The organism is Hahella sp. HN01 (genome assembly GCF_018986435.1).
GTDB lineage: Bacteria > Pseudomonadota > Gammaproteobacteria > Pseudomonadales > Oleiphilaceae > Hahella.
Genome location: NZ_JAHMIN010000017.1, coordinates 57,228 through 145,454, shown reverse-complemented (window position 1 = coordinate 145,454; position 88,227 = coordinate 57,228). Strand labels below are relative to the sequence as shown.

At 55.4% G+C, this 88,227-nt stretch carries 82 protein-coding genes and 1 other RNA gene (1 of these 83 cut by a window edge); 43 read left to right on the top strand and 40 right to left on the bottom strand.

Annotated features, from left to right (window positions below):
* The first annotated feature begins 312 nt into the window (after positions 1-312).
* Positions 313-1,506 (top strand): glycosyltransferase family 4 protein, encoded by a 1,194-nt coding sequence (locus KP814_RS17555; protein WP_216737959.1) that lies wholly within the window; start codon positions 313-315, stop codon positions 1,504-1,506.
* On the opposite strand, the gene KP814_RS17550 is transcribed toward KP814_RS17555, so the two are convergent.
* The 4 genes from KP814_RS17550 to lpxL are packed head-to-tail and all read right to left on the bottom strand — an operon-like array spanning position 1,503 to position 5,652.
* Complete coding sequence (locus KP814_RS17550; RefSeq protein ID WP_216737958.1) at positions 1,503-2,477, bottom strand: polysaccharide deacetylase family protein; 975 nt, start codon at positions 2,475-2,477, stop codon at positions 1,503-1,505. The genes KP814_RS17555 and KP814_RS17550 overlap by 4 nt on opposite strands.
* A gap of 4 nt (positions 2,478-2,481) precedes the next feature.
* Entirely contained in the window at positions 2,482-3,630 is a 1,149-nt protein-coding gene (locus KP814_RS17545) for a glycosyltransferase family 4 protein (RefSeq protein WP_216737957.1), read from the bottom strand.
* Positions 3,627-4,733: a putative lipopolysaccharide heptosyltransferase III gene (rfaQ, locus tag KP814_RS17540; protein WP_216737956.1), complete on the bottom strand. Its 1,107-nt coding sequence runs from the start codon at positions 4,731-4,733 to the stop codon at positions 3,627-3,629. The genes KP814_RS17545 and rfaQ overlap by 4 nt, the downstream gene beginning before the upstream one ends.
* The gene (lpxL, locus tag KP814_RS17535) at positions 4,720-5,652 is read right to left on the bottom strand and encodes an LpxL/LpxP family Kdo(2)-lipid IV(A) lauroyl/palmitoleoyl acyltransferase (RefSeq protein WP_216737955.1); all 933 of its coding nucleotides are present in this window, start codon (positions 5,650-5,652) and stop codon (positions 4,720-4,722) included. Before lpxL ends, rfaQ begins: the two co-directional genes overlap by 14 nt.
* Before the next feature lie 178 nt (positions 5,653-5,830).
* Between lpxL and hldE the strand changes: the two genes are divergently transcribed.
* On the top strand, positions 5,831-7,264 hold the full coding sequence (hldE, locus tag KP814_RS17530; RefSeq protein WP_216737954.1) for a bifunctional D-glycero-beta-D-manno-heptose-7-phosphate kinase/D-glycero-beta-D-manno-heptose 1-phosphate adenylyltransferase HldE: 1,434 nt from the start codon (positions 5,831-5,833) through the stop codon (positions 7,262-7,264).
* 76 nt (positions 7,265-7,340) lie between these two features.
* Here hldE and ppa read toward each other — a convergent pair whose 3' ends face one another.
* The 3 genes from ppa to rpiA form a co-directional block, all read right to left on the bottom strand.
* Positions 7,341-7,868 carry an inorganic diphosphatase gene (gene ppa, locus KP814_RS17525; protein ID WP_216737953.1) on the bottom strand — a complete coding sequence of 176 codons (528 nt, stop codon included), beginning with the start codon at positions 7,866-7,868 and terminating at the stop codon, positions 7,341-7,343.
* 87 nt (positions 7,869-7,955) lie between these two features.
* The gene (locus tag KP814_RS17520) at positions 7,956-9,086 is read right to left on the bottom strand and encodes an acyl-CoA dehydrogenase family protein (RefSeq protein WP_216737952.1); all 1,131 of its coding nucleotides are present in this window, start codon (positions 9,084-9,086) and stop codon (positions 7,956-7,958) included.
* Between the two features lie 217 nt (positions 9,087-9,303).
* Positions 9,304-9,981, bottom strand: coding sequence for a ribose-5-phosphate isomerase RpiA (gene rpiA / locus KP814_RS17515; RefSeq protein WP_216737951.1), 678 nt, complete (start codon positions 9,979-9,981; stop codon positions 9,304-9,306).
* 121 nt (positions 9,982-10,102) lie between these two features.
* On the opposite strand from rpiA, the gene ilvA reads away from it, so the two are divergent.
* Positions 10,103-11,620, top strand: coding sequence for a threonine ammonia-lyase, biosynthetic (gene ilvA, locus KP814_RS17510; protein ID WP_216737950.1), 1,518 nt, complete (start codon positions 10,103-10,105; stop codon positions 11,618-11,620).
* 349 nt (positions 11,621-11,969) lie between these two features.
* Here the strand turns inward: ilvA and KP814_RS17505 are convergent, their stop codons facing one another.
* The 4 genes from KP814_RS17505 to KP814_RS17490 all read right to left on the bottom strand — a co-directional run bounded on the left by KP814_RS17505 (position 11,970) and on the right by KP814_RS17490 (position 13,360).
* Positions 11,970-12,569, bottom strand: a complete 600-nt coding sequence (locus KP814_RS17505; RefSeq protein WP_216737949.1) for a 5-formyltetrahydrofolate cyclo-ligase — start codon at positions 12,567-12,569, stop codon at positions 11,970-11,972.
* A gap of 12 nt (positions 12,570-12,581) precedes the next feature.
* Positions 12,582-12,764: non-coding RNA, 6S RNA (gene ssrS / locus KP814_RS17500), on the bottom strand.
* Between the two features lie 102 nt (positions 12,765-12,866).
* Entirely contained in the window at positions 12,867-13,154 is a 288-nt protein-coding gene (locus KP814_RS17495) for a cell division protein ZapA (RefSeq protein WP_127973401.1), read from the bottom strand.
* Positions 13,154-13,360 carry a TIGR02449 family protein gene (locus KP814_RS17490; protein WP_011395022.1) on the bottom strand — a complete coding sequence of 69 codons (207 nt, stop codon included), beginning with the start codon at positions 13,358-13,360 and terminating at the stop codon, positions 13,154-13,156. The genes KP814_RS17495 and KP814_RS17490 overlap by 1 nt, the downstream gene beginning before the upstream one ends.
* A gap of 447 nt (positions 13,361-13,807) precedes the next feature.
* On the opposite strand from KP814_RS17490, the gene KP814_RS17485 reads away from it, so the two are divergent.
* Genes KP814_RS17485 through KP814_RS17470 form a run of 4 tightly spaced genes read left to right on the top strand, consistent with a single transcriptional unit; the run spans position 13,808 to position 18,248 of the window.
* Positions 13,808-14,371 (top strand): UPF0149 family protein, encoded by a 564-nt coding sequence (locus KP814_RS17485; RefSeq protein WP_216737948.1) that lies wholly within the window; start codon positions 13,808-13,810, stop codon positions 14,369-14,371.
* Between the two features lie 36 nt (positions 14,372-14,407).
* Positions 14,408-15,772 (top strand): Xaa-Pro aminopeptidase, encoded by a 1,365-nt coding sequence (pepP, locus tag KP814_RS17480; protein WP_216737947.1) that lies wholly within the window; start codon positions 14,408-14,410, stop codon positions 15,770-15,772.
* Complete coding sequence (gene ubiH, locus KP814_RS17475; RefSeq protein WP_216737946.1) at positions 15,769-17,004, top strand: 2-octaprenyl-6-methoxyphenyl hydroxylase; 1,236 nt, start codon at positions 15,769-15,771, stop codon at positions 17,002-17,004. The genes pepP and ubiH overlap by 4 nt, the downstream gene beginning before the upstream one ends.
* 41 nt (positions 17,005-17,045) lie before the next feature.
* Complete coding sequence (locus tag KP814_RS17470) at positions 17,046-18,248, top strand: UbiH/UbiF/VisC/COQ6 family ubiquinone biosynthesis hydroxylase (protein ID WP_216737945.1); 1,203 nt, start codon at positions 17,046-17,048, stop codon at positions 18,246-18,248.
* Positions 18,249-18,312: 64 nt separating this feature from the next.
* Here KP814_RS17470 and KP814_RS17465 read toward each other — a convergent pair whose 3' ends face one another.
* From KP814_RS17465 to ubiE, 9 genes are all read right to left on the bottom strand, one after another.
* A complete protein-coding gene (locus KP814_RS17465) occupies positions 18,313-19,020 on the bottom strand; it encodes a 16S rRNA (uracil(1498)-N(3))-methyltransferase (protein WP_216737944.1) in 708 nt (235 codons plus the stop codon).
* 22 nt (positions 19,021-19,042) lie between these two features.
* Positions 19,043-19,822 carry a twin-arginine translocase subunit TatC gene (tatC, locus tag KP814_RS17460; RefSeq protein ID WP_253938449.1) on the bottom strand — a complete coding sequence of 260 codons (780 nt, stop codon included), beginning with the start codon at positions 19,820-19,822 and terminating at the stop codon, positions 19,043-19,045.
* Positions 19,809-20,219 carry a Sec-independent protein translocase protein TatB gene (gene tatB, locus KP814_RS17455; protein WP_216737943.1) on the bottom strand — a complete coding sequence of 137 codons (411 nt, stop codon included), beginning with the start codon at positions 20,217-20,219 and terminating at the stop codon, positions 19,809-19,811. Before tatB ends, tatC begins: the two co-directional genes overlap by 14 nt.
* Before the next feature lie 24 nt (positions 20,220-20,243).
* Positions 20,244-20,486, bottom strand: coding sequence for a Sec-independent protein translocase subunit TatA (tatA, locus tag KP814_RS17450; protein ID WP_216737942.1), 243 nt, complete (start codon positions 20,484-20,486; stop codon positions 20,244-20,246).
* A gap of 81 nt (positions 20,487-20,567) precedes the next feature.
* Positions 20,568-20,900 (bottom strand): phosphoribosyl-ATP diphosphatase, encoded by a 333-nt coding sequence (locus KP814_RS17445; RefSeq protein ID WP_127973395.1) that lies wholly within the window; start codon positions 20,898-20,900, stop codon positions 20,568-20,570.
* Positions 20,901-21,009: 109 nt separating this feature from the next.
* Positions 21,010-21,399 carry a phosphoribosyl-AMP cyclohydrolase gene (hisI, locus tag KP814_RS17440; protein WP_127973394.1) on the bottom strand — a complete coding sequence of 130 codons (390 nt, stop codon included), beginning with the start codon at positions 21,397-21,399 and terminating at the stop codon, positions 21,010-21,012.
* A 66-nt stretch (positions 21,400-21,465) separates the two neighbouring features.
* Positions 21,466-23,106, bottom strand: coding sequence for a ubiquinone biosynthesis regulatory protein kinase UbiB (gene ubiB, locus KP814_RS17435; RefSeq protein ID WP_127973393.1), 1,641 nt, complete (start codon positions 23,104-23,106; stop codon positions 21,466-21,468).
* Positions 23,103-23,735, bottom strand: a complete 633-nt coding sequence (locus KP814_RS17430) for an SCP2 domain-containing protein (RefSeq protein ID WP_216737941.1) — start codon at positions 23,733-23,735, stop codon at positions 23,103-23,105. Before KP814_RS17430 ends, ubiB begins: the two co-directional genes overlap by 4 nt.
* Before the next feature lies 1 nt (position 23,736).
* Positions 23,737-24,486 (bottom strand): bifunctional demethylmenaquinone methyltransferase/2-methoxy-6-polyprenyl-1,4-benzoquinol methylase UbiE, encoded by a 750-nt coding sequence (gene ubiE, locus KP814_RS17425; protein ID WP_127973391.1) that lies wholly within the window; start codon positions 24,484-24,486, stop codon positions 23,737-23,739.
* A gap of 157 nt (positions 24,487-24,643) precedes the next feature.
* Here ubiE and KP814_RS17420 point away from each other — a divergent pair, with 157 nt between their 5' ends.
* Entirely contained in the window at positions 24,644-24,925 is a 282-nt protein-coding gene (locus KP814_RS17420; protein WP_127973390.1) for a polyhydroxyalkanoic acid system family protein, read from the top strand.
* 26 nt (positions 24,926-24,951) lie between these two features.
* Here the strand turns inward: KP814_RS17420 and KP814_RS17415 are convergent, their stop codons facing one another.
* Together KP814_RS17415 and KP814_RS17410 are read right to left on the bottom strand one after the other, a co-directional pair.
* A complete protein-coding gene (locus KP814_RS17415) occupies positions 24,952-25,707 on the bottom strand; it encodes a hypothetical protein (protein WP_216737940.1) in 756 nt (251 codons plus the stop codon).
* 225 nt (positions 25,708-25,932) lie between these two features.
* Positions 25,933-26,862, bottom strand: a complete 930-nt coding sequence (locus tag KP814_RS17410; RefSeq protein WP_216737939.1) for an alpha/beta hydrolase — start codon at positions 26,860-26,862, stop codon at positions 25,933-25,935.
* A gap of 449 nt (positions 26,863-27,311) precedes the next feature.
* Here KP814_RS17410 and KP814_RS17405 point away from each other — a divergent pair, with 449 nt between their 5' ends.
* From KP814_RS17405 to upp, 3 genes are all read left to right on the top strand, one after another.
* On the top strand, positions 27,312-28,766 hold the full coding sequence (locus KP814_RS17405; RefSeq protein WP_216737938.1) for a wax ester/triacylglycerol synthase family O-acyltransferase: 1,455 nt from the start codon (positions 27,312-27,314) through the stop codon (positions 28,764-28,766).
* 107 nt (positions 28,767-28,873) lie between these two features.
* Positions 28,874-30,181 carry a hypothetical protein gene (locus tag KP814_RS17400; RefSeq protein WP_216737937.1) on the top strand — a complete coding sequence of 436 codons (1,308 nt, stop codon included), beginning with the start codon at positions 28,874-28,876 and terminating at the stop codon, positions 30,179-30,181.
* Between the two features lie 193 nt (positions 30,182-30,374).
* Complete coding sequence (gene upp, locus KP814_RS17395) at positions 30,375-31,010, top strand: uracil phosphoribosyltransferase (protein WP_011395043.1); 636 nt, start codon at positions 30,375-30,377, stop codon at positions 31,008-31,010.
* 33 nt (positions 31,011-31,043) lie between these two features.
* Here the strand turns inward: upp and gpt are convergent, their stop codons facing one another.
* The 11 genes from gpt to xdhA all read right to left on the bottom strand — a co-directional run bounded on the left by gpt (position 31,044) and on the right by xdhA (position 43,020).
* On the bottom strand, positions 31,044-31,535 hold the full coding sequence (gene gpt / locus KP814_RS17390) for a xanthine phosphoribosyltransferase (protein WP_127973384.1): 492 nt from the start codon (positions 31,533-31,535) through the stop codon (positions 31,044-31,046).
* A 130-nt stretch (positions 31,536-31,665) separates the two neighbouring features.
* Positions 31,666-32,880 carry a urate hydroxylase PuuD gene (locus KP814_RS17385; RefSeq protein ID WP_216737936.1) on the bottom strand — a complete coding sequence of 405 codons (1,215 nt, stop codon included), beginning with the start codon at positions 32,878-32,880 and terminating at the stop codon, positions 31,666-31,668.
* A gap of 201 nt (positions 32,881-33,081) precedes the next feature.
* Positions 33,082-34,389, bottom strand: coding sequence for a guanine deaminase (gene guaD / locus KP814_RS17380; RefSeq protein ID WP_216737935.1), 1,308 nt, complete (start codon positions 34,387-34,389; stop codon positions 33,082-33,084).
* Between the two features lie 40 nt (positions 34,390-34,429).
* Positions 34,430-34,930 (bottom strand): ureidoglycolate lyase, encoded by a 501-nt coding sequence (locus tag KP814_RS17375; protein ID WP_216737934.1) that lies wholly within the window; start codon positions 34,928-34,930, stop codon positions 34,430-34,432.
* 1 nt (position 34,931) lies between these two features.
* On the bottom strand, positions 34,932-35,297 hold the full coding sequence (gene uraH, locus KP814_RS17370; RefSeq protein ID WP_216737933.1) for a hydroxyisourate hydrolase: 366 nt from the start codon (positions 35,295-35,297) through the stop codon (positions 34,932-34,934).
* Positions 35,294-35,803, bottom strand: coding sequence for a 2-oxo-4-hydroxy-4-carboxy-5-ureidoimidazoline decarboxylase (gene uraD / locus KP814_RS17365; protein ID WP_216737932.1), 510 nt, complete (start codon positions 35,801-35,803; stop codon positions 35,294-35,296). Before uraD ends, uraH begins: the two co-directional genes overlap by 4 nt.
* A complete protein-coding gene (alc, locus tag KP814_RS17360) occupies positions 35,800-36,804 on the bottom strand; it encodes an allantoicase (RefSeq protein WP_216737931.1) in 1,005 nt (334 codons plus the stop codon). Before alc ends, uraD begins: the two co-directional genes overlap by 4 nt.
* Positions 36,805-36,868: 64 nt before the next feature.
* Entirely contained in the window at positions 36,869-38,236 is a 1,368-nt protein-coding gene (gene allB, locus KP814_RS17355; RefSeq protein ID WP_216737930.1) for an allantoinase AllB, read from the bottom strand.
* Positions 38,233-39,135: a xanthine dehydrogenase accessory protein XdhC gene (xdhC, locus tag KP814_RS17350; RefSeq protein ID WP_216737929.1), complete on the bottom strand. Its 903-nt coding sequence runs from the start codon at positions 39,133-39,135 to the stop codon at positions 38,233-38,235. Before xdhC ends, allB begins: the two co-directional genes overlap by 4 nt.
* A 2-nt stretch (positions 39,136-39,137) precedes the next feature.
* Entirely contained in the window at positions 39,138-41,558 is a 2,421-nt protein-coding gene (xdhB, locus tag KP814_RS17345) for a xanthine dehydrogenase molybdopterin binding subunit (protein ID WP_216737928.1), read from the bottom strand.
* A complete protein-coding gene (gene xdhA / locus KP814_RS17340) occupies positions 41,551-43,020 on the bottom strand; it encodes a xanthine dehydrogenase small subunit (RefSeq protein ID WP_216737927.1) in 1,470 nt (489 codons plus the stop codon). The genes xdhB and xdhA overlap by 8 nt, the downstream gene beginning before the upstream one ends.
* Positions 43,021-43,514: 494 nt before the next feature.
* Here xdhA and KP814_RS17335 point away from each other — a divergent pair, with 494 nt between their 5' ends.
* The 7 genes from KP814_RS17335 to KP814_RS17305 all read left to right on the top strand — a co-directional run bounded on the left by KP814_RS17335 (position 43,515) and on the right by KP814_RS17305 (position 51,318).
* Positions 43,515-45,095, top strand: coding sequence for an ABC transporter ATP-binding protein (locus KP814_RS17335; protein WP_216737926.1), 1,581 nt, complete (start codon positions 43,515-43,517; stop codon positions 45,093-45,095).
* 50 nt (positions 45,096-45,145) lie between these two features.
* A complete protein-coding gene (locus tag KP814_RS17330) occupies positions 45,146-46,282 on the top strand; it encodes an ABC transporter permease (protein ID WP_216737925.1) in 1,137 nt (378 codons plus the stop codon).
* A gap of 12 nt (positions 46,283-46,294) precedes the next feature.
* The gene (locus KP814_RS17325) at positions 46,295-47,221 is read left to right on the top strand and encodes an ABC transporter permease (protein ID WP_216737924.1); all 927 of its coding nucleotides are present in this window, start codon (positions 46,295-46,297) and stop codon (positions 47,219-47,221) included.
* A 101-nt stretch (positions 47,222-47,322) separates the two neighbouring features.
* Positions 47,323-48,420, top strand: coding sequence for a BMP family ABC transporter substrate-binding protein (locus tag KP814_RS17320; RefSeq protein WP_216737923.1), 1,098 nt, complete (start codon positions 47,323-47,325; stop codon positions 48,418-48,420).
* A gap of 87 nt (positions 48,421-48,507) precedes the next feature.
* Positions 48,508-49,869, top strand: a complete 1,362-nt coding sequence (locus KP814_RS17315) for an 8-oxoguanine deaminase (protein ID WP_216737922.1) — start codon at positions 48,508-48,510, stop codon at positions 49,867-49,869.
* A 116-nt stretch (positions 49,870-49,985) separates the two neighbouring features.
* Positions 49,986-50,627, top strand: a complete 642-nt coding sequence (locus KP814_RS17310; protein WP_216737921.1) for a TetR/AcrR family transcriptional regulator — start codon at positions 49,986-49,988, stop codon at positions 50,625-50,627.
* 148 nt (positions 50,628-50,775) lie between these two features.
* Positions 50,776-51,318 carry a hypothetical protein gene (locus KP814_RS17305; protein WP_216737920.1) on the top strand — a complete coding sequence of 181 codons (543 nt, stop codon included), beginning with the start codon at positions 50,776-50,778 and terminating at the stop codon, positions 51,316-51,318.
* A 34-nt stretch (positions 51,319-51,352) separates the two neighbouring features.
* Here KP814_RS17305 and KP814_RS17300 read toward each other — a convergent pair whose 3' ends face one another.
* Positions 51,353-51,688, bottom strand: a complete 336-nt coding sequence (locus tag KP814_RS17300) for a YkgJ family cysteine cluster protein (protein ID WP_216737919.1) — start codon at positions 51,686-51,688, stop codon at positions 51,353-51,355.
* A 381-nt stretch (positions 51,689-52,069) separates the two neighbouring features.
* On the opposite strand from KP814_RS17300, the gene KP814_RS17295 reads away from it, so the two are divergent.
* Both KP814_RS17295 and KP814_RS17290 read left to right on the top strand, forming a co-directional pair.
* Positions 52,070-53,614 carry a hypothetical protein gene (locus KP814_RS17295; RefSeq protein ID WP_216737918.1) on the top strand — a complete coding sequence of 515 codons (1,545 nt, stop codon included), beginning with the start codon at positions 52,070-52,072 and terminating at the stop codon, positions 53,612-53,614.
* A gap of 84 nt (positions 53,615-53,698) precedes the next feature.
* Positions 53,699-54,988 (top strand): hypothetical protein, encoded by a 1,290-nt coding sequence (locus KP814_RS17290; protein ID WP_216737917.1) that lies wholly within the window; start codon positions 53,699-53,701, stop codon positions 54,986-54,988.
* A gap of 22 nt (positions 54,989-55,010) precedes the next feature.
* On the opposite strand, the gene KP814_RS17285 is transcribed toward KP814_RS17290, so the two are convergent.
* Positions 55,011-56,081, bottom strand: a complete 1,071-nt coding sequence (locus tag KP814_RS17285; RefSeq protein ID WP_216737916.1) for a phospholipase A — start codon at positions 56,079-56,081, stop codon at positions 55,011-55,013.
* Between the two features lie 198 nt (positions 56,082-56,279).
* Between KP814_RS17285 and KP814_RS17280 the strand changes: the two genes are divergently transcribed.
* On the top strand, positions 56,280-57,650 hold the full coding sequence (locus tag KP814_RS17280; RefSeq protein WP_216737915.1) for a DegQ family serine endoprotease: 1,371 nt from the start codon (positions 56,280-56,282) through the stop codon (positions 57,648-57,650).
* 69 nt (positions 57,651-57,719) lie between these two features.
* On the opposite strand, the gene KP814_RS17275 is transcribed toward KP814_RS17280, so the two are convergent.
* Positions 57,720-58,550 (bottom strand): hypothetical protein, encoded by an 831-nt coding sequence (locus tag KP814_RS17275; protein WP_216737914.1) that lies wholly within the window; start codon positions 58,548-58,550, stop codon positions 57,720-57,722.
* Positions 58,551-58,908: 358 nt separating this feature from the next.
* Here KP814_RS17275 and KP814_RS17270 point away from each other — a divergent pair, with 358 nt between their 5' ends.
* Positions 58,909-59,469, top strand: coding sequence for a hypothetical protein (locus KP814_RS17270; RefSeq protein ID WP_216737913.1), 561 nt, complete (start codon positions 58,909-58,911; stop codon positions 59,467-59,469).
* A 188-nt stretch (positions 59,470-59,657) separates the two neighbouring features.
* Entirely contained in the window at positions 59,658-61,394 is a 1,737-nt protein-coding gene (argS, locus tag KP814_RS17265; protein WP_216737963.1) for an arginine--tRNA ligase, read from the top strand.
* 49 nt (positions 61,395-61,443) lie between these two features.
* Here the strand turns inward: argS and KP814_RS17260 are convergent, their stop codons facing one another.
* The gene (locus KP814_RS17260; protein WP_216737912.1) at positions 61,444-61,911 is read right to left on the bottom strand and encodes a helix-turn-helix domain-containing protein; all 468 of its coding nucleotides are present in this window, start codon (positions 61,909-61,911) and stop codon (positions 61,444-61,446) included.
* A 79-nt stretch (positions 61,912-61,990) separates the two neighbouring features.
* On the opposite strand from KP814_RS17260, the gene KP814_RS17255 reads away from it, so the two are divergent.
* From KP814_RS17255 to KP814_RS17240, 4 genes are all read left to right on the top strand, one after another.
* On the top strand, positions 61,991-63,412 hold the full coding sequence (locus KP814_RS17255; protein WP_216737911.1) for an MFS transporter: 1,422 nt from the start codon (positions 61,991-61,993) through the stop codon (positions 63,410-63,412).
* Positions 63,413-63,470: 58 nt separating this feature from the next.
* Complete coding sequence (locus KP814_RS17250; protein WP_216737910.1) at positions 63,471-63,998, top strand: hypothetical protein; 528 nt, start codon at positions 63,471-63,473, stop codon at positions 63,996-63,998.
* Positions 63,999-64,287: 289 nt separating this feature from the next.
* Positions 64,288-65,022: a bifunctional 2-polyprenyl-6-hydroxyphenol methylase/3-demethylubiquinol 3-O-methyltransferase UbiG gene (locus KP814_RS17245; RefSeq protein WP_216737909.1), complete on the top strand. Its 735-nt coding sequence runs from the start codon at positions 64,288-64,290 to the stop codon at positions 65,020-65,022.
* A gap of 312 nt (positions 65,023-65,334) precedes the next feature.
* The gene (locus tag KP814_RS17240) at positions 65,335-65,964 is read left to right on the top strand and encodes an ATP phosphoribosyltransferase regulatory subunit (RefSeq protein WP_216737908.1); all 630 of its coding nucleotides are present in this window, start codon (positions 65,335-65,337) and stop codon (positions 65,962-65,964) included.
* 449 nt (positions 65,965-66,413) lie between these two features.
* Here KP814_RS17240 and KP814_RS17235 read toward each other — a convergent pair whose 3' ends face one another.
* Complete coding sequence (locus KP814_RS17235) at positions 66,414-67,397, bottom strand: OmpA family protein (protein ID WP_216737907.1); 984 nt, start codon at positions 67,395-67,397, stop codon at positions 66,414-66,416.
* A 154-nt stretch (positions 67,398-67,551) separates the two neighbouring features.
* On the opposite strand from KP814_RS17235, the gene KP814_RS17230 reads away from it, so the two are divergent.
* A complete protein-coding gene (locus KP814_RS17230) occupies positions 67,552-68,679 on the top strand; it encodes an FAD-dependent oxidoreductase (RefSeq protein WP_216737906.1) in 1,128 nt (375 codons plus the stop codon).
* An 18-nt stretch (positions 68,680-68,697) separates the two neighbouring features.
* Here the strand turns inward: KP814_RS17230 and KP814_RS17225 are convergent, their stop codons facing one another.
* Positions 68,698-69,489: an ABC transporter substrate-binding protein gene (locus KP814_RS17225; RefSeq protein WP_216737905.1), complete on the bottom strand. Its 792-nt coding sequence runs from the start codon at positions 69,487-69,489 to the stop codon at positions 68,698-68,700.
* A 159-nt stretch (positions 69,490-69,648) separates the two neighbouring features.
* A complete protein-coding gene (locus tag KP814_RS17220; protein WP_216737904.1) occupies positions 69,649-70,077 on the bottom strand; it encodes a calmodulin-binding protein in 429 nt (142 codons plus the stop codon).
* Positions 70,078-70,670: 593 nt separating this feature from the next.
* On the opposite strand from KP814_RS17220, the gene KP814_RS17215 reads away from it, so the two are divergent.
* The 15 genes from KP814_RS17215 to KP814_RS17145 form a co-directional block, all read left to right on the top strand.
* Positions 70,671-73,373: a TonB-dependent siderophore receptor gene (locus KP814_RS17215; RefSeq protein ID WP_216737903.1), complete on the top strand. Its 2,703-nt coding sequence runs from the start codon at positions 70,671-70,673 to the stop codon at positions 73,371-73,373.
* A gap of 138 nt (positions 73,374-73,511) precedes the next feature.
* Positions 73,512-74,285 carry a DUF3450 domain-containing protein gene (locus KP814_RS17210; protein ID WP_216737902.1) on the top strand — a complete coding sequence of 258 codons (774 nt, stop codon included), beginning with the start codon at positions 73,512-73,514 and terminating at the stop codon, positions 74,283-74,285.
* Complete coding sequence (locus KP814_RS17205) at positions 74,285-75,646, top strand: MotA/TolQ/ExbB proton channel family protein (protein ID WP_216737901.1); 1,362 nt, start codon at positions 74,285-74,287, stop codon at positions 75,644-75,646. Before KP814_RS17210 ends, KP814_RS17205 begins: the two co-directional genes overlap by 1 nt.
* A 14-nt stretch (positions 75,647-75,660) precedes the next feature.
* Entirely contained in the window at positions 75,661-76,188 is a 528-nt protein-coding gene (locus tag KP814_RS17200; RefSeq protein WP_216737900.1) for a MotA/TolQ/ExbB proton channel family protein, read from the top strand.
* A 90-nt stretch (positions 76,189-76,278) separates the two neighbouring features.
* Positions 76,279-76,683 carry a biopolymer transporter ExbD gene (locus KP814_RS17195; protein ID WP_127973352.1) on the top strand — a complete coding sequence of 135 codons (405 nt, stop codon included), beginning with the start codon at positions 76,279-76,281 and terminating at the stop codon, positions 76,681-76,683.
* Positions 76,684-76,701: 18 nt separating this feature from the next.
* Entirely contained in the window at positions 76,702-77,325 is a 624-nt protein-coding gene (locus KP814_RS17190) for an energy transducer TonB (protein ID WP_216737899.1), read from the top strand.
* Between the two features lie 14 nt (positions 77,326-77,339).
* Positions 77,340-78,593, top strand: a complete 1,254-nt coding sequence (locus KP814_RS17185) for a lipopolysaccharide assembly protein LapB (RefSeq protein ID WP_216737898.1) — start codon at positions 77,340-77,342, stop codon at positions 78,591-78,593.
* Between the two features lie 91 nt (positions 78,594-78,684).
* Positions 78,685-80,577 (top strand): DUF885 family protein, encoded by a 1,893-nt coding sequence (locus tag KP814_RS17180; protein WP_253938448.1) that lies wholly within the window; start codon positions 78,685-78,687, stop codon positions 80,575-80,577.
* A 209-nt stretch (positions 80,578-80,786) separates the two neighbouring features.
* Positions 80,787-82,508, top strand: coding sequence for a peptide ABC transporter substrate-binding protein (locus KP814_RS17175; protein WP_216737896.1), 1,722 nt, complete (start codon positions 80,787-80,789; stop codon positions 82,506-82,508).
* A 57-nt stretch (positions 82,509-82,565) separates the two neighbouring features.
* A complete protein-coding gene (oppB, locus tag KP814_RS17170; RefSeq protein WP_216737895.1) occupies positions 82,566-83,486 on the top strand; it encodes an oligopeptide ABC transporter permease OppB in 921 nt (306 codons plus the stop codon).
* A gap of 42 nt (positions 83,487-83,528) precedes the next feature.
* Positions 83,529-84,452 carry an ABC transporter permease subunit gene (locus tag KP814_RS17165; RefSeq protein WP_216737894.1) on the top strand — a complete coding sequence of 308 codons (924 nt, stop codon included), beginning with the start codon at positions 83,529-83,531 and terminating at the stop codon, positions 84,450-84,452.
* A 10-nt stretch (positions 84,453-84,462) separates the two neighbouring features.
* Positions 84,463-85,497 (top strand): oligopeptide/dipeptide ABC transporter ATP-binding protein, encoded by a 1,035-nt coding sequence (locus KP814_RS17160; RefSeq protein WP_216737893.1) that lies wholly within the window; start codon positions 84,463-84,465, stop codon positions 85,495-85,497.
* A gap of 55 nt (positions 85,498-85,552) precedes the next feature.
* Complete coding sequence (locus KP814_RS17155) at positions 85,553-86,545, top strand: oligopeptide/dipeptide ABC transporter ATP-binding protein (RefSeq protein ID WP_127973345.1); 993 nt, start codon at positions 85,553-85,555, stop codon at positions 86,543-86,545.
* A gap of 44 nt (positions 86,546-86,589) precedes the next feature.
* Positions 86,590-87,750: an AraC family transcriptional regulator gene (locus tag KP814_RS17150; protein WP_216737892.1), complete on the top strand. Its 1,161-nt coding sequence runs from the start codon at positions 86,590-86,592 to the stop codon at positions 87,748-87,750.
* Positions 87,751-87,910: 160 nt separating this feature from the next.
* A protein-coding gene (locus tag KP814_RS17145) for a methyl-accepting chemotaxis protein (protein ID WP_216737891.1) crosses the window boundary here: on the top strand, positions 87,911-88,227 show its start. It continues 1,654 nt past the right edge of the window; 317 of the gene's 1,971 nt are visible here — the first part of the coding sequence; its start codon is at positions 87,911-87,913; the stop codon falls past the right edge of the window.

Below are 88,227 nucleotides of genomic sequence, written 5' to 3'. Positions count from 1 at the left end.
CTCTTAATACGAAGAACCCGTCCTCGTGACGGGTTTTTTTTGCCTGAAATTTAACGTCGGGCCCTGCGCCACAACTTAGCCCCTCCCAAGTTCAGTGAAAGTCGCGCGAGGGCGACTCCAGGCCTTCCGGCTGTGGCGTCAGACCTTTCTGTACCTTTTATGCTAATTCTCTACAATTAGTGACAACGTTAGTCTGGCCAAGTGGTTTTTGTTAATAAACAATGAATGCTTTGGTATGTATAATGCCGAGCCCTGTTATATCTAGTAGGGCGTTGTGTTTTTAATTGGCTATTTGGAAAGGCCCACTTCTTAATGAGAATACTACACCTAATAAACCTTGATAATGTTGGTGGCGTTGAAAGGTTATTCTGTGAGTTTATAAGCCACACGAACCCAACTGGCGTAACAAACTTGGTTTTAGCGGATAGTAAAAACATTGCGCCTTTATTGAAGCCAGCTGTTAAGCGCTTTTCCAAGCAAATATCTTTTTATAAACATTGGGGGAAACTGAAAATCCCTAAGAAGCCAGTGAGTCTTAGATTGAAGCATCGTCGTCGGTGTATTCATGAGTCTAAGCCGGATCTGGTGCTTATCTGGAATCAACTTTCAGATATCCAGCAAGGCGACATCCCGCAGGGCGTGCCTGTGGTGTACTACGAGCACGGGATGGCTTGGTACTCCCATAGTCCCTTGAAAGAGAAAAACTTCTTTCCACAAGTGGACGGGTATATAGCAGCCTCTTACGCTGCAAAGAGAATGCTGGAACTTAAATATAGCGTTAGTGAGAGAATTGACGTTTGCTTGAATCCTATCCGTAATGCATGTCTGGAATACCCACAAAAAAAGAAACTAGACGATAAAGGCAGGCCTTTTGTTATTGGCGTTGCATGTCGATTGGTTGCGTTAAAGGCGGTCAATATAGGCATATACGCGCTGAAGGAAATACTCGATAGAGGAGTTCCGTGCGAATTAAGGATTGCCGGAGCTGGGCCTATGCGAGAAAAGTTAGAGGCGCTAGCAGTGAAGCTGGGCGTGAAGGAGTCTGTGTCGTTCCTGGGTTTGGTGGATGATATGGACAACTTCTACAGGGGCATAGATTGCCTGTTGTCGACCTCCATTCATGAAACATTTAGCTTGGTTAGCGCGGAAGCAATGGCTGCGGGCTGTCCAGCAATCGTTGGTAAAGTTGATGGGCTGCCTGAGGTTGTGAAGGACGGAGTAACAGGCTTCTGTTTGCCTCCCTCCCTTTGTAAGGAAGAGTATTTGAAAATGGATGCGTCAAGTCCTCATCTACCGCCGCAAATATATGATGTGGATGCGGATAAGATCGTTCCGCCTAAGCTATTAGCTCCGGCGGAAATCGCCGAAGCTGTTCAGAAGCTGGCTCAATCTAATGAGCTCTATCAACAAATGAGCGCTGAGGCTCAAAAATGGACTCGAAGCCAATTCCAATTTGAGCGATATATGTCCGAGATGATGTCGGCGCTACGTTCTTATTGTTCTTAGTTGTTTGCGCCGAACTGTTTGGCGTACTCCGTCAATGTGGCTCCGCGATAACGCCCATTGGCGGCTTTAAATAATTCTGTAAGATCGCGATATAAAGCTTCGATAGACTCTTTCGTTTTAAAAGTCGGGCTGCCCCCAGGCATGAACTCAGATGAGTGCAGTATGAACTCGACATATGGACGTTGGTTTTGCTGTGCTTCGTCTAGTACTCGCAACATATTTTTAAGGTTGTTTCCTGTTGGTCTCAACCAGATTGTCGCATCCTCTTTCTCGCGGCCTTTGAGTTTGTTAATCGCTTTGCGGCACTGACTGATGAACTTTGAGTATTTTGGCAGGATGCTTACAGGCAACTCCAGTAGGGCGGAATCTCCTTTTTTGCGGATATCGCTTAGATCGAGATAGTAAGGCGCATCTGGAAATCCGCGATAGTCTGTTCCCCCTTGTTGCTTGGGGTCTCCTAGATTCTTGCGCCAACTGACGCCGGGGGTCACAGAGCAGTCCACCAAGTAGCCATGCTTAACCAGTGTCTGCGCATAGAACTCGTTAAATGCCCATCTTCCTGCGCGATGACTGGTCATTTTGCTAGAGAAAGTGTCTTCCAGTAGCTTAGTCAGATAGTCAATTTTCTGTTCTATGAGCGCTTCTGGGTATTCAATTAAATAAGGCAGGTAGCGGTAGTCGTCCTCTGTCAGACTTTCCTCTGGCGGGCTATTCCAGGCATGAAGATGCATGCCGATCTCAGCCGTATCTCGTTCAAGGCAGTCTTTTGCGAACTCAATATATTGGTCGGATATCGCCATTTCATAGTTGGTTAGATAAGTTGGCTTGAGGCCAAAACGTTCGCACAACTCCTGAAATCTTGGGAGGAAACCTGCGTTTTTTGTTTCAATCTGGCGGGGGCTGGACCAGATATTATCGCCCTCTGTGTCAATAGTTATCAAAAAGGCGGGTTTAGTCTCGGCTGATTGCATTCTATTATTCCATGCTGCCGTTTACCGGGAGTAAACGTTTGTATAAGTCTGTTAATTGTTGGCCCATACGCTCCGGGCTATATGGTTCAATAGCATTGCGTGCCGCGGCGCCAAGATTAAGCCTGTGAGGCTGGTCGAGAAGTTTGATGATTGCGCTCGCACAGCCGTCAGAGTCCAATGCGTCGACAACGTAGCCACTCTCACCTTGTTTAACCAGCTCTGCGCCACCGCACTGCTTGGATGTGATCACGGGTAAGGCGCAAGCCATTGCTTCAAATATGACGTTAGGAAAGGGGTCGTATAGGGCAGGTAAAATAAGGGCGTCGGCGGCGGCGTAATAGGGAATGACCTCTTTTTTTACCCCTACGAAATGTACTCGCTCATCCAGGCCCAGTTTGTTTGCTTGTGATCGATATGCCCTCTCGTGTTTATCTCCGCCGACTATGATCAAGTGTGTTTGAGATGATGTTTGAGCAAGAGCGGTGATAGCGGTGGCTAAGCCTTTCCTTTCAAACCCTGATCCAACGAATATTAAGGCTGTAGCCTCTGTTGGAATACCCAACTCGTGACGAATTTTGGCGCGGTGTGGCGAACAAGCTTGGGGCGAGAACTGTTCTGCGTTGACGCCGTTGTAGATAACATGAATGTTGGCTTCTGGAAAGTTGAAATAACGGATGATTTCCTCTTTCACCATATGAGAATTACAAATAACCGCGCGTAACCGGGATGATGCGAACAGGCACTTTTCACTTTCCAATACATAGCGATGGTAAGGGCTAAGCTCTAACCACCTTTGCTTAACCTTCGGCAGTATCCGTTTGCGTTGCTCCAACCAGGATCGGTGTACGCCGTCGCCTGCGCGGTAGATGTCACAGCAGGGCATGCGCTCGTGGGACTGTACAAGGTCAAAGTCGTGCTCTGCAATTTGGGCGCAGACAGCATTAGCAAAGCGTCTTTCTCGGGATATGCGTCCCCACTTCGGAGGGTTGCAGGTGATGACTTTTACGTTGCTGGCTTGTCCTTCCCATTTTCGGGTAAGTACGGTCAGCTCCAGGTTTTGTGCGCCGAGAGCATCCAGCGCCCGGCTTATGAATCTTTCAGCTCCGCCGTCAGGCCGGTATTTCTGTCTGATTATCGCCAATTTGATCGTCATGACGTCAGGCGCTCCACGGCATTCAGAGCTTGCTCAACCTGTATCTGTGACAGACATTCACTTCGCCAGCCATCGCCGCATCCGGCAAGGTCGCATGGGCGGCAAGGATGATTTGACGATAGAATTACGTGTTTGTTTAGCCAGGGAGACCACTCTCGCTCGTTGCTGGGACCAAATAGAGCTACACACGGAGTTTGAGTTGCTGAAGCGATGTGCATCGGAACGGAGTCTACGCCGATGAACAACTTTGCATGCTGTATCAGGGCGATCAACTCTTTGAGCGTCAGAGACCCGCTGAAGTTGATGACGGGATGAACCAGGCGCTCCAGAATATCCTCCATCATACGCATTTCATCCCCGCTCGGGGCTGCGCTAAGAACAATGGTATGTCCCTTTTCCTGTAAACGGTTAATTAGGGAAGCCATTTTATCTACATCCCAACTTTTAAAAAGCCAGCGGGAGGTAGGGTGTATGTGGATGTATTCCCCTGCTGACGCACCCTGCTCAGCCAAGCGATCAAGGACTGCGAGTTCTGCTGAATCGCCTGCTACAGCGGTCAGGCGTCGTTCTTCATCACTTGGATACAGGCCTATTCTGCGTAGCGCGTCGAGGTGTTTCTCAACGGTATGGCGATGTTTTGCGTTTACAGGATAGTGATGAGTGAATGTCTTTTTCCAAAGTTTTCCTGGACGTCGGGCGTAGATCTGACAGACGGACAACCTGGGCTTAAGCAGTCGAGTCAACAACATGCCGCGCCAATGTTCAGTTAGGTGAATGACCAAATCGTACTGACGTTGCTTGAGCTGACTAATCAGTCCCCACTCCGCTTCAAGTTGGCGTCGAACGCCCAGCTTTTTCCATCCCCTATCAATCAAGTGCAGTTGCGATATTGCTGGGTGAAGACTCAACATGTCCTGAGTATCTTTGTATACCAGACCGTCCACCTCAAGATGAGGATATTGTGCTTTTAACGCGGTAAAAACAGGAGAGCTCAGCAGGACGTCACCGTGGTGGCGAAGTTTAATGACAAGAACTCGCTTGATTTCGGAAAAGTCCACCGCATCCTTCAGTAGGAGGCTTGGAATGATATTACTTGCCGCCATAATGCGAATGATTCTCCCTGTTCTCCTCAGTCTTAAACCGCCGATGCATCCACAGGTATTGGGCGGGATAGCGGCGGATGGCGTTTTCTATCGCCAGATTCGTGGCGGTGGCGTCTGCAAGGTCGTCGCCGGATGGGTAGTCAGAAAGCGCGGGCTCGAAGTAGACGTCGTAGCCGCCGTTTTCGTTACGGAAGTGACTAAAGGGGACGACGGGCGCACCGGTTTTTTGTGCGATGCGTGATGTTGTGGTGATCGTTGCCGCCGGCACATTAAAAAATGGCGCGAATACGCTGCTGCGACGACCATAATCCTGATCTGTGGCATACCAGATTGTTCCACCTGACCTTAGATGGCGGATAAGGCCGCGCAAGTCGTCTTTGCTCAATACGGGATGGCAAAATTTTCTACGGGCGCGGGTCATCACCATGTTGAACAGGGGATTATCGTGGTCCCGTTGCATGCTGGCTGCGCTGGAATAAATATCAAATAATGCGCCGCCAAGATCCAGCGTCGTGAAGTGGCCGCCTAATAGAATAACGCCTTTGCCTTTCGCCTGCGCCGCTTTCAGGTTTTCCAGACCGTGCGCCTTGGTAATGGCGCGAAAGCGTTCTTTTCCAGTAAACCAGGCGGAGGCGGCCTCGAAATAGCCGATGGCGTTGTTGTCAAAGGCGGACTTTACCAAAGCTTGTCTCTGCGAGGAGGCAAGTTCTGGAAAGCAAAGATTAATATTAACCTCAGCGATTTTGCGTCGCTTGGGCAAAAAATAGTAGGCGGCGCGGCCCATCAGAATCCCCAGGGCGCGTTGCAGGGCCAACGGCGTATGGGCGATCAGCCATAGTAAAACGATCCCAAGCCAGGTTGGCCAATAACGGGGGTGAATAAAGTCTGAATAGGTCAGATCGCGTTTCTCTTCGGACACTTAACGGCGTTCCCAAAACAAAAGAAGCGCATTTTAGCCCGATCCCGCCCGGCTCTCCAGTTTGTCTAGCCAGTTGACGGAGCGGTAAGGTGCTGTGAGGGGGAGAGGCGTGCTAATATTGCGGCGCGATCCTTCCATCGCAAACAGATAAATGAAGGCTTCAATTTTGAGGACGGGCATGCAGATACAGCTTCCAATGTTTCAGAATTCACGGGTCGTAGTGGTTGGCGACGTTATGCTGGACCGCTACTGGTACGGTGCGACATCAAGGATTTCTCCTGAAGCGCCGGTGCCCGTCGTCAAAGTGGAGCAGTTGGAAGACCGGCCCGGTGGCGCAGCTAACGTGGCCTTGAACATCGCTGCGCTAGGCAGTGCGGCGGTGATTTTGGGGGTAACGGGTAAAGATGAAGCTGCGCAGTCACTGGCGGCGCGAATGGAGTCAGCTGGCATATTGGCGGATTTTCAGGAGCACGAGACTCTACCGACCATCACCAAGCTGCGGGTGGTCAGTCGTCATCAGCAGTTGATTCGCATGGATTTCGAAGAGAGCTTCGCTGGCGTTCCGCAGGAGCCGCTGGAAAAGAAAGTCGCAGGCCAGTTAGCCGGCGCAGGGGCTTTGATATTGTCCGATTACGGCAAGGGCGCCTTACGCGATCCGCAAGCTTTTATTCAATTGGCGCGAAGCAAACAAATCCCCGTGTTGGTCGACCCTAAGGGCAGTGACTTTGAGAAGTATCGCGGCGCAACTTTGATCACCCCTAACTTATCTGAATTTGAAGCAGTGGTAGGGCATTGTGCAAGCGAGGCGGAACTGGTTCAGCGAGGCTTAAAGCTGGTTGAAGAGCTGGAGCTTGAAGCGCTGCTGGTGACGCGCAGTGAACAGGGGATGACCCTGTTGAGAGCGGGACGACCCGAGCTGCATTTGCCTGCCCAGGCGAAAGAAGTCTTCGATGTTACTGGCGCAGGCGATACGGTTATCTCCGTGCTTGCGGCCGCATTGGCGGCAGGTAGTGAAATGGGGCAAGCGGTGGCGCTTGCCAATATTGCCGCCGGCATTGTTGTGGGCAAACTGGGTACGGCTTCAGTTAGTGCGCCGGAATTGCGTCGCGCAGTGCAGCAGGAGCAAGGCGCTGGGCGTGGCGCGATGACGGTTGAGCAATTAAAGGTGGCGTTGGACGACGCACGCGCCCATGGTGAGAAAATTGTCTTCACGAACGGGTGTTTCGATATTATTCACGCTGGCCATGTGGGATATCTGGATCAGGCGCGAAAGCTGGGGGACCGATTGGTCGTTGCCATTAACAGCGACGCCTCTGTGAGCCGTTTGAAAGGACCCGCGCGCCCGATTAACCCTCTCGAACGCAGGATGGCCGTGCTCGCTGGGCTGGAAGCAGTGGACTGGGTTACCTGGTATGAAGATGACACGCCAGAGCGTTTATTGGAGATTCTGAAGCCGGATATCCTGGTGAAAGGCGGCGACTACAGCAAAGAACAAGTCGTCGGTTGGGAGATCGTCGAAGGTTATGGTGGAGAGGTTCGGGCGTTGGACTTTTTGGATAACTGTTCAACCACCGCCATCGTTGAAAAGATTCGCAAGGATCAGGACAAGTAGTCGCTACGCATTGTGATGGCCTGCTTTAAGGAAGGGGAATGACTGGCGACGCAGAAGCGTCGCCAGTCCGCATCAGTTAACCTTTGTAGGCCGCCGCTGCGTCTTGAATCGCCTTACGGGCTGCTTCGCGGTCCGCCCATCCAGCGATTTTCACCCACTTGCCTTCTTCAAGATCCTTGTAGTTCTCAAAGAAATGCTCGATCTGCTTGATCAGCAGTTCAGGCAGGTCAGTCGGCTCGTTGACGTTTTTGTACAGCGGAGTCAGCTTGGAGTGAGGAACCGCCAGCAGCTTGGCGTCTTCACCAGCTTCGTCAGTCATGTTCAACACACCGATTGGACGGCAACGGATCACTGCGCCTGGCTGGATTGGGTAGGGCGCAACAACCAACACATCCAGCGGGTCGCCGTCGTCAGACAGCGTGTGAGGAATAAAGCCGTAGTTGCAGGGATAGAACATGGGCGTGGCCATGAAACGGTCGACAACTACCGCACCGGAGTCTTTGTCGATTTCGTATTTAATCGGGCTGCTTTGCGCAGGAATTTCAATTACGACGTTAATATCGTCTGGCAGTTCTTTACCTGCGGAAATATTGTCAAAGTTCATAATCTGTACTTTCCATTCTATTAAAAAGCTGGGCAGCAAATTATAGGAGCTTTGCCCCGCTAAAACCAATAAGGCGTCTGTCCGAGCTTAGAGACCGAGTTGCTTGGCGATAATCTCGTTCATGATTTCGGTGGAGCCGCCGCCAATGCTGAGTATGCGGGCGTCCCTGTATAGCCGCTCCACTACGGACTCGCGCATGTAGCCCATGCCGCCATGAATCTGTACGGCGGCGTCCGTTACCTCTTGGGCGGCCTGAGAACAAAAGTTCTTCGCCATGGCGACTTCTTTGATCGGGTTGTCGCCGTTTTGTATGCGTTGAGCAATATTCAATGTGTAGTTGCGAGCAATCTCGACCTTTGTCGCCATTTCGACCAGGCGATGCTTGATAACCTGAAACTTGGCGATTTTTCTACCAAACGCGTCGCGCTGACGGGCGTAGCTCAATGCCTGTTCATAAGCGATTTGCGCGGTCATATAGCCCATGATGGAAAGCGCGAGGCGCTCCATCAAGAAGTTGCTCATAATGGCGATAAAACCACTGTTTTCGGGACCGATGAGATTTTCAGCCGGAACAAGGCAGTCATTAAAAAACAGCTCTGCTGTATCGCTCGCCCACCAGCCCATCTTTTTCAGGGGTTGGCCCGTGCTAAATCCCTCTCGCTCCCGCTCCACCAAAATCAGGCTGATGCCCGCGTGGCCTTCTCCGCCGGTGCGTACGGCCACCGTGTAGAAGTCTGCCCGATGGCCGCTGGTGATGAATGTTTTGGAGCCATTGATACGATAAGCGTCACCCTCTAGTACGGCGCGAGTTTGCAGATTGGCGACATCGGAACCCCCACCTGGTTCTGTAATGGCGAGCGCGGCGATTTTTTCGCCCTGGAGCACAGGTGGAATCACTTTATCCTGCAGTATAGAACTGCCCCACCGGGCAATGGGCGGCAAGGCAATATCCAATGACCCCAGGCTGGCGACAAAGCCGCCAGAAGTGCTGCGCATGAGCTCTTCGCTGACAGCGACCTTCATCAATATATCGCTTTCGCCAGAGCCCCCCCACTTTTCATTGAAGCCAACGCCCAGTACGCCGGCCTCTCCCGCAAGACGATAGATTTCCCGAGGAAACGAGCCTGCTTCCTCCCATTCCTGAATATAAGGCGCGACATGTTGTTTGATGAATGCGGCGGTTGTGCGCCGCGCCATTTGATGAGTCTCGTTGAACATGCGCAAATCCCTTATCTAGTTGTTATCAGGGCTCAGATTATCGATCAATCAAAAACCAAGCAAGCGCTTGTTTTTTGATTGAGGGAGAGAGGAGAGAATAGAGGGATTCTGAAAAATGGGTAAATACCGAATCCTGAGAGGATTTTGAAAGACGCTTTGGTCGACTGGAGGCGGGAGAGATAAATGGCGCGATCCTGGGAGCGCGCCAGATTCTCAATCAGTCGTTGGCTTTGATTGTCTTTACGCCTTCCTGCGACCCCAGCAGGAGTACGTCAGCTGGGCGCATGGCGAACAGGCCGTTGGTGACCACGCCAGTGATTTGATTGATCTGCTGCTCCAGTTTTACTGGCTCCAGAATGCGCAGATTGAACACGTCGAGGATAATATTGCCATTGTCCGTCACACAGCCTTCTCGATAGACCGGGTCGCCGCCCAGCTTCACCAGCTCCCTGGCCACATAGCTGCGCGCCATGGGGATGACTTCGATCGGCAGTGGGAAGTCGCCGAGCACGCCGACCCATTTGGATTCGTCGGCGATACAGATAAAGGTTTTGGCGTTAGCAGCGACGATTTTCTCGCGAGTCAATGCCGCTCCGCCGCCCTTGATCAGCTCCAGGCGTGGGTTGGTTTCGTCAGCGCCGTCAATGTAGAACTCCAAGCCGGAAACGGCGTTAAGCTCATAGACGGGAATATTGTGTTTCTTCAAACGTTCGGCGGAAGCCTCTGAGCTGGCGACCGCTCCCTCGAACTGAGTTCTTACTTCCGCCAAGGCGTCGATAAAATAGTTGGCCGTGGAGCCTGTCCCGATACCAAGAATGGTATCTGTCTGCAAATGGGGTTTGATGTATTCCAGCGCCGCTTTTGCGACTGCCTGCTTTAATTCGTCCTGGTTCATAAGCCCGCCCTCAAAAATTTGGGAATTATAGACCTCGCATCCCATCAATAGTAGACGTTGGGTCCGTAATGCCGATATTATTTGGCGCTTAATTCCGCTAGCGATTTAGTAAATTCCCATCATGCCCCACCGATATATAAAAAAGATCCTGGACGCCAAAGTCTATGATGTTGCGATAGAGTCTCCTTTGGAGTCGGCCCACCTGCTGAGCCACAGGTTCAATAATCATATTCTATTGAAGCGTGAGGACCTGCAGCCTGTTTTCTCTTTCAAGTTACGCGGCGCTTATAACAAGCTGGCGCAACTTTCCGCGATTGCTAAAGAAAAAGGCGTGATTGCTGCGTCTGCGGGCAACCACGCCCAAGGGCTGGCGCTGGCGGCGCAAAAGTTGGGCGTCAAAGCAACTATCGTGATGCCGCAAACCACGCCGGAAATCAAAGTGAATTCCGTGCGGGCGAAGGGCGCGAAAGTGGTGCTGAAAGGGGACGCCTTTGACGAAGCGGCGGCGCATGCGCAAACGCTGGTCAAAGAAAAAGGCTACATCTATATACCTCCTTACGACGACGAAGAGGTGATTGCGGGTCAGGGCACGGTGGGCATGGAGATTATGTGGCAACACACGTCTCCTATTCATGCTGTGTTCGTTCCCGTTGGCGGCGGGGGTTTGATCGCGGGCGTCGCTGCCTACATCAAGTACTTGCGTCCGGATGTCAAAGTCATAGGCGTAGAACCGGAAGACTCCAACTGCCTCCATGCTGCATTGAAGGCAGGCAAACGGGTGACCTTGCCGGAAGTCGGCATCTTCGCCGATGGCGTCGCCGTCAAACAGATCGGTAAGGCTCCATGGGAAGTGTGTCGTCAGTATGTGGATGAAGTCGTTCTGGTCTCCACAGACGAAATCTGCGCAGGCATTAAAGATGTCTTTGAGGATACCCGCTCTATCGCTGAGCCAGCTGGCGCATTGGCGATTGCCGGTCTGAAGAAGTACGTGGCGAGAGAAAAAATTCAGGACGAAAACCTGATAGCCATTGTAAGCGGCGCGAACATGAACTTCGACCGCCTGGGTTATATCACTGAGCGCACTGAAGTCGGTGAGGAGCGCGAGGCGATTCTTGCGGTGAGAATTCCAGAGCGCCCAGGTAGTTACAAGCGTTTCATCCAGGCGTTAAGTCGCCGTAATATCACCGAGTTTAACTACCGTTATTGTGATGCGACGGAAGCGCAGATCTTTGTTGGCGTTCAGATCAGCTCTGGTCTGGAAGAGCGCAAAGAGTTGGTTGGCGCACTGGAGGAAAAAGGTTACTCGGTGCTTGATCTCACTGATAACGAAGTCGCCAAAATGCACATCCGCCACATGGTGGGAGGGCATTCGCCAGCGTTAACCAACGAGAAGGTTTTCCGTTTTGAATTTCCGGAGCGTCCCGGGGCGTTGATGAAGTTCCTCATGGCTTTTGGCGCTCGCTGGAATATCACCATGTTTCATTATCGTAATCATGGCGCCGCTTATAGTCGTGTTTTAATGGGCGCGCAGGTGAACGATGACGAAATGGCGGAGTTCCGGAAAATGCTGGATACCGTTGGTTTCCGGTATTGGGAGGAGACCAATAATCCTGCCTATAAACTGTTTCTAGGTGCCTGATAATTAAGAGGTTTTAATATAAAGGCAGAAACGGTCACACTATTGCGTTTTAAAGCTTTGATTTAAATCAGGCAGGAGTTACAATACTTTTCTATAATTTCAAGTTAAGACAATTACCTATTTGTCTGATTTATAAAATTAAAAAAACGCCAATGAAAATTAGGGGGATGCATGAAGCGCAAGCCTGACGTCATGCTTACGCTTGTGATCGTATTTTGCCTTGGGTTGGTCGTCAGCGGCTTCACAACCTTTGGCCACAAGGAAGCACGTACGTCGCCCACATATGTTTCTGTCGCTGGCGAGGACGTTAATTAGTCCCTGTCTTCCTGACGATTCGAAAAAAGCCCTGTTAACGCAGGGCTTTTTTGTTTCTGAAGCGGTGCAACTGCTGATCCGTAGCGACGGCGGACAGTGGAATATCCCAGGGCTCGTGGGGTAGTTCTGGAAGTTGCTGGAAGTGATGAGCGAACCCAATCAATTTCGGTCTCTTGATAACGACTCGGCGGTCAGCAAAGGTGCGATCGTAATAACCCCCGCCCATTCCCAATCGGTTCCCCTGCTTATCAAAAGCGACTAATGGAAAGCACACCACATCCAATGACCAGGGTGGAACTCTTTTCGCTCCCCGCAGCACAGGTTCAGGAATGCCGTACTTATTGGGCTTGAGCCTGGCGCCGGGCTGATACCGAACGAACCATAACCGGTTGTGGTAAAGCGGGTGTAACACGGGAAGGTAACAGGCTTTCTTTCTGCGCCACAGGCGCTGAATCGTTGGAAGCGGATTAATTTCCCCGTCGTTGGCGAGATATAGACCCCAACGGGCGCTGCGACTGAGATGGATGGCTGAGTTGAGTGATTTTCGCAAGCCGGAGGCGGCGGTGCGTTGTTGGGCGGGTGTCAGCGCTCTGCGTTTTTTGCGCATGGCGCGACGAATAGACGCTTTATTCATAGCAGAAAAAGTAAACTCCCCGAGACAGCCGCTGTCTGACGTGGCCCTTGAACCCTTTGGTTCAAGGAGGTAACCGCTGGAATGAATTAGGCTTTCCCTTCAAGAGGGACTTGCACACATCACTCGCAGGAGGTAACCAATAATAAAATTCATCGGCTCGAGGACGTATCTGACTGGCGAGCAGTTCAGGGAGCTTGGGTCCTATTATAACGAAAAATGTAAAAAAAGCAGTGGGGTGAACCAGGAATATTCAATATTTTTTTCTTTTTTGATTACGTAATTGTATGTTTTGTAAAGTTATTTATTTCTCAATGCTGCATCCAGCTTTTCATGAAGCGTGCTCAGGGTGGTAGAGACCTGCTCGGTCTTCTGTCCTTGCTGCATTAGATCATACGTCAGGTTCAGGGCGGCCATGACCGCAATTCTCTCGGTGCCGTAGACTTTTCCCGACGCACGGATTTCTTTCATTTTCTGATCCAGCGCCCGCGCAGCGTCTTCCAATTGACGTTGCGCTTCCGGAGGACAAGCGACCAAGTACTCCTTGTCCAGAATAGTGACGGTGGCGGTATTGTTGGTGCGACTCATTAACGTTGCTCCAAAGCTTTCAAACGACTGATCATGGCCTCGATTTTGGAGCGGGCCAGATCGTTCTTCTGTAATAGTTGCATGCGTTCCTTTTGCCAGTCTTCCTGCAGCTGGCGTAGCGCCTGATTATCTGCTTCGAGCTGTTTGCACTTCTGTATCAGGCGGTCAATTTTATCGCTTAACTGCTGCAACTGAGAAACATCCATAAGTTTTTCCAGTGGTATTGCTAGGGTTCTTCAGGAAGAGTTTTCTAACATGCCTCGACTTATGACGGACGCAAATCAAAGCGGAAAAATGTTAGAAAACCAAACTGTAGGCGCATGGGCGTCCAATTAAATATAAGTCGCCGATGTAAGGGGGTCAACGTGCGCACCCACGTGGCGATATAAGTGGGCGTCATGTTAGCATACACAGCATTATTCTGGCGTGAGTCGATCCTGATAAAGTTGACGTCAGAACCGTAAAAAACATGATGGCGAAAGCTTGAGCCGTCGCATATATATTCAATTGCGCCCGATGCGCTTTATTAAAGCAGAGCGGGCGTTTTTGCCAAATGAATTCTATTTAATAAGGTTACACCACTCGCCGTTGCAAGCGACATTGGTGAGACCTTTGGAAGCGGGCGGTTTTCGCCCGATTGGAGAGTTAAACGAATGTCCCAACCCTACCATGCCCTGCAACAACTACTAAACCGCATCGACGCAGACGCCACTCCAGCAGGCGTTCACGGTCTCTGGTGCGGAAGAATGGCGGCGGGAGATCGGGCGCAGGATAACGACTGGTGGAGCTATACGCAGCGTTTCGCCGGCAGCGTCAATGCGATTGAAGAAAACCTGCAAGCGGCTTTCAAAGCCGTATACGGCTACGCGGAAGCGGCGCTGATGCAGGATAATATGAGCTTTCAGCCCTGGTTGCCGGAAGACGCCGTGGAATGTTCGCTGCGTGTGGCGGCACTGGCGGACTGGTGCAGAGGGTTCGTCGAGGGGCTGACATCTGTCTTGGGCAGTGGATTATCCTCCTGCTCGGCGGATGTGCAGGAAGTTCTTCAGGATCTGGTGGATATCGGCGAGGTGGACCCGGAAGTAGATGGCGACGAGCAGGATGAAAGAGAACTGCTGGAGCTGACTGAGTTTGTGAAAGTAGCTGCGTTGAATGTGCTGCAGGAACTTACCGCTGCTAAAAAGAACGCCGCCCCGGAAAAGAAAACGCTACATTAACGGTCCAAGGACAAGGCCCGCCGGCAGTTTGTACGGATGTGCGCCATATTACGGATAACTAAAAGTTTAAGAGAGATAGACGTGCAAGCATTATCGATTCGTGAATATCAGAAACGTCGGCGCCACCTGCTTGATGTGATGACGCCCAACAGCATCGCCATTCTGCCCGCTGCGCCAATTCGCATACGCAATCGTGACTCGGAATATCCCTACCGTCAGAGCAGCGATTTTCATTACCTCAGCGGGTTTGCGGAACCGGACGCAGTGATGGTGTTGATCCCTGAGCGCGAGCACGGCGAATCCATTTTGTTCTGCAAGGAAAAGAATCCGGACTACGAGCGCTGGAATGGCAAGTTGGCGGGACAGGAAGGGGCGATCGAACACTATCTCTTTGATGACGCCTTCCCCATCGACGATGTTGATGAAATTCTACCGGGCTTGCTGGAAGGTAAGCAGAGGGTTTACTACTCCATGGGACTGGATGAAAAGTTTGATCGCAGGGTCATGGAATGGATCAATGTCATTCGCAGCAAGATCAAGAATGGCGCGCACCCCCCCGGAGAGTTCGTGGCGTTGGAGCATACGTTGCACGATATGCGCCTGTTCAAGTCTTCCGCTGAAGTCAAAATCATGAAGCAGGCGGCGCGCATCAGCGCCGAGGCGCATAACGAAGCCATGCGCATTTGTAAGCCCGGGATGTATGAGTATCAGCTTGAAGCGGCCATTCAGCACGTATTCCTGCGGGAAGGCTCGCGAGCGCAGGCGTACAACTGTATTGTCGGCGGTGGCGAGAACGCTTGCATTCTTCATTACGTCACCAATAACGACAAACTCAAGAGCGGCGATCTGGTATTGATCGACGCAGGCTGTGAGCTGGATTGCTATGCGTCCGACATCACGCGGACCTTCCCGGTCTCCGGACAATTCAGCGCTGAGCAACGTACTATTTATGAAATCGTGCTCGCGTCCCAGGAGGCGGCCATCAAAGAAGTTCGTCCCGGTCGTCATTGGAACCAGCCGCACGAAGCGGCTTTGAAAGTGATTACCGAGGGGCTGCGTGAGATCGGTCTGCTCAAAGGCGAGCTGAATGAACTGATTGAAACCGAGGCCTACAAGAAATTCTTTATGCACCGCACGGGCCATTGGCTGGGCCTGGATGTCCATGATGTCGGCGACTACAAAGTCGGCGGCGAATGGCGGGTGTTGGAGCCCGGTATGGCGTTGACGGTCGAGCCAGGTATTTATATCGCGCCGGAACTGGAAGATGTCGATCCACGCTGGAAAGGCATTGGCGTTCGTATCGAAGACGATGTGATCGTGACCAAGCAGGGCGGTGAGGTCATCACCTCGGGTACGCCGAAGAAAGTCGATGAAATTGAGGCCTTGATGCGGGGTAAATGATGACCCGTCACTACGATATCGTTATCGTCGGCGGAGGTCTGGTCGGCGCAACCCTGGCTTTGGCCTTGCAGCAGTCTTCCCGGCGTCGCTTTCAAGTGGCGCTGGTAGAGGCGCTCTCCTTGCAGACCTCGTCTGAGGGGCCCTTTACACCCAGTTTCGATGTGCGCTCCACGGCGCTGTCTCACGGCTCTCGCCTCCTTTATGAGCGTATGGGGGTATGGCCCGCCATGGCTCCCTACGCCGGAGGCATCAGCACTATCCATGTTTCCGAACAGGGCAAATGGGGCGCGACCCGTCTGCAGGCTAAGGAACAGGGTCTCGATGCTTTTGGCTATGTGGTTCCCAATGCGGCCATCGGACGCAGTCTTGTTGCCTCGTTAGAGGGATGGGCGGACTTAACCGTATTGGCGCCCGCAGAGGCGGTGTCTGCGCAGAGCTGTCCTGAGGGAATGACGGTGCGTCTGCGGGAAGGGGAGCATGAGAGGGATATCGTCGGAAGATTGCTTGTGCTTGCTGACGGAGGACGCTCCAGTCTGGCGGAGGGCTTTGGCGTCGCCAGCCATCGCGTGGACTATGGCCAACATGCGCTGGTGGTCAACGTGGGCCTTTCCCGTTCACATGACAATATCGCGTATGAACGCTTCATTGATGGCGGCGCCGTCGCCTTTTTGCCGCTGGCGTCTGCGCGTAATGATCGCATGGCGGTGGTCTGGACTGTGCCGAGTAATCGCTTGCAGGGGCTGCTATCTCTGGACAAGGCCAGCTTTGCTGAGGCGCTGCAGTCTCAGATCGGCTACCGCATAGGACGTATTGTCCAGGTCGGCGATATCAATCATTACCCGCTTACGCTGCAAACCGCTCAGGAGCAGGTTCGAGAAGGACTGGTGCTGCTGGGGAATTCGGCGCATACGCTGCACCCTGTGGCGGGGCAGGGATATAACCTGTCTTTGAGGGATGCGCTGCATTTGGCGGAAGTGCTGAATGAGGCGGTCACCAGTGAAGAATTGGGTGGGCTGCCGATACTCAACAAGTACCTGGCGCGCCAGCAGGCGGACCAGAAACGCACTGTGACGGCCAGTGATGGGCTGATCAAATTATTTGGCGAAAAGTCCGCCTGGCTGGAAAGCGTCAGGCAGTTTGGCTTGATTAGTCTGAATCTGGCGCCTGCGGCGAAACGTAAGTTCGCTGAGTACGCCATGGGCGTCGCCGAGCGCGCGCCGCAATGGCGTTGAATATTGATTATTCGGAGTCGGCAAAGTAGAGGCTGCCTATTGTGAAGACACAATTTCCTGTCGCCGTCGTTGGCGGCGGCATGGTTGGCGCGGCGATCGCACTGGGGTTGTCTGCGCTGGATATAGAAGTGGCCCTGATCGATCCGGGTGGGTTGAACACGGCGACGCCTCCTAAGTGCAATGACGCGCATAGCTTCGACCCACGTGTCAGCGCTCTGACGCTGGCAAGTGAGAAACTGTTGCGCGAGCTGAATGTCTGGGCTGAGGTAGAGCCATATAGCCTGCGCTACACCGATATGGACGTTTGGGATAGCGGAGGGAGCGGTCGAATAGTGTTTTCCTCGGCTGAAGTGTACGAAAGCAGCTTGGGGTTGATCGTCGAAAACCGTGTGGTGACCTCCGCTTTGCATCGACGTATTGCTGAACGCTCTAACATCCACGTCATTAAAGATCAGGTGCGGGCGTTGAAGTCGGATGCTTCAGGTTACTCCCTCGACACCGGGAGTGGCGAGACGGTTTCTTGCCGAATGCTGGTTGGCGCGGATGGCGCTCTGTCACGTATTCGTCAGTGGTTGAGCATCCCGACCCGGGAATGGGATTACGGTCAGCAGGCGATTGTTGCGACGATAACAACCGCCCGCCCTCATCAGTTCACAGCCCGGCAGCGTTTTCTGCCTACAGGCCCGTTGGCTTTGCTGCCTTTACTGGATCAGAATCAAAACTACCGTTGTTCGTCTATTGTCTGGTCGGCGGATTCTGTGGAAGCGGACAGATTAATGGAGCTGGACGACGCCAGCTTCAAAGCGGCTCTATTCGATGCCTCCGAGCAGGCGTTGGGGGAAGTGGTCGATATCAGTCGACGCTTTGCTTTCCCGCTCAGGCAGAGACACGCTAAGCGTTACTTTGATGGTGGCGCGGTGCTTATCGGCGATGCGGCGCATACTATTCACCCCTTGGCGGGGCAAGGCGTCAATCTAGGATTTGAAGATGTCGCCGCCTTGCTTGATGAGGCGCGGCGCGCCTTGGGGCGGGGCATTCCTCTGGGACACGAGGAAATGTTGCGACGCTACCAGCGGCGGCGGCAGGCTGGGAATCTCTCCATGATGACGTTGATGGAAGCCTTCAAGCGCGGCTTCGGACATCCCTCTCCCATGATTGCCGGAGTACGGAACGCTGGATTGACGCTGGTGAATAAAACGCCGCTCATCAAAAAAGAACTGATTCGTCAGGCGATGGGTGTCTAACGTTAGAGACGGTGACGAGTCTGTGGCGGCGACGGCTTTCTGATAGCGCTCGCCGCCGTGCGATTTACAGATATAGCTTGCCGATTAGCGCGGGAATAACCGTTTCTACGCGAAGTATGCGCTTACCCAGGGTGAAGCCCATAAAGCCGATTTCCTCCAGCTTTTTCACTTCATAAGGCGTAAAACCGCCCTCGGGTCCTACCGCCAATGTCAGCGGCCCGTTGACGTGTGGCGACTGCGCCTCGGAGGTGGGGTGCGCCACCCAGGCGTCGCTTCCAGCGATGATTTGCGGCAGCTCGTCTTCCACAAAGGGTTTGAACAGTTTGCGCATATGGATTTCGGGAAGCACCGTGTCCACTCCCTGCTCCAGACCCAAGAGGCTGTTTTCTCTCAGTGAGGCGGCCTCCAGCCAAGGGGTTTGCCAGTAGCTTTTTTCCACCTTGTAGGAGTTGATCAAGTAGATGCGTTTCACTCCCAGTGATACCGTGCTCTGAATCACTCTGCGCATCATCTTGGGGCGGGGTAACGCCAGGATCAGGGTCAGGTCCAATGGCGGCGGCGCTTCGGCGTTTAGAGTCACTTCCAGGCGCGCGCGCTCCTCGTTGATATCAAGTAAGCGAGCGGTTCCCATCTCTCCATTGATCTGGCCGACGCGGATATCGTCACCGGCCTGGGCTTTCAATACTTTGCGCAAATGCTCTGCGCGTCTGTCGGTGAGCGAGAGCTGACCGGACGCGGAAAGCTCTTCTGCGGAGAACAACAGGATATTCATAAAGTCAGAACTAAGTCGGGAATCAGGTATTGATGGATTCTGAGTTGGAATCCGCAGTTGGCTCCACCCAGCGGCTACATAAGACGCCGACTTCAAACAGCAGCCACATTGGCACCGCCAGTAAGGTCTGCGAAATAACGTCGGGGGGCGTCAACAACATGCCGATGATAAAGCAGATAACCACAATGTAAGGGCGTTTCTCCCGCAGGCTGGCCACGTTGGTAATGCCGACCTTGACCATCAACACGGTGGCGATAGGGATTTCGAAGGCGAAACCGAACGCGAAAAACAGCTTGAGGATGAAGTCCAAATATTTGTTGATGTCCGTCATCACCGTTACGCCTTCAGGGCTGGCGCTGGCGAAAAAGTTGAACGCCAGCGGAAACACCACGTAGTAGGCGAAGGCGACGCCCAGATAAAACAGGAGCACGCTGCTTACCAGAAGCGGGATCGCCAGCTTTTTCTCGTGCTTATACAGCGCGGGAGCGATGAACGACCAGATCTGATAGAGAATGAACGGAATCATGAGAAAGATCGCCAACACCATGGTCAGCTTGAAGGGCGCCAGAAACGGCGACGCCACTTCGGTTGCGATCATGGTGGCCCCTTCCGGCATCGCCGCGCGCAGCGGTTTGGCCATATAGGCGTAGATTTCATTGCGAAACGCGTATAAGGGTAAGAACGCCACCAGCACCGCCAAAACGGAATGCAGCAAGCGGTTGCGCAGTTCAACCAGGTGATCAAATAACGGCAGTTCTTTATCTACGTTGTCGTCGCGCGGAGTCATTTCAGGAGCGGTCATGCTGCTTGGGGGCGTCGTCGGAATGGGAGTGGGATTCTACCGGTTGTGAGTCATGCCCGGAAGACGGCTTTTGGGGCGGGCTGGCTTTGGAGGACATCGGCGTAGCCGGGTTCTTCTCAACCATGTCCTCGTATTTCTTCGCTTCCGCCAGCGCATCGTTGACGGTTTGCTGGATTTTCTCCAGGCCAAGCGTATCGCCTTCTTTGCGCAGTCGTTCCCGCATTTCCTCGGCCTTTAATTGCCGGTCTATCTCAGAGGACATCTGACTGACCATACGGCGGATGCGACCTACCCACAAGCCGGTTTTGCGCGCGGCGTAAGGGAGGCGCTCCGGGCCCAGCACCAGCAGGCCAATTACCGCAACCAGCACGAGCTCTGGGAATCCGATATCGAACATAAGCTATGGGTCGTCCGATGTGGATCAGCTGTGTTTGGATTCAGTCTTCGCGTCGTTGCGCTCTACGGAGCCTTCGATGGTGCGGCTCTCATTTTGCGACAGCTTCTTGGGCTCTTTGTCTTCCTCGGACTCGCCATCGCTCATGGCTTTTTTAAAGCCTTTCACCGCTCCGCCCAGATCGCCGCCAATGTTCTTCAGCTTTTTCGTACCGAATAGCAGCACGATGATTACCAGAACGATGAGTAGTTGCCACATGGATATGCCCATGATTGTGCTCCTTTGAAGTATTACTGCCTGATTACCAAATCCTACAAGTCCAGCGTTAGCGCCGGTGCGGACTGTCCGCGGTTATTTCTTGCCTCGCGAGGCTTTTTCCTCAAGACCCGAAATGTCAAAGCGCCGGGCCAGCTCCTGCATGATTTCCTGTGGACCGATGTTCAGGTGACTCAACATCACCAGACTGTGAAACCACAGGTCCGCCGTTTCATAAATTACATTATGCGTTGAACCGTCCAGTTCCGCATCTTTGGCGGCGAGGATGGTCTCGGTGCATTCTTCGCCGACTTTCTCCAGAATTTTATTCAATCCTTTCGCGTGCAGACTGGCGACGTAGGATGAATCCGGATCGGCCAGCTTGCGCTCTTCGAGCACTTTGCCGAGCTGGGTCAATATGTCGTTCATGTTGCGCTTTTCCAAGCCTCTGAAAACAAATTGTCTAAATCTTTATATCGCCTGCCGAGCCGCTACTTCACCAATCAATGAGAGAGTGAGGGGCGCAGAGGGCGGGCGCTTATCCGTAGATATCTTTCGGATCTTTCTTAACCGGCGCGTTGACCTTCCACTCTTGTGCGTCAAGAGAACGGAAAAAACAGTTCTCACGCCCGGTATGACAAGCAATTCCACCAATTTGTTCAACTTTCAGCAGCAATGTGTCGCCGTCACAGTCCAGTAGAATATCTTTTACTTTCTGCACGTGCCCGGAGGTCTCGCCTTTATGCCAGAGTTTTTCCCGGGAACGGGACCAATACACCGCTTCCTGCTTGGCTATCGTTGCAGACAACGCGTCTTCGTTCATCCACGCCATCATCAGCACGGTTCCAGTATCGTTGTCCTGGGCGATGACGGGGATAAGGCCGTCGTTATTCCACTTTATCGCGAGGCGCCAATTTTGCTCTGTCATTGTTACCGTTTTATTTCTTAAGTCGGAGGTTGTCACAAATTTGTAAACTGCACCCTTACTATCGCGCTATTTGGGGCGCATAAGCAAGTAAAGACCGGCGACGGCGAGTGTCACGGAGGGCCATGGCAGCTCCGTCAGGCGCAAGGGTTGATCGCCAATCGCCATCGCCGCAGCGGACGCCAGCACCAAACCCGCGAGCCAGAAGTCGCGCCGTTGCTGCTTGTCCTTTTCAAACGCGCGACTCAAACTCGCCAGACTATCCTGGTTAGCTTGGTTGTAGCGGTCCAGATGACGCAGCTGATCAAAGGCTTCGTACAGAATCTGCGGCAACTCAGGCGTCTGCTCAATCCAGTCTGGCGCATGCTGCTTAATAGCCTTTAGAAGCCCTGGCGGCGCGATGCGCTGTTTCATCCAGTTTTCCAGGAAAGGCTGCGCAGTGGACCACAGGTCCAGATCTGGATAAAGCTGGCGTCCCAGCCCTTCAATATTTAATAAGGTCTTCTGCAACAACACCAATTGCGGCTGCACTTCCATATCGAAACGGCGCGCTGTTTGAAATAACCGCACCAGGAACTGTCCGAAAGAAATGTCTTTCAGCGGACGCTCGAAGATGGGCTCGCAGACCGTGCGAATAGCGGCTTCGAATTCATTGACGCGAGTATGTCCCGGAACCCAGCCTGAGGATATATGCAGCACCGCCACCTGACGATAATCGCGGCGGAAAAAGGCCAGCAGGTTTCTGGCTAAATAAGATTGGTCTTCCGGCGTCAGTGTGCCGACGATGCCGCAGTCGATTGCGATATAGCGCGGATTGGCGGGATTACTGACATCCACAAAAATATTGCCGGGATGCATGTCGGCGTGGAAGAAACTGTCTCGGAACACCTGGGTGAAGAAAATTTCCACCCCACGCTCCGCTAACAGCTTCATATTAACGTTGGCTTTGCGCAACTGCTCCACGTCCGCGATGGGAACGCCATAGATACGCTCCATGACCAGGACGCGGGAGTGAGTCATCTCCCAGTAGACTTCGGGGATATAGATCAGCTCGGAGCCGGCGAAATTGCGCTTGAGCTGGGACGTATTGGCGGCCTCCCGCTGCAGGTCCAGCTCGTCCAGAATCGTGTGCTCGTAATCGCGCACGACCTCGATTGGGTGTAGGCGCTTACCGTCTTCCCAGTAGTTTTCGACCAGTCGCGCGACCAGTAACATCAGTGCGATATCCAGGCGAATGGTCTTTTCTATGTTGGGGCGGATAACTTTCACCACCACTTCCTTGCCGTTTTTCAAAGTGGCGGCGTGCACTTGCGCGATGGAGGCGGACGCCATCGGGTAAGTCTGGAAGTCGGCGAAGAGCTCTGAAATCGGGGACTTCAGCGACTCCTCGATGATCCGTACGGCCGAGTCGCTGGCGAAGGGGGGGACTTTGTCCTGCAGACGCTTGAGCTCATCCGCCAGATCTTCCGGCAGCAAGTCTTTACGGGTGGAGAGTATCTGGCCGAATTTGACGAATATGGGCCCCAATTCCTCCAGCGCGCGTCTCAGGCGCTCGCCGCGGGGTATTTGCGGCTTGGGAAACAGACGCCAGGGCGCCAGCAAAAACAACAGGCGCAATGGCAGCGGCAATAAGGTCAAGGGGGCGAACTCATCAAGCCGATAGCGGCAGATCACCCAGACGATTTGAATAAGGCGGTTAATTCTTCTCACTTATCAGTGTCTTTTACTGCGGGATTAAGGGCTTGTTGCAGGCGTTGCAGACGGGCTTCCAGACGATCGTAATCCATTCGGACGCGGTCGACCTCATCCGCCCAGTAGTTCATTTCATCTTTGCTTGGCGCGGTGCGGGCTTCATGGTGTACATACTCTTCCGCGTCACGGCGGAAGCTGTCGCCCACATGTTTCACCCAGCGACCGAAGCCTCGCAATCGCGTACCCAGAAAGTGGGCGGGCATATCGCCAAGATGCTCGGCCAGTTTGGCTTCCCAGTCCACTTCCAGATTGTTGGCGATGGCGGCGAGGCGCTGCGCCAGGCCCATATCGCCCTGGATGTGGATGTTTTGCGCGCCTCCTTTGTTCTGTAAATAACTCAGGAAGTCGCCAGGGGAGCCCTGAATGATGAGATCGACGTCGCCGCAGGCTTCATCTGCAAAACGGGGGCGTTCGCCCAACCTGACGTACAGAGACAGGTTGAAGGGCGTTAACGATAACTGGGCCCACTTGCCGTCCAGCTCCGCCAAGCGTGCTGCGGAACCGGCGTCGTAGCGAAGTATCTCCGCCGCGATGCGTTCCGCCGTCGCATTGAGGGCGGTGAGGAGAAGCGGGTCGAAGGCGCTCATATCAGGCTTTGACGCCGGTATGCAGCGCGACTACGCCGCTGGTGAGGTTGTAGTACTTGCACAAGCAGAGTCCGGCCTGCTCCATCATCGACTTGAGAGTTTCCTGGTCCGGGTGCATGCGGATGGACTCGGCGAGGTAGCGATAGCTTTCGCTGTCCTGCGCGACAAGACTGCCCATCAGTGGCAACGCGGAGAAGGAGTAAGCGTCGTAAGCTTTGGAGACAATGGGGTTGGTGGGCTTGGAGAACTCCAGCACCAGCAGGCGCCCGCCAGGACGCAGCACCCGCTGCATTTCCCGCAGCGCTTGATCTTTGTCCGTCACATTGCGCAGACCGAAGGCGATGCTGACGCAATCAAAACTATTGTCAGGGAAGGGCAGCGCCTCGGCGTTGGCCTGTACAAATTCGATGTTGTCGCCGTAGCCGTGATCCAGCAGCTGGTTGCGGCCAACCTGCAGCATGGAAGCGTTAATGTCTGCGAGAACCACTTTGCCGGACGGGCCGACCAGACGTGAGAACTTTTTAGTCAGGTCTCCGGTGCCGCCCGCGATGTCCAGAACCGATGCGCCGGCGCGGACGCCGCTTTTATCGATAGTGAAGCGTTTCCAGAGGCGGTGAATGCCCATCGACATGAGGTCGTTCATCAAGTCGTACTTGGCGGCGACCGAGTCGAACACTTTGGCCACATGGCTTTCTTTATCTGTGACCGGCACCTGTTTGTAACCGAAGTGGGTGGTGTCCCGCTCTGTCATTAGGTTGCTCCCGTAAAAATAATTGTGCGGTATTCTACCTGTGTCCCGGGGAAAGTCCTACCCGCGATTCGCAGCCCAAGGTGGGATTTTTTTGCTTGATTTACATGACGAAAACCCATAAACAATAGCCTCCGCAATTAACCAAAGAGTTTTATAGATGTCAGTGATCGAACTCACCCGTGAACATAATCTTGATATGGATCATGCCGTGCAGGCGGCGGACGAACTGGCGCAGAGCCTGTCCGAGCGGTTCAGCGTCGACTATGAGTGGGAGGATAAAGTTCTGCGCTTTCATCGCAGCGGAGTTAAGGGGCAGCTGGAAGTAGCGGAGAGCCAGATTCATCTGCACATGGAATTGGGCTTCTTATTCCGTCCCTTCAAAGACCGCATTGAGCAGGAAATTCACAGCCACTTGGACGGGCTGCTGAAGAAAGCCTGATCATTCCGGCATACGTCTCGTTATAGTCAGGCGTAAGCGCGCAGATTATCCGGCAGGGTGAAGGGAGAGTCCGCGTTAACCTGGATTTGTTCCAGGATGTGGCTTTCCCTCTGCATGATCACGCGCAATAACTGACTGACCCCGCCCATTTCCTTAAACGCCTTGAAGCCTCTGGACAGGAAGTTGTGCAACTGTCCCAGGCCCGCTATTTCCGCTGGACCTTCGGTAATTTTGAGGCTGAAGCTCACGAAGCGGCTTTTCACATACTTTTCCAGCTCATGACCGGTTTTGTCGATGAGCGTGATCTGGCGACGCCGGGAGGCGAAATTATCGCAACGCCGGAAGGCCTCCGCATAGTTGTCCTCGGTGATACGTTCGACGCGCATTTCCCGCAATACGGTGGCGATATGCTCATCCAATTGTTGCGTGAGCAGGTTCAACTCAACCAGGTCGGCGATTGTATGCAGCGCGGAATCGGGAAGCAGTTTCACTATCACCGGAAACACCCTTTCCAGATCGGCGTCGCGGCGAGTGAATTCCTTGGGGGAATAAAGATCTTTCAGCAGGAAGTCTAACGCTTCGTGGTAGCGCTGATTGCTGTACAGGTCATTATGGGTTCTTTTGAGGCGATCCGCCTGCCAGTCGCATAGCCGATCAATGTCCTGCGCCAGGGGATGCTCGTCTCTCTGCAGGCGATAGTTGTGGTAGTCCAGCAGTAACTGTTGCAGGCGTCGGGCGTTGGCGGTTCTTGCGTTGACGCTTAACAGTTTCTCTTTGGACATGAGTGATCCCCGCCATTTGGCTTCAGAAAACAGTCTTTCGGCGTAAATGCGATGGCTCATCGCAACTTATGAATGATTGGCGGCAAGTTTACTAAAGATAGATTAGAAAAGCCTACCTAACTTTTTGTCGCGTTCCCGTAGTTTGTGATTGGTTACTCAGTTGTGAGGGCTTGGAGGAGATCAAACCGGCGCGTCCCTGGCCGGAAGTGAGCTGTCAGCAGAGTGTCAGGCGCCGGCGACGGCCGCATTGGGGAGTAGCGATAGCGGCGGCACCCATTCCTGGCTGTCCAGAGTGATAAAGTGGCTGGTGGCGCCGGTTTCAATGATGCGTATGGCGTTGGGAGAGTTTTCGGCGCTTTGCAGCATGGCGTCCCGGTCCAGAATGCGATCGATCTTGGGAATCAGGATGGTGCCATGACGCATGTGCTCGTAAGCCGTCATGTCGCCTTTTTCCATCCAGGCCAGAATATTCTCGATATTGCGCACAATGGTGAGATGGTCCCGTGTGGATGAAAACAGACGATCCAACAATACCCGTTTGCGGGGATTCATTCTGCCGAAGAAAGTTTGCCCGTAAGTGGTGGAAGGAGCGCTGTTGACCAGACGGATCACCCAGGGCCACATGCCGTGACTGACCGGGTCGAGCAATGCGCGGGCCAGTGCGTGCAGCTTGCCTTGTGGCAATACTGGCGCTTCCAGCACGACATCCACATTGGCGTAGAGTTCGGGCCACTGCTTGATGGCTTCCAGAATGACGGCGCCGCCCCGAGAGTGACCATGCACCCGCACCCGATTGGTGCTGGGCATATTCTGCAGCACCTGATTAAGAACGGCGGCGTCGTACTCAATGGTCGCTTCAAGATATTTGATGGGCGTCTGCCAGGGCGCGGACTCCAAGGTCGGTCCGCTGACGGGAATATGGTAATTGCTGCAGGTGAGCAGGATCAGCTCCGTGTCGGGAGCCTGATAGGTCTGGGTGAAGTAACAGTGATTTTCCAGAAATCCGTGGACGCCGATGACGGTGTTTTCCGCCGGAGCGCTATGATTGCGGAGGGAGACCGCGCCTTTTCCCACGGAGTAGACCTTACCGGAAAACATCTCGGTATAGGCCGGATCAATTGGTCGTAACAACTTACGGGCATGGACTGCTTTCATGGTAGTAACTCCCACCGTCGCGCCGCCCCGTTTTCCGCACGCTTGGAGACGCTCGTCTCCTATGGCTGAAACAACAACGGGTTTATTATATTTGTATGAACTCGCAACTGGACGACACTTTGGTTGTTTGCGCCTATAGGTTAATTATGGCGCCTATTTCGTAAGCTTGGAGGCTAATCTTAAGTCTTATATATAAAGTGTCGCCTGATGCTCTATGGTTTCCCCATGGACACATCAGTTAAACTGCCAGGGCGCATTCCGCAAACTCGCCGGTTTCTGCTCGAAAAATCCGGCAAAATCCAACCAGGCAGTCAGGTTGTCGCACTTTGATTATAGGATTGCCGCTTTTGAGCCAGTGTTAAAATTTGTAATCGCTCTGTAAAGAAGTTTGCGATTTTCAGCCAATATGGCTAATGACCGAATTGTAGGGGGAGGTGCGGCGAAAGCTCATGTCAGATAATCACTTTGAGCCGGTAAGCGGCGTTGATTCAGCCTGGTTACGGTTGGATCGTCCGACAAACCTGATGGTGATCACCGCGATGGCGGTGGTGGAGCCGATTCCCTTCAACAAACTGAAAGAACTCATCAACTCCCGGTTTCTGGCCTTTCCCCGCTTTCGGCAAAAGCCGGTTAATCATTCTGGATTCTATTTTTGGGAAGAAGATCCCTACTTCTCTCTGGATTACCACGTTCGCAAAGTCGCTCTGCCGCAGCCGGCGGATAAAGGCGCTCTGGAAAAATTCATTGGCGACCTGATGAGCACGCCTTTAGACCCGGGTAAGCCGTTGTGGCAGGTCTATCTCATTGAAAATTATGGCGATCATCATGTCTGCGTGATGCGGGTGCATCATTGCTATGCGGACGGCCTGGCGCTGGTGGCGGTGTTTGGTTCGCTGTCCGACCAGTCTCCCAACATCAATCCATTTCCTCTGGACCCAGGCAAGCAGCGAGACGCCGGCGTGCGTGCGCGGCAGTCTTTTGTCATGGGCATGGAGACGCTGTCCCGGGCGGTGGAAAAGTGCACCAAGCTGCGCTATCGCATTGCGGAAGAGGGTAAAAGTATCCTCCGCGAACCCGGTTATGCCGTGGAGGGCGTCAGACAGGGGCTGAACGGGGCTGCGGAGATTGCGCGTCTGGCGGCGCTGGAGGCGGACGATACCACGCCTTTGCGTGGTGAGCTGGGCGTCATGAAATGCTGCACCTGGTCTGAATTGATTCCCCTGCATAAGTTTAAAGAAGTCGCCCAGGCGTTTGGCTGCAGCATCAACGACGTGTTGCTCAGTTGCGTCAGCGGCGGCTTAAGACGCCTGTTGCAGGATCGAATGGATCAGGTGGACGGGGTGCGTTTGCACGCCACTTTGCCCGTCAACCTGCGGCCATTGGAGACTAGATTAGGCAGGGAACAGTTACAGGAGTTGGGCAATCAGTTCGGAACGGTCTTCGTTCCGCTGGCGGCGGGCATCGGCAACCCCATTGAGCGCCTGTACAAGATCAAACACGATATGGCGGCGCTGAAAGAGTCGATGCAACCCAGCCTTTCTCATGCATTGCTCACCGCAATGGGGCTGTTTCCCCAAGGAGTGCAACAACCGCTGTTGGAGCTTTTCAGTAATAAGACGTCGATGGTGCTTTCTAATGTGCCCGGCGCGCGTCGCGCTCGTTATCTGGCGGGCAGCAAAGTAAAAGAGTTAATGTTCTGGGTGCCGCAGACGGGCGATATCGGGCTCGGCGTCAGCCTGTTGAGTTACAACCAGTCCGTGCAGATCGGCATCAACGCGGATCGGGCGCTGTTGCCGGAGCCTGCTGAACTGACCCGCGCGATGATCGACTCTCTGGAAGAATACTGTTCTCTCACCGGCATGACCTGGCAGGCGGCGGAAGCCCGCTCCCATCGCAAAGCTTGAGCACAGGCGGCGCGCAATGCGCCGCTTTTGCCAATTGCATCAATGAATTTATCTTTGTGTAACCTAAGATTGCAGTTGGTAACTCCCTACTGAGCTCTTTGATTGCGATGAATAACAATAAATACAACCAGGGGCCTGTGCATTGGTCCCGAAGTGCGCTTATCGTCGTAGCGGTTGCAGTGACTCTGCAGGGCTGCGAAAAGCTGGAAACTAAACCTAAAGATCCTACCGTACCAAGCCCGGACTTTGTTCTCAGCGGCTTGCAATATGCGTCGGAAATCTCGCTGCAGCGGGATCAGGGGCGCGTAATGCGTTCAATCATCAGCGGCAACTCCCGCGCAGGGCTGGGCGACCTCTTGGATAAAGGCGGCAATGGCGGTTACGCCAAAATCAATACGCCTAAATACAAATTTGACGACGCGGGCTTCATGAATGCCTCCGGCTCGCGATACGGCGGCATCAGCGCCGCAGGCGATCTGTTCTTCCTGACGGATGTCGCCGCCATCAGCACCACTTTCTACGCTGGCGTAAAAGTCGATGAAACTGCTACCGCCGAGAACCCGGACGGCGATATCGTCTATCAGAAACCAGACCTCGCCCAGGGCGATTATCTCTGCATTGAGGAAACCTATTTCCCCAGCGGCGCCGATAACAAGCTCACCGTGCAGATTCACAAAGCTACTTTAGACGCAGATGGAAATGGTGTCTTACAGCGTATAGGCAGCACCGGCGTGGGCGCAGGCTCTGAAAGCCGGTCGATTGCTTACTCTTTTAACGACGAGGCGGTTCTAAGCTGGTCCGATCCGGCTTTGGACGAGGCGTTTGATGAGGTTGTCCAGAACGCTGGATACACGTTGGACTGTCCAGTGGATAACGACGGTAACCCAGTCTATGTCCCCTGTCGCTGGAGCGTACGCACTCTGGGAGGAGCTTCCCCTGATGGTCGGGTGTTCCATTTTTCCCGGGTGGCCTGGAAAGAGCAGGTCCCTGTAACGCCACCCGAAGACGACAGTCCCGGCAACGCGGAAGTCGGCGGCTGGCGACCGGTGGCAAGCTCGGCGATATGTCTGCGCACCGCCACGGATATGGCGAATAACGTTCTGCAGGGAGAGTACTGGCTGGGCGTCGTGATCGAAGATCAGGACATCCCTCAGGCGACGTTCAGTCGTTTGACGCTGGATGGCGCGGGGGCAGGCGTTGACAGTCAGATACGCGCTTCGGCGGGAATTGCGACGCGTAATCTGAGCGTCTCCTATAACGTGGAGTCGAACGGCGAGCTGACATACAGCGGCCGTATGGGAATCGCATCTGCCGATGGCGAATTGCTGGTGTTTGACGCCAGTGATCCTGCAAACGGTAAGATCGGCTTCGGCGTCGCTATGAAAAATCAGAAACCGGTGGGGCAAGAAGAGTAACTGGAACGGTAAGATCGGGACGGATAAAAACAATAAAGGCCATCTTGCCGATATATCTGCAATTTTCACGCAAGATTTCCGTCTGCAGGGATGTGTGGACGCGCAAAATACGCTAGCATTTTGCGCGTTTATATTCAGATTACCTGATGCCCGGAAAGCGCTCCTGCTTTTCGGGTCTTGCCGGAGATATCCTATGCCTACCCATGAAATCCGCCATCCCTTGGTCCGTCATAAAATCGGCCTGATGCGGCGGGCTGAAATCAGCACCAAAAGCTTTCGCGAACTCGCTCAGGAAGTGGGAGCGTTGCTGACTTATGAAGCGAGTAAAGATTTCAACTTGGGCACGGAGGTTGTGCAAGGTTGGGCCGGGCCGGTGGAAGTGGAGAAGCTGAAAGGCAAGAAAGTAACCGTCGTGCCGATTCTGCGCGCAGGACTGGGTATGCTGGACGGCGTTTTATCTCTGATTCCCGCAGCCAAAGTCAGCGTAGTGGGGCAGGTTCGCAACGAAGAAACCCTGGAAGCGAAAACCTATCTGGAAAAGCTGGTGGGTGAACTGGATCAGCGTCTGGCCTTGATCATCGACCCCATGCTGGCGACCGGCGGCTCTATGATTTCCACAATCGATCTGCTTAAGAAAGCAGGCTGCTCCGAAATCCGCGCATTAGTGCTGGTGGCGGCGCCGGAGGGCATCGCCGCAGTAGAGAAAGCCCATCCTGACGTGCACATCTACACCGCCGCCATTGATGAAAGGCTCAATGAGAAAGGTTATATCCTGCCTGGTCTGGGCGACGCCGGCGACCGCATTTTCGGCACCAAGCAGAAGAGCTAACCTTCGCGCTTTCTGCCTGGGAGAGGCCGGCTCTTAGAGCCGGTCCACCAGCGGCGTTGAGTAGTTCAGTTCCATGTCCCAGGGGAAACGCATCCAGGTTTCCTGAGACACTTCTTTGATGCACAGGTCCACAAAAGGCCGACCCAGTGGTTTGGCATAAAGCGTGGCGAAGAATGCATTGGGAATCAGGTTGCGCACCACTTTGGCGGTTTTACCCGTATCCACCAGATCATCCACCAGCAGATAGCCTTCACCGTCGCCAATGACGGAAGCGTCAAAGCTTTTGATGACGTTGACGTCATCGGACTGCTTCTGCTCTTCATAGCTGACGGCGCAAACGGTGTCGATGTAGCGAATACCCAATTCGCGAGCGATAATGCCGGCGGGGATCAAGCCTCCGCGGGTGATGGCGATAATGCCTTTCCAGCGGCCCATATCGATCAGCTTGCGGCATAACATCCGCGTGTCCCGATGAAGTTCTTCCCACGAAATAAAGATGGTTTGATGGTATCTACTGTCGCTCATAGTCTGCTTAGGTCACTTTCAGGCTGGCCTGCGACCCCGCCCGGGATCGCTGAGGCATATAAAAGGTTGCATATGCTAACCGCGTTTTTTACCCAGGAACATTCTCCTTTGGATAAAAATGCGGCTCGACTTATTCGGTTCCGCCGCCCTGTCTGATCCAGGCTCCCAGTTGTTGGCGCTCTTCATCCGTCATTCCGGTCAGGTTGCCCAGAGGCATGTAGTTGGAATCTACCGCAACCTGTTGAATCTGTTGGAGATGGCGCATAACGCCACTGGTGGTGTCCAGAAGTACGCCGGCAGGGGCCTCCGCAAATCCGGCCTGGGTTGGGTTGGCCGCATGACAGCTGGCGCAGCGGTTGTGAATGATCGCCGCAGCCTGCATGAAACCGACCTTATTCGCCGATTCTGCGGTTTGCTGGGTATCTGCGTTGTCCGCTTCCCCCGTGCTTTTGACGATCATCGCCAAACCGATGAACATCACCATCGCTATCACCAGAATAGCAGGTTGTTTTACGCCTCTGTGCTTGAGGTTGAAATAATGGCGCGCAAAGGCGGTGATGACGACCAGCGCTGATAAAATAGCCCAGTTCCACTCATGGCCGTAGGTCATGGGATAGTGGTTGCTGATCATGATGAAGATCAGCGGCAGCGTCATGTAGTTGTTATGGGTGGAGCGCAGCTTGGCGTTTTCACCCAGTTTGGGATCGGGGGCGGCGCCGGCCTTGACGGCGTTCACCAGCGCTTTTTGGGAAGGAATGATGATCATCAATACGTTCCCCGCCATCAGCGTTCCCATCAAGGCGCCCACATGAATATAAGCGCCGCGGGCGCTGAAGACCTGGGTCAGGCCCCAGCTGGCCAGAATGGCGAGACCCAATAACAGGCCGCCGAAGACGTAGCCATTGCGAGACAGGGGCGAGCGGCATAAGCCGTCGTACAGCGCCCAGCCCGCTACCAGCAGGCCGACGCCGATGCCGATAGCCTGCCATTGGCTAAGCTCCATCACGGACTTATCGATCAGGTAGGTCTCCGCCCCGAAGTAGTACATCAGGGACAACAGCATGAAACCGGTCAACCAGGTGGTGTACGCCTCCCATTTGAACCAGTGCAGCGTGGCGGGCATTTTCTCCGGCGCCAGCCGGTACTTGGCGACTTCATAAAAGCCGCCGCCATGAATGGCCCATAAATCGCCTTTGATTCCCTTTTCTTTTTTCCAGTCCGGCGGGTCCTGCAGGGAGTTGTCCAGCCAGACAAAGTAAAAGGAAGCGCCAATCCACGCCACGCCTGCGATAACGTGAAACCAGCGAATGAAAAGATTAATCCAGTCGATGTAATACGGGTCCATTCTGACCTCAAAGCCGAGTCTAATTGTTATTGGTCAACGAAGCCGCGTCCGCGGCTTCCTGCGTTTTTGTTCTTTATCCGACAGACAAATAGCGTCCAGCTATGCGTCTGTAAACGACAGAACCTGCACAGGTCAGGTTTTGTCTGCCGCGTTTTGTCGCCTCACGCGCCGGGTTATTAACCTGTCAGCATCATCGCCACGTTAATCCTTTTTGTGCACACAGCGTCCAGCCGCGTAGGTTGCGCGTATGGCGCGGTCGTCTCCCAGGATGCTGAAGGCGAAAAGCTGCTCCGCCAGACTGCGGCAGTTTTCCATGCGCAGTTGCAGCAACGGCGTGGCGCGTTTATCCAGCACCACAAAGTCCGCTTCCTTACCGGCAGAGAAGCCGCCCAGGAGGTGATCCAGCTCCAGCGCTTTGGCGCCGCCCAGTGTGGCAAGATAGAAACTCTTGAACGGCGTCAGCGCATGTCCGCGCAGCTGCATGACTTTGTAAGCCTCGTTCAAGGTTTGCAGCAGGGAGAAGCTGGTGCCGCCGCCTACGTCCGTGCCCAAGCCCACTTTGACCTTGTGACGTTCGGCTTCTTCCAATGCGAACAGGCCGCTGCCGAGGAACAGGTTGGATGTCGGACAGAACGCCACTGCGGAATCCGAGCTGTGCAGCCGTTTCCACTCGTCTTCGCATAAGTGAACGCCATGGGCCAGGACGGCGCGTTTGCCGAGCAGACCGTAATGGTCATAAACATCCAGATAGTTGGCGCACTGCGGGAACAGTTCTTTCACCCAGCCGCACTCAGCGGGGTTTTCCGACAAGTGTGTGTGCATGTAGGCGTCAGGATATTCCTCACGCAAACGACCCGCCGCCGCCAACTGCTCCGGCGTGCTGGTGGGGGCGAAGCGCGGCGTCACGGCGTAGAGCAGGCGACCTTTGCCGTGCCACTTTTCCAATAAAGCTTTACTGTCCTGATAGCTGCTTTCCGCAGTATCGCAAAGATAATCTGGCGCATTGCGGTCCATCATGACCTTGCCGCAGATCATGCGCAGGTTACGCTCCAGCGCTTCTTCGAAAAACATATCCACCGATTCCGGGTGCACGGTGCCGAACACCAGTGCGGTGGTGGTGCCGTTCTTCAGAAGCTCATCCAGAAACACCCGCGCCACTCTGCGCGCATGTTGTGGGTCCTGAAAGTCGCGCTCGGTGGGGAAGGTGTAAGTGTTCAGCCACTCCAGCAACTGTTTGCCAAAGGCGCCGATCATCTCGGTTTGCGGATAGTGAATATGGGTGTCGATGAATCCCGGAACGATCAGGCTGTCGGGATGGTTCTCGATGACTGCGCCTTCGGGAAGCGTCGGGAGCAGGTCGCTGTAGGCTCCGGCGGCGGTTATTTTGCCGTCTGCGACGACAAGCAGGCCGTCTTCCCAGTACTGATAACTGGCTTCTTCACCCACTTCCGCTGGATCGGCGATCATATGGAAAAGCGGGCCGCGATGGGCGCTGATGGAGCTGGTCATGGCGTGTCAGGGTTCCTCATTTTATATCAAAATCAACGGATTATAAGTCAATTGTCCAAGGCGCGTCGGGCAATTCGATTTCATCGCAGTTATTGCCCGGTCCTTTACGATCCACGACCAGAAAGTCGCTGACGTCTTCCAGCGCCAGACAATAGTGATGCCAGACGCCTTTGTGGTAATTCACGCCTTGCCCCGGTTGCGCCAGGAAGGCTTCTACTTTGTCCGCGTCGAAGTCACCTGGCGGCGCCACCAACACCAGATAAGGGCGGGGGCTCAATGGGTAGAACGCCTGACTTCCCAGCGGGTGCCGCTCCATGATGCGGATGGCGACCGGCAACGCTAAGGGCGTTGAGCGAAACAGGCTGATAATGGGGGCTCCATCGGATTCAGCCACATCTACCATCGCCAGTTGGTGGTAACGCTCCGTCTGCCCGTAGTTAATAGTGAAATGCTCGCTGCCGGCGTCGGCGACGATAACGTCGCCGTAGGGCGCGAAAGCTTCACGAGTCAGCGTTTGGGGACGCAAGCGACGCGCGGGCATCTCAGCTGCCCCGGTAAGTGGAGTAGCCATAGGGCGAGAGCAGCAGAGGAATGTGGTAGTGCTCGCCGTCGCCGCTGATTTCAAACACGACGTCCACATAGGGGTAGAAGCAGGTCTCTGCTCCGCGATACCCGGGCGTGTGCATGAGTTTCTTGAAATACGCGGCCGTATCGAAGGCCATCAGATAACGGCCCGCGGGCAGCACCACGTTTTCTTCCAATAGATTGGGCAGACGACCGTCGGCGTTGGTTTCGCCGCCGCCGATCTGCTCCCAATCGTCGTCGACAAAAGCGAAGAAGCGAATCGGAACGCCAGCGGCGGGCTTGCCCTGGGCGGTGTCCAGAACATGAGTGGTGATTTGGCTCATAGCAGTTTCTCCAAGCGGATGCGGGTGATTTTGCGTTGCTCTTCCGCAGCGTTTATGACTTCCTCGCTACGCGCGTTGGGGAGTCTCGCCTCCAGCAGCGACAGCATTTCCGCCGCACTTTTACCGGTGGCGCAGACAATGAAAATAAAGCCGAATTTTTCTTCGTAAGCCTGATTTCCTGTGGCCAGACGTTGCAGGGTATCCTCGTCGGCGCTGTTGACGCCGGACTGCTCTCCGGCGGCCAGGGCTTTGGTGTGAGCGTACTTGGCGCGCAGAGAATTCACGTCGCCGATCTTGGGATGGCCGGCGAAGGCTTCCAGGTAATCCTGTTCCGTCAATCCCGCCCAGATGCGGTCGGCGGTTTCGTGTACAGACGTCGAATCGGCGAATGGACGCGCCGCCGTCATGCCCCGCGCCCAGGCTTCGCTGCTGCAACAGGTCTGGAATGTCGCTTGCGCAGCCTGTTCCGGCATAGCGTTGAGTTGTTCTAGGGTGACCTGGCTCATTTGGGATACCCCAGCACGCGCAGACGGCTGACGCCGCCGTCAGGGTAAATATTCAAACGCAGATGGGTGAACGCGGTGGCTTTGTCCTGGATTTCGTCCATGAACAGATGCTCGCGATGCGCATGCAGCTTGGTTTCTGGAATGATGGCTTGCCAGTCCAGGGCTTTCAGGCTGTCTGCGTCCGTTGTGTTCGGGTCCGCCGCTACGGCGCCTTCCAGAGAAAAACGGTCAGGATAGTTGCCTTTGAAGTGGCAGGTGTCGACGATCACTTTCTGCAAGGCGCCGGGTGCGGCCAGACGCATGATCAGCCAGTCGTAGCCTGGGCCGCGACGCCGTTTGGTTTCCCAGCCGTCGCCCATATTGACGCCGCGTCCGGGCATCAGCAGGTTTTGCATGTCGCTGAAGAACATATCGCTGCACAACAGCGCGCGACCGCCATTGGCGATAGCGGCCAGATCCACCAGCTCGCCGGGCAGGGTGCGTGACCAGTCCACCTGGGGAGAGCCGTACACTCGCAGTCGCGCGACGCCGCCGTCGGGATAAATGTTCAAGCGCACGTGGGTCCAGTTGTCGGCGCTGTCCACCTTGATCAGGTTTTGGCTGTGAGCGTTAACGCTGGTTTTTGGCAGGATCTCCGTCCACTGTGTGTTGGCGTCTGGTTCGCCAAGACAGTAACAGGCGTCCAGAGACACTGACGCCGGCGCATTGCCGCGAAAGTGATTGGTATCGGCGTCGATAAAATCAATGCGACCGGGCGCGCCGAGGCGCAGGGTGCACCAGTCGTAACCGCCGTCGCGGCGACGCCGTGATTCCCAGCCATCCATCCATTTGCCGTTATCCGTGTACTTATCGGCGATGAAAATGCCGCGTCCGGACTTGATCAGGTTGTCCTTGGAGGCGAAGAAGTCGTCGCTGCAAGACAACACCTGGGTTCCCAGGCGTTCGGCCGCCAGGTTAAGGGCGCCAGGATAGGGCAGTTCTAAATCGATGGCGTGACTCATACAGAGAATTCCAAAATAAGTGTGGAGGTTAATCGTTGTTGTGTGTCGTTCATTGCGTCCGCGCTCAGCCTGTCTTGCTCTCTCTCAGCAGCGGCTGGCCTTTGGCGGCGCCGATAAACTGGTCGTCCTTGTAAATACATTGTCCGCGTAACCAGGTCTGGCGAATGGCGCCGGTGGCCTGCATGCCTTCATAAGGCGTAATCTTGTGGCGGTGCTTGATCATGTCCTTGCTGATGGTGACCGCTTGATGGTCGTCAAATACCAAGACGTCCGCGTCATATCCCGGGGCCAGACGGCCTTTGCGATGGGACAAGCCGGCGAAGCGGGCGGTTTCCCAACTCATCAGGCGGGAAATAAAGGGCAGCGACAAGCCCCGTTGGTGAGCTTCATGCCATACCAGCGGCAGACTGAACTGGAGGGCGGAAATACCGCCCCAGGCTTTTTCGATATCGCCGCTGTCGATCTCTTTCAGTTGCGGCGTGCAGGGAGAGTGGTCGGACACGACGAAGTCGATCAGTCGCTGCTCCAGGGCTTGCCATAAGTGCTCGCGGTTGTCGTTTTCACGAATGGGCGGGCAGCACTTGAACAGTGTTTTGCCATCCGGGATGGCTTCGGCGAACAGGGTCAGGTAGTGAGGACAGGTTTCCACGGTGAAAGACAGTCCCGACTCTTTGGCGGCGCCGATGGCGGCCAGCGCCTCGGCGGAAGACAGGTGCACGATATGCACTTTGCAGTCCACGCCTTGCGCCTTGAAATCGCGGGCGGCGTTGATCATCAGGTCGATAGCGTCGTTTTCCCAGGCTTTGGGGCGCGAAGCGAGGAAACTCTGATAACTATTGCCGATTGCCGGCGGCGGGATGTGCTCTTTATCCAGCTCTGCGTGAATCAGATAGGGGACGCCGTAGCGCGCCAATATAGGCATGGCCCGTTTGACGTCGCTGTCCGTCACTGGCGGAAATTCATCGATTCCAGAGTCGATCAGAAATGATTTTACGCCCAGCACGCCTGCGTCCAGCAACGCAGGCAGCTCATCGATATTTTCCGGCACGACCCCGCCCCAGAAGCCACAGTCGACCCAGAGCTTGTCGGATACTGCTTCCAGCTTGATGCGAAAGGCGTCGGCGGTAGTGGTGACCGGGATACAGTTCAGCGGCATGTCCACCAGGGTAGTGATGCCTCCAGCGGCGGCGGCCTGGGTGGCGGTATTGAAGCCTTCCCATTCCGTGCGGCCGGGTTCGTTAATATGCACGTGAGTGTCCACCAGACCGGGCATCACCACGTCATTGCCGACATCCACCAGCTCGTAGTCGGCGTCTATCGACATATCGTAAGGCTGCACTTCCACAATTTTGCCGCCGGCGATCAGCACCGTTGCGGGCTGCATGCCCTGATCGGTGATCACTCTGCGGCTGCGAATGGCGACGCCACTCATAAAGTCTCTCCTGAGGATGTTTGCGTTGACGTTGAAGAGTCCGTGTCGCTGGCGTCCCGAGGCTCTGCCTGATCGGCAGCCCAGCTTTTGATGTCCTTCCAGGCCACGCCCTGTTGTGTGGGCTGCGTGGAGGTGTGATACAAACCGATCAGTTCGGCGGCGATAGACACCGCCACTTCCATCGGCTGCTTGCCAGGGACGGCGGACAGGCCCACCGGACAGCTCACGCGTTCGACCTGACTGGAGTCCACGCCGCGATAGTCAAAGCGCTGGCGGAAACGCGCCCACTTGGTGGCTGAGCCGATCAGCCCCAGATACGCGAAGCGGTCCTGGCGCAGGATCTTTTCAGCCAGTTCGTAATCCAGCTGATGATTATGGGTCAGAATCAGGTAATAGAGGTTATCCGGCAGATCGTCGATCACATCGCAGGGATAGGCGTCCACCCGTTTATGGGTGTTGGCGGGAAGCGCTTCAGGAAACAGCTCTTCCCGGGAGTCGATCCAGGTGACTTGCACCGGCAGTTCCGCCAGAACGGTCACCAGCGCTTTGGCGACATGGCCGGCGCCGAATAGTGCGATCTGTGTGGGGCAGGGCGCAAAGGCTTCAAACAGAACGGTGGCGCTGCCGCCGCAACACTGGCCCAGGCTTGCGCCCAAAGGGAAGTGCTCCATGCGCTGACTGTAATCCTGTCTGGCCAACATCTCCCGCGCCATAGCGGTGGCCTTGAACTCCAGATGGCCGCCGCCAATGGTGTCAAAGGTGGCGTCGGCGGACACCACCATTTTGGTTCCACTGTCCCGGGGTGTAGAACCACGCGCGCCGATCAGCGTGATCAGCACGAAAGGCCGCCCTGCGCGGCTGAGCCGCTGGGTGACTTCGAACCATTGCTCCCTATACATGCTTATTCTCCCTTGGCGGCGCTCAAGGTCGCTTCCACTGCCGCCAACACCTTCTCAGGTGTGGATGGCGTGTGCAACGGCGGATCAATACGGTAATCCGTCAAGCTGGAAATGGCGTCTTTCAAGGCGCACCAGACGGAGATCGCCAGCATGAACGGCGGTTCGCCCACGGCTTTGGAATGATAGATGGTTTCCTCGCGATTGGGTTCGTTCGGCAATAACTCCACATTCAGCACTTCCGGCAGATCGCCCAGCGTGGGAATCTTGTAATTCGCCGGACTGTTGCTGAGCAGGCGGCCATTGGCGTCCCAGCAGACTTCTTCGGTGGTGAGCCAGCCCATGCCCTGGATAAAACCGCCCTCGATCTGGCCAATGTCGATGGCGGGATTCAGCGATTTGCCCACGTCATGCAGAATATCCGCCCGCAACACTTTGTACTCACCGGTCAGGGTGTCGACGACCACTTCCGAAGCGGCGACGCCATTGGCGAAGTAAAAGAAGGGACGGCCGGATGCGGTGTCGCGGTCATAATGGATTTTCGGCGTTTTATAGAAACCGGTGGCGGACAGGGACACACGGCCCATGTAAGCCTGCTGGATGAACTCGGCGAACGGAAACGCCTTTTCACCCACATGGACATTATTGTCTGCGAAGTAAACCTGCTCCGGCGTCACCTGATATTGCTCACAGGCGAACTCGATCAGTCGGCCCTTGATCGTCTGTGCGGCGTTTTGCGCCGCCTTGCCGTTCAGATCGGTGCCCGAAGACGCCGCCGTTGGAGAGGTATTGGGCACTTTGTCCGTACGCGCCGCGGAGACGACGATGTTGTCCACGTCGACCTGAAACTCCTGGGCGACGATCTGCGCCACCTTGGTGTACAGGCCCTGACCCATTTCCGTACCGCCGTGGTTCAGGTGAATGCTGCCGTCGGTGTAGATATGAATCAGCGCGCCAGCCTGGTTAAGGTGCTGTACGGTGAAGGATATGCCGAATTTCACCGGCGTCAGCGCCAGGCCTTTTTTCAAGATCGGGCTGGACGCGTTGAACGCGCGAATAGCCGCTTTGCGGGCGTGGTAGTCCGCATCCGCCATCAGCTTACGAGTCATCAGCGGAATGAGGTTCTGCTCTACTTTCTGATGGTAAGGCGTGACGTCATAGCCGCCTTGCTTGAAGTCATAGCGCTCATGATCTTCCCGGTAATAGTTCAACAGACGTATTTCCACCGGATCTTTGCCGACGCGTCGGGCGATCGCCTCTATCATGGCTTCCGCCGCCATCATGCCTTGTGGACCGCCGAAGCCGCGAAACGCGGTATTGGAAACCGTATGGGTCTTGCAGCGATTGCCGGTAATGCTGGCGTTAGCGAGGAAGTAGGCGTTGTCGGAGTGGAACATGGCGCGATCGACGATGGCGTCGGACAGGTCCGGTGAATAGCCGCACAGACCGTTGACGGTAATGTCTGCGCCCAATATACGGCCTTCGTCGTCAAAACCTACGTCAAAGAGGTTATGGAAGTGATGACGCTTGCCAGTCATTTCCATATCGTCGCTGCGGCTGAGGCGGAATTTAACCGGTCGGCCACTCTTGCGCGCCAGCACCGCAGCGAGACAGGCCCAGGGCGCAGCCTGAGTCTCTTTGCCGCCGAAACCGCCGCCCATGCGACGCACGTCGACAGTGATGCGGTTGAAGGGAACATCGAGTACTTCCGCCACCAGCTTCTGCACTTCCGAAGGGTGCTGGCTGGAGGCGAAGATGTGCATGCCGCCGTCTTCTTCTGGAATCGCCAGGGAAATCTGTCCTTCCAGATAGAAATGCTCCTGACCGCCGACTTCTATATCGCCGTGCAGGCGATTGGGGGCGTTGGCGAGGGCTGTCTCCGGCTCGCCCAGGCGCATCTGATGAGGCGGACGCACAAACAGTTGTTGTTGCAGCGCATCTTCGATAGTGAGGGTCGCCGGCAATACTTCATATTCAACTTCCGCCAGTTTCACAGCGCGGCGCGCAGCGGCGTGACTCTCCGCCGCCACGGCGAATAGAGGTTGGCCGACGAATTCCACTTTATCCTTAACCAGCAACATATCGCCGGGGAATACCGGACCGATATCCAGATGTCCGGGGATGTCGTCGGCGGTAATCACGCACAGCACGCCCGGCGCAGCGCGGACTTTGTCCAGATTCATGGAGATGACGCGGGCGTGAGCGTGTGGGCTTTTGCCTACGCAGCCATACAATTGTCCCGCGTGAGGAAAACGGTCGTCGATATATTGAGCGGCGCCGGCCACATGTTTGTGGGCGCTGTCATGCTTGGCGTCGCGGCCGGCTTTGGGGGAGCCTTGGGTCGTCGGAGCCTGGGATTGCGCTAAGGCGGCGCTATCCAGCTTGACCTCAAGTGGTTTGCCGAGTTTGTTCAACAGGTCACGCATAGTGAAATACCCTCGTCGCCACCGCCCCATCGGCGCTTTCAATATACAACCGCTGCAACAGATTAGCAGCCACTTTGCGCCGGTAATCGGCGCTGGCGCGAACATCGCTCAAAGGTGAAAACTCCTGCATGATCGCCGTCTGGGCCGCTTGGATAGTGTCTGGCGTCCAGGGTTGTTGCAACATAGCCTGTTCGGTAAGCATGGCGCGTTTGGGTATCGCCGCCATACCGCCGACGCCAAGTCGGATCTCCGCCACTGAGCCGTTCTCGATCTTGAGATAACAGGCCAGACACACGGCGGAAATGTCATCCTCCAAACGCTTGCTGACTTTATATAGATGCAGGCTGGCGTCCGGGCGGGCGCGGGGAATGCTGATGGATGCGATGAACTCGCCGGGCTGCAAGGCGGTTTTCTTGTAATCCAGGAAAAACTGGTCCAGCGGCAGGCGGCGGCTTTGTTCGCCCTTACGCAAGGTCAATACGGCGTTCAACGCCAACAGAACCGGAGGCATGTCGCCGATAGGAGAAGCGTTGCCGATATTGCCGCCGAGGGTGCCCTGGTTGCGCACCTGCATTGAGCCCAGGCGCTCCAGGAAGGGCTCTATGTCAGGGTATTCCTGGGACAGCGCAGACATAGCGCGCTCGTAGGTGACGGCCGCGCCGATCTCCAGCGTGTCCTCAGTCACCGTCAACGCGTTCATTTCATCGACCGCGCCGACATAAATAATGTTGTCGAGTTGCTTCAACTGCTGGGTGACCTCCAACGCTAGGTCGGTGCCGCCAGCCAGCAGGCGGGCGCTTGGGGCCGCATCGTAAAACTGGGCGAGCTGATCCAGATTCGTTGGCAGGTGAAAGTGCTTGGTGACGCCTTGGTCTTCACGAGTCACGGAACCCGGGCCCTGTGCTTTGATAGCGGCCAGTCTGGCGCAGATGGCGGCTTCATCCTCTTTGATTTGCGCCAGTTGCTCAGGTGAGGTGGCCTGACGGGCGGCGTCCAGAATAGGGCGATAGCCGGTGCAGCGGCACAGATTGCCGGCCAGATAGGCCTCTCCTTCCTGACGTGAGCAGGCGCGTGTATCCGCTTTCTGCTGTTTATGCTGATATAAGGCGTACAGGGACATAACGAAGCCCGGCGTGCAGAAACCGCACTGAGAACCGTGCTGGTCCACCATGGCCTGTTGCACCGGGTGCAAGGCGCCGCGCCGGTTAAGATATTCAACGGTAATGAGCTGTTTGCCGTGCAACCCGCCCAGGAAGGTAATGCAGGTATTAATGGAGCGGTAGGCTAATGCGCCGTTTTCCTCTGTGGCGATCACCGCGGTGCAGGCGCCGCAGTCGCCAGAGGCGCAGCCCTCTTTGGTTCCGGTCAGCCCCTTATTGGTGCGCAAGAACTCTAAAATGGTCAAATCCGGGTCAAAATTATCGAGCTCTAAGGCGTCGTCGTTCAGTAAAAATCGAATCACCGTGGCGTACCTTGGTCTTTTTATTACAGCTTACTAAAAATTTTTTGTTATAACGTCCGCATGTCGCCGCTTAGTTTCATGCGCAGACAGCCGCTCGTTTTCCACGCCTGTCCTTATAGCTTACGCCCTTTAAAAAACTTGTCTATATGGTCAGGTTATTATTTACATACAAATCCGGTCAACCTATAGTTCAAGTCAGATCTGATCGAACATTAGGCGGAATTTAACGTCGATGTAAGGTTAGCAAATGTTTTGCCAAAGTTGATCAACTGGTCAATAAATAAAAAACTGACCAGATGGCCAAAAATTTGCATTCGGAATGAACGCAAACCGGCATAAGGCGGTCTGAACCCACTGAAATAGCGGGTTCGGGCGGTTGAAATTGCCGGGGTTTATGTTGATGATGCGGCCCCTGTTTGACCTGGGCCGGCGTCAAACCCCGGAGCCGGACAGAATAAAAACAGCAAAAATGTTCCAAAGAGGCTTGGCAGCGCATGACTATCGATATTGATCTTCCTCCGCCGAGTAAGGACTACCGGCTGCAGTTACAGGGAATCACCAAGCAGTATCCTGGCTGCCTGGCTAATGATCGCGCACATCTCAATATCCGTCCTGGCGAAGTGCACGCCCTTCTCGGCGAGAACGGGGCCGGCAAAAGCACTTTAATGAAAATTATCTACGGGGTTACCCGGCCTGACGCCGGCGTCATTTACTGGGAAGGCGAGCCAGTGGAGATCGCTGATCCGGCCGCGGCGCGCAGACTGGGCATCGGTATGGTGTTCCAGCACTTCTCTTTATTCGAAACGCTTACGGTTGCTGAGAACATTTCTCTCAGTCTGCCCAAAGAGCAGGTGCGCGACCGCGCGGCTTTGTCTCGTCGCATCAGCGAGGTCTCCGACAAATACGGCATGGCGCTGAACCCGGATCGTCTGGTGCATACCTTGTCTATCGGCGAACGTCAGCGGGTCGAAATCGTGCGCTGTCTGCTACAGGATATCAAGCTGCTGATCCTGGATGAGCCGACCTCAGTATTAACGCCTCAAGAAGTCGACCAGTTATTCGCCACCCTGCGGCAACTGTCCCAGGAAGGCTGCAGCATTCTATTTATAAGCCACAAGCTGAATGAAGTGCGCGCCCTGTGCGACAGCGCCACTATTTTACGGGCGGGCAGAGTCAGCGGTCATTGCGTTCCGGCGGAAGAGACCAATCACAGCATTGCCCGCCTGATGGTGGGCGACGATACGCCGGTGCATGCGGAGCATGAGAAGACGACCGGCGGCGAAGACTATCTAATTGTAGAGAATCTGTCGGTGAAGACGGATGATCCTTTCGGCGTCAACCTGGAGTCCCTTAGCTTCACCGTGAAAGCCGGTGAAATTCTCGGTGTGGCGGGTGTGGCCGGCAACGGACAGGAAGAGCTGTTGGCGGCGCTGAGCGGGGAAACGGTGGTTCTGGATTCCCCCGCAGCGATTCGCCTGCTGGCGCAACCGGTGGCGGCGATGACGTCTGGACAGCGCCGTAAACTGGGAGTGGGCTTTGTGCCGGAAGAGCGGCTGGGCCGCGGCGCCGTGCCGGATATGAGCCTAAAAGAGAACGGACTGTTGACCGGCTATTTTCAGGGACTGACCAAGGCCGGCCTGATCAGCATGCCGGCGGTGCGCAAATTCGCTGAAACCGTGCGCACCCGTTTCAATGTTAAAGCCCCCAACACAGAAACCCATGCTAAATGCCTCTCCGGGGGCAACCTGCAAAAATTCATCATTGGCCGCGAAATCCTGCAGAATCCTAAGCTTCTGATCGCCGCGCACCCGACCTGGGGCGTGGATGTGGGCGCCGCATTGGCGATTCACAAAGCGTTGATCGAACTGCGCGACCGTGGCGCTGCTATTCTGGTGGTGTCGGAAGACCTGGACGAGTTGTTCGCCATCAGCGACCGCATATGCGCTCTGTACGTGGGCAAGATCTCGCCGATTAAAGAGACCAGGGAGACAACCATCGCTGAAGTCGGGGGTTGGATGGGCGGCGACTTTCTGGAGTCGTCGCAGCCCGCGCCGCAACAAGCGGTGGGAGCCTGAAGGATGAGAGAGCATAACAAAGCTGACATGTTAGCGAAGGGGGCCGGGCAATGATTTTTAAACTGGAGCGTCGCGTAGACGACTCCCGCTGGATGGCGTATCTCTCTCCCATACTGGCGGGAACATTGACGCTGATTACCGGCTCCATCTTGTTTTGGGCGTTGGGTAAAGACCCGCTGCAAACTTTATATACCTTCTTTATAGCGCCGGTATCGGACTTGTACGGCTGGACCGAGCTGGGGGTGAAAGCTGCGCCGATTATGCTGTGCGCCCTGGGTTTGGCGGTATGTTACCGGGGTAAAGTCTGGAATATCGGGGCGGAAGGACAACTCTTGTTCGGCGCGCTGGTCGGCGGCGGCGTAGCGCTGCAGTTTCTGGAAAGCGACTCTGCATTCGCTCTGCCGCTGGTGTTGGTGGCGGGCGCGCTGGCGGGCATGGCGTGGGCGGCGATTCCCGCCCTGTTGAAAACCCATTTCAACACCAATGAAATACTCACCACCATCATGCTGAACTATATCGCCCTGAATTTGCTTCTGTTTAGCGTGCATGGACCTCTCAAAGATCCTGGCGGTTTCAATTTTCCTGAGTCCGCCCTCTTCACTGAAGCCGTGACTTTGCCGTTGTTGCTGGAAGACAGCCGCATGCATATCGGCATCCTGTTCGCGTTGTTCGCTCTGGTGGCGGTGTGGGTGTTGCTGAGCAAGACCTTCGTTGGATTTCAGATCAAAGTGCTGGGGCTGGATACCCGCGCGGCTCACTTTGCCGGGTTTAAAGAGCGTCGTCTGGTGTGGCTGGCGCTGTTATTGAGCGGCGCTTTGGCCGGGCTGGCTGGCGTATGCGAAGTGACGGGGCCTATTGGGCAACTGGTGCCGCAGGTTTCGCCGGGCTACGGCTACGCGGCGATTATCGTCGCCTTTCTGGGACGTTTGCATCCAGTAGGCATTCTGCTGTCGAGCATGTTGATGGCGTTAATCTACATCGGCGGCGAGCTGGTGCAGATTGAGCTGAACCTGCCATTGGCGCTGACAGGCCTGTTCCAGGGCATGTTGCTGTTTTTCCTGCTGGCCTGTGACGTGCTGATCGCCTATCGCATCCGCCTCAGTCCGCGTTTTAGCGCCCTGCGCAAGCCATCGTCCGCGGCCCTGGTGAATGGCGCAGACGCAAACCTTTCCACGCATTCACAATAACGGGGCGTCGTCATGGATTATGATCTGATAGTCAACATTCTGTACGCCACCGTGCGCACGGGCACGCCTCTGATACTTGTCGCGCTGGGCGAGCTGGTGTGTGAGAAGTCCGGCGTGCTCAACCTGGGTCAGGAAGGCATGATGCTGATGGGAGCGGTGATCGGTTTCATCGCCGCATTAGAGACCGGCAATTTGTGGCTGGGCGTCACCTTCGCCATGGCGGCGGGGCTGATGATGTCTCTGTTATTCGGCTTTATTGCGCTTAACTTAAGCGCCAATCAGGTCGCCACGGGTCTGGCTTTGACCATTTTCGGAACCGGGCTCAGCGCTTTTGTCGGCAGCGACTATGTCGGCACGCCGCTGGTTGGCATCGAGCCCTGGCATATTCCTTTACTTTCCGACATTCCTTTCGTCGGTCGCATTCTGTTCAGTCATGATCCCCTGGTCTATCTTTCATTCGGGCTGTTTGTCGGCGTTTACCTGTTTTTGAACCGGTCCCATGCCGGACTGGCGCTGAAAGCAGTGGGCGAATCGCCGCAATCCGCCAAGGCGACGGGTCTGCCGGTGTTCAAAATTCGCTATCTGGCGGTGATGTTCGGCGGGGCTATGGCGGGACTGGCTGGCGCCTATTTATCGCTGGCCTACACCCCGTTGTGGGCGGAGAACATGACCGCCGGACGCGGCTGGATTGCGCTGGCGCTGGTGGTGTTCGCCAGTTGGAAGGCCGAGCGGGTGTTGCTGGGGGCCTATTTGTTTGGCGCTTTCAGCATCATGCATCTGGTAGCGCAGGGGCTGGGCTTTTCGGTGTCGCCGAATTTGTTGGCGATCATGCCGTACCTGGCGACTATTGTCGTGCTGGTGATGCTGTCCTCGGATAAAGCCAGGGTGAAACTCTATGCTCCGGTATCGCTGGGCAAACCGTTTCACCCGGCGGACTAACGATCGATGGATTACGCGCCAGGTCCGGACGGCCTGGGTCAGGCGATGCGCAAGGAGCTGCGGATAACTCAAAAACTATCCTGCTGAAGGGGTTACATTGTATGAAGCAAGAAAAGAAATCGTTGGCGCAGCGCTTCGCCAAAGCCGCAGGCGTCGCACTGGCGTTGTTCATGTCGGCGCAGTCGGTGACCGCGGCGGAGCCGGTCAAGGTCGGTTTTGTCTATGTCGGTCCCACCGGCGACGCGGGCTGGACGTATTCTCACGACAAAGCGCGCAAGTACGTTGAAGAGCAGCTCGGCGATAAAGTGAAAACCACCTATGTTGAGAGCGTGGCGGAAGGCGCGGACGCAGAGCGTGTGATTCGTCAATTGGCCAAATCCGGCAACGATCTGATTTTCACCACTTCTTTCGGCTACATGAACCCGACCCTGAAAGTGGCCAAACAGTTTCCCAAAGTGAAATTCGAACACGCCAGCGGTTACAAGCGTGCGAAGAATGTAGGGACTTACTTCGACCGTATTTATGAAGGCCGTTACCTGACCGGCGTTATCGCCGGCAAAATGACCAAGTCCAATATCGTCGGCTATGTCGGCTCCTTCCCGATTCCTGAAGTGGTGCGCGGCATCGACGCTTTCACCCAAGGCCTGCGCAGCGTCAACCCGAAAGCGGTGGTGAAAGTGGTTTGGGTCAGCTCCTGGTACGATCCGGCGAAAGAACGGGAAGCGGCGGAAACTCTGATTCTGCAAGGCGCGGACATCATTAACCAGCACACGGATTCCCCTGGACCTATCCAGGCGGCGCAAGCTAAAGGCGTGTACGCGTTTGGCTATCACTCCGACATGTCTCTGTACGGCAAAGACGCGCATCTGACTGCGGCGACCCATAACTGGGGACCGGTCTATCTGGAGAAAGTGAAATCTGTAATGGACGGCTCCTGGACGTCAACTGACTTCTGGGGCGGTCTGGCGAGCGGCGCGACGGCGCTGGCGCCTTTGAATCCGGCGATTCCAGAAGACGTCGTCAAATTGGTGGAAGAGCGTAAGCAGGCGATCATCGACGGTAAACTGCACCCCTTCCAGGGACCGGTCAAAGATCAAAGCGGCGCAGTCAAAGTGCCTGCCGGCGAAGTGATGAGCGATGAGGATCTGCTCTCCCTGAACTGGTATGTGGAAGGCGTGGAAGGAGAGCTTCCCAAGTAGGCGCCCGTCCTGCTTTAACTTATGATGGCCCCGGCGCCGGTATTTCCGGCGTCTGGTAATTAGGGCGATCAAAATACGGGTGATCTGATGACGACTCTCTGGATAAAGAATCCGCTGGCGATATACGGTCAGGAAGCGAACTGCGACGCTGGCGGCGGCGTGGTGACGCGCGGCTCGCAAATCGTTGAGCTGGTGGCCGCTGGCGGCGCGCCTTCTATTCCTTATGACGAAACCTTCGACGCGTCGCAGCATGTATTGCTGCCGGGCTTGATCAACACCCATCATCATTTCTATCAGACCTTGACGCGGGCGTTGCCCGACGCCTTGAACAAGCCCTTGTTCCCCTGGCTGCAGAGCCTGTACAAAGTATGGGCGCATCTGGATGCGGACATGGTGCGTCTGGCCACGGAGATGGCGTCAATGGAACTCCTGTTGTCAGGTTGCACCACGGCGGCGGATCATCACTATCTTTTTCCCATGCAGATCGATAACGCCATCGATATTCAGGCGGAAGCGGTGCGCAAGATGGGCATCCGTGCGGTATTGACGCGGGGCTCCATGAGTCTTGGCGAAAAAGACGGTGGTCTGCCGCCCCAGTCAGTGGTGCAGGACGAGCAGTCGATTCTGGATGACAGCCTGCGCCTTATCCGCGCCTATCATGACGCCAATGACGGCTCCATGCTGCAGATCGCCCTAGCGCCTTGTTCGCCATTCTCCGTAACTCGCGAACTCATGCAGGAAACCAATCATCTGGCCTCCCGGGAAGGCGTTTTGCTGCACACCCATCTGGCGGAAACCGAGGATGAAAATGACTTCTGCATACGGGTTTATGGGGTGCGGCCGGTCGAGTATCTGGCGGAAGTGGGCTGGATGCACGAAGGCGTCTGGCTGGCTCACGGTATTCACTTCACCGACGAAGAAATGGACGAACTCGGGCGGCGCGGCGTAGGCGTGGCGCATTGCCCCAGCTCCAATATGCTGCTTGGCTCCGGCGTATGTCAGACGCTGGACCTGCAACGGCGAGGGGCACCCGTGGGGCTGGCGGTGGACGGCTCCGCCTCCAATGATTGCTCCAACATGATTCAGGAAGTGCGTCAGGCGCTGTTAATACAGCGCTTACGCTACGCGCCGGGCCAGATTACTCATCAATGGGCGCTGGACCTGGCCACCAAGGGCTCGGCGAAGCTGCTCAAACGTCCTGAACTGGGCGTGCTGGGCGTTGGGAAGCAGGCGGACCTGGCGTTGTTCAAGCTGGATGAGAACCGCTTTTCCGGCGCAGGCGATCCCTTGGCGGCGTTGGTGTTGTGTGGCGCCCATCAGGCGGATGCAGTGATGGTGGCCGGGAACTGGCGCGTCAAAAACAGCGAACTTATGGATGTGGATATGGCTCGATTGCGCGCGGAACATACCGCTGCGGCGCTGCGTTTGCGCCAAGCCGCTTGCAGTTGACGCGATAACATGAACAATACGTTAATTCAGTGAGTTAACCGTGGGCGTCGTCGCCGTTGTCGCGGCGGCCCGCGAACTGTTCACCCATTAAGCAGCAGGGGATGGTTAGGGCGACTATGGTATTGAAAACAAACCGTGTGGAGAATCCGGGCCGTATCAGGCAAAAGAATGAAATGCTTATCCTGCGGGCGGCGGAAATTGAATTCGCCCGCCACGGTTTCAAGGGCGCGACAGTTCAGCAGATTGCCGACACAGCGGGGCTGCCCAAAGCCAATGTTCATTATTACTTCAAGAGCAAGCACGACCTTTATCTGGCGGTGTTGAGCGACATTGTCGAACTCTGGAACTCCGCTTTCGACGCCATCCGCCCGGAAGACAGTCCGGCGGACGCCCTGGGACGTTATATCCGCTCCAAGGTGATGCTGGCGAAAACCCACCCACTGGCCTCCAAGATCTTCGCGACGGAGATAATCAGCGGGGCGCCCACGCTGGGMAAATACCTGAAATCCAATAACCGCCAATGGGTCAGGGAAAAATCAGCGGTGATTCAGTCCTGGATTGATCAGGGCAAAATTGATCCCATTTCCCCCGAGCATCTGATTTTTCTGATTTGGAGCGCCACTCAGCATTACGCGGACTTCAGCACCCAGATTGAAGCCGTGTTGGGACGTAAAAAGCTGACTTCCAAGGATTTCGACTTCGCAGCGGACAATCTCATTCGCATCATCCTGAAAGGCTGCGGCGTCCAAACTCCCTGACAGGATATCAACGCGATAAATTGTTCGCTTTCAATGAACTTTCTTCTTTCACCGGAGTCTAACCACGGCAGACGTGGTTAAGGCTCTGGGCCTTGCGTCCGGGCCGGTTTCCTCAGTTGATCATCGTAATCCCCGGGGAGAACCTGTTATGAAGATACTGCTGTCCTTAATGCTGGCGCTGTTTCCCGCGCTGGCTTCTGCGCAATTGGGCCCTCAGTCGGACTGGGGCGATATCTATCGGAACCGTTTCTATTCGCCGGATATGCCGGTAGTGACCTTTCACGCCAAATCTTCGAATGGCGTGGGCTCAAAGTTAATATTCGCCAAAGTGAACGAAATCAGCCGTTTTGTCGGGGCGGACGGTGTGGAGTACCTGTATGGCGGGACCGCCGAAATCTGCAATAACTATGCAGTGACTGGCAGCCTGAGCGACAGCGACCGGGTTTGTCTGTCGACGGAAACGGTAGAGCTGGTGCGGCCGCGCGCCTATCAGTTTGAGTTTTGCATTTTTCGCAGCGATGGCGATTGCGCCAGCTATGCGACATCCGACAAGCAATACCCATTGACCTACGATGTAGCCGTCTACCGGAGGCTGAGTGAAAGCGACGCCTTTCACAGCGGCGCGCCGCCGGCATTCACCAAACGCGTGCAGGTGCGGGAGTGCGCGGATTGCGCCGGTCGACTGCGCTAAGGCTCGATTCCAGAACGATGTGCGGCCGCCAGGGTTAGGCGGCCCGCCAGTCGGGAAATTCCAAAGGCAAGCCGTGCTTCGCCCTGGCCTTCAGGCAGCCCTCTGAACCGGCTTCGAACTCCCGGCAGGGAGTGGGCCTTTGTTCATAAATAGAGCAGGTCGTATAGCCGCCGATATCACCGCATAACGCGCGACAACGGGGCTGCGGCTGATTGGTGCCGACCATCACACTACGCCAGGGATTCAGCTTCTCGGTAAATTCCAGCGGTACTACTCCGCCGGACTCAGCATCCGCCTCAGCCCAATAAAAAGACACGCGAAAACTGGCGCAACAGGCGCCACAGGACAAACAGGGGTTGTCCACACTCATTGCCACACACTCCGTGCACAACAACCAGCGCTAACTCTGGATGGTTTGATAGATAAATCTGCTTTGGCGACGACCGGGAAATCGGCATGGAAACCGTTCGGCCGTCGTAAATCGGAGGCCATTATCTGTTCAATTCCGCATTTTGGCAATATAGTCAATAAATAGAGGTATAAACTGAGGGAGGAGGCGGTCGACTCCAGCTCGGGCATTCGGCCTAAGTGCAAGGCAGGATTACTATTTTTTTAGGATTATGCACAATCACACACCGGCTGAAGCCCGCCGTTAAGAGATCGCTGTTCGCTTGACGGTTAGGGGAAGACCGAGCAAATGGAAGTAAAGTGTAAATCGGGTCATCAACAGGAATGGCAATGAGAGTTTTTCATGGTTGGCGCTTTGAATAATCATTGGTGGTCAGCGCTTATCCTTTTCATGTTCACTGCGTCCCTGGCGGCGGCGCCTTCTGTTTCTCCCTATGGCCACAAAGGCGAGATCTCTGGGGAGCATCAAGACAAAGACGGCTTGCGTCCCATGGCGTATTCCCTGCGCTGGGAGCTGTATCCATTGTTGAGCGGCCCCGCCGTGAGCGGCTCCATCAAGTGGAAGGCCCAACCCGGGCTCGTTGACACAGAGTTGGGCGCCGGCATTCAGGGCGACAGCATTCCGCCGGAGGTCGCCGCCACCATCCTGCCTTACGACATGACCGTCTACCTGTGCGGACCCAGCAATGCTTTCAAACAGCCGGTGTGTATTGATGTGGACCCTGGCATGGCGAAACCGGGCGGCGGCGACTGGTCGCTATCGCTGCCCCACCAGTTTGACTGGAGCAATCTGTTTTGGACGCCCGACGAAGACGGCCGCCTCTGGCTGACGGAGGAACAGGCCAAAGGCGTGGTGCGTAAAGGTTTCAAACCGACTCGCGTGCGTATCGCCAAGATGAGTTGGGACCTGTCCGGTTTGCGCCACTGGGCGGCGGAATTCTATCCATTTGAAGAAATTCGCACTCTGGAGACGCGTGTATTCAGTCAGCTCGACGTCATCGCCAGAGCGCATCACTTATCTCTGTCGCCTATCCGCGCAAAGCTGGATGTCTATAAAAGCGCGCACACACCCATTGTTTATCGGGATAAGCTGAAGGCGATTCTCGCCAGCTTTGACGCTGGTCTGTTGGACCCCATGCTGGAGCCGGAACATCGCGATGCGCTGACCCAACAGGCGCTGCGAGTGCGTTCTGATATGGCGCGTGAAGATGTCGCCCGCAGCAGAAGAGTGGCGGAGCTGGACAAACAGGCGCGCGCCCAGAAACTGGCGTGGGAGCAGGCGCTGTATCGGCGCGTATGGCGGGATGAAACCAATGAAGCGCTGCGACTACAGGCGCAGTATGACTATCTGCTGCAGCAAACGGAGCGCTTCGGCGTGAAGTCGCCGGATGCTTTCGGCTGTGAAGAATACCTGTTGGCGTTCGCGGAATCAGGCGAAGAAGAGCTGCGCGAGCGACTGGAATGTGTACAGGAATATGATGCCTACCTGCTCAACAAGCTGGCGCAAACGGACGCACTGCTGGACCTGCACGACGCCACGGCGGCGAAAGGAAAATTACGGGGTAAAATTGAAGAGGCGCACGGGCAAGTCGAGAAAGAAATCGCCGATAATTTACTGGCGATGGAGCAATACTATGACCGCCTGAGCCGGGATAAAGGCCAAAAAGACGCTTTCTCTGCACAGCGTAAAGCGGAGCAGGAGCGTTTGTTCCGTCATTGGCTGGAGAAATACGCGAAAGGAGCCCTGGCGCAGGCGGAGCAGTCATTGAATAACCTGCGCAGGGTGCTGATGGCGGGGGGGATGACCCCAGATGCCGCCCCGGACGATGCCGCCAAACGGGTCGATAAGAAAACCCCGCCCCCGACACTGTCCGGCGGAACCCTGTAAATCCATGCGTCCTGCCTGGGGCGCGACTACGATCAACGAGACCTTGTGCCGAACAAACAATAGGTGACGGCGGATTACGACGGAATGGAAAAAGCGCAGATCGAAGAATTTATAAAGTCCCGTGGGACGGTGGATGACATTCTGTCGCCGTCGGCCTGGCGGGCGTTTTGGACGCGCTTGCAGAATGAGCTGATCGGCAGGGCGATGAGCAACAACCGGGCGGCGGACTCGGAAGAGTTGCAGACGGCGATGGCGCAGGTGGAGACAGTCTGGCGCAAATTGGGCGAACAGCTGCAGGAGCGCTTGGGTGTAATACTGCTTGATGCGCCAGGCGGACCGAACAAAGACAGCGGGATTCACGACGCCATTAACCAGGGAATTGTCGATAGCCTGTGCAGACAGGGGTTGGAGCTTAAGTTCTGGAATCTGCAGCTGAAAAAGTCTTCCCCCAAACCAAAGCCGCAACCGCAGCCATCGCCTTTTAAAACCGGCAATGGCGTCGTCGCCGAACCCAAAGCGATGAACCGGGCGGTGCGGGTCGTGCGCCCGGACGTTAAAAAAACGCTTACCTCTCACCTGCGCTCCCGGCGCTTTGTCTTCGCCGGCGTCGCTATACTAGCGGCGATTGGCGTGTTGGCGTTGCCATTCGGCTGGGTGACGCCGACGGCAATTTTATGGTGGCTGGCGTTCGCTGTATTTTGCGTGGCCGGCGTCATCCTTCCCAACCTGTACGGTCGTCGCACTACGCAGTTTTTTATCGTATTCGCGGTGATCCTGGGCCTGATCGGATTGCTCGGCAAGGCGGCGGAAACGCCCCGCTGGCGGGGCCTCAAAACTGCTATCGTCACCGTTACCTATCCTGCTTATAACCTGTTGGGACTGCACAAAGTCATCGATATCAGCTCCGTGCGTCAGTTGATGGTGGACGGGCGCACGCATATCAGCGTCGATAAGCGTCTTTATGATGAAGTCGTCGGCCAGGGCGAGCTGGTGGTGGAAGTGGATAATCAAAGTCCCTGGCGGCTGTCTCCGAGGGGGGTGCGCGTCTTTGCGCCGGAGCAAGGCTGGCTGCGCCTGAGGGCGTTCGGCCTGGACGCGCCAGGATTGTGGCGGGGAGAACCGGTAGCGCCATACAGTCGTGGTGAATGGCGCCTGCTTATCCCTTCGTCGGGAGAAAGCGCCGCTGCGCTGACGCAGGCCGGTTTGCAGGATAACGCCTCTCTTACAGAGGCGCAGAATGCCTTGGAGTCACTACGCGGTCTGGCTCGTTATGGCGAGGACTTGTCGCTCGCTCTGGAGCCTCAATACCAGATTTCCTATTATGACCGGCAGGCGGAACTGGAAAAAATGTTCGACCGCCTGCTCGCTAATTGACGGAACGCTGCGCAGTGCTTGATCAGAGCAGGTCCGTCAGCAACACGCCGATGCCGATGCGCTCCACCGACGCGTTATAGTCCATCAGGTTTTCGCCATAGCCATTGAAGTACTGCACGTAACCGCGCAGCCGCTTCCATAATGGAAAGGTGAACCCCAATTCCACTGCGCCTTTGTTATCTTCGCGCAGATTGTTGCGCAGCATGAGACTGGCTTCGTAGTTATCCCAACGATAGGCTGTGGTAAATTCGAAGTGTCCCATGTAGTCGTCGATATCGGGATTGTCGTCGCCTTTGGGATCGAGCTTGTCCTTTTTCTGGTCTTCCGGAATCCTCCACCAGGGCTTCAGACTGAAAACGAAGCGGCTATGTTCCCAGATGAAGTTGGCGTAGATGCGGTTCCAGCTCCGCGACAGGGGCTGCGAGCGCCCATTGGACTGGTGGCTGAAGCCCACCGCCAGCAGACTGAAATCCGCGGTGGAAAAGGTCCAGTCCACCGGCGCGATCCAGAATATTTCCGGCTCATAGTTGGTCTCTCTAAATGGCGCGGAATAATCGTGGTTATACACCTGCCAGAAGGACTTGAGGGTCACCCCGAAAAATATGGCGTCTGAGTCGATGAAGGTTTCCTGCGCCAGCGGCACTTTCAGGCTGATCTGAAACTTGGCCTCCAGGTTGTCCAGTTCCGCCTCATCTCCAAGGTCGTAAGCCTCGCGTAACGGTTCGCTGTTGGGGTTTTTCAGGTAAGACACCGGCATCAGGTAGTTGCGCAGGTGCGGCGTGATCACGCTGCGGCTGTTGCTGGAAAGCTGCTCACGCATAATGCGCTCGGCTATAACGCTTTCTCCATTTTTCACCGCCGGGCTGGCGTTTTCAGGAATTTTGGGGATTTCTATGCCGCAATGGCTCTTCAGCTCGTCGATAGTCATATCGCTAGGGCCCTGGGTCAGCGCTTTGAACACGCAGGTTTCGGTCTCATCCTGATCTTTTTCTTGCAACTGAGCCTGCGCGGGCTGGGCGTTGACGCCCAGCGCCAAGGCGCAGCAAAAGGTAATAGTATTCAGTCCATTAGGCGCTGATTTAGAAAATTTCATACTCTGGTAATATCCGCGTTGGGCAGGTTATGGAAGCATACGTGACAGAGAGCCGCGATTGTAAATCTAACCTGGATTTATGACAAAACCGCTCCCATCTCATAGGACGTTATAACTAAGGAAATTTTCAAACGCGCTGTCAGGTCGTGAGGCATGCGTTCGTCGTCGGCCCGTCTGCGCCCAGCGGAGGAATGATACATGTTGATGGGTAAAACCCTGAGTGGATTGAGATTATGTGTACTGGCCGTCAGTGTCGGCTGGGCGGCCTCCAGCGCCGCCGCGCTGCCTTTGGCCGACTCACAGGGGCAGCCCTTGCCCACCTTGGCGCCCATGCTCAAGGAAGTGAACCCCGCTGTCGTCAACATTGCGACCTACGCCAAGCAGGAATCCTACAGTCCTTTAATGCAGGACCCTTTCTTTCGTCACTTCTTTAATATTCCAGACAACCGTCGGCCTCGCGAGCAGCGTCGCCAGCAAAGCGCTGGCTCCGGAGTCATCGTCGACAAAGATAACGGCACGGTGGTGACCAACTATCACGTCATCAAAGGCGCGGACGAGGTGCATGTGTCGTTGACGGACGGCCGCACCCTGAAGGCGGAAGTGTTGGGCGGCGATCCTGACGCCGATATCGCCGTTTTGAAAATTGCAGCGGACGATCTGAGCGAAGTGAAAATGGCGGACTCAGACAGACTGGAGGTCGGTGATTTCGTGGTTGCAATCGGCAACCCTTTCGCACTGGGCCAGACCGTCACCACCGGCGTTGTCAGCGCATTGGGGCGCACAGGACTTGGCATCGAAGGCTATGAAGACTTTATTCAGACCGACGCCTCCATCAACCCCGGCAACTCCGGCGGCGCCCTGGTCAACCTGCGCGGCGAGCTGATCGGCATCAACACTGCGATACTGGCTCCGACCGGCGGCAATGTCGGCATCGGATTCGCGATTCCTGTCAATATGGCCAAGGCCAGCATCGATCAGATCGTAGAGCACGGTGAAGTAAAACGCGGGCAACTGGGTGTGGGGATTCAGGACATCACCCCGGATCTGCGCCAGGCCTTCAAACTGCGTAACGGCCAGCGCGGCGTTCTGATCACCAGCGTCGCCAAGGATTCTGAGGCGGAGAAGGGCGGTTTGAAGACGGGAGATATCATTATCGCCGTTGACGACAAGCCCACCCGTAGCGCAGGCCATCTGCGCAGCCAGATCGGGCAACGCAAAATCGGCGATAAGCTGCGTGTGACTATTTTGCGCGAAGGCGATGAAGAGATCGTGAAAGTGACCTTGCAGGAGCCGCCCAATAGCATCGCTGGCGACACCCGTATCCACAAGCTGCTGGAAGGCGCTTCGTTTGAAGATAATCCAGACGGCTCCGGCGTGGTGGTGACCGGGTTGGCGCCCAACTCAAACGCCGCCTATAGCGGTCTGCGTCCGGGCGATGTCATCATCGGCGCTAATAATCGCCGGGTAAATTCCGTTGGCGACCTGCAAAAAGTAGTGGATGTTGGGGAGACCAAATTGCTCCTGCTGGTGCAGAGGGGCGGCGGCGCCTTTTATCTGGTGATTCGTTGATTTGATCAGTAGCAAGACGGTGGCCGATACAAGTTGGCCATCGTCTGCATGAGTCAGAGAATACGAGGTTCAGTATACTTTCATACTGTGGATGTGAAGTTTATAACCCCGATCATAACCCGATTCACTGACTTTCTTTTCCAGCTCTGCGGATGCCTGTATGGCTACAGGCTCCTCTCTACCATCAATTGCGATTCGCCCGGAAATATCAAAAGTGCAGGCGTCGCCAGTGAACCTGGCGGCATGGGTAAGCGTATACACCTTACCGTCATCGCCATAGGTCTCCGTCTTTCTATCAACGTTAGGCTCACTGCCTTCTCTCCATTCCGTCGATACGGTGAAAGGTTTCTTACAAACCGGCGCTGAGGCGTTCAACGATTCGGATTCCAGCACCAACCTCTCACCAACAGACTCTTTTCTGAGTAGGTCTAAATGCAGCGCCAGCCTGGGTTGTATTGCTGTGATTTTTTTATCCTCCACGTTGGTGCTGGATAAAGTCGTTGCATAATTAAACCCCTCAAAGAATAGATCTACTTCGAGTTCTCTCTGTAGGCTCTGGCTGGGTTGAAGGAATTTGCCTAGCAGTTTCGTCGCCACCGCCTGACAAACTTCTGACGTCTGCTCGCTCGTGTTGAGGCCATGCCCGAACGTAGTGGATTCTTCTGCAATGTTGAGTTGCAGAGGGTACCAGTCGAAGTCCCCATTCGACCAAGACTTTTGCGAGTAAGAGTGGCCGGAGAAATAATTAGCTGGGTATCCATTGCCTGACAGTGTTTTATAACCTGAAAGATCGCAATCTTGATAGGCGCTGGCGGGTGGCGTGGAGTCATTCGATCCACCGCCCCCGCAGGCCGTCAACAAGGCTAAAGGAAACAACAAACACAAAGATGAGTACTTCATTCAACAACTCCCTGGTTGAAAATCAATCGAGATAGGAAATGCGCCGCCAATCGAAATCGATTGACGATATATCTCAGCAATAAAAAGCATGTGTTTCAGATTATATAACTGGCGTAAAAAAGGCAGGTCAGACTCCTTTCTGTACAAATAAAAATGGTCCTTGCGCTTGTATATAAAGCAATGCGGAGAGTGAGGCGAAAGTATAGGAATTCAGGACGACTGACAAGCCAGATTTGTCGTTTTGGCGATTATGATATTCGGCTCAGGTAATTGATTAGTATGAAAAATATCTAATAGTAGGTATGATCGGCCTTCACCTGGGCAGGTGAGGAGTACTTATTAAAAAGGAGAAGTCAGTATGACCAAAACACTAGCAGGGCTACTTTTAGCAATATCCACTACTGCATCTGCGCAGTTTAATGTGGAAGAGAATATCTCTTACCTGTTTCGTCACAATCAGATAATGGCAATAACTCCCGATTTAAAGCTGGGAGAGTCCATTTACACAAACGAAGTTTCATTCTGCCGTGAACCTGACGGCTCGCTATTTGTTGGCGGCAAGAATTTTCAACGCTTTCAGACCCCAGAGACGCCTTATAAATTAACTTTAGTGAGTGAAAAGGGCGTTGCATTGACTCATGCGTTAGAACCAAACGGGTTTATGTTGGATGGTCCCGCCGTTAAAACTCTGCATGCGCTTAAGTCGAATGAACTTATTAAATCCGAGAGCTGTAACATGGATAACATGGAGCATATGCTCGGAACGGTTTGGCAGCCCTACAAGGTTGAGACTTTATTTGGCCACGTTAGCTATATAGGGTTGGCGGAAGCTGTTAAGAGAGACCTGGAGACTCGATATGGTACTGACATTGCCTTTACTCTCATTGCACGCACGTTAGACGAGCAGCCCTCAGAGTAATTACCGCTTTGTCATACAAAGACGCTCGCCGCACTCCTCTCTGGCGGGCGTTCCCTTCAATTCGTGACATTTAGTCTTACCCGGATAACTGCGGATTTTTCCTTGACCGGATACTGCGGTATCATGGCCGCCATTTCCATCAGTTTCAGCGGCGGACTCCCGTTGCTGTGAGTAACGAAGATCTTCCTATGAATCTGCAACAATTGCTTGAACAGAAAATCAGCGCAGCGCTGCATGCGGCGGGCGCTCCAGAAGGCTCTCCGGCGATCGTAAAGCCCTCCGGCAAGCCTCAATTCGGCGACTATCAGGCCAATGGCGTGATGGGCGTCGCCAAAGCGCTGAAAATGAACCCACGCGAATTGGCGACCAAAGTCCTGGACGTTCTGGATCTGGGCGACATGGCCGAGAAAGTTGAAATCGCCGGCCCTGGCTTTATCAATATTTTCCTGAGTAAAGACTGGATGAGTCAGAGCCTGCGCCAGGTGCTGGCCGATCCGCGCCTGACCATTCCTCTGGACAGCCCCAAACAGACCGTCGTAGTGGATTACTCCGCGCCTAACCTCGCGAAAGAAATGCACGTTGGCCATCTGCGTTCCACCATCATCGGCGACGCTGTCGTCAGAACCCTGGAGTTCCTGGGACACCGGGTGATTCGTCAGAACCACGTGGGCGACTGGGGCACCCAGTTCGGCATGTTGTTGGCCTACATGAACAAGTTGAAGGCGGAGAACCAGCAGACTCTGTCTATGGAGCTGGCTGACCTGGAAAACTTCTACCGTCAGGCCAAGAAGTGTTTTGACGAAGATCCTGAATTCAAGGATATCGCGCGTCAGTATGTCGTGAAGCTGCAATCCGGCGATCAAGAGTGTCTATCGCTGTGGAAAACGTTCATTGATATTTCCCTGCAGCATTGTGAAGAAGTATATGAGCGCCTGAATGTCAGCCTGACGCGGGCGGACGTAATGCCTGAAAGCGCCTATAACGAAGATCTGCCGAATGTGATCGATGATCTGCGCGAGAAAGGTCTGCTGACCAACAGCGATGGCGCTGAGTGTGTCTTCATGGACGAATTCAAAGGCAAAGACGATGAGACGTTGCCGCTGATCGTGAAGAAGTCTGACGGCGGTTACCTGTACGCCACCACGGACCTGGCGGCTTTGCGCTACAGAGAGCGGGTTCTGAAGGCGAATCGGGTGCTTTATTTCGTTGATGCGCGGCAGTCATTGCACTTGAATCAGGTCTATGCGGCTGGCCGCAGGGCGGGCTTCGTCAGCCCGGATATGTCCCTGGAGCATATGGCGTTTGGTATGGTTTTGGGCACGGACGGCAAGCCTTTCAAGACTCGGGATGGCGGCACTGTCAAATTGGCGGATCTGCTAACCGAGGCGCAAGGTCGTGCATACGCCGTTGTGAAAGAAAAGAATCCGGAAATGCAGGAAGAAGAACTTAATCGCATCGCTCATGTTGTCGGTATGGCGGCGGTGAAGTATGCGGATCTGTCCAAGAACCGCTCCAGCGATTATATCTTCAGCTTCGACGCTATGCTCAGCCTGGAAGGCAACACCGCGCCATACGTGCAGTATGCATACAGCCGGGTAGTGAATGTCTTCAAAAGAGGCGAAGTCGGTAACCTGACCTTTGAGGGCGATCTGCAACTGGTGGAGCCCATCGAGCGCGCGTTGGCGGTCAGATTGCTGCAGTTCAATGAAATACTGCACTCTGTGGCGTCTGAAGGCTGCCCGCACATTCTGTGTGGCTATCTCTATGATTTGTCTAAAGAGTTCGCCAGCTTCTACGAAGGCTGTCCGGTTCTGAAAGCGGAAGAACCCGTACGTAGCTCGCGTCTGATGCTGTCATTGCTCATCGCCAAGACCCTCAAACAAGGCTTGGATTTGCTGGGCATCGAAACTCTGGAGCGGATGTAACTCTCATCCGACCTCTCTGAAACCCGGCGGGGCTCTCCGCTCCGCCGGCTTAATCTTTTTCTCCTTTCCCTTGTTGTGACCTCCCAGGCTTACTTTTCACAGGGCCTTCATGGCGCCGTTTTCGCGCTGCCGATCTGATCAATGTTTGAAAGCGGGGACATTCCAGCTGGTTGGGCTCCGGGCAATTGACGACATGGATGATGCTGTCGCGCATCGTCTCCATTTGTTGGATGAGTTGGTCCAGCTTGTTGGCCTTTTCGATGAGTTGCGCCCGGTCTATTTTGGGCTTTCCATCGTGGGAGAACATCGCCCCTATCTCATCCAGACTGAAGCCCGCATATTGGCCCAGGGAAATTAAGCCCAGCTGGTCAATGACGGTGGAGCGGAAAACCCTCTTTAACCCTTCTCGCCCAATGGACTTTATCAGCCCCTTCTCTTCGTAGTAGCGAAGGGTGGAAGCGGGCAAGCCGGACAGCTTCGCCACTTCGGCGATATCCAGCTCATTACAGTTTTTCATAAAGGTATTGACCTAAAGCTGACTTTAACTTGCATAGTAACTTCCTCAATACGGTAGTTAAAGAGGAAGTGGTGTCGTTATGGTCAACAGTGTGGAGCCTCTCGCTGAATATCGTGGCGCGCTGGCCGCGTTGCTGCTGTCTACTTTTCTCACCGCCCTGGCGATCAGTAGCGTCAACATTCTATTGCCTGCACTGGTGTCCAGCCTCGACGCCAGCTACGCCCAGGTCCATTGGGTGGTTGTCGCCTACTTGATCGCGCTGTCTTCTTTTCTGGTGATTGCCGGGAGTCTGGGGGACACCTTCGGTCGTCGCCCGTTGTTTATCGCTGGCCTGGGTATTTTCATGGCGGGCTCCGCTCTATGTGGAATGACGGAAAACATAGGAATGCTCTCTATGTACCGTGGCGTCCAGGGCATCGGCGCTGCGATTGTGGTGTCTCTGAATCTGGCTTTGGTGAGAGATATCGCGCCATCGGAGCACACCGGACGTGTCATGGGCTGGATAGGGGGCGTGTCCGCCGTGGGCACCGCCGCGGGGCCTGTTCTGGGGGGACTGATAACCGGCTTTGCAGACTGGCGGTGGGTGTTCTGGCTCAACCTCCCGTTGGGGGCGTTTACTCTATTGCTCGTCGTGCGTTATCTTCCTCGCGCCAGGCAAGGGGCGGGTCAGGAGCCGAAACCGTTTGACCTGATGGGCGCATTTCTGTTGGCGATAATCGTGCTCCTATATTCGCTCGGGATTAAGCTCAAACTGGAGGAGGAGTTGCTGCGCTTTTTCCTGGCGGGGCTTGCTCTCGTCCTGCTGGTCATTTTTGTCCTGGTTGAACGGGCGAAGCCCTCTCCTTTGCTTCACCTTTCATTGTTGCGCGACTATCGTTTTGGCCTGAGTTATCTGATCCAGTTCATCGTGGCTTTGGCGGTAATGACCGCTTTGGTGATTGGGCCGTTTTATCTGATTTCCCTCGGCTTGAATCTGTCCATGACCGGGCTGGTAATGGGCTGCAGTCCTGTGTGCGTGATGATTACCTCAAGCTTTATCGGACGTCGCGTAAAGCCGGAAGATTGCAGCAACATGGCGTCAATCGGCGTGCTGTTTCTATTCTTCGGCTCTCTGTGCCTCACTCAGTTAAGCGCCGCGACGGGCGCCATCGGTTATGTCGCCTGTCTTATGGTGACCGCTATCGGCTATGCGATCTTCACCGTAGCGAACAACACCCAACTAATGGCTCGGGCTGCTCCAGAACAGCGAGGACAGATATCCGGCCTGCTGAATCTCGCGCGCAATCTGGGAATGCTGACCGGCGCCGCCTTGATGAGCGCTTTGTTCGATAGCGTCACCAGCGCGTCGGCGCTTGGTGCGCTGACCTCACAGCTGGCTGAAACCGGCTTACATCGTGTGTACGCCTGCGTCTCCCTAGTACTGTGCGTTGGTCTTGCTGTGCGCGGGTATTGGCATTTCAGGGAATACGGAGAAAAGGACGGAATAAGAACACTAACCTAAAGTTAGCTTTAACTATTAAGACGCATCAATAAGACTTGTTTAACCCATTGGAGGACTTATGCAACCTACCGCACTTGATCACTTTATCGAATCGGCTCGCGAGGGCTGGGATGGCTTGACCACAAGTAATGTAATAAGGCTCCGCCGCTTGCTGCAGGATCTGGCGAAAACCTCCGCTGAGGAGCCTTGGCTGGCGCAGATTCACGCCGATCGGCCCGACATGGTCGAGTTGTATACCGACCTAGAGCACGGATTCAGACTGCTGGCCCATACCGAACCCCGTGGGCTGTATCGCGCGCCTCATGACCATGGCTTCGGCTGGGTGCTTTACGCCTTACAGCATGGCGCCCTGGAAATGTCCACCTACCAGTCCATTACGGATAAGCGTGGCGGAACCCGGCTGGTGAGCAGAGGTTGCGACACTCTGAACCCCGGCGACTGCAGGGTATTCTTACCTGGCGATATACACGACACCAAGTGTGTTTCTGACTATATCGTGCAGTTTCGTCTTACCAGCAGCGACTTCAAACTGGAGAAGAAAGAGGGCCGGATGATCCAGTACGTAGGCCAGGTGAGCGTGGCGTAAAGGGCTTGGCCTGGTAGGGGCTTTTGCGCCAGATCGCGGGGCGCGCCGGATGGCGGGTTTCATTGACTCCGTTTCTTCCCCCTGAAATAATCGCGCGATGATTTATATTGATATTCATATTGTTTCGCGAATTGAGGGCGTTCCTGGTGGGGCGTCCGTAATTCGTGAGCAAGTCTAAGTTCGCGTAATTGCGAAATCAGCCCCGCCGTATCAACGGACGGGGCTTCGTCACGCCTGTAGGAAGTTGTATCCCGTTCGTTGCCGGCATATTCAAACGGAGTACACACTCATGACACAAAATATTTACGACACCGATTCATTCTTTGAAGGCTACAGCCAGCTGCCACGGTCCCTAAAGGGACTGGAAGGCGCGCCGGAATGGGCTTCCATCAAAGCGCTGATGCCGCCGTTAGCGAACGCCAATGTGGCGGATTTAGGCTGCGGATTTGGCTGGTTCTGCCGTTGGGCGCGGGAGCAGTCCGCGGCCAGCGTGTTGGGTGTCGACGTTTCTCAAAACATGCTGTCCAAGGCGGAAGAGATGACTTCTGACGCCCATATCCAGTACGCGCGCGAGGATCTGGAGACGCTGTCCCTGCCCGAGAATAGCTACGATCTGGTCTACAGTTCGCTGACCCTGCATTACATCGCCAATCTGCAAGGTTTGTTCGAGCAGGCGTACAAGAGCCTGAAACCCGGCGGTTGGCTGATCTTCTCCGCGGAGCATCCGATCTATACCGCGCCCAAGCGACCTGGCTGGGCGGAAGACCAGCACAAGAACACGCTTTGGCCTATCAATCAGTATCTGGTGGAAGGACCACGAACCACTGATTGGCTGGCGGATGGCGTGGTTAAACAACACCGCACTCTGGGCACGTATCTGACGATGCTGATTAATGCTGGCTTCACCCTGAAGCATCTGGAGGAATGGCGTCCCAGCGCAGAGCAAATCGAGGAGTGCCCGGAACTGAAAGTCGAATTGGAGCGGCCGATGTTCTTTATCGCTGCGGCGCAACGCGTTGAATAACGACTGATTAAAACACGACTCGACTAAATGAAATCAAGGCGGCGATCTTTGTCTATGAGGCGCCGCCTTTTCTTTGCTTTATTGCTCCGACGCCTGGCGTCAGCCTGGCGGGTTGACATCCTTCTGTTCGGACGCATAATGTCCGGCATGATTACTTTCAACCTTCATCCAAAGCATCTGCATTCACTGTCGCATCGTCGGCTGGGAGAGCTATTGCTTGGTTGAAAGTTAAGCCCGTTCACTGAGAAAGCCCTCCCAGCGTTGCTGCGAGGGCTTTTTTATTGTTTTTAAATCAGTGAATGGGAATCCGTTATGGAATACAAAATTGAAGGTATGGCTAAAGGCGTACGCATTATCAGCGGCGAGACGGCGAAGAAGCGCAGAGCGTTGCTGAATCAGATGATTGCGCTGGCGGAAGCGAGTGGTTTTGAAGAGGTGATTCTGCCTTCCATTGAGCCGTCACAAGTTTATGTGGACAAAGCTGGCGAGGAAGTATTGGGGCAGATGTATGTGTTTCCGGATAAGAAAGGACGCTCTTTGTGTCTGCGTCCAGAAGGGACGGCGACTGTACAAATGGTGGCGGATAAGCACTTCAAACGCAGAAAGAACGTGCGACTCTGGTATTTCGAGCGCTGCTGGCGCTATGAACGGCCGCAGGAAGGTCGCTACCGGGAGTTCTTTCAGTTCGGCGTCGAGGTCATTAATCCCACTACGCCAACCGTTCGGCAAGAGTTGATTGATCTGGCGGAGAAGATGGTGTCGCTGCAAACCTCGGAATATGAAGTATTCAGCGCCGTGAAGCGCGGGCTGAGTTACTACATGGAGGATGGCTTCGAAATATCCGTACCCAAGTTGGGCGCGCAGAAACAGGTCGTGGGCGGCGGCGCCTACAAGCAAGGAATTGGTTTCGCGATTGGCTTTGATCGCCTGATGCTGTGTTAGGTAACCCCTGATCGATTATCCTCCGTGCACTATGGACAGGGAAATTCACCTGATTTATCAGGCATTCTGAATTTCCCTGTCCTCATCTCACCGTTCACCCAGAGCCTGTCCTTATTTCGCCATTCGCCCTGAACTTGCCCTCATCTCCCTAGTTCACCCTGAACCTGTCCTCATCTTTCCCGTTCGCCCTGAGCCTGTCGAAGGGCCTTCCAGGGCGACTCAGGAAAAAGCCGATTTCCCGGATGTTGATTAAAGATCGTTGTCTATGGATTGGCTCTCTGGGAAGCCCTTCGACAGGCTCAGGGCGAACGGAGTAGAGATAGACTGGGATCGCTGCATAGAGAAGGGATGGTCGTATTCGGAGATGCCGGTTACTTCACTTACACCCAAAGGCCCGTTTGTTGGCCTTTGGGTGTAAACCTCACTTAAACGCTGGGCGTCATATCAGGTTACCGCTTCACCAATTCAACCCGGCGGTTCTTGGCTTTGCCTGCTTCGTTTTCGTTGGAGGCGACAGGGGCCGCCATACCCACGCCTAAGGCGGTCATACGTTCAGCGCCGATCTTGTACTGGCTTACCAGCGCATCCATCACGGCTTTGGCGCGGCGTTCGGAAAGGCTGCGGTTGTAATCAAGCGCGCCCACATTATCGGTGTGGCCGACGATCAGCACTTTTAGTGAAGGCTGGGACTTCATCAGTTTGGCGATTTCCGCCAGGGTTTCCCCTGATTCCGGTTTGATATCCGCTTTGTCTGTGTCGAAATAGACGCCATACAACGCGATGTGCCCTTCTGCATCCAGGCCTTTCGCCATGGCTTCGGCGTCCACTTTCACCATGCCTGACTGCATGGGAGCGGACTCCACTACCTGAGTATTCACGAACACCCGGTTTTTATCCTGTCCGCCGATGGAGTAGGCCTTGGTGATATACACCGCCACATGCACGGTTTGATCTTCCCGGGTCAGGCGCGCCAGCAGGTAGCGTTGATCCTTCTCGTGAAACATCATTTTTACGGTGAGGTCCTTCGGCGTCACGATTTCGTTGAAAGGACGCCCGGCGGGTTTACCGCCGCAGTCTTCATTCTTGCAGCTGAACAGGATTTCGAAACCCGCGCCGCGCAGAGCTTCCTCGTAATTGCGATAGACCTCCAGGGTGCTGCGTCCCTCGGGAATGCGGTAAGCCACGCGGGTCAGTTTTCCCTCCAGCTCCAGAAACGCGCCGGGATTCTTGTCCTTGCCGCCCCGCTGTTGGATCGGCGTCTGTGCCAGGGATATTTCAGTGAAAGCCTGTTTTTCGTATTTGATGATTTCCGCGCCGGCATAACGGGACACCATGGGATGGTCCTCGGCGCCGGGTATGTCGCCCGCCGTCGCCAAGGGCGTAATGAGGATGCAGAGCAGTGTCGCCAAGCGCCAGAATAAGCGAGCCGTCATAACGATAAGCCTCCACTATGAATAGAAGAAAGATAGCTCACATCACCAAAATACTGCATAGGCGTTTCAAGATTACTGCGTATTTCGGGTTGCTGACCAGCTATTATTCAGGGATAACGAGTGCAATATTTCATTGACTTGCGGACGATATACAGTGACGGCTGAACCATCCGGTACTCTCACTTTACTGCTTCTTGGCGGCGGGCATACCCACGCTTTGTTATTGCTGGCGTTGGCGAGGGACCCTTTGCCGAACGTGCGGGTGGTCCTGGTTTCCGAACGGCCGCTGAGTCCTTATTCAGGTATGTTGCCCGGGCTGGTGGCGGGGCATTATGAGTATGCGCAGGCGCATATTGATTTGCTGGCCCTGTGCCGTCAGTCGGGGTCGGAATTTCTCGAGGGACGGGTGAAAGGGCTGGACTGCGCGCGGCGTATGGCGTTTCTGGAAAGTGGGGAAGCGCTGCGCTACGACTACCTGTCTCTCAATATCGGCGCCGTTCCGGATTTGAGCACGCCGGGAGCGGCTGACTATGCGATTCCCGTTAAACCCATCGCCGACTTTTGGCCCCGCTGGCGCGAGGCTTATGAAAGCCTGCGCGTCGATCCGGCAGTGCGGAATATTGTCGTGGTGGGCGGCGGCGCAGGCGGAGTGGAACTGGCGTTCGCTGTTGCTCATGCGTTGCAGTCGGCTCCTGGCGCCCATCGTGTGACGCTGGCGGCGCGCAGCGAACCGGTGGCGGATTACCCCAGGCGTATGCGGCGCTGGCTGCAACGCCGTCTTGATCGCTATGGCGTGAAGACGCAAGCCGACTTTGAGGTTGCGGAAGTGACGTCAGAGAGCCTGATTGATAAGGCTGGGCGAACACTGCCTGCGGATCAAGTGTTCTGGTGTACGCAAGGTAAAGCGGCGCCTTGGCTAACCCAGACGGAGTTGCCTTTAACCCCCGAGGGTTTTATTCGCGTCGCTCCCAGCCTGCAAAGCATCGCTTTTCCTGAGGTGTTCGCCGTCGGCGATTGCGCCTGGATTGACGCGTCCCCCACGCCCAGGGCGGGCGTGTACGCTGTGCGTCAGGCTCCTTTCTTGCTCGATAACCTGCATCGCTTGCTGCGCGGCCTGCCGATGCGGACGTATCGACCCCAGCGGCGTTTTTTGAGTTTGCTGGCTTGCGGCGGGCGCGATGCCGTGGGCGCGCGAGGAGGGATCAGTCTGGCGGGGGAGTGGGTATGGCGTTGGAAAGACGCTATCGACAGGCGCTTTATGCGACGTTTCCCTCGCGCCTGATCTGTTCGACTGGGCTATTCAGTCGTCATCGTTTTGCGCTGCGGAGTCAGGCGCGTCATAGTCGCCGCGATAATAGGCCTCTTCCATTTCCTGATACCGGCCGCTTTCGCGCAGGCGGCGTAACCCCTCGTTGAACTGCAGGATGAGTCTGGCGTTCATGGAGCGCTTGCGGGATAGCATAAGCCGATATTCATGGCGGTCGAACACGGTGGCTGAGTGAGTGATGAGCGCTTGCTCCTGAGGTGAAAAGTGCGCACGCAGTGCGCTGTAGCCGACGGCTCTGGCGAGTGGGAAGGCGTCTACCCGTCGTCGCAGCAACATATTCATCCCCACTTCGACGTCTCGTACTCCGAACTCTGTCACCTGTCCGGATTCCACCACCTCTTTCCAAACGCCGAGTTTGGAGCCCAGGGGTACGGCGATAGATTCGCCGAGCAGGTCGGCGGGCGACTTTGGCTCTAAGGGTAGTGCGCGCAGGTGAAACAGCACTTCATCCTGGGTGACCACCACGTCGCTGAAATAAGCAAACTCACTCCTCTGCGGCGTTTGCGTCCAAAGCAGCGAACCGTCGATTTGCCCGCCTTCCACCATCGCTTCAGCGCGCGCCCACGGGTAGAACTGGTACTCCACCTGCACGCCCACGGCGGCGAACGCTTCCGTGACCAGATGTGAGGCGAAGCCATAGTGAGGCAGGCGTTCAGAAAGAAAGGGCTCCCACTCCCCGTTGGCCAGAATCACCTGCTGGTCTTCTTCCGCCCTGACCGTGGCGGCGCAAACCAGCAATAAAAAGAGACGAAGCCAATAGAGCATGGGACCTAATAGGGTTTGTGCGACGTACTTTTAACTATAGCTGAATCGTGGCCGGGGCTTATTGCAGGCATGTGACGACAGGGAAATAGAGGGGATAGGAAGCGTTAGCAAAGGCCCGCGCCACACTTGGGCCTTTGCACTCAATATGAACGAGTCAGGTTATTCCTGTGTTGGGGCGCCGACCTCTCTCACCAGCTTTGAACTCCAGGGGCACCAGATATTGCCGGGGAGAAAAGCGCCGCCGACTTCGTTCAGGTGTTCTTGCACGTATTGCATGGAGGCGTCGCACACCTCGATCGAAAATTCGAAGAAGCTGATGGTGTCTGTGTCCAAATGGTATTGCCATTTGGGGTTATAAGGCGCTGGAGAGGGCGTGACATAGCCCATGACGTGATAAAAGTCTTCCTGGCCGTTAGCCAGAATGTCCCGCGCCTGTTGAATTTTCGCTTTGTCCGTCAACTGGATGACAAACGTCTGCTCTGGTTTGACGTCGGTGAATTCGAAGTAGGCGACCTCTGCGGAGGCGGTGGCGGCGCAGAACGCCAGAGGGGCGGCCAACATTTTGGTCAAATGCTTTTTGATGGACATAAGATACTTCCTTTTAATGTAAGACTTTCCAGTGATAACGCTCGTGATTGGTTCACGGGGCGGATTCTACTGCGTTTTATGCGCCTTCAGTACCGTGCTTTTCCCAATATTTATCCCAGTTTCGCACCGATAAAGGGCGTCGTTAGCGGCGGCGCCCCACGAAGGCGCACAGCCTTATCGCATAAGCAGATGAAAGTTTTATGACGACCTATTGAATCGGCGACCGGGGAGTGGCTGTGGAGGGGGATGTTTTATCTGTAATTGCAGTGATGAATACAAAAATGAGTCAAAAAATGATTAATCATTTTGATGCTTTTTTCGGATGGAAATATAAATAAAAGTCAAAATATGTTGTCACTATTTTTTTGATAAAAATGGATCGCTGATAACACCCGTTAGATAAATCTTTTAAAACATAAAAGTAAGCCGTTTAAAATTTATAAAATACGTATAAATACTTATTCTTTTTGGCCTATCTTATGGGTGGTCAAAAAACGCCCAAACTGCTGAATTAATAAAAGTTCTCTGGCATAGGAATTGCCATCCGTCTTCGTCATCACTCAGGACAACATTCAACTTGGAGAAGAAGTAAAATGACGGAGAAGTCGTCCATAGCATCCTTTAAGGCTATATCACTTAATTTATCTCGCGGGGCGCTGGTTTCTGTATTAACCATGGGCGCGGCCGCCAATCTTTATGCGGAAGAACCTGTCGATGCGGATGCGTCCGCCGAGGCGGAAACTGAAAGCGCGCCGGTGGAAAAACTGGAAAAGATTCGCGTCACCGGTTCACGCATCATGCGGGCGGATATGGAAGGCGCCCAGTCGGTGCAGGTCATCACGCGTGAGGATATCGACCGCACGGGCGAGCTGAGCATTGCGGACGTGCTGCGCTCCGCCGCCGGCAACAGCTTTGGCTCGATCTCGGAGTCCTCGGGCTCCACGGCGCAATCGCAGTCGACCATCAGCCTGCGCGGCTTGGGCGAGGGCAGAACCCTGGTGCTGATTAACGGCATTCGCGTTCCGGTTTCTCCCAGCGGCTCAGACACCGGGCCCGCCGGCGCCGTCAACTTGAATGCGATTCCCGCCGCTATTGTCGAGCGTGTTGAAATCACCGCCGATGGCGCATCTGCGATTTATGGTTCCGACGCCATCGCGGGCGTCGTTAACATCATCCTGAAGGAAGATCTGGACGGCGGCATCATCTCTTATGGCAAAGGCCTGCCGAAACATGAGGGTGGGGAAGAAGAATCCTATAACCTGGCGCTGGGAACGACGACAGAGAAAGGCAACCTGCTGTTCTCCTACGAGCATGACTCCAAAGGCATCGTTAATCTACGTGATCGTGAGTACCTGAAAGCGACCGGCTTTGGCTCTGAATTCTTCTCCGACACCAGCGGACAAAGCTACTACGGACGCAACGTACTCGACCCCGCCAACGGCTACGCCATCAAGCCGTTGGCCGGCTCTCTGGATGGAGACGGTAACTGTAAAGGCCCTTTCCATGGTCCGTATCGGGATAGCAAAACCGATCCCAGTCAGTTGGTCTGCGCCTACGACTACACTGGAGAAGCGGCTAAAACCGCCTCCTTGAGCCGTGACTCGGTGATGCTGACGGGACGTCAGGAGCTGAAGGATAATCTGGACTTTGTGGCGCGGGTTATTTTCAACCAGAACAAAAGCTTCAGCCGCTTCGCGCCGGTTGCGGACCAGTTTGAGATCGACCAGAACACCTCCGGCGGCGCTGCGTTCTTTGCGGAAAACGGGCTGGACCCGGACACTAACGGCGATGGCGTGGTGAACGGCGATGACGATCCTGCCGTTGTGTTATACCGCTTCTCACCCATCGGACCTCGTGACGATAAAGTCTCCGACACGCAGTTGGACCTGGTTTTCGGTCTGGAAGGCGAAGTGGAGACACAATTGGTGGGCGATCTGAGCTGGAACGCCAACTATCACCACAACTACGCCAACAACACCAAGACATCCACCGGCTACGTGCTCAAGCCTCTGATTCAGCCCTTGCTGGATTCCGGTAAGTTCACCGGCGGCGAGTTTGACGCGGAAAGCATCCAGAGCCTGAAATACTCGCCGTTCTCGCAAGATCAGATGACGTTTGAGCAGGCGACCGCCGGTGTGTCTTTTGACCTTGGCGAAATCGACGGCAGATCGGTTTCCTGGGCCCTGGGTACGGAATACGCGAGCTGGGATTTCTCCTCCAAAGTGGATGACCAGTCGGAAGCCGGCAACGTGCTGGGCAGCTCCGGCAACTCTTCCGCCGGGGAAAGAAACATGCGCGCGTTCTACATCGAAACCGTAGCGCCGATCACCGATCAGGTGGAACTGAACCTGGCCGGACGTTATGACCGTTACAGTGACTTCGGCTCCGCCTCCACTGGTAAAGCCACGGTCCGTTATCAGCCGCTGGACAACCTGACGCTGCGTGCTACCTACGGCACTGGCTTCCGGGCGCCGACCTTGAGCGATCTGTACGCGGCGGATTCTTTCTCTGCCGATTACGCGGTCGACTACGTCACTTGCGGCGGCGATTGCGATGAGCGCCAGTACAACGTAACCCGTTCCTCCAACGAAGATCTGAAGGCGGAGGAGTCCACCTCCTTCACCGCAGGAGCCGTGTGGAACATCACTGACTCCATGGACGTTTCCGTGGATTACTACTCCATCGAGATCGAAAACGTCATCCAGTTGCTGGAGCTGCAAAACTCCATCAACCAGGAAGTCGCCACTGGCGAATCCTCCCCCTACATCACCCGCTCCGATTCCGGACGCATCCTGTCCGCCGTCGCGCCTATGGTTAACTTTGGCGTGAACAAAACCGAAGGTCTCGACGTCAAGTTCAACTGGGGTGAAGACTATGGTTTCGGCGCGCTGCGTTACGACTTCTCCGGCACCTATATCCTGAGCTTCGAGAAAGACGAGTTCCCCGGCGGACCCGTGAATGACTACGTGGGCCGTTGGGAATATCCCAGCTTCCGCTTCAACACGGGCGTTGGCTACACCACGCCTAACGACGCTCATGATGTTTATCTGAACGCCGAAGTCATCGGGCCGCAGTCGGATTCCGCTATAAATGAGCGCGACGGGCACGTCGACTCCAACACCGTGTGGAACGTTCACTACAGCTACAACACGCCCTGGGACGCCACCATCGCTCTGGGCGTACGCAACCTCTTCGACGAAGAGCCTTCGTTCCGTGCGGACGGCGTTACGTACTCGGAAGAGCTGTACAGCATTCAGGGACGGGTCTCCTACTTCAAGTACACCCAGGCCTTCTAGTAATGGATGAGCCGGCGCAGCCGTTCGCAAGGCGGCCTGGCCGGACTACAACGGTCGTTTTCCTGTAGTCGCCCCGCTTTCGGGCGGGGCTTTTTTCAGGAACCGACGATGATAGTTTTTGCAAGATTATTGAAACTTATGAAGATCAGATCGATTTCCAAACTGCTCATTGCAGCGCCCCTGGCGGGACTGACGCTGTCCCTGCCAGCCTATGCCGATACTCTGGGCGAGTCCGTCGCCGCGCAAACCGCCATGGTGCAGTCCTCGCAGCAATCTCAGGCGCGGGTGGACAAACTGGCGGACCAGTCCGACGAATTACTGTCCGAGTACAAAAACGTCATCCGCCAGATCGAAGGCCTGAAAGCCTATAACGATCAGAATGAGCGTATCGTCAGCTCGCAACAGGCGGAGTTGAGCTCTCTTAATACGCAGATTTCCGCCCTGGAGCAGACGCGTACGGAAGTGGTTCCGCTCATGCTGCGCATGGTGTCGGCGCTGGAGCAGTTCGTGGAAGCGGATGTGCCTTTCCAGATGGACGAGCGGCGCAAGCGAGTGGCGGATCTGCGCGCCTTGATGGATCGCGCTGATGTGTCCACGTCAGAGAAATTCCGCAAAATTCTGGAAGCTTACGAGGTGGAGAACGAATACGGTCGCACCATCGAAGCCTACAAGGCCAGCCTCGGCGAAGGCGAGCAACTGAGAACCTACGAATTCCTGCGTATCGGCCGTATCGCGTTGATGTATCAAACGCCGGATGGCGCGGAAACCGGCCACTGGAACAAAGATAAAAAACAATGGGAAGCGCTGCCGGAAACCTACCGCTCCGCCGTGTCGCAAGGGCTGAAGATCGCCAAGAAACAGGCTCCGCCCGCGTTGATTAAATTACCTGTGCTGGCTGCGAGGGCGAAGTGATGAGAACACTTAAACGTATAACTGTCTTCAGTTGCATTCTGGCGTCGGCGTTGGCGACTACGACGGTCAAAGCCGGCACCAATGAAGACCTGCAGGCGCTGTTAAAGCAGATCAAGGAAGACCGGGTCACCGAGTCTAAAGAAAGCAAAAGTCGCGAAGCGAAGTTCAAGGCGGAGAAAGACCAGCGCCAGGCGCTGCTGGCCAAGGCTCAGGCGGAGTTGAAGGCGGAGCAGGCCCGTATGGACAACCTGAAAACCGCTTACGATGAAAACGAAAAACAGCTGACGGAACTGAAGGAAACCCTGGAGCAACGTAAAGGCTCCCTGGGCGAGATGTTTGGTCTGGTGCGACAGACCGCCAACGACACCAAGGGCGTGTTTCAGGCGTCCATGGTCACGGCGCAATACCCTGAGCGCATGGCGCTGATGAGTTCATTGGCGGAGAGCACCGCGTTGCCGTCCATCGATGAGCTGGAGAAGTTCTGGATTGAGCTGTATCAGGCCATGACCGCCTCGGGAGAAGTCAGCCGTTTCGACGCCACGGTGGTTTACGGCGAGGGCGATCAGGCGGTGAAAAGCGTCACCCGGGTCGGCACATTCAACGCCATCGCGGACGGCAAATACCTTAACTATTCCGCCCAGACCGGCAAATTCGAACAGCTCTCACGACAGCCGGAAAGCGCCATGCTGGAGCTGGCCGCGGGTCTGGAAAACGCCAATGACGGTTATCAGCCGTTCTTCATCGACCCTTCACGGGGCGTGATCCTGTCGCTGCTGGTGCAGAGTCCCAGCCTGGAAGAGCGAGTGCAGCAGGGCGGCGCCGTAGGTTATGTGATTCTGGCGCTGGGCGCAGTGGGGCTGCTGCTGGCGTTGTTCGGGTATCTGCGCCTCAGTTACATCCAGTCCGGCGTGAAGAAACAGCTGAAGTCCAAGGACGTGATTCGCGGCAACCCCATGGGCGACATCATGCAAACCTATCAGGACAACAAAGACGCGGATGTCGAGACCCTGGAGCTGAAACTGGATGAAGTGATCATGAAAAACGCTCCCAAACTGGAGAAGGGCGTTGGTTTCATCAAGCTGTTCGCCTCCGTGGCTCCGCTGTTGGGACTGCTGGGAACGGTCATCGGCATGATCGCCACTTTCCAGGCTATCACCCTGTTCGGCACCGGCGACCCCAAACTGATGGCGGGCGGTATTTCCGAAGCGCTGGTCACCACCATGTTGGGATTGATCGTGGCGGTGCCGCTGGTTTTCGCCCACACCCTCGTCAACGGTAAGAGTCGCCGTCTGATTCAAACCCTGGAAGAACAGAGCGCAGGCTTTATCGCCTTGCATAAAGAAGCGGAAGCGGCGCGCTAGCCGGAGCTGACATTATGGTTTGGTTCATTCTTGACGAAATCGAGTCCATTAAGCGCTTTCTGGGCCTGGGCGGCGACGTGCTGGTCGCCATCTTCGCCCTGACCGTGCTGCTGTGGACGCTGATTCTGGAGCGTTACTTCTTCTTCGCCATGAGCTTTCCGGCTCAGGCGAAGTGCATTTTGCTGCAATGGAGCGAACGCGTTGAGGCGGCGGCCTGGAACAATCAGCAAGTGCGCCGCGCGTTGATCTCGCAGGCGTCCATCAGCGCGCATCAATCGCTGCCGCTGATCAAGACGCTGATCGCGCTCTGTCCCTTGTTGGGACTGTTGGGAACGGTGGTGGGCATGGTGCAGGTGTTCGACGTGCTCGCCGTCACCGGCACTGGCAGTCCCAGGGCGATGGCGTCGGGCATTTCCAAGGCGACGATTCCCACCATGGCGGGAATGATGGCGGCGCTGTCCGGCATTTACTTCGCCGTGCAGTTGGAAAAGCGCGCCCAGAAAGTGACCCGGGAGCTGACCGACAAATTACAGCATCACTAACGCCTGCGACGAATTGACGCAGCAAACAGACGCAGACGCGGATATAGACTAGAGGCGGCCCGGCGGCGAGTCGGGCCAGGGGATAGAACAATGAGAAGAAGATATGCTTCCGCGGAGTCGGAAGACACCGCCATCGACATGACGCCGATGCTCGACATCGTATTCATCATGCTGATTTTCTTTATCGTCACCACTTCGTTCATCAAGGAAGCGGGCATTGACGTTAACCGCCCCAGCGCCAATACCGCGCAGACGGTGAAAAAGGGCAACATCATGATCGCCGTCGCGGATGATGGCGCGGTGTGGATCGACAAGCGCAAGGTGGAAGTGGCCCAGGTGCGTCCCAATGTGGAGCGTCTGCGCGCGGAAAACCCGGAAGGCGCGGTGGTGATTCAGGCGGATACGGAATCCCGTTCCGGCATCGTGGTGGAAGTGATGGATCAGGTGCGGATGGCGGGGGTGCAGAACATCTCCATCGCTGCAGTGAAAAAGTAGGCCTCGTTGAAAATCGTTATGAAATTCAGATTCGCAGCAGCATTAGGCCTGGCCTTGATCACCGTACTGGGGTTGTTTCGGCTGATGGATCAGCTGATCCACAACGACGGCAAGGAACTGGCGGACAAGGACGACATCGGCATGATCGATTTCGTGCGGGTGCAGAAGGAAGACCCGGTCAAGGAACGCAAGCGGGAGCTGCCGAAACCGCCGCCTCCCAAGCGTCCGCCGCCTCCGCCGGAAATGAAGACCACACAGAGCGCCGTACGTCCGCAGACGCCGCAACTCAAAGTGGACATGCCCCGGGTTGACGCCAACCTGGGACTGGCCCTGGGACAGATGGGGCAGGTCGGGATGGCCGCCAGCTCCGCCGGCGACAGCGGCGTCATCGGTAAAGCGACCTTCCCGCCGGACTTTCCCCGGGAAGCGGCGCGCGCCGGGATAGAAGGCTGGGTGGAAGTGGAATTCACCGTCAACGCGCAAGGTCGGGTGGAAGACATCAAGGTGGTGGCGTCGGAGCCGCGCAAGATATTCGACAAGGCCGCCAAACAATGTATTTCCAAATGGACCTTCAAGCCCGCCATGGTGGACGGCAAAGCCGTCGCCACACGGGCTCGACAACGCATTGACTTTACTCTTTAGGAACGGTGATGAAGATGACGAGCAAACCCCGTTCATATTCGGCGCGACAACGGCTGCGCACGGGCGTACTGACCTGTCTGTCCGCTTGGCTGTTGGCCGCCGCCGCGCTGTGCGGCGCCGAAGGCATGGAAATCTCCCCGCAAACCTACAAAAAAGTAGTAAAGGCCAGGGAGTACATTTCCGAGGAAAAATACGGCGATGCGGAAGCGTTGTTGTTGGAGCAAAAAGAACGCAGCAAGCGCAAGAAGTTCGACCACATTGAAGTCCTGCGCACGCTGGGCTATCTCTATGCCGCCCGCAGCCAGTATGCGAAAGCCATGCAGGTATTCGAGGAAGCGATCAAGGTGGAGGGATTACCGCCTGAGCTGACCCGGGAGCTGCGTTATAACCTGGCGCAGATGTACATGGCGCAGGACTTGTTCGCGAAAGCGGCGCCGCAACTGGAGACCTATCTGCAGGAGAGCGAGCAGGCCAAGCAGAAGCCTGGCTCCGCTGTCTATCTGGCGCTGGCCAACTGCTACTCCCAACAGAAGCAATACGCCAAGGTGATACCCGTGGTGCGCAAGGCCATTGCAACGGAAGGCAAGGCGCAGGAATCCTGGCTGCAACTGCTGCTGGCGGCCCATTACGAACTCAAGGAATATGATCAGGCCGTCAACGTGCTCAAGGAGTTGCTGCTTGCATATCCGGAGAAAAAGCAGTATTGGAAGCAGTTGTCCGGCGTGTATATGCAACTCAAAAAGGACGCCGCGGCGGTCGCCGTTCTCGAAATGGCCTACCGACGCGATATGCTGGAGGAGGAAAAAGAGTTCGTGAATCTCGCCAACTATCTCGCCTACCAGAATGCGCCCTTACGCGCCGGCAAAATCATGGAGGACGGCATGCAACGCGGCGTTGTCGCCAGCAACGGCGACAACCTGCGCAAGCTGGCCGGCTTCTGGCGTCAGGCGCGGGAACGCAAGCGCGCCATCGACGCTTATAAAGCCGCCCTGCAACAACAAGTCACCGGGGACACCCAACTGGACCTCGCTTATCAGCTGTATGAAGACGAAGACTATCGCGCGCTGGTTGATTTGCTCAACGCGCCTGCGACAGACATGAGCGAGGAGCAGAAAGGCCGGGCGTTGTTATTGAAAGGGCAGGCCTACTACAACCTGGAGCAGTCCCAGGAGGCGTTGGCGACGATGCGAGAAGCATCGCGCTTTGACGCCAGCGCCCCTACCGCGAAACGCTGGATCAGCTTTCTGTCCGCGGGAGCGGAGCAGTAAAGGCGGCGCGGACTCCCGGGCGATTTAAGCAACGAGCGCCCCGTCCAGGCGGTAAAGGACGGGGTCTGTAAGAGTGAATGGAAACCAACGGATGTATAAAGCGAAGTTAAAACTGTATTCCTGCGTGCTGCTGTCCTCCTTGAGCCTGGGCGGCGGCATTGTCACAAATGCGGCCTGGGCCGCGGAGACAGGGAGCGTACCCGCGATGGCGCAGACAGAAGCGTCGGATCAGCAGGCGGAAGCCTTGTTTGACCGTATTTTTAAAGGCTGGGTGTCGCGCAGTCCCACCTTTCAGTCTTATCTGGGCATCAAAACCGACTACGACAAATGGGACGATATGAGCGAAGCGTTCGCCGAGGAATCGCTGCGCATCGCCAAGGCGGATCTGCAGGACCTGCTGGCGCTGGACCCTTCGCGTCTTAACCCGTCCAACCAGTTGAGTTATCAGTTGATGCAACAGCAACTGGAAGCGCAGATTGCAGACTACCGGTGGCGTCATTATGACTACCCGGTAAACCAGATGTTCGGAACCCATTCCGACACGCCCTCTCTGCTGATCAATCAGCACAGCATCGAGAACATCAAGGATGCGGAGGCCTACATCAGCCGTCTCAATCGCATTCCTGCGCTATTCGATCAGCTCATTGAGCAGTTGGCGCTACGGGCTGACGAAGGCGTGATCCCGCCGCGTTTTGTATTTCCCAAAGTGATTCAGTCCAGCCGTAACATCATTACCGGCAAGCCCTTTGGCGGCGAGGAAGACAGCGCGTTGTTGGCGGACTTCTCTGCGAAAGTCGCCGCGACCGACATTCCCGACGCACGCAAGGCGGCTCTGGTTGCGGAAGCCAATAAAGCGTTGCTGACGTCAGTGAAACCGGCGTACGAAAAACTGATCGCTTATCTGGCTGACCTGGAAAAACGCGCGGACGACAAAGCCGGGGTCTGGAAATTCCCCGACGGCGATGCGTTCTACGCCAACGCTCTGCGTCGCATCACCACGACGGAAATGAGCGCGGAAGAGATTCATCAGTTGGGCCTCAAGGAAGTCGCCCGCATTCACGATGAAATGCGCGCCATCATGCAGCAGGTGAAATTCAAAGGCGACCTGCAGGCGTTTTTCGCCTTCATGCGTGAGGACAAGCAGTTCTATTACCCGGAAACGGAAGAGGGCAAACAGGCGTATCTGCAAAAGGCCACGGCGCTGATCGATGATATGAAAGCCAACCTGCCCAAACTGTTCCTGACGCTGCCTAAAGCTGACCTGAAGGTCAAAGCGGTGGAGCCGTTCCGGGAGCAGGAAGCGGGCAAGGCGTTTTATGAAGCGCCGGCTCTGGAAGGGGATCGTCCGGGCCTGTATTACGCCAACCTCTACAAGATGAGCGAAATGCCCATTTATGAAATGGACGCGCTGGCCTATCACGAGGGTATTCCCGGTCACCACATGCAGATTTCCATCTCCCAGGAGCTGGACAAGCTGCCTACCTTCCGCAAGTTCGGCGATTACACCGCCTACATCGAAGGCTGGGGTCTGTATTCCGAACTGCTGCCTAAAGAAATGGGTTTCTATAAAGACCCTTATGCGGATTTTGGACGTTTGTCCATGGAACTGTGGCGGGCCTGCCGTCTGGTGGTCGACACGGGTATTCACGCCAAGCACTGGACCCGGGAGCAGGCGATCGACTATCTGGCGGAGAGCACGCCTAACGCCCGCGGCGACGTGGTCCGGTCCATTGAGCGTTACATCGTCATGCCCGGGCAGGCCACTGCGTACAAGATTGGCATGCTCAAATTCCAGGCGCTGAGAGAAAAAGCAAAGCAGGAATTAGGTGAGAAATTCGACATTCGCGAGTACCATGATATTGTATTGCGTGACGGAGCCGTTCCGTTAAATGTTTTGGATGGACTGGTGACCGATTGGATCGATCACAAAAAAAGGGATGTTCTCGCCAAAGAAAAAGATGCTCTTCAGGACGGGAAGTCATGAAGTCTCTGAATCTGTTCTTCTTGTTGAAAACATTCACCCGATATTTCTGAGTCATCGTCCGTTCAGGAGCGGTTATACGTACGCCTTCAGGCCATTCGCCGTTGGTTCCCCCTGTGTGAGCAGGGGGCCGACGGCGTGTTGCGTGGCGAAGCGCGATACAGTCGACCGTTCAGGAACAAAATAACCAGCTAAGGAGTTTGCGAGTATCTATGAAAACATTACACCTGTTTGCCGGCGCGACCATGTTGGCCGCTGCCTTTACCTTGTCAGGATGCGGCGGTTCCGGTGATGAGCCGGTTTCCGTCGCGCCAAAAGCGGAAGCCGCCCAAGTCAGTCAGATGGACGCCAAGTCGGGGGCGAAGCAACCTGGGAGCGCAACGACGCGAATGCACCCGGTCACGGGAGAGCCGTTGTCCGCGGAGCAGGTGCTGGTAAGGGGTAATGGTTCGGAGCCCGGCTCCATAGATCCTCAGTTGGTGGATGACAGCGTCGGCGGCGCCGTCGTTAACGATCTGTTCGAAGGTTTGACCAGCAGTGGCGCCGACGGTCAGTTGATGCCCGGAGTGGCGGAGAGCTGGAGCGCCAGCGAAGACTTCAAAACCTGGACTTTCAAATTACGTCACAACGCCAAGTGGAGTGACGGCGAGCCCGTCACCGCCAATGATTTCGTTTATTCCTGGAGACGCGCGGTTAATCCCGAAGTCGGCTCCAACTACGCTTACTACATGGAAGTCGCCGGCGTCGCCAACAGCACCGCCATCGTCAACGGCGAAAAACCGATTACCGAACTGGGCGTGAAAGCGCTGGACGATTACACCCTGCAGGTGTCTCTGGAAGTGCCGGTGACCTATCTGCCCATCATGGTGTCCCACTACACCACTTATCCCTCACCACAGAGAGCCGTGGAAAAATACAAAGGCGACTGGACCAAGCCCGGCAACATCGTCTCCAATGGCGCTTACAAGCTGAAAGAATGGAGTGTCGGCGAAAAAATGGTCGCCGTACGCAATGAACACTACTGGGGCAATGCGAACACCATCATCAATGAAGTGGTATACCTGCCCATCGACGACACCGTCGCCGAAATGCAGCGCTTTGAAGCCGGTGAAATGCACCACACCAACACGGTGCCGGTTTCCCAGATGGAGCGCATCAAGCAAGACATGAACGATGAGCTGATCTCCGTGCCAAAACTGGCGACTTACATGTATCAGTTCAATCTGCAGGAAAAACCCTTCGACGACGTGCGCGTACGTAAAGCGCTGAGCTATGCGATCGACCGCGACATCATCGTCAAATACATTACCAAAGGCGGGCAGACTCCCGCTTACAGCATCACTCCTCCAGAAGTGAACGGCTTCCATTATGTCGCGCCTGAAATCAGCAAAATGACCCAGGCGGAAAGAGACGCTGAAGCGGTTCGTCTGCTCAACGAAGCCGGCTATAACAAAGACAACCCACTGGTGTTCGATCTGGTGTACAACACCAGCGAAGGCCACAAATCCATCGCTGTCGCCATCAGCCAGATGTGGAAAGAAAAACTGGGCGCCATCGTGACGCCGACCAACATGGAATGGAAAACCTTCCTGACTGAAAAAGCCGCCGGTAACTTCAAAGTGGCCCGCTACGGCTGGAACGGCGACTATAACGAAGCCTCCACCTTCCTGACCTTGATGTTGTCCAACAGCGGCAACAACGACGGCAAGTGGAGCAATGCAGAATTCGACAAACTGCTCGCAGACGCGCGCAATTCCACAGATCCCGCGCCTTTCTATGAGAAAGCGGAGCAGATCCTCAGCGAAGAAATGCCTGTGGCGCCCATCTACTTCTACCGCGGCCTGCGTATGGTCAGCCCTCAGCTCGGCGGATACGCCACTAATAATCCTCTGGACATCGCTTACGCCAAAGATATGTACATCAAGGCGCAATAAGTCAGTTTTAGCCGCCTGCGCGCGCAGGCGGCTCTACTCTAGTGGGAAAATAAAAACATGCTGAGCTTCATCATCAGAAGATTGTTGGTGGCGATTCCTACGCTGCTGATACTCGTCACTATTTCATTTACGTTGATGCACGCCGCGCCCGGCGGACCTTTCACCAATGAACGCAAGGTCCCGGAAGCGGTGATGAAAAACATCGAAGCCAAATACCATTTAGACCAGCCTTTGTGGAAACAGTACCTCTATTATCTTGGCGATCTGGTTCAGGGGGATTTGGGGCCTTCTTTCAAATACAAAGACCATACGGTCAATGAACTGATTTCATCGAGCTTTCCCAGATCCGCCTATATCGGGGTGCTCTCTTTCGTGATTGTGGTGCTGCTGGGCGTCGGCATCGGCGTGGTGGCGGCGCTCAATCATAACCGATGGCCCGATTACGCGGGCATGACCTTCGCCATGTCCGGGGTCATGTTGCCCAACTTCGTGCTGGCGCCGTTGTGCGTCATGATCTTTGCGGTGTACCTGAAATGGCTGCCCGCCGGCGGCTGGGAAGGAGGGCGCATCGAGTATCTGATTCTGCCCATCGTCGCCATGGCCACGTCCTATGTGGCGCAAGTCGCCAGGATCACCCGAGGCAGCATGATCGAAACCCTCAACAGCACTTTCATCCAGCGCGCCCGCGCCAAAGGTCTGCCGCGCACGCATATTATTCTGCGCCACGCCCTCAAGCCCGCGATGATTCCGGTCATTTCCTATTTAGGACCGGCTTTTGTTGGGATCGTGACCGGTTCCGTGGTGGTGGATAAAGTGTTCTCCACCGGCGGCATCGGCCAGCACTTCGTCAACGGCGCAATCAATCGCGACTATTCCCTGATTCTCGGCGTCACCATTCTGGTGGGCGCGTTGACCATTTTCTTCAACGCGTTAGTGGACATCCTCTACACCGTGCTCGACCCGCGCATCCGCTACTGATAGCGGCGAACCTAGCGAATCGGATAACAAGGAATACGAATCATGCTGTTGATGGGCAAAGACAAAGGCGTGGCGGCGATGGCCGCCAACATGGGCAAATACAAAGGCCGCAGCCTGTGGGCGGACGCGGCCAGACGCTTCGCGCGCAACAAGGCGGCGTTGATCAGCCTGGGCGTGCTGGCGCTGCTGCTGGGGTTCTCTCTTTTGGGGCACTATGCCTCAGATTGGAGCAACGAAACCATTGATTGGGGGCGCCTGAGCAATATCTACGAACAAGGGCAGCCCAATTTGGAAAGCGGGCACTACTTCGGCCTCGATCATGTCGGGCGCGATCTGTATCAGAGAGCGGTGCAGGGCAGTCGCATCTCATTGATGATCGGCGTACTCGGCGCGTTTGTCGCGGTGGTCATTGGGGCTCTGTACGGTGCGGTATCCGGGTTTGTCGGCGGTAAAGTCGACAGCCTGATGATGCGGCTGGTGGACGTGCTCAGCGCGTTTCCGTTTATGTTCCTGGTCATCGTGCTGATGGCGATTTTCGGACGTAATGTGCTGCTGATGTTCGTCGCCATCGGGGCGGTGAGCTGGCTGAACATGGCCCGTATCGTGCGCGGTCAGACCCTGAGTTTAAAGCGTAAGGAATTTATTGAGGCGGCCTTCACCGTTGGCGTGCATCCCATGGTGATTATCCTGCGACATGTCATTCCCAATCTGCTGGGTGTCGTTATCGTTTACGCCGCGCTGCTGGTGCCGGAAATGATCATGTTTGAATCATTCATTTCCTTCCTCGGCCTGGGCGTCTCCGAGCCGCAGACCTCCTGGGGCGCGTTGATTTCTGAAGGCGCCGACAACATGCGCAGCACTCCCTGGATGCTGGCGTTTCCTATGACGTTGCTGATCGCCACGCTGTTCTGCTTTAACTTCATCGGCGATGGGTTACGCGACGCACTAGATCCCAAGGGTAATTGAGGCGAAGGTTATGACATTGTTGCAAGTAGAAAATCTAAGCGTGTCCTTCAGCACTCCCGAAGGATCGGTCAAGGCGGTCAGCGGACTGAGTTACAGCGTTGAAAAAGGCGCCACCCTGGGCATTGTGGGCGAGTCCGGCTCCGGCAAAAGCCAGAGCGTGTTCGCCATTCTCGGGCTGCTGGCCAGCAACGCCCATGTGTCGGGCAGCATCAAGTTCAACGGACGTGAGCTGATCGGCCTGAGCGAGCAGGAGCTGAATCGCATCCGCTCGAAAGAAATCGGCATTATTTTTCAGGACCCGATGACCTCGCTGAACCCTTTCATGCGGGTCAGCGATCAGTTATCTGAAGTGCTGATGCACCATAAAGGGATGTCGAAAAAGGACGCGCTCAATGAAGCCATCCGTATGCTGGACGCGGTGCGCATCCCGCAGGCGCGGGAGCGGGTGAACATGTATCCCCATGAATTCTCCGGGGGGATGCGGCAACGGGTGATGATCGCCATGTCGCTGCTGTGTAATCCGCAGATGTTGATCGCGGACGAACCGACCACGGCGTTGGACGTGACGGTTCAGGCCCAGATTATGCATCTATTGAGAGAGCTGCAGCGGGAACTCAGCATTTCGATTGTACTGATCACCCATGACCTGGGCATTGTCGCCGGCGCCTGTGATCACACCATGATCATGTACGGCGGGCGCATGATGGAATACGGCTCTACTTTGGATATTTTCAAAATGCCGTCCCACCCTTATACCCAGGGACTGTTGAAAGCGATTCCCAGACCGGATGACGAAAGCGACGAGCTTTACTCTATTCCCGGCAATCCACCGAATCTGCTGAATCCGCCAACGGGATGCCCGTTTGCGGAGCGTTGCTGCGAGGCGAGCGAGCAGTGCGAGGCGCGCGCGCCTGCGCTGGAGGCGTTGTCCGGATCGCGTTTGCGGGCCTGTTACAAGCCCTGGACGCCGCCGCACAGAAAAGAGCCGCCCGCCGCCGGCGCGCGTCTGGAGCTGGAGGCCGGCGTGCGCGGAGATGTGTTATGAAGATGTTGCAATATAAGAACAAAGGTAATGCCGACATGATGAGAGGAGCCGCCCAATGAGCAGCGCCAACCCGATATTGAGAGTTCAGGATCTCTGCGTCCGCTTCGATCTGCCGCGCGGCGGCGTCTGGCCGTGGCGGGGTGAGGCGTTGCAACTGAAAGCGGTGAACCACATCAGCTTCGACCTGTATCCAGGGGAAATTCTCGGCATTGTAGGGGAGTCCGGTTGCGGTAAGTCCACCCTGGCGCGCGCGATTCTTGGCATGCTGCAGAACGTGCAGGGCAAAGTCGTGTGGCAGGGAGAGGATATGCTCGGACTCTCGCCCTCGCAGTTGCGCAAGCGACGCCAGAAACTGCAGATGGTGTTTCAGGACCCCATCGCCTCGCTGTCTCCACGGATGACCGTGGGGGAGATCATCGCCGAGCCGTTGAAGACCCATTATCCGGAGATGTCTTCCGCGGAACGGGAGGCGAAAGTGGTCAGCATCATGGAGACGGTCGGCCTGCACGCCAATCAGGTCAACCGTTATCCCCATGAGTTCTCTGGCGGACAATGTCAGCGTGTGGGCATCGCCCGCGCCCTGGTGCTGGAGCCGGACCTGATCATCTGCGACGAGCCGGTGTCCGCCCTGGATGTCTCCATTCAGGCGCAGATCGTCAATCTGCTGAAAAAGCTGCAGCGGGAGCTGGGCCTGTCGCTGATATTCATCGCCCATGACCTTAACCTGGTGAAGTACATCAGCGATCGGGTCATGGTGTTGTATCTGGGGCATGTCATGGAGGTGGCGAACAGTCGCGACCTGTATCGGGAGCCGCTGCATCCCTACAGCAAAGCGCTGATCTCCGCGGTGCCGATTCCAGATCCGGAACTGGAGCGCGGCAAGGACGTACTGTTGCTGGAAGGGGATTTGCCGTCGCCCATCAATCCCCCGCTGGGATGCCCCTTCGTCACCCGTTGCCCCATGGCGACGCAGGTCTGCGAAGAGACCAAGCCGGAACTGCGTGAAGTAGCGGACGGTCAACGCCGCGTCGCCTGCCATCACGCGTGATCATAAGGACGTAATCGAGTTTTAGTTGTTGTAAGGAAGTGTCTATGTCGTTCGTAAAACAGGGTGTTGAGCCATCTATTCACTGTAGCTTCGTATTTTCATATCTCGCATATCTACGTGAGAGCCGGCTTGATGAGCAGGCCTTGGTGGATGCGGTGAAGGGGTTAAGGGAGTTGTTGGACGAACGTTGCTGGGTTCCCGCGCGCATGCTCAACGAGCTGACCGCACGGGCGCTGTCGGAAACCCGCGATCCCTATATGGGGTTGAGGTTCGGGGCGGAAATTGACGCCTCGACCTATTCCATTCTGGGCTATATCGTCAGCTCTGCGCCTTCCGTGGAGGAGGCGTTGTCCGTGCTGCGCAAGGCGCAACGGGCGGTCAGCTCCATCGGGGAGTTGCAACTGGTGGTGGAAGAAGACGCCGTCACCTGCGTTTTCAAAGACAACTGGCCGCGCAAACTCATGCTGGACCACCTGGTGGAAGCGTTCATCAGTTGCTGGAAAGCGCTGGGCAGCCGCATCTCCGGCATCAAGGCGCGCGCTACGCTGGTCACTTTCAAGCATGCGCCGGTCGGCGATCCAGTGCAGTATGAAAAAGAGCTGGGTTGCCGGGTGAGCTTTCACAGTCCGGTGGACTCGGTGCGCTTTTCGCTGGAAGGCGTTAATCGCGAGACCCTCTGCGTGGGCGACACGCTGGTCTTCGAAGCGTTGAAAGAGCGTCTGCTGAAAATGCTTGGACCGGGCTCCCGCAACGTCTCCGCTCAGGTCAACCGGGTGCTGGCGAATCTACCTGGGGAACTGTTTCCCAGCATGGAAATGGTGGCGTCCCAATTGGGCATGGAGCCTATTGAACTGGGCAAACAACTGAAAAGCGAGCACGCCAGTTTCCGCATGTTGTTGGACCGTCGCAAGTTCATGCAGACTCTGGCGCTGATGCAAACCACTAAACTCGATCTCGCCGCGATCGCCGTGCAAGTTGGCTTCTCCGAGCAAAGCGCCCTGAGTCGCGCATTCCAGCGCTGGACCGGCATGCCCCCGGCGCAATACCGGGAGATGCTGCAACGGCAGGAACGCTGGTTGCGGCGTCAGCGCGGAGATTCCTCTCTGGGTTCGCTATCGCCGGAGCTGTCCTGGGTGCCTGCGTTGAACAACCGTAATCTGCCCACGCCACGATCGTTTGTTCCGGAAGAAGCGTTCTCTCGTTAATCCGGACCGCGTAATCTCGCGGCGCAGAATATTCTGCGCGCTTCGTCCTTGGGGCAAATTGAGCGGATAGTCTATTGTTAAAGACGTTGCGGATGTTTTAAGCGTCCGCGCGTCAGACTATTGCTCTTGATGGATATCCCCCCAGCAGACGGAGTGGCTTATGAAGCTCAATTTCTTTCAGAAGCTTGTTTTACTGGTGGCGCCTGCCGCCGCCTGTCTCTTGATACTGGCTTATGTGATTATTTCCGAGTCTCTGCGCGAGTACCAACAAGCGGATGACCTCACCTACATGGTGGCGCTGGCGGGGAAAAGCAGTTATCTGACCCATGAACTGCAAAAAGAACGCGGCGCCAGCGCAGGGTATCTGGGATCGGGAGGCAAGGCCTTCGGCGAGACCCTCAAAGAACAGCGCACCCTGACTGATCAACGACGCTCTGAACTATCCGCCTTTCTGAGCAAACACCGCGATATGATCGT

Bases quoted from the DNA above. Each gene is read 5' to 3' on its own strand.
- gpt (WP_127973384.1), bottom strand. From the start codon at position 31,535: ATGAGCGACAGTAGATACCATCAAACCATCTTTATTTCGTGGGAAGAA.
- KP814_RS17275 (WP_216737914.1), bottom strand. From the start codon at position 58,550: ATGAAGTACTCATCTTTGTGTTTGTTGTTTCCTTTAGCCTTGTTGACG.
- KP814_RS17405 (WP_216737938.1), top strand. From the start codon at position 27,312: ATGTCAGATAATCACTTTGAGCCGGTAAGCGGCGTTGATTCAGCCTGG.
- KP814_RS17445 (WP_127973395.1), bottom strand. From the start codon at position 20,900: ATGAACGACATATTGACCCAGCTCGGCAAAGTGCTCGAAGAGCGCAAG.
- pepP (WP_216737947.1), top strand. From the start codon at position 14,408: ATGTGCGCCATATTACGGATAACTAAAAGTTTAAGAGAGATAGACGTG.
- rfaQ (WP_216737956.1), bottom strand. From the start codon at position 4,733: ATGGCGGCAAGTAATATCATTCCAAGCCTCCTACTGAAGGATGCGGTG.
- rpiA (WP_216737951.1), bottom strand. From the start codon at position 9,981: ATGAACCAGGACGAATTAAAGCAGGCAGTCGCAAAAGCGGCGCTGGAA.
- ubiE (WP_127973391.1), bottom strand. From the start codon at position 24,486: ATGACAGAGCGGGACACCACCCACTTCGGTTACAAACAGGTGCCGGTC.
- KP814_RS17555 (WP_216737959.1), top strand. From the start codon at position 313: ATGAGAATACTACACCTAATAAACCTTGATAATGTTGGTGGCGTTGAA.
- alc (WP_216737931.1), bottom strand. From the start codon at position 36,804: ATGAGTCACGCCATCGATTTAGAACTGCCCTATCCTGGCGCCCTTAAC.
- xdhB (WP_216737928.1), bottom strand. From the start codon at position 41,558: ATGCGTGACCTGTTGAACAAACTCGGCAAACCACTTGAGGTCAAGCTG.
- KP814_RS17175 (WP_216737896.1), top strand. From the start codon at position 80,787: ATGAAAACATTACACCTGTTTGCCGGCGCGACCATGTTGGCCGCTGCC.
- KP814_RS17305 (WP_216737920.1), top strand. From the start codon at position 50,776: ATGAAGATACTGCTGTCCTTAATGCTGGCGCTGTTTCCCGCGCTGGCT.
- KP814_RS17270 (WP_216737913.1), top strand. From the start codon at position 58,909: ATGACCAAAACACTAGCAGGGCTACTTTTAGCAATATCCACTACTGCA.
- KP814_RS17320 (WP_216737923.1), top strand. From the start codon at position 47,323: ATGAAGCAAGAAAAGAAATCGTTGGCGCAGCGCTTCGCCAAAGCCGCA.
- hldE (WP_216737954.1), top strand. From the start codon at position 5,831: ATGCAGATACAGCTTCCAATGTTTCAGAATTCACGGGTCGTAGTGGTT.
- KP814_RS17330 (WP_216737925.1), top strand. From the start codon at position 45,146: ATGATTTTTAAACTGGAGCGTCGCGTAGACGACTCCCGCTGGATGGCG.
- ilvA (WP_216737950.1), top strand. From the start codon at position 10,103: ATGCCCCACCGATATATAAAAAAGATCCTGGACGCCAAAGTCTATGAT.
- KP814_RS17215 (WP_216737903.1), top strand. From the start codon at position 70,671: ATGACGGAGAAGTCGTCCATAGCATCCTTTAAGGCTATATCACTTAAT.
- KP814_RS17185 (WP_216737898.1), top strand. From the start codon at position 77,340: ATGACGAGCAAACCCCGTTCATATTCGGCGCGACAACGGCTGCGCACG.
- KP814_RS17490 (WP_011395022.1), bottom strand. From the start codon at position 13,360: ATGGATGTTTCTCAGTTGCAGCAGTTAAGCGATAAAATTGACCGCCTG.
- KP814_RS17255 (WP_216737911.1), top strand. From the start codon at position 61,991: ATGGTCAACAGTGTGGAGCCTCTCGCTGAATATCGTGGCGCGCTGGCC.
- argS (WP_216737963.1), top strand. From the start codon at position 59,658: ATGAATCTGCAACAATTGCTTGAACAGAAAATCAGCGCAGCGCTGCAT.
- KP814_RS17195 (WP_127973352.1), top strand. From the start codon at position 76,279: ATGAGAAGAAGATATGCTTCCGCGGAGTCGGAAGACACCGCCATCGAC.
- KP814_RS17325 (WP_216737924.1), top strand. From the start codon at position 46,295: ATGGATTATGATCTGATAGTCAACATTCTGTACGCCACCGTGCGCACG.
- KP814_RS17420 (WP_127973390.1), top strand. From the start codon at position 24,644: ATGTCAGTGATCGAACTCACCCGTGAACATAATCTTGATATGGATCAT.
- ubiH (WP_216737946.1), top strand. From the start codon at position 15,769: ATGATGACCCGTCACTACGATATCGTTATCGTCGGCGGAGGTCTGGTC.
- upp (WP_011395043.1), top strand. From the start codon at position 30,375: ATGCCTACCCATGAAATCCGCCATCCCTTGGTCCGTCATAAAATCGGC.
- hisI (WP_127973394.1), bottom strand. From the start codon at position 21,399: ATGACAGAGCAAAATTGGCGCCTCGCGATAAAGTGGAATAACGACGGC.
- KP814_RS17190 (WP_216737899.1), top strand. From the start codon at position 76,702: ATGAAATTCAGATTCGCAGCAGCATTAGGCCTGGCCTTGATCACCGTA.
- KP814_RS17485 (WP_216737948.1), top strand. From the start codon at position 13,808: ATGTCCCAACCCTACCATGCCCTGCAACAACTACTAAACCGCATCGAC.
- KP814_RS17430 (WP_216737941.1), bottom strand. From the start codon at position 23,735: ATGAGCGCCTTCGACCCGCTTCTCCTCACCGCCCTCAATGCGACGGCG.
- KP814_RS17505 (WP_216737949.1), bottom strand. From the start codon at position 12,569: ATGAATAAAGCGTCTATTCGTCGCGCCATGCGCAAAAAACGCAGAGCG.
- oppB (WP_216737895.1), top strand. From the start codon at position 82,566: ATGCTGAGCTTCATCATCAGAAGATTGTTGGTGGCGATTCCTACGCTG.
- xdhC (WP_216737929.1), bottom strand. From the start codon at position 39,135: ATGTATAGGGAGCAATGGTTCGAAGTCACCCAGCGGCTCAGCCGCGCA.
- KP814_RS17220 (WP_216737904.1), bottom strand. From the start codon at position 70,077: ATGTCCATCAAAAAGCATTTGACCAAAATGTTGGCCGCCCCTCTGGCG.
- KP814_RS17205 (WP_216737901.1), top strand. From the start codon at position 74,285: ATGAGAACACTTAAACGTATAACTGTCTTCAGTTGCATTCTGGCGTCG.
- uraH (WP_216737933.1), bottom strand. From the start codon at position 35,297: ATGAGCCAAATCACCACTCATGTTCTGGACACCGCCCAGGGCAAGCCC.
- KP814_RS17240 (WP_216737908.1), top strand. From the start codon at position 65,335: ATGGAATACAAAATTGAAGGTATGGCTAAAGGCGTACGCATTATCAGC.
- tatB (WP_216737943.1), bottom strand. From the start codon at position 20,219: ATGTTCGATATCGGATTCCCAGAGCTCGTGCTGGTTGCGGTAATTGGC.
- ppa (WP_216737953.1), bottom strand. From the start codon at position 7,868: ATGAACTTTGACAATATTTCCGCAGGTAAAGAACTGCCAGACGATATT.
- KP814_RS17550 (WP_216737958.1), bottom strand. From the start codon at position 2,477: ATGCAATCAGCCGAGACTAAACCCGCCTTTTTGATAACTATTGACACA.
- KP814_RS17260 (WP_216737912.1), bottom strand. From the start codon at position 61,911: ATGAAAAACTGTAATGAGCTGGATATCGCCGAAGTGGCGAAGCTGTCC.
- tatA (WP_216737942.1), bottom strand. From the start codon at position 20,486: ATGGGCATATCCATGTGGCAACTACTCATCGTTCTGGTAATCATCGTG.
- KP814_RS17250 (WP_216737910.1), top strand. From the start codon at position 63,471: ATGCAACCTACCGCACTTGATCACTTTATCGAATCGGCTCGCGAGGGC.
- guaD (WP_216737935.1), bottom strand. From the start codon at position 34,389: ATGACCAGCTCCATCAGCGCCCATCGCGGCCCGCTTTTCCATATGATC.
- KP814_RS17290 (WP_216737917.1), top strand. From the start codon at position 53,699: ATGGAAAAAGCGCAGATCGAAGAATTTATAAAGTCCCGTGGGACGGTG.
- KP814_RS17245 (WP_216737909.1), top strand. From the start codon at position 64,288: ATGACACAAAATATTTACGACACCGATTCATTCTTTGAAGGCTACAGC.
- KP814_RS17415 (WP_216737940.1), bottom strand. From the start codon at position 25,707: ATGTCCAAAGAGAAACTGTTAAGCGTCAACGCAAGAACCGCCAACGCC.
- KP814_RS17295 (WP_216737918.1), top strand. From the start codon at position 52,070: ATGGTTGGCGCTTTGAATAATCATTGGTGGTCAGCGCTTATCCTTTTC.
- KP814_RS17285 (WP_216737916.1), bottom strand. From the start codon at position 56,081: ATGAAATTTTCTAAATCAGCGCCTAATGGACTGAATACTATTACCTTT.
- KP814_RS17545 (WP_216737957.1), bottom strand. From the start codon at position 3,630: ATGACGATCAAATTGGCGATAATCAGACAGAAATACCGGCCTGACGGC.
- KP814_RS17375 (WP_216737934.1), bottom strand. From the start codon at position 34,930: ATGCCCGCGCGTCGCTTGCGTCCCCAAACGCTGACTCGTGAAGCTTTC.
- KP814_RS17210 (WP_216737902.1), top strand. From the start codon at position 73,512: ATGAAGATCAGATCGATTTCCAAACTGCTCATTGCAGCGCCCCTGGCG.
- KP814_RS17495 (WP_127973401.1), bottom strand. From the start codon at position 13,154: ATGAGTCGCACCAACAATACCGCCACCGTCACTATTCTGGACAAGGAG.
- KP814_RS17180 (WP_253938448.1), top strand. From the start codon at position 78,685: ATGTATAAAGCGAAGTTAAAACTGTATTCCTGCGTGCTGCTGTCCTCC.
- KP814_RS17160 (WP_216737893.1), top strand. From the start codon at position 84,463: ATGACATTGTTGCAAGTAGAAAATCTAAGCGTGTCCTTCAGCACTCCC.
- KP814_RS17280 (WP_216737915.1), top strand. From the start codon at position 56,280: ATGTTGATGGGTAAAACCCTGAGTGGATTGAGATTATGTGTACTGGCC.
- KP814_RS17165 (WP_216737894.1), top strand. From the start codon at position 83,529: ATGCTGTTGATGGGCAAAGACAAAGGCGTGGCGGCGATGGCCGCCAAC.
- KP814_RS17200 (WP_216737900.1), top strand. From the start codon at position 75,661: ATGGTTTGGTTCATTCTTGACGAAATCGAGTCCATTAAGCGCTTTCTG.
- KP814_RS17235 (WP_216737907.1), bottom strand. From the start codon at position 67,397: ATGACGGCTCGCTTATTCTGGCGCTTGGCGACACTGCTCTGCATCCTC.
- KP814_RS17410 (WP_216737939.1), bottom strand. From the start codon at position 26,862: ATGAAAGCAGTCCATGCCCGTAAGTTGTTACGACCAATTGATCCGGCC.
- KP814_RS17335 (WP_216737926.1), top strand. From the start codon at position 43,515: ATGACTATCGATATTGATCTTCCTCCGCCGAGTAAGGACTACCGGCTG.
- KP814_RS17150 (WP_216737892.1), top strand. From the start codon at position 86,590: ATGTCGTTCGTAAAACAGGGTGTTGAGCCATCTATTCACTGTAGCTTC.
- KP814_RS17400 (WP_216737937.1), top strand. From the start codon at position 28,874: ATGAATAACAATAAATACAACCAGGGGCCTGTGCATTGGTCCCGAAGT.
- KP814_RS17225 (WP_216737905.1), bottom strand. From the start codon at position 69,489: ATGCTCTATTGGCTTCGTCTCTTTTTATTGCTGGTTTGCGCCGCCACG.
- KP814_RS17315 (WP_216737922.1), top strand. From the start codon at position 48,508: ATGACGACTCTCTGGATAAAGAATCCGCTGGCGATATACGGTCAGGAA.
- tatC (WP_253938449.1), bottom strand. From the start codon at position 19,822: ATGACCGCTCCTGAAATGACTCCGCGCGACGACAACGTAGATAAAGAA.
- uraD (WP_216737932.1), bottom strand. From the start codon at position 35,803: ATGAGCCAGGTCACCCTAGAACAACTCAACGCTATGCCGGAACAGGCT.
- KP814_RS17465 (WP_216737944.1), bottom strand. From the start codon at position 19,020: ATGAATATCCTGTTGTTCTCCGCAGAAGAGCTTTCCGCGTCCGGTCAG.
- allB (WP_216737930.1), bottom strand. From the start codon at position 38,236: ATGAGTGGCGTCGCCATTCGCAGCCGCAGAGTGATCACCGATCAGGGC.
- KP814_RS17385 (WP_216737936.1), bottom strand. From the start codon at position 32,880: ATGGACCCGTATTACATCGACTGGATTAATCTTTTCATTCGCTGGTTT.
- KP814_RS17155 (WP_127973345.1), top strand. From the start codon at position 85,553: ATGAGCAGCGCCAACCCGATATTGAGAGTTCAGGATCTCTGCGTCCGC.
- KP814_RS17300 (WP_216737919.1), bottom strand. From the start codon at position 51,688: ATGAGTGTGGACAACCCCTGTTTGTCCTGTGGCGCCTGTTGCGCCAGT.
- KP814_RS17520 (WP_216737952.1), bottom strand. From the start codon at position 9,086: ATGTTCAACGAGACTCATCAAATGGCGCGGCGCACAACCGCCGCATTC.